This window comes from Dactylosporangium sp. NPDC000555 (assembly GCF_040300025.1).
Lineage (GTDB): Bacteria > Actinomycetota > Actinomycetes > Mycobacteriales > Micromonosporaceae > Dactylosporangium.
Genome location: NZ_JBEPDB010000004.1, coordinates 56711 through 172053, shown reverse-complemented (window position 1 = coordinate 172053; position 115343 = coordinate 56711). Strand labels below are relative to the sequence as shown.

General features: G+C 70.7%; 103 protein-coding genes, 1 tRNA gene, 1 other RNA gene and 2 pseudogenes (2 of these 107 running past the window's edge). 67 read left to right on the top strand and 40 right to left on the bottom strand.

What is annotated here, in order from left to right:
• Positions 1-1723, top strand: partial view of an SCO7613 C-terminal domain-containing membrane protein gene (locus tag ABT297_RS05365; RefSeq protein ID WP_350544964.1) — the 3' portion only. It extends 3317 nt beyond the left edge of the window; only the last 1723 of its 5040 coding nucleotides appear in the window; its start codon lies off the left edge, out of view; its stop codon occupies positions 1721-1723.
• 113 nt (positions 1724-1836) lie between these two features.
• Here ABT297_RS05365 and ABT297_RS05360 read toward each other — a convergent pair whose 3' ends face one another.
• Entirely contained in the window at positions 1837-3201 is a 1365-nt protein-coding gene (locus ABT297_RS05360; protein WP_502885494.1) for a carbohydrate-binding protein, read from the bottom strand.
• 198 nt (positions 3202-3399) lie between these two features.
• A complete protein-coding gene (locus ABT297_RS05355) occupies positions 3400-5814 on the bottom strand; it encodes a hypothetical protein (RefSeq protein ID WP_350544962.1) in 2415 nt (804 codons plus the stop codon).
• Positions 5815-5838: 24 nt separating this feature from the next.
• Between ABT297_RS05355 and ABT297_RS05350 the strand changes: the two genes are divergently transcribed.
• Together ABT297_RS05350 and ABT297_RS05345 are read left to right on the top strand one after the other, a co-directional pair.
• A complete protein-coding gene (locus ABT297_RS05350) occupies positions 5839-6360 on the top strand; it encodes an acyl-CoA thioesterase (protein ID WP_350544961.1) in 522 nt (173 codons plus the stop codon).
• 99 nt (positions 6361-6459) lie between these two features.
• Positions 6460-8412: an acetoacetate--CoA ligase gene (locus ABT297_RS05345; RefSeq protein WP_350544959.1), complete on the top strand. Its 1953-nt coding sequence runs from the start codon at positions 6460-6462 to the stop codon at positions 8410-8412.
• Between the two features lie 12 nt (positions 8413-8424).
• Here the strand turns inward: ABT297_RS05345 and ABT297_RS05340 are convergent, their stop codons facing one another.
• Complete coding sequence (locus ABT297_RS05340) at positions 8425-9123, bottom strand: TIGR03089 family protein (RefSeq protein ID WP_350544957.1); 699 nt, start codon at positions 9121-9123, stop codon at positions 8425-8427.
• Positions 9124-9190: 67 nt separating this feature from the next.
• On the opposite strand from ABT297_RS05340, the gene ABT297_RS05335 reads away from it, so the two are divergent.
• The 3 genes from ABT297_RS05335 (at position 9191) to ABT297_RS05325 (ending at position 11930) form a co-directional block, all read left to right on the top strand.
• Positions 9191-9406: a hypothetical protein gene (locus ABT297_RS05335; RefSeq protein ID WP_350544955.1), complete on the top strand. Its 216-nt coding sequence runs from the start codon at positions 9191-9193 to the stop codon at positions 9404-9406.
• Between the two features lie 144 nt (positions 9407-9550).
• Entirely contained in the window at positions 9551-10699 is a 1149-nt protein-coding gene (locus ABT297_RS05330; protein ID WP_350544954.1) for a glycosyltransferase family 4 protein, read from the top strand.
• Positions 10700-10808: 109 nt separating this feature from the next.
• Positions 10809-11930 (top strand): mannose-1-phosphate guanylyltransferase, encoded by a 1122-nt coding sequence (locus tag ABT297_RS05325; protein WP_350544952.1) that lies wholly within the window; start codon positions 10809-10811, stop codon positions 11928-11930.
• 55 nt (positions 11931-11985) lie between these two features.
• Here the strand turns inward: ABT297_RS05325 and ABT297_RS05320 are convergent, their stop codons facing one another.
• From ABT297_RS05320 to cofD, 3 genes are read right to left on the bottom strand one after another with little or no spacing between them, the layout of a single operon-like run.
• Positions 11986-12531, bottom strand: a complete 546-nt coding sequence (locus ABT297_RS05320; protein ID WP_350544951.1) for an NUDIX hydrolase — start codon at positions 12529-12531, stop codon at positions 11986-11988.
• Positions 12528-13628 carry a coenzyme F420-0:L-glutamate ligase gene (locus tag ABT297_RS05315; RefSeq protein WP_350544949.1) on the bottom strand — a complete coding sequence of 367 codons (1101 nt, stop codon included), beginning with the start codon at positions 13626-13628 and terminating at the stop codon, positions 12528-12530. Before ABT297_RS05315 ends, ABT297_RS05320 begins: the two co-directional genes overlap by 4 nt.
• A complete protein-coding gene (gene cofD, locus ABT297_RS05310) occupies positions 13625-14581 on the bottom strand; it encodes a 2-phospho-L-lactate transferase (protein ID WP_350544948.1) in 957 nt (318 codons plus the stop codon). Before cofD ends, ABT297_RS05315 begins: the two co-directional genes overlap by 4 nt.
• A gap of 149 nt (positions 14582-14730) precedes the next feature.
• On the opposite strand from cofD, the gene ABT297_RS05305 reads away from it, so the two are divergent.
• Both ABT297_RS05305 and ABT297_RS05300 read left to right on the top strand, forming a co-directional pair.
• The gene (locus tag ABT297_RS05305) at positions 14731-16245 is read left to right on the top strand and encodes a hypothetical protein (protein WP_350544946.1); all 1515 of its coding nucleotides are present in this window, start codon (positions 14731-14733) and stop codon (positions 16243-16245) included.
• 140 nt (positions 16246-16385) lie between these two features.
• On the top strand, positions 16386-18878 hold the full coding sequence (locus ABT297_RS05300; RefSeq protein ID WP_502885496.1) for a bifunctional FO biosynthesis protein CofGH: 2493 nt from the start codon (positions 16386-16388) through the stop codon (positions 18876-18878).
• Positions 18879-18953: 75 nt separating this feature from the next.
• On the opposite strand, the gene ABT297_RS05295 is transcribed toward ABT297_RS05300, so the two are convergent.
• Positions 18954-19481 (bottom strand): signal peptidase I, encoded by a 528-nt coding sequence (locus ABT297_RS05295; RefSeq protein WP_350544943.1) that lies wholly within the window; start codon positions 19479-19481, stop codon positions 18954-18956.
• Between the two features lie 381 nt (positions 19482-19862).
• Here ABT297_RS05295 and ABT297_RS05290 point away from each other — a divergent pair, with 381 nt between their 5' ends.
• Positions 19863-20120, top strand: a complete 258-nt coding sequence (locus tag ABT297_RS05290) for a WhiB family transcriptional regulator (protein ID WP_033364663.1) — start codon at positions 19863-19865, stop codon at positions 20118-20120.
• Between the two features lie 84 nt (positions 20121-20204).
• Here ABT297_RS05290 and ABT297_RS05285 read toward each other — a convergent pair whose 3' ends face one another.
• Positions 20205-20558, bottom strand: coding sequence for a DUF3499 domain-containing protein (locus ABT297_RS05285; protein ID WP_350544941.1), 354 nt, complete (start codon positions 20556-20558; stop codon positions 20205-20207).
• Between the two features lie 118 nt (positions 20559-20676).
• Here ABT297_RS05285 and ABT297_RS05280 point away from each other — a divergent pair, with 118 nt between their 5' ends.
• Entirely contained in the window at positions 20677-21126 is a 450-nt protein-coding gene (locus ABT297_RS05280) for a metallopeptidase family protein (RefSeq protein WP_350544940.1), read from the top strand.
• Between the two features lie 40 nt (positions 21127-21166).
• On the opposite strand, the pseudogene ABT297_RS05275 reads toward ABT297_RS05280, so the two are convergent.
• Together ABT297_RS05275 and ABT297_RS05270 are read right to left on the bottom strand one after the other, a co-directional pair.
• A pseudogene (locus ABT297_RS05275) lies at positions 21167-21409 on the bottom strand (aminotransferase class III-fold pyridoxal phosphate-dependent enzyme); the annotation flags it as partial.
• Positions 21410-21468: 59 nt separating this feature from the next.
• A complete protein-coding gene (locus ABT297_RS05270) occupies positions 21469-21924 on the bottom strand; it encodes an Lrp/AsnC family transcriptional regulator (protein WP_350544939.1) in 456 nt (151 codons plus the stop codon).
• Between the two features lie 292 nt (positions 21925-22216).
• Between ABT297_RS05270 and ABT297_RS05265 the strand changes: the two genes are divergently transcribed.
• The 5 genes from ABT297_RS05265 to ABT297_RS05245 all read left to right on the top strand — a co-directional run bounded on the left by ABT297_RS05265 (position 22217) and on the right by ABT297_RS05245 (position 27372).
• Positions 22217-23449 carry a polyamine ABC transporter substrate-binding protein gene (locus ABT297_RS05265; protein ID WP_350544938.1) on the top strand — a complete coding sequence of 411 codons (1233 nt, stop codon included), beginning with the start codon at positions 22217-22219 and terminating at the stop codon, positions 23447-23449.
• Between the two features lie 3 nt (positions 23450-23452).
• Positions 23453-24598, top strand: a complete 1146-nt coding sequence (locus ABT297_RS05260; protein WP_350544936.1) for an ABC transporter ATP-binding protein — start codon at positions 23453-23455, stop codon at positions 24596-24598.
• The gene (locus tag ABT297_RS05255; RefSeq protein ID WP_350544935.1) at positions 24595-25497 is read left to right on the top strand and encodes an ABC transporter permease; all 903 of its coding nucleotides are present in this window, start codon (positions 24595-24597) and stop codon (positions 25495-25497) included. The genes ABT297_RS05260 and ABT297_RS05255 overlap by 4 nt, the downstream gene beginning before the upstream one ends.
• A complete protein-coding gene (locus ABT297_RS05250; protein ID WP_350544933.1) occupies positions 25497-26303 on the top strand; it encodes an ABC transporter permease in 807 nt (268 codons plus the stop codon). The genes ABT297_RS05255 and ABT297_RS05250 overlap by 1 nt, the downstream gene beginning before the upstream one ends.
• Before the next feature lie 70 nt (positions 26304-26373).
• Positions 26374-27372: a serine hydrolase domain-containing protein gene (locus ABT297_RS05245; RefSeq protein WP_350544931.1), complete on the top strand. Its 999-nt coding sequence runs from the start codon at positions 26374-26376 to the stop codon at positions 27370-27372.
• A 63-nt stretch (positions 27373-27435) separates the two neighbouring features.
• Here the strand turns inward: ABT297_RS05245 and gabT are convergent, their stop codons facing one another.
• On the bottom strand, positions 27436-28770 hold the full coding sequence (gene gabT / locus ABT297_RS05240; RefSeq protein ID WP_350544930.1) for a 4-aminobutyrate--2-oxoglutarate transaminase: 1335 nt from the start codon (positions 28768-28770) through the stop codon (positions 27436-27438).
• Positions 28771-28923: 153 nt separating this feature from the next.
• On the opposite strand from gabT, the gene ABT297_RS05235 reads away from it, so the two are divergent.
• From ABT297_RS05235 to ABT297_RS05185, 11 genes are all read left to right on the top strand, one after another.
• On the top strand, positions 28924-30360 hold the full coding sequence (locus ABT297_RS05235) for an aldehyde dehydrogenase family protein (RefSeq protein WP_350544927.1): 1437 nt from the start codon (positions 28924-28926) through the stop codon (positions 30358-30360).
• Between the two features lie 148 nt (positions 30361-30508).
• On the top strand, positions 30509-31882 hold the full coding sequence (locus ABT297_RS05230; RefSeq protein WP_350544924.1) for a phosphomannomutase/phosphoglucomutase: 1374 nt from the start codon (positions 30509-30511) through the stop codon (positions 31880-31882).
• A gap of 30 nt (positions 31883-31912) precedes the next feature.
• Entirely contained in the window at positions 31913-32152 is a 240-nt protein-coding gene (locus ABT297_RS05225) for a Trm112 family protein (RefSeq protein WP_350544921.1), read from the top strand.
• Positions 32153-32157: 5 nt separating this feature from the next.
• On the top strand, positions 32158-33354 hold the full coding sequence (locus tag ABT297_RS05220) for an SIS domain-containing protein (protein ID WP_350544981.1): 1197 nt from the start codon (positions 32158-32160) through the stop codon (positions 33352-33354).
• Positions 33355-33432: 78 nt separating this feature from the next.
• Entirely contained in the window at positions 33433-34401 is a 969-nt protein-coding gene (locus tag ABT297_RS05215) for a cation diffusion facilitator family transporter (RefSeq protein ID WP_350544918.1), read from the top strand.
• Positions 34402-34403: 2 nt separating this feature from the next.
• On the top strand, positions 34404-35546 hold the full coding sequence (gene manA / locus ABT297_RS05210) for a mannose-6-phosphate isomerase, class I (protein WP_350544915.1): 1143 nt from the start codon (positions 34404-34406) through the stop codon (positions 35544-35546).
• A 374-nt stretch (positions 35547-35920) separates the two neighbouring features.
• Positions 35921-37387, top strand: coding sequence for an adenosylhomocysteinase (gene ahcY / locus ABT297_RS05205; protein WP_350544912.1), 1467 nt, complete (start codon positions 35921-35923; stop codon positions 37385-37387).
• Between the two features lie 159 nt (positions 37388-37546).
• Entirely contained in the window at positions 37547-38395 is an 849-nt protein-coding gene (efeU, locus tag ABT297_RS05200; RefSeq protein ID WP_350544909.1) for an iron uptake transporter permease EfeU, read from the top strand.
• A 32-nt stretch (positions 38396-38427) separates the two neighbouring features.
• Positions 38428-39567 carry an iron uptake system protein EfeO gene (gene efeO / locus ABT297_RS05195; protein ID WP_350544906.1) on the top strand — a complete coding sequence of 380 codons (1140 nt, stop codon included), beginning with the start codon at positions 38428-38430 and terminating at the stop codon, positions 39565-39567.
• A 69-nt stretch (positions 39568-39636) separates the two neighbouring features.
• On the top strand, positions 39637-40893 hold the full coding sequence (efeB, locus tag ABT297_RS05190; RefSeq protein ID WP_350544903.1) for an iron uptake transporter deferrochelatase/peroxidase subunit: 1257 nt from the start codon (positions 39637-39639) through the stop codon (positions 40891-40893).
• A gap of 22 nt (positions 40894-40915) precedes the next feature.
• Positions 40916-42667: an ABC transporter family substrate-binding protein gene (locus ABT297_RS05185; protein ID WP_350544901.1), complete on the top strand. Its 1752-nt coding sequence runs from the start codon at positions 40916-40918 to the stop codon at positions 42665-42667.
• Positions 42668-42674: 7 nt separating this feature from the next.
• Here the strand turns inward: ABT297_RS05185 and ABT297_RS05180 are convergent, their stop codons facing one another.
• The gene (locus ABT297_RS05180; RefSeq protein ID WP_350544898.1) at positions 42675-43661 is read right to left on the bottom strand and encodes an RDD family protein; all 987 of its coding nucleotides are present in this window, start codon (positions 43659-43661) and stop codon (positions 42675-42677) included.
• Positions 43662-43721: 60 nt separating this feature from the next.
• Here ABT297_RS05180 and ABT297_RS05175 point away from each other — a divergent pair, with 60 nt between their 5' ends.
• Entirely contained in the window at positions 43722-44717 is a 996-nt protein-coding gene (locus tag ABT297_RS05175; RefSeq protein ID WP_350544896.1) for a stage II sporulation protein M, read from the top strand.
• A 35-nt stretch (positions 44718-44752) separates the two neighbouring features.
• Here the strand turns inward: ABT297_RS05175 and ABT297_RS05170 are convergent, their stop codons facing one another.
• From ABT297_RS05170 to ABT297_RS05150, 5 genes are read right to left on the bottom strand one after another with little or no spacing between them, the layout of a single operon-like run.
• Positions 44753-46099: a DUF58 domain-containing protein gene (locus tag ABT297_RS05170; protein ID WP_350544893.1), complete on the bottom strand. Its 1347-nt coding sequence runs from the start codon at positions 46097-46099 to the stop codon at positions 44753-44755.
• 22 nt (positions 46100-46121) lie between these two features.
• Complete coding sequence (locus ABT297_RS05165; protein WP_502885493.1) at positions 46122-47120, bottom strand: AAA family ATPase; 999 nt, start codon at positions 47118-47120, stop codon at positions 46122-46124.
• Positions 47117-48646: a DUF4350 domain-containing protein gene (locus ABT297_RS05160; RefSeq protein ID WP_350544891.1), complete on the bottom strand. Its 1530-nt coding sequence runs from the start codon at positions 48644-48646 to the stop codon at positions 47117-47119. The genes ABT297_RS05165 and ABT297_RS05160 overlap by 4 nt, the downstream gene beginning before the upstream one ends.
• Positions 48643-49218 (bottom strand): DUF4129 domain-containing protein, encoded by a 576-nt coding sequence (locus ABT297_RS05155; protein ID WP_350544888.1) that lies wholly within the window; start codon positions 49216-49218, stop codon positions 48643-48645. Before ABT297_RS05155 ends, ABT297_RS05160 begins: the two co-directional genes overlap by 4 nt.
• Positions 49215-50069 (bottom strand): hypothetical protein, encoded by an 855-nt coding sequence (locus ABT297_RS05150; RefSeq protein WP_350544886.1) that lies wholly within the window; start codon positions 50067-50069, stop codon positions 49215-49217. Before ABT297_RS05150 ends, ABT297_RS05155 begins: the two co-directional genes overlap by 4 nt.
• Positions 50070-50209: 140 nt before the next feature.
• On the opposite strand from ABT297_RS05150, the gene mtrA reads away from it, so the two are divergent.
• From mtrA to hpf, 5 genes are all read left to right on the top strand, one after another.
• Entirely contained in the window at positions 50210-50899 is a 690-nt protein-coding gene (gene mtrA, locus ABT297_RS05145; RefSeq protein WP_190251405.1) for an MtrAB system response regulator MtrA, read from the top strand.
• A 6-nt stretch (positions 50900-50905) separates the two neighbouring features.
• Entirely contained in the window at positions 50906-52573 is a 1668-nt protein-coding gene (gene mtrB, locus ABT297_RS05140) for an MtrAB system histidine kinase MtrB (protein ID WP_350544882.1), read from the top strand.
• 113 nt (positions 52574-52686) lie between these two features.
• Positions 52687-54585 (top strand): LpqB family beta-propeller domain-containing protein, encoded by a 1899-nt coding sequence (locus ABT297_RS05135; RefSeq protein ID WP_350544879.1) that lies wholly within the window; start codon positions 52687-52689, stop codon positions 54583-54585.
• Between the two features lie 27 nt (positions 54586-54612).
• Positions 54613-55551 (top strand): ComF family protein, encoded by a 939-nt coding sequence (locus ABT297_RS05130; protein WP_350544876.1) that lies wholly within the window; start codon positions 54613-54615, stop codon positions 55549-55551.
• A gap of 533 nt (positions 55552-56084) precedes the next feature.
• Entirely contained in the window at positions 56085-56744 is a 660-nt protein-coding gene (hpf, locus tag ABT297_RS05125; RefSeq protein ID WP_350544874.1) for a ribosome hibernation-promoting factor, HPF/YfiA family, read from the top strand.
• A 108-nt stretch (positions 56745-56852) separates the two neighbouring features.
• On the opposite strand, the gene ABT297_RS05120 is transcribed toward hpf, so the two are convergent.
• Genes ABT297_RS05120 through ABT297_RS05110 form a run of 3 tightly spaced genes read right to left on the bottom strand, consistent with a single transcriptional unit; the run spans position 56853 to position 60243 of the window.
• The gene (locus tag ABT297_RS05120; RefSeq protein WP_350544871.1) at positions 56853-57992 is read right to left on the bottom strand and encodes a glycerophosphodiester phosphodiesterase; all 1140 of its coding nucleotides are present in this window, start codon (positions 57990-57992) and stop codon (positions 56853-56855) included.
• 41 nt (positions 57993-58033) lie between these two features.
• Complete coding sequence (locus ABT297_RS05115) at positions 58034-59098, bottom strand: GNAT family N-acetyltransferase (RefSeq protein ID WP_350544869.1); 1065 nt, start codon at positions 59096-59098, stop codon at positions 58034-58036.
• Complete coding sequence (locus ABT297_RS05110; protein ID WP_350544866.1) at positions 59095-60243, bottom strand: GNAT family N-acetyltransferase; 1149 nt, start codon at positions 60241-60243, stop codon at positions 59095-59097. Before ABT297_RS05110 ends, ABT297_RS05115 begins: the two co-directional genes overlap by 4 nt.
• Positions 60244-60425: 182 nt before the next feature.
• Here ABT297_RS05110 and secA point away from each other — a divergent pair, with 182 nt between their 5' ends.
• On the top strand, positions 60426-63353 hold the full coding sequence (secA, locus tag ABT297_RS05105; protein ID WP_350544864.1) for a preprotein translocase subunit SecA: 2928 nt from the start codon (positions 60426-60428) through the stop codon (positions 63351-63353).
• 860 nt (positions 63354-64213) lie between these two features.
• On the opposite strand, the gene ABT297_RS05100 is transcribed toward secA, so the two are convergent.
• The gene (locus ABT297_RS05100; RefSeq protein ID WP_350544861.1) at positions 64214-64825 is read right to left on the bottom strand and encodes an Rv3235 family protein; all 612 of its coding nucleotides are present in this window, start codon (positions 64823-64825) and stop codon (positions 64214-64216) included.
• Between the two features lie 179 nt (positions 64826-65004).
• Entirely contained in the window at positions 65005-65241 is a 237-nt protein-coding gene (locus tag ABT297_RS05095) for a helix-turn-helix domain-containing protein (RefSeq protein ID WP_350544860.1), read from the bottom strand.
• A gap of 118 nt (positions 65242-65359) precedes the next feature.
• Here ABT297_RS05095 and ABT297_RS05090 point away from each other — a divergent pair, with 118 nt between their 5' ends.
• Complete coding sequence (locus ABT297_RS05090; RefSeq protein ID WP_350544858.1) at positions 65360-65866, top strand: DUF6912 family protein; 507 nt, start codon at positions 65360-65362, stop codon at positions 65864-65866.
• Here ABT297_RS05090 and ABT297_RS05085 read toward each other — a convergent pair.
• On the bottom strand, positions 65859-66728 hold the full coding sequence (locus ABT297_RS05085; protein ID WP_350544857.1) for a hypothetical protein: 870 nt from the start codon (positions 66726-66728) through the stop codon (positions 65859-65861). The two genes, ABT297_RS05090 and ABT297_RS05085, sit on opposite strands and share 8 nt — an antisense overlap.
• A 96-nt stretch (positions 66729-66824) precedes the next feature.
• Here ABT297_RS05085 and pruA point away from each other — a divergent pair, with 96 nt between their 5' ends.
• Positions 66825-68444 carry an L-glutamate gamma-semialdehyde dehydrogenase gene (pruA, locus tag ABT297_RS05080; protein WP_350544855.1) on the top strand — a complete coding sequence of 540 codons (1620 nt, stop codon included), beginning with the start codon at positions 66825-66827 and terminating at the stop codon, positions 68442-68444.
• A 1-nt stretch (position 68445) separates the two neighbouring features.
• Here the strand turns inward: pruA and ABT297_RS05075 are convergent, their stop codons facing one another.
• Positions 68446-70218, bottom strand: a complete 1773-nt coding sequence (locus ABT297_RS05075) for a hypothetical protein (protein ID WP_350544854.1) — start codon at positions 70216-70218, stop codon at positions 68446-68448.
• A gap of 120 nt (positions 70219-70338) precedes the next feature.
• Between ABT297_RS05075 and ABT297_RS05070 the strand changes: the two genes are divergently transcribed.
• The 10 genes from ABT297_RS05070 to ABT297_RS05025 all read left to right on the top strand — a co-directional run bounded on the left by ABT297_RS05070 (position 70339) and on the right by ABT297_RS05025 (position 80872).
• Positions 70339-72216 (top strand): serine/threonine-protein kinase, encoded by a 1878-nt coding sequence (locus ABT297_RS05070; protein ID WP_350544852.1) that lies wholly within the window; start codon positions 70339-70341, stop codon positions 72214-72216.
• 107 nt (positions 72217-72323) lie between these two features.
• On the top strand, positions 72324-72839 hold the full coding sequence (locus ABT297_RS05065; RefSeq protein WP_350544851.1) for a PadR family transcriptional regulator: 516 nt from the start codon (positions 72324-72326) through the stop codon (positions 72837-72839).
• A 29-nt stretch (positions 72840-72868) separates the two neighbouring features.
• A complete protein-coding gene (gene prfB / locus ABT297_RS05060) occupies positions 72869-73987 on the top strand; it encodes a peptide chain release factor 2 (RefSeq protein ID WP_350544849.1) in 1119 nt (372 codons plus the stop codon).
• 199 nt (positions 73988-74186) lie between these two features.
• Positions 74187-74867, top strand: coding sequence for a cell division ATP-binding protein FtsE (gene ftsE / locus ABT297_RS05055; protein ID WP_190251422.1), 681 nt, complete (start codon positions 74187-74189; stop codon positions 74865-74867).
• A gap of 67 nt (positions 74868-74934) precedes the next feature.
• On the top strand, positions 74935-75810 hold the full coding sequence (gene ftsX, locus ABT297_RS05050; RefSeq protein ID WP_350544846.1) for a permease-like cell division protein FtsX: 876 nt from the start codon (positions 74935-74937) through the stop codon (positions 75808-75810).
• A gap of 160 nt (positions 75811-75970) precedes the next feature.
• Positions 75971-77266, top strand: coding sequence for a peptidoglycan DD-metalloendopeptidase family protein (locus tag ABT297_RS05045; protein WP_350544845.1), 1296 nt, complete (start codon positions 75971-75973; stop codon positions 77264-77266).
• 127 nt (positions 77267-77393) lie between these two features.
• Entirely contained in the window at positions 77394-77873 is a 480-nt protein-coding gene (gene smpB / locus ABT297_RS05040; protein WP_350544843.1) for an SsrA-binding protein SmpB, read from the top strand.
• 69 nt (positions 77874-77942) lie between these two features.
• Positions 77943-79319 (top strand): SRPBCC domain-containing protein, encoded by a 1377-nt coding sequence (locus tag ABT297_RS05035; protein ID WP_350544842.1) that lies wholly within the window; start codon positions 77943-77945, stop codon positions 79317-79319.
• A gap of 68 nt (positions 79320-79387) precedes the next feature.
• Positions 79388-79761, top strand: a transfer-messenger RNA (tmRNA) gene (ssrA, locus tag ABT297_RS05030).
• A gap of 454 nt (positions 79762-80215) precedes the next feature.
• Positions 80216-80872 (top strand): hypothetical protein, encoded by a 657-nt coding sequence (locus ABT297_RS05025; RefSeq protein WP_350544840.1) that lies wholly within the window; start codon positions 80216-80218, stop codon positions 80870-80872.
• 516 nt (positions 80873-81388) lie between these two features.
• Here the strand turns inward: ABT297_RS05025 and ABT297_RS05020 are convergent.
• Positions 81389-82699, bottom strand: a complete 1311-nt coding sequence (locus ABT297_RS05020; protein ID WP_350544839.1) for an ATP-binding protein — start codon at positions 82697-82699, stop codon at positions 81389-81391.
• Positions 82700-83279: 580 nt separating this feature from the next.
• Between ABT297_RS05020 and ABT297_RS05015 the strand changes: the two genes are divergently transcribed.
• Both ABT297_RS05015 and ABT297_RS05010 read left to right on the top strand, forming a co-directional pair.
• Positions 83280-83729: a hypothetical protein gene (locus ABT297_RS05015; RefSeq protein ID WP_350544837.1), complete on the top strand. Its 450-nt coding sequence runs from the start codon at positions 83280-83282 to the stop codon at positions 83727-83729.
• Positions 83687-84085 (top strand): DUF5615 family PIN-like protein, encoded by a 399-nt coding sequence (locus ABT297_RS05010; RefSeq protein ID WP_350544836.1) that lies wholly within the window; start codon positions 83687-83689, stop codon positions 84083-84085. The genes ABT297_RS05015 and ABT297_RS05010 overlap by 43 nt, the downstream gene beginning before the upstream one ends.
• 105 nt (positions 84086-84190) lie before the next feature.
• Here ABT297_RS05010 and ABT297_RS05005 read toward each other — a convergent pair.
• The 4 genes and pseudogenes from ABT297_RS05005 to ABT297_RS04990 form a co-directional block, all read right to left on the bottom strand.
• A pseudogene (locus ABT297_RS05005) lies at positions 84191-84544 on the bottom strand (type II toxin-antitoxin system VapC family toxin); the annotation flags it as partial.
• Complete coding sequence (locus ABT297_RS05000; protein WP_350544834.1) at positions 84541-84801, bottom strand: type II toxin-antitoxin system Phd/YefM family antitoxin; 261 nt, start codon at positions 84799-84801, stop codon at positions 84541-84543. The pseudogene ABT297_RS05005 and the gene ABT297_RS05000, both read right to left, overlap by 4 nt.
• Before the next feature lie 140 nt (positions 84802-84941).
• A complete protein-coding gene (locus tag ABT297_RS04995; RefSeq protein WP_350544833.1) occupies positions 84942-85562 on the bottom strand; it encodes a Uma2 family endonuclease in 621 nt (206 codons plus the stop codon).
• Between the two features lie 45 nt (positions 85563-85607).
• On the bottom strand, positions 85608-87875 hold the full coding sequence (locus ABT297_RS04990) for an ATP-binding protein (RefSeq protein WP_350544831.1): 2268 nt from the start codon (positions 87873-87875) through the stop codon (positions 85608-85610).
• 164 nt (positions 87876-88039) lie between these two features.
• Here ABT297_RS04990 and ABT297_RS04985 point away from each other — a divergent pair, with 164 nt between their 5' ends.
• From ABT297_RS04985 to ABT297_RS04970, 4 genes are all read left to right on the top strand, one after another.
• Positions 88040-88495 carry a carboxymuconolactone decarboxylase family protein gene (locus tag ABT297_RS04985; protein WP_350544830.1) on the top strand — a complete coding sequence of 152 codons (456 nt, stop codon included), beginning with the start codon at positions 88040-88042 and terminating at the stop codon, positions 88493-88495.
• 70 nt (positions 88496-88565) lie between these two features.
• Positions 88566-89024 carry an iron chaperone gene (locus tag ABT297_RS04980; RefSeq protein ID WP_350544828.1) on the top strand — a complete coding sequence of 153 codons (459 nt, stop codon included), beginning with the start codon at positions 88566-88568 and terminating at the stop codon, positions 89022-89024.
• 58 nt (positions 89025-89082) lie between these two features.
• Entirely contained in the window at positions 89083-89688 is a 606-nt protein-coding gene (locus ABT297_RS04975) for a DUF4240 domain-containing protein (RefSeq protein ID WP_350544827.1), read from the top strand.
• Between the two features lie 29 nt (positions 89689-89717).
• Positions 89718-90899, top strand: a complete 1182-nt coding sequence (locus tag ABT297_RS04970; protein WP_350544825.1) for a hypothetical protein — start codon at positions 89718-89720, stop codon at positions 90897-90899.
• A gap of 48 nt (positions 90900-90947) precedes the next feature.
• Here ABT297_RS04970 and ABT297_RS04965 read toward each other — a convergent pair whose 3' ends face one another.
• Positions 90948-91952, bottom strand: a complete 1005-nt coding sequence (locus tag ABT297_RS04965; protein ID WP_350544824.1) for a sigma-70 family RNA polymerase sigma factor — start codon at positions 91950-91952, stop codon at positions 90948-90950.
• A gap of 38 nt (positions 91953-91990) precedes the next feature.
• Between ABT297_RS04965 and ABT297_RS04960 the strand changes: the two genes are divergently transcribed.
• The 3 genes from ABT297_RS04960 to ABT297_RS04950 all read left to right on the top strand — a co-directional run bounded on the left by ABT297_RS04960 (position 91991) and on the right by ABT297_RS04950 (position 94492).
• The gene (locus tag ABT297_RS04960; RefSeq protein ID WP_350544822.1) at positions 91991-92788 is read left to right on the top strand and encodes an alpha/beta fold hydrolase; all 798 of its coding nucleotides are present in this window, start codon (positions 91991-91993) and stop codon (positions 92786-92788) included.
• Between the two features lie 182 nt (positions 92789-92970).
• A complete protein-coding gene (locus tag ABT297_RS04955) occupies positions 92971-93474 on the top strand; it encodes a YdcF family protein (protein ID WP_350544821.1) in 504 nt (167 codons plus the stop codon).
• Between the two features lie 34 nt (positions 93475-93508).
• Positions 93509-94492, top strand: a complete 984-nt coding sequence (locus tag ABT297_RS04950) for an aldo/keto reductase (protein WP_350544818.1) — start codon at positions 93509-93511, stop codon at positions 94490-94492.
• Positions 94493-94550: 58 nt separating this feature from the next.
• Here ABT297_RS04950 and ABT297_RS04945 read toward each other — a convergent pair whose 3' ends face one another.
• On the bottom strand, positions 94551-96122 hold the full coding sequence (locus ABT297_RS04945; protein WP_350544817.1) for an MFS transporter: 1572 nt from the start codon (positions 96120-96122) through the stop codon (positions 94551-94553).
• A 62-nt stretch (positions 96123-96184) separates the two neighbouring features.
• Here ABT297_RS04945 and ABT297_RS04940 point away from each other — a divergent pair, with 62 nt between their 5' ends.
• From ABT297_RS04940 to ABT297_RS04925, 4 genes are all read left to right on the top strand, one after another.
• Positions 96185-96637: a MarR family winged helix-turn-helix transcriptional regulator gene (locus ABT297_RS04940; protein ID WP_350544815.1), complete on the top strand. Its 453-nt coding sequence runs from the start codon at positions 96185-96187 to the stop codon at positions 96635-96637.
• A gap of 53 nt (positions 96638-96690) precedes the next feature.
• Entirely contained in the window at positions 96691-97083 is a 393-nt protein-coding gene (locus ABT297_RS04935) for a hypothetical protein (protein WP_350544814.1), read from the top strand.
• A 63-nt stretch (positions 97084-97146) separates the two neighbouring features.
• Positions 97147-97830, top strand: a complete 684-nt coding sequence (locus tag ABT297_RS04930; RefSeq protein ID WP_350544812.1) for a response regulator transcription factor — start codon at positions 97147-97149, stop codon at positions 97828-97830.
• A complete protein-coding gene (locus tag ABT297_RS04925; protein WP_350544811.1) occupies positions 97823-98896 on the top strand; it encodes a sensor histidine kinase in 1074 nt (357 codons plus the stop codon). Before ABT297_RS04930 ends, ABT297_RS04925 begins: the two co-directional genes overlap by 8 nt.
• Here ABT297_RS04925 and ABT297_RS04920 read toward each other — a convergent pair.
• On the bottom strand, positions 98832-99590 hold the full coding sequence (locus ABT297_RS04920) for an S-methyl-5'-thioadenosine phosphorylase (protein ID WP_502885495.1): 759 nt from the start codon (positions 99588-99590) through the stop codon (positions 98832-98834). The two genes, ABT297_RS04925 and ABT297_RS04920, sit on opposite strands and share 65 nt — an antisense overlap.
• A 289-nt stretch (positions 99591-99879) precedes the next feature.
• On the opposite strand from ABT297_RS04920, the gene ABT297_RS04915 reads away from it, so the two are divergent.
• The 4 genes from ABT297_RS04915 (at position 99880) to ABT297_RS04900 (ending at position 101996) form a co-directional block, all read left to right on the top strand.
• On the top strand, positions 99880-100434 hold the full coding sequence (locus tag ABT297_RS04915) for a YqgE/AlgH family protein (RefSeq protein ID WP_344619484.1): 555 nt from the start codon (positions 99880-99882) through the stop codon (positions 100432-100434).
• 74 nt (positions 100435-100508) lie between these two features.
• Positions 100509-100581 (top strand) — tRNA-Ala (locus tag ABT297_RS04910).
• A 201-nt stretch (positions 100582-100782) separates the two neighbouring features.
• The gene (locus ABT297_RS04905; protein ID WP_350544808.1) at positions 100783-101385 is read left to right on the top strand and encodes a phosphotransferase-like protein; all 603 of its coding nucleotides are present in this window, start codon (positions 100783-100785) and stop codon (positions 101383-101385) included.
• Complete coding sequence (locus ABT297_RS04900) at positions 101382-101996, top strand: dihydrodipicolinate synthase family protein (RefSeq protein ID WP_350544807.1); 615 nt, start codon at positions 101382-101384, stop codon at positions 101994-101996. The genes ABT297_RS04905 and ABT297_RS04900 overlap by 4 nt, the downstream gene beginning before the upstream one ends.
• 696 nt (positions 101997-102692) lie before the next feature.
• Here ABT297_RS04900 and ABT297_RS04895 read toward each other — a convergent pair.
• Positions 102693-104255 (bottom strand): reverse transcriptase domain-containing protein, encoded by a 1563-nt coding sequence (locus tag ABT297_RS04895; protein WP_350544805.1) that lies wholly within the window; start codon positions 104253-104255, stop codon positions 102693-102695.
• Between the two features lie 1229 nt (positions 104256-105484).
• Between ABT297_RS04895 and ABT297_RS04890 the strand changes: the two genes are divergently transcribed.
• On the top strand, positions 105485-106387 hold the full coding sequence (locus ABT297_RS04890; RefSeq protein WP_350544804.1) for an alpha/beta fold hydrolase: 903 nt from the start codon (positions 105485-105487) through the stop codon (positions 106385-106387).
• 96 nt (positions 106388-106483) lie between these two features.
• Here ABT297_RS04890 and ABT297_RS04885 read toward each other — a convergent pair whose 3' ends face one another.
• On the bottom strand, positions 106484-106744 hold the full coding sequence (locus ABT297_RS04885; protein ID WP_350544802.1) for a Txe/YoeB family addiction module toxin: 261 nt from the start codon (positions 106742-106744) through the stop codon (positions 106484-106486).
• A complete protein-coding gene (locus tag ABT297_RS04880; protein WP_350544801.1) occupies positions 106741-106998 on the bottom strand; it encodes a type II toxin-antitoxin system Phd/YefM family antitoxin in 258 nt (85 codons plus the stop codon). The genes ABT297_RS04885 and ABT297_RS04880 overlap by 4 nt, the downstream gene beginning before the upstream one ends.
• A gap of 287 nt (positions 106999-107285) precedes the next feature.
• Between ABT297_RS04880 and ABT297_RS04875 the strand changes: the two genes are divergently transcribed.
• Positions 107286-107948, top strand: coding sequence for a maleylpyruvate isomerase family mycothiol-dependent enzyme (locus tag ABT297_RS04875; RefSeq protein ID WP_350544799.1), 663 nt, complete (start codon positions 107286-107288; stop codon positions 107946-107948).
• A gap of 177 nt (positions 107949-108125) precedes the next feature.
• Positions 108126-108506 carry a hypothetical protein gene (locus ABT297_RS04870; protein WP_350544798.1) on the top strand — a complete coding sequence of 127 codons (381 nt, stop codon included), beginning with the start codon at positions 108126-108128 and terminating at the stop codon, positions 108504-108506.
• Positions 108507-108549: 43 nt separating this feature from the next.
• Here the strand turns inward: ABT297_RS04870 and ABT297_RS04865 are convergent, their stop codons facing one another.
• On the bottom strand, positions 108550-108957 hold the full coding sequence (locus ABT297_RS04865; protein WP_350544796.1) for a ribosomal maturation YjgA family protein: 408 nt from the start codon (positions 108955-108957) through the stop codon (positions 108550-108552).
• A 47-nt stretch (positions 108958-109004) separates the two neighbouring features.
• On the bottom strand, positions 109005-110102 hold the full coding sequence (locus tag ABT297_RS04860) for an FAD-dependent monooxygenase (RefSeq protein WP_350544795.1): 1098 nt from the start codon (positions 110100-110102) through the stop codon (positions 109005-109007).
• A 116-nt stretch (positions 110103-110218) separates the two neighbouring features.
• Between ABT297_RS04860 and ABT297_RS04855 the strand changes: the two genes are divergently transcribed.
• Positions 110219-111286 (top strand): TetR/AcrR family transcriptional regulator, encoded by a 1068-nt coding sequence (locus ABT297_RS04855; RefSeq protein ID WP_350544793.1) that lies wholly within the window; start codon positions 110219-110221, stop codon positions 111284-111286.
• Between the two features lie 57 nt (positions 111287-111343).
• On the opposite strand, the gene ABT297_RS04850 is transcribed toward ABT297_RS04855, so the two are convergent.
• A complete protein-coding gene (locus ABT297_RS04850) occupies positions 111344-112201 on the bottom strand; it encodes an LLM class flavin-dependent oxidoreductase (RefSeq protein WP_350544792.1) in 858 nt (285 codons plus the stop codon).
• A 600-nt stretch (positions 112202-112801) separates the two neighbouring features.
• Here ABT297_RS04850 and ABT297_RS04845 point away from each other — a divergent pair.
• Positions 112802-113392 carry a hypothetical protein gene (locus ABT297_RS04845; RefSeq protein ID WP_350544790.1) on the top strand — a complete coding sequence of 197 codons (591 nt, stop codon included), beginning with the start codon at positions 112802-112804 and terminating at the stop codon, positions 113390-113392.
• A 187-nt stretch (positions 113393-113579) separates the two neighbouring features.
• Here ABT297_RS04845 and ABT297_RS04840 read toward each other — a convergent pair whose 3' ends face one another.
• The gene (locus tag ABT297_RS04840; RefSeq protein ID WP_350544789.1) at positions 113580-114701 is read right to left on the bottom strand and encodes a mannosyltransferase family protein; all 1122 of its coding nucleotides are present in this window, start codon (positions 114699-114701) and stop codon (positions 113580-113582) included.
• Between the two features lie 188 nt (positions 114702-114889).
• Positions 114890-115343: the 3' end of a glycosyltransferase family 2 protein gene (locus ABT297_RS04835; RefSeq protein WP_350544787.1), read on the bottom strand. 548 nt of this gene lie beyond the right edge of the window; only the last 454 of its 1002 coding nucleotides appear in the window; its start codon lies beyond the right edge, outside the window — the gene reads right to left on this strand; it ends in the stop codon at positions 114890-114892.

Below are 115343 nucleotides of genomic sequence, written 5' to 3'. Positions count from 1 at the left end.
CGTCGGGCTCGCGGCCGCGGCGGCCGGGGCGCAGCAGGCGCCCGGTTACCTGCCGTACGTCAGCGCCGGCGTGGCCGTCGCCGCCACCACGACCGCGATCGCGGCACTCATCGTCCAGCGCGAGGGCGCCGTCGTCTACGCCGCCGCGGCCGCGCTGCTCGGGGTCCTCGCCGAGCTGCTGCGCGCCAACTGGCACACCCCCGCCGAGCCCGAGCTGGCCCGCGGGTTCCGCCCCGATCGCACCCGCCGCCCGGTCACCCGCTGGGAGCAGTCCCGCATCCCGCGCAACTTCGCCCTCGGCGTCGCCGCGGCGGCCGGTATCCCGGCCGCGATCGTCGTGGTCTTCCTCGCGCCCGCACTGCTCGCCGCGCTCGCCGGGCCGTACCGCTGGATCGAACAGCCCTGGACCGGCACCCCGGAGACCGCCGCGGACCTCGGCCCGCTCGGTCAGTACGCCGGCAACAGCACTCACGTGCTGGGCGCCTTCCTGCTCACCGTCGCGGGCGCGCTGATGGCCGTCGGGCTGGGCGGGAGCGGGCAGGCGGTGGCCAACCGGGCCGTGGCGATCGTCGTGCCCGGCGCCGCGCTGACGCTGCTCATCGCCCCCGCGGCGCTGCACGCGACCTGGCCGGTGCAGCCGACCCTCGCCCTGCTGGTCGCTACCATCGCCGGCCTCGGCCTGGCGCTCACCGTGCCGCCGATCGCGGACAACCCCGACGGCCGGCTGATGATCCACGCCCGCCGGCTGGTGTTCGCGATCGCCGTGCTGGCCGCCGGTGCCGGCGGCGCGGGCAGCCTCGCCACCCGCTCGCAGACCCTCAGCTGGCTCGCCGGCTCGGTCGTGGTCGGCGCGATCGGCGGCATCTGGGGCCGGACCACGAACGGGCGGATGCTCGGCTGGCACGTGGCCGCCTCGACCGCCCAGGGCTTCGCGATCGCGGTCGGCCTCGCCGCCGGGCTGGGGATCAAGCAGTGCGCGTTCCCGCTGCTCATCGTCGCCACCGCGCTGCTCGTGCTGGGTGCGGCGCTGCCCCGCCTGCGCCCGAACGACACCATCAACCGCGAGGCGCTCACGATCGAGGCCGCCGGCTATTCGGGCGCCGTCATCGCGGTCCTGCTCACGCTCGGTTCGCCGGCGCACACCGCGGCCGCGCTCACCGCGGTCGGCGCCGTGCTCGGCCTGTCCGCGGCGCGCAAGGGCCGTAGCCCCCGGCACCGCACGATCCTGATCATCGCAGCCTCGGTCGCCGAGCTGCTGGCGATCTGGCTGCTGCTGATCACCGTCCGGGTCGCGCTGCCGGAGGCGTACACGCTGCCGTTCGCCGTGCTCGCCCTGATCACCGGCCTGATCGAGATCCGCAACCGGCCGGAGCTGGGCAGCTGGCTCGCCTACGGCCCGGCGCTGGTCGCCGGTTTCGCGCCGAGCCTCATGATCGCCGTGGCCCAGCCGGACTCCACGGAGCTGCGGCGGGTGCTGCTCATCCTCGCCGGCGTCATCACCGTGGCCATCGGCGCGGTACGCCAGCAGAAGGCCCCGGTCACGGTGGGCGCGGCGGTGACGGTGATCGCCACCGTCAACGAGCTGTTCCGCATCGGCCTGCCACTGTGGATGCTGCTGCTGCTGTTCACCGGCACCGGGGTGCTGCTGATCAGCCTCGGCGCCACCTACGAGCAGCGGCAGCGCCTCGATCGCCTGCGCGGCGTGTATCGCGGCATGCGGTGACGCGGACGGTCCGTCAAGACCTTGCGCCCGCGCGGAGGGGGCTGGGCGAATCGCCCAGCCCCCTCCTGGTCACACCCGGGCGAACACCCGGCAATCTCGTCCTGACGCCGGGATCAGCGCCCCTGCAGCCTCTTCACGTTGTCGCCGAAGGACCAGCCCTTCGAGCCGTCCCAGTTGATCGACCAGTCCATCAGGCCCTTGAGCTGGCTGTTGTAGGCCTGCGAAACCAGCGCCGGGGTCATGTAGCCGCCGCCGGCACCCGGCTGCGCGGGCAGGCCGGGGACCTGCTTGTCGTACGGCACCCGGATCGTGGTGCCCTGGATCGTCAGGCCGGAGTTGAGGCAGTTGGTCTGGACCGTGAAGCCCTGGACCGTGCCGGCCGAGTACGAGTCGCCGGAGCAGCCGTACATGCTGCCGTTGTAGTACTGCATGTTGAGCCACCACAGGCGGCCGTTGTCGATGTACTTCTTGATGATCGGCAGGTATGAGCCCCAGATCGAGCCGTAGGTGACGCTGCCGCCGGTCACGTACGCCGTCTCCGGCGCCATGGTGAGGCCGAAGTTCGACGGCATCTGGGCCAGCACGCCGTCGATGATGCGGATCAGGTTGGCCTGCGACGTCGACAGCGTGTTGATGCTGCCGCTACCGGACAGCCCGGTCTCGATGTCGATGTCGATGCCGTCGAAGTTGTTGGCCTTCAGGATCGGCACGATCGTCGCGACGAACCGGTCCGCGACCGCCGACGAGCTCAGATCGATGCCGGCCGCGGCGCCGCCGATCGACATCAGCAGCGTCATGCCGTTTGCCTTGGCCTGGCACATCTCCGCCGGGGTCGGCACCTTCACGCCCGCGTCCATGCCGTTCTCCCACAGCACCGTGCCGTCGGAGCGGATGACCGGGAAGGCCAGGTTGATCACGTTGTATCCGTGTTGCGCCATCCGCGCGTCGGTGATCGGGATCCAGCCGAGACCCGGGTGCACGCCGTTGGACGCGCCATCCCAGTTCTCCCAGTAGCCCTGCAGCACCTTGCCGGCCGGCCGCGACTTCACGCCGCAGGTGCCGCCGGTCGGTGGCGTCGAGGTCGACGGCGACTGCGAGGGGGAGCTGGACGGCGACTTGCTCGGGGAGGCCGACGGCGACGGCGAGCTGGACGGCGACTTGCTCGGCGAGGGGGACGGTGAGCTACCGCCACCGGTACACGCGCCGAGGTCCTTCCACAGCGACGGCGTCGATGCCGGGTTCCAGTTGGCACCCACATAGGCGGTGTGGGTCACCAGGGCCTGGTACGTGCGACCGCTGTAGGTCACCTGCGTGCCGACCGTGTACGTGTTGCCCTCGGCCCAGTTCGGCGCCGAACAGGCGGCCTGGGCCACGCTGGTGACGGCCTGCGCCTGGAGCGTCGGCGCGAGGACCAGCGCCGCCACGGCGGCCGCAGCCGCGCCGGCTACCAGGGAAAATGTGCGACGACGAGATCTCACGGGACCTCCTGCCCATCGATGGATCGATGAGCAGGGACGCTATCAGTTAACACTATTAAATGTAAGGGTCGGGAACCTTAAAGTGGCGGCGGCTCGATCCGCGGCCCCCGCCGGCGTCGGGTCGTGCGGTGCCGAACGACGATGCGGCCCCGCCGCCCGAGGGGGCGACGGGGCCGGCTCACAGCGGGCTTGCGGCGGTCAGCCCCGATCGCGCGGCGGCTGCGCCCACGGCGAGGTGGGTGGAGTGTCGCGGCGCGGCCGGGTGTCGACCACCTCGGTGGCGTCGCCGTCCGCGGAGCCATCCTCGACGCCAGGCTTTCGCGCGACGGCCTCCCTGGCGGCGCGCTCCCCGGCCAGCCGTTCGAGCTCGGACGGCGCCCCGGCCCGCCGCTCCGTCTGCTCGGCCGCGCCGCCCCCGAACCCGAAGTTCGCGGTCGCCTCGGCGTCCTCGACCGGCTCCGAGGGCGGCCGGAACCACGTGGTCGCCTCACCCACGTCGTCCTTCGGCGCGCTCGTGGCGGGCCCGAAGCCGGTAGCCGGCGGGGTCGTCAGGACCGTCGTCGTCGGCTCGGCCGTGTCCACGTCCCCGGCGGGCGCCTCGTTGGGCGGGACGACCGGCTCGAGGGGCGCCATCGGCTGGAACCGTCCCCGCGGCCCGGCCTTGTCCTGATCGCTTTCCTGGCCCTCCACGGACGCCGCCGGGTCCTCCCCGGTCTCGCCCGGCGCCGCGTGCCGCGGCCGCGAGGGCACCGGAGACTGATGCCCGGGGTGGAACGCCTCGGTCTCCGTATCGCGCCCGGGCCGCGACGGCACCGCGAACCCGTCGAACGACGGCCCATCCAGGATGGAGTGTTCCCCGGCGACCGGCCCACGGGCGGCCCGGGACGGCAGCCCGCTCGGCGTCGCCGCCGCGGGCCCGCCCGTATGCAGCGGCCGGGTGGCGTCCTCGTCCGCCGAGCTCCCGGTGCCACCCGGCGCGGGAACGACCGGCCAGGACCCCGACGGCCCCAACTCGGGAGGCCCGGGCGGCGCCGAGGCCGGCGAAACGGGGGCCGGGCGAGCGGATGCAGGCGGTGCCGTGACCGGCGGGGCGGAAACAGGCGGGGTGGAGACGGGCGGCGTCGCGGCGGCGCCTCCGGTCGTCGGCTGCGTGACTCCGAACGGCTCGGTGGCCCCGTCCCCGGTCGCCGGCGGTGTACTGGCACCCCTGCTGTACGCGATGGCACCCTCGGGCGCGGGTGAGGTGGCTGGCTGCCCGCCCCCGTACGGCGGAGGCGGCGACACCGGCACGGTCGGCGGCCGGATGGGAAGCTCACTCGTCCCGGAACCGGCGAACCCGGGCCTGGCCCCGGCCGGCGTCCCGCTCCACGGAGTGGCCCCAGCCGGCCCGGCCGCCCCGGGTGGCACCGTCCCGCCGGCCAGCGGCTGTGGCGCGTACTCGGGCGTCAGCCAGGCCGGATCACCGGGCCGCCCGGCGGCTCGCAACGGCGGAGCCGCCGGCCCACCGATGCCGGAAGGTGCGGCACCGGGCGGCGCGGCAACCGCAGGCGGGGCAGCCGGAGGCGGGGCAGCCGGAGGCGGGGTGATGGGAGGGAGCGGCGGCGGTGCGGAGGCCGCGGAATCGAACCGGCCCGGCGGAACGGCCTGCGGAGCCACCCCGGCCGGCGCGGGCGGAAACGGCCCGGGAGGCGAACTGGGCTGCCCACCCGCCGGCGCGGGCTGCGTGACCGCGGGTGCGGGCGGCGCGGCCAGGGGTGCGGGCGGCGCGGACACCACGGGAGCGGGCGGCGCGGAGACCACCGGAGCAGGCGGCCCCGACACGACGGGCGGACCGGAGACAAGGGGCGGACCCGCGAGAAGGGGCGGACCGGACACGACCGGAGCGGGCGGGCCTGACGCGACCGTCGGCGCGAAGGCCGGGTAGCGGGCGGGGGCGCCGCCGGACACCGGCGGCGTGCCCTGCGCCGGGACACGCTGCGTTTCGTCGCTGGCGGGCGCCGGGATCCCGCCCGCCGCCCCGAAACCGCCCGCGGCGGGCAGGACCGAGGTGGTCGCCGCCGGGAACACGGGCGGCCCGCCGTACGGCGGCCGGGCGGCCACCGGCGCGGCGGCGCCCGGCCCCTGGCCCAGCGGGTACTCGTGGATGTCCGAGGGCGCGTCCGCGCCGACCGGCCCGAGCGCAACCGCCGCCGGCCAGGCGCGCCAGCGCTTCACGCTCGCGGCGGCGACGAGCAGGGCCAGGCCCAGCACCGCCGTGGTGCCGTTGGTGATCGGCAGGGTGAGGTCGACCGTCAGGCCGGGGATCGCCGAACCCTTCTTCAGGCTGTTGAGCGCCGAGAGCGGATCGATGAAGAGGCTGACGTATGTGGCGAGCAGCGCCAGGCCGGCGACGATCGGGCCGGCGGGGGAGATACGCAGGGTGGCGATGAGGCCGATGATCAGGCCGGCGCCGAGCAGGTACGCGGCGGGCAGGAGCAGGTCGACGGAGTCGAAAGCGCCGAGCTCGACCCACTTGCCCACGGTTTCCGCGGATTTCTGTTGCCCGATGGCGATCAGCAGCCACGCGAGGGGAGCGATCAACATCCCCGCGATCAGGCTTCCGACGTGTCGCATGAGTCGCACCGTACCGTCTTTGGCATGACCGAGCACACTGGCCGACCGACCAGCCGTCCCACCAGTTACTCGCGGGTCACGCTGAGCCGGATCATGACCGCCGTCGACGTGAACCTGTACGGCACGGTACACGGCGGTGTGATCATGAAATTCGTCGATGACGTGGCCGGCGCGGCCGCGGCGCGGCACAGCGGCGGGATCGCGGTGACCGCCTCGATCGACGAGATCGTGTTCGTCGAGCCGCTGCGGGTGGGCGACCTTGTGCACGCGTTCGCGCAGGTCAACTGGACCGGCACCACCTCGATGGAGGTCGGGGTGCGGGTGGAGGCGGAGCGGTGGGACGAGGTGAGCGAGTCCGCGCCGGTCGTGGTCGCCACCGCGTACCTCGTGTTCGTCGCCGTCGACGCCGAGGGCAAGCCCCGCCCCCTGCCCGCCGTCGTGCCGGACTCGCCGCAGGACGAGGGGCGTTGGCGCGAGGCGGAAATCCGACGCGAGCACCGCCTTGCCCGCCGCGACGCGATCCAGCGCCACCGTTCAGTCACCTAGCGCGAACACGCGGTACGTGGGCACGACACACCGGGGCGAGGGGCCGGGTGGGTGCGGCCCATACTGAGCGATCGTTCTGGCGTACCGCAAGATGGTTCAATGGTGAAGGTGCTCTGGCGACCCCCGGCGGACGTGCTCGAACGCACCCGGATCGGGGCGTTCCTGCGTTGGCTGGAGACCGAGCGCGGCGAGAAGTTCGAGGACTACGCGGCGCTGTGGCAGTGGTCGGTGGACCGCCCCGCGGAGTTCTGGCGGGCGATCTGGGACCACTTCGAGATCGTCGCCCAAGTGGAGCCGGCCGGCGTCCTCGCCGACGCGAGCATGCCGGGCGCGAAGTGGTTCCCCGGCGCGCGGCTGAACTACGCCGAGAACGTGCTGCGCATGCCCGGCGTCGCCGACGACGAGCCGATCGTGCTCGCCCGGTCGCAGACCCGCGGCCCGGTCACGCTGACCGCCGCCGAGCTGCGCGAGCAGGTCCGCCGGGCGCGGGCCGGGCTGCGCCGGCTCGGAGTGGGGCCGGGCGACCGGGTCGCCGCCTACGCGCCGAACATCCCCGAGACGTTCGTCCTGCTGCTCGCGACGGCCAGCCTCGGGGCGATCTTCTCCAGCTGCGCGCCCGAGTTCGGCACCCGCTCGGTGGTGGACCGCTGGCTGCAGATCGAGCCGAAGGTGCTGGTCGCCGTTGACGGGTATCGCTACGGCGACAAGGTCGTCGACCGCGCCGCCGAGGTCGAGGAGATCCGCGCGGAGCTGCCGTCGCTGGAGCACGTCGTGCGGATCGGATACCTGCACGAGGGCCATGAGGGCACGGACTGGGCGGCGCTGACCGCGGAGACGGACGAGCCGCTGGCGTTCGAGGCGGTGCCGTTCGAGCACCCGCTGTACGTGCTCTACTCCTCCGGCACGACCGGCCTGCCGAAGCCGATCGTGCACGGCCACGGCGGCATCCTGCTCGAGCACGTCAAGATGCTCGCCCTGCACCATGACCTCGGCCCCGGCGACCGGTTCCTCTGGTTCACCACCACGGGCTGGATGATGTGGAACTACCTGGTTTCCGGCCCGGCGGTGGGCGCGGCGATCGTGCTCGTCGACGGCAACCCCGCCCATCCCGACCTGGGCTGGCTCTGGCGGGTCACGCAGGAGACCGGCAGCACGTACTTCGGCACGTCCGCGCCGTTCCTGCTGTCCTGCCGCAAGGCCGGCCTGGTGCCGAAGGACATCGCCGACCTGAGCCGGCTGCGCGGCGTCGGATCGACCGGGGCGCCGCTGCCGCCGGAGGGCTTCGAGTGGGTCTACGAGGCGGTCTCCGCGGACGTGCTGCTGGCGTCGGCCTCGGGCGGTACCGACGTGTGCACCGCCTTTGTCGGCGGCGTGCCGCTGCTGCCCGTGCGGTCCGGTGAGATCGCCTGCCGGGCGCTCGGCGCCCGGGTCGAGGCGTACGCGGCGGACGGCAGCCCGGTCTTCGGCGAGCTCGGCGAGCTGGTGATCACGGCGCCGATGCCCAGCATGCCCGTCGGCTTCTGGGGCGACGAGGACGGCTCACGCTACGCCGAGGCGTACTTCGGTACATACCCGGGCGTGTGGCGGCACGGCGACTGGATCACCATCGACGATGGCGGCGCCTGCGTGATCACCGGCCGCTCCGACGCCACCCTCAACCGCGGCGGCGTGCGGCTGGGCACGAGCGAGTTCTACTCCGTCGTCGAGAGCCTCGACGAGGTCGTGGACTCCGTGGTGGTGCACCTCGAAGACCCGCAGGGCGGCGCCGGCGAGCTGCTGCTGTTCGTGGTGCTGCGCACCGGCGAGTCCCTCGACGACGCCCTGCGCGCGCGCATCGCGCGGGAGCTGCGCACCGCGCTCTCCCCGCGGCACGTTCCGGACCAGGTCTTCCAGGTCGACGCCGTACCGCGGACGCTGTCGGGCAAGAAGCTCGAGGTGCCCGTGAAGCGGATCCTCACCGGCACGCCGGTCGAACGGGCGGCGGCCAAGGGCGCCCTGGTCAACCCCGAGTCGCTGCGCTACTTCGCCGAGATCCGCGCCGGCCGCGGCTGACGGCCCGCCGGCTCAGATCGGCACGGCCTGCTCGGCGGCGGCGCGGGCGGCCAGCTTCTCCGGGTCGCTGTTGACGCTCAGCACGATGCTCGCGCCGGCCGCGAGCGGGCCGACCAGCCACTGCACCGGGTCGGGGTGAGTGTCCGCGTCGACGAGCAGCCGCCCGCCCGGCAGCGCCAGCGCACGCGCCCGCTCGATGAGCTCGCCGGTGCCCTCGCCGCCGACCGGCCCCGGGTAGTGGTCGCCGAACTGCCGCACCTCGGCCACGTAGTCCGCCCAGCCGGTCGGCACGCTGCCGCGCATCGGCAGGCCCATCGGGGCCAGGCCGAGCACGTACCGGTCGGCCACCCCCGAAGCATTGCCCGCCGCGCCGATCTCGGCATCTCGTTCGGCGACGGCCAGCGACGCGAACTCGACGTCGGCGCCGGCGGCGGTCGGCTCGCCGTATGCGACGCTCAGCCCGGCCGTCCAGGCGCCCAGCAGGATCGCCGCCGTCTGCCAGTGCGCGGGCAGGCGCACCGCGGCCACGTCGCCGGGGCCGAGGCCGCACCCGTCGACGAGCAGGTTCGCCGTCTTCGACACCCAGTTGGCCAGCGTCGCGCCCGACAGCTCGGTCCGCTCGCCCGTCGCGTCGTCGTAGAACGTCAGGAACGGAAGTGACGGGTCCTTACCGACGACCGCCGCGAAGAGTGAAGGAACTGTATTCCCCATATGTCTAAAAAATCCCTTCAGTAGCATCTCACCCGGGTTCTTAGCGATATGGGTGAGCGAGCTGGGTGTGGCAACGCGACGATACCGGCGCGGCAGGCTGCTCGCCGGCGGCCTCACCGGCGGGACGGGGACGGCCGGGCCCGCGATCTGGCGCCCGTCCACCGGCCCGTGGGCGATCCGTGCGATCCGCGAGTGGCAGTTCGGCGAGCCCGGCGCGATCGCCGTTCCCGCCGGCTACAAGGGCGACGCCACGACGGAACCCGCCGTCTGCCCCCGCTACTGATGCGATGAACCCAACACGTGAGTTGATTCAGGCTGAATCCTGGGTGGAACTCACGTCGCTAGTCGCGTCGTGGACATCGATCACCGGGGGATCGGGCGTAGGCTTGCCGAGACCCGTCGCATCGAGTCCAGAAGGAGTCGCCAAGTGACCCCCGGCCGTCCGCCACGCGTGCTTGTTGACGCCACGAGTGTCCCAGCCGACCGAGGCGGTGTGGGGCGCTATGTCGACGGTCTGCTGGGAGCACTGGGCGCGCTCGACGCCGATCTCGCCGTCGTCTGTCAACGCACGGATGCCGAGCGTTACGGCCGGCTCCTGCCCAACGCGCGCATCATGTCCGCCCCGGCCGCGGCGGCGCACCGCCCGGCCCGCCTCGCCTGGGAGCAGACCGGCCTGCCGATGCTCGCCCAGCAGGTCGGCGCGCAGGTGCTGCACTCGCCGTTCTACACCTGCCCGTTGCGCGCCGGCTGCCCGGTGACCGTGACCGTCCACGACGCGACCTTCTTCACCGAGCCGGAGCACTACGACAAGTCCCGCCGCACCTTCTTCCGCTCCGCGATCAAGACGTCGCTGCGCCGCGCGAGCCGGGTCATCGTGCCCAGCAAGGCGACGCGCGACGAGCTGATCCGCCTGCTCGACGCCGATCCGACGCGCATCGACGTGGCATACCACGGGGTGGAGCCGGAGGCGTTCCACGCGCCCAGCGAGGACGAGAAGGCCCGGGTGCGGGCGCGGCTGGGGCTCGGCACGACGGAATACGTCGCCTTCCTCGGCGCCAAGGAGCCCCGGAAGAACGTGCCCAGCCTGATCCGCGGCTGGATCTCCGCCGTGCGCGACCGGGAGGACCCGCCCGCCCTGGTGGTGGCCGGCGGGCAGGGGCACGACGACGAGATCGACGGCGCGATCGCCGAGGTGCCGGACCACCTCCGCCTGCTGCGGCCGGGTTATCTGCGCTACGCCGACCTGCCCGGCTTCCTGGGCGGCGCGATCGTGGCGGCCTATCCGTCCTACGGCGAGGGCTTCGGCCTGCCGATCCTGGAGGCCATGGCCTGCGGTGCGCCCGTGCTCACCACGCCCCGGCTGTCCCTGCCCGAGGTCGGCGGCGACGCCGTGTCCTACACCGGACCGAGCCCCGACGAGATCGCCCGCGACCTTGCGGCGCTGCTCGACGACACGGAGCGACGTAACGCTTTGGCGAAGGCCGGTGCCGCGCGCGCCAAGGAGTTCACGTGGGAGTCCAGCGCCGAGGTTCACCTCGCCGCGTGGGCCAGAGCCGCCGGACCGCGTGGGTATTAGCCCGGGTGACCCCGAACGTCACCTTTCGAGACCGGAATAGGCGATTCTGGTAATGGTTACGACAGGTCCGAGTTGTGGAAGGGCGCCCTCTGCTGGGCATGATGTGGCCGTGTTCTACGCGGTGATTCCTGCAGGTGGCAGCGGCACGCGGCTCTGGCCGCTGTCGCGAGCCGGCCATCCGAAGTTTCTCCATGCCCTCACCGGCACCCCGCTGTCGCTGCTCCAGGCGACATACGGGCGGCTGGACGGCCTGGCGACGCCCGAGTCCACGTTCGTGGTCACCGGAGTGGCGCACGCGGCCGCCGTCGCCCGGCAGCTGCCGGGTCTGCCGGAGGGGAACATCCTCGTCGAACCGACCCCGCGCGACTCGTGCGCGGCGATCGGGCTCGCCGCCGCGGTGATCGCCCGGCGCGACCCGGGCGCCATCATGGGCGCGTTCGCCGCCGACCAGCTGGTCCGCGACGTCCCGGCGTTCACGGACACGCTCAACCGGGCTATCCAGGGCGCCGAGGACGGCCTTCTGATGACCATCGGCATCACGCCGACCCACCCCGAGACCGGATACGGCTACCTCCACGTCGGCGAGCCCACAAGCACCAGCGACGTGTGCAAGGTCGCCGAGTTCGCCGAGAAGCCGGCACTGGAGGTGGCGCAGCGTTACGTCGACTCCGGCGAGTATCTGTGGAACGCCGGCATGTTCGTCTGGCGCGTCGACGTCTTCCTGGACGAGCTCGCCCGCCAGCAGCCGACCCTCCACGACGGCCTGCGCCGCATCGCCGAGGCCTGGGATACGCGCGACCGCGAGGAGGTCCTGGCCGAGCTGTGGCCGGGCCTCACCAAGATCTCCGTAGACTTCGGCGTCATGGAGGGCGCGGGCCGCGCCGGCCTGGTTGGCACCGTCCCGGGCGATTTCGGCTGGAACGACGTCGGCGACTTCCACACGCTGGGCGAACTGCTGGAGACCGACACCGCCGGCAACGTGGTCGTCGACCTCGGCGTCGACGCCGAGCCCGACCCGGCCCTGCCGCGGAAGCCCACGGTCCTCATGCAGGACGCGGAGCGCGTGGTCGTGGTGCCGCACTCGGGCCGCCTGGTCGCCGCGGTGGGCGTCAGCAACCTCATCATCGTCGACACGCCGGACGCGCTGCTGATCTGCCCGCGTGCCCGCGCCCAGGACGTCAAGAAGCTGGTCGACTCCCTGAAGGAGCGCGGCTCCATCGAGCTGCTGTAGTCGCCGTCCCGCCTCGCGTGGCGCCGTGGTGAGGCGCGCCGGGTCAGGTGTTCGGTCAGGCGCGCTTGGCCCAGGCCAGCGCCGGCGCCACCAGCACGTCCGTCGCGTCGGCGAGCGGGTCGGGCAGTGCGTCCGGTGCGAACCACCCCAGCGCGCTCGACTCCGCGCTGACCATCTCGACGGCGCCCGGCGGGGCGATCGCCGCATACCGGACGTCGTAGTGCAGCGACGGCCCGCCCGAGCAGTACACGTGGTGCACGTCCAGCCCGATCGGGGCCTCGCTGATGCGCAGGCCGACGATGCCGGACTCCTCGGTCGCCTCGCGCAGGGCCGCGCCCGCCATCGTCGTGTCGGCCGGCTCGCAGTGGCCGCCCATCTGGACCCAGCGCTTGATCCGGCCGTGCAGGCAGAGCAGCACGCGCTCGGCGGAAGCGTCCACGACCAGCGCGCTCGCCGTCACGTGCCCCCCGGTGTGCTCGCGCCAGACGGTGGACGGGTCCGGTCTCACGAAATCCAGGAACCGCTGGCGGGTGGCCTCGGCCTCCGCCGATGGGGCCGCCCATGCCGACAGTACCGCGAGTGCGTCCTCATGCAGCGTCATAGTGACGGTAGGCTACCGCGCCCGATCGCGAGCACACCGAGGGGCACACCGCCCTCCGGGATCTCCCCGGTGAGACGGCCCGGATCGTCGATCTCCAGCCAGGCGGTCGCAAGCCCGTCGGCTGCGAGAACGGCCCGAAGACGCTCGACGCGGCGGCCGGCCTCGACGGCGGCGCGCACGTCGCCGGCGGGCGCCCACACCAACACGGCCGCCACGGTGTTCTCCGGAACTGTCACGCTCCGTGTTGTCGGGAACGGCAGATCGGGGAGTTGGACGACGCCGTCGGATGGGGCGAAGCGCTCGGCGTCGGGCAGATCGCCGGCGGCCCGCAGGCCCCGGGCGACCGCCTCGGCGGTGCCGAGCGAGAACAGGTCGGCGTCGGCACCCCGGACCAGCTCGGCGGCGCCGCGGCCGTGCCCGGCGCCGGGGGAGTGCGCCAGCCCGCGGACCACCGCGACCGGCACCTGGGTGACCTTGCCCTTCACCAGGTCCGCGGCCGCGGCGAGCTCGTCGACCACGGCCATCTGCGTCAGCTGCAGCTCGTTGCCGTACGCGTCGCGCAGGCCCCGGTAGTCGGCCAGCGCGCCGACACCGGCGGCGCCGATCGCGACATCGGTGAGGCCCAGCCGCCACGGCCGGCCCATGGTGTCGGTGATGACCACCGCGACGTCGAGGCCGAAGCGCTCCCGCAGCTCGTCGCGCAGCCAGCGGGCCGAGGCGTCCGGGTCCTTGGGCAGCAGTACGAGGTGGGTGGGGTCGACGTTGGAGGCGTCGATGCCGGCCGCGGCGAGCACGAAGCCGTGGTGGGTCTGCACGATCCGGGTCGCGCCGCGCCGGGCGACCACGCGGGCCGTCTCGGCGCGCAGCGCGGCCTCGCGGGCGGCCTCCCGGGCCGGCTCGTCGAGCGGGATCTCGACCAGCTGTCCCTCGGACTTGCTCACGATCTTGCTGGTCACGACGAGCACGTCGCCGTCGGCGAGCCAGGGGGAGGCGGTCGTGATGAGCGCCGCCAGGTCGTCGCCGGGCCGAACGTCGCCGATGCCGGTGACCGGCAGGATCTCCAGCCGGCCGGCCACGTGTGCGCGATCGGCCGTCATGCGACGCCGACCGTGGCGAGCGCCTCGCGGACCATCGTGGCGGTCGCGGCCTCATCGGTCATCCACAGCGGTACGGCGCGCACGGTCAGCCCAGGCACCTCCACGCCGGCGTCGGTCTCGTCGACGAGCCACGCGTCGAGCACGCCTCCATCGGCCCGCGCGCCGAGCAGCCCGCCGACGCCGGCCGGGCTGCACTCCACGCCCATCACCGCGAGGCACTTGTCGGCCATGCCGCGCACGGGCGTGCTGCCGATGATCGGGGAGACACCGACGACGGGGGCGCGGCCGGTCGCCACCGCGTCGCGCAGTGCCGCGACGGCGAGGACCGGGGCGATGGACACGACCGGGTTGCTCGGCGCCAGGAGTACGACATCCGCCTCGGAAATGGCGTCCAGCACCCCCGCGGCCGGCTTGGCCGTGTCCGCCCCCACGAAGACGAAGCGCTGGGTCGGCAGCTCGGCGCGGTGGCGGATCCACCACTCCTGGAAGTGGATCGCCCGGGTCGCGCCGTCCAGCTCGACCACCGCGTGCGTCTCGACGCGGTCGTCACTGGCCGGCAGCATGCGGATGCCGGGCTTCCAGCGATCGCAGAGCGCCTGGGTCACCGCGGAGAGCGGATACCCGGCCTCCAGCATCCGGGTGCGCACCAGGTGCGTGGCGATGTCCTTGTCGCCCAGGCCGAACCAGGTCGGCTCCGCACCGTACGCGGCCAGCTCTTCCTTGACCACCCAGCTCTCGCCGGCCCGGCCCCAGCCACGCTCCGGATCGGACCCGCCGCCGAGCGTGTACATGACGCTGTCGAGATCGGGGCAGATGCGCAGCCCGTGTAGCGTCACATCGTCGCCGACGTTGACCACCGCCGTGACGTCAGCGCCCAACTCCCGGCCTACCGCACGCACCCCCAGGAGGAAGCGCGCGCCGCCGATCCCACCAGCCAGCACCACGATCCGCATACGTTCAATCCTGCCCCACCGCCGTCACGGCCGGGTGCGGGGGCGCTCGCACACGCGGGAAAGCGCTCCAAGGGCTAGGCTGCTGGCGACCCGTTGCACGGACCTTCGACTCGGACAGCAACTCGGACCGTTTCACCTCGGGAGAGCCAGTGAGCACCCAGCCACCCGATCCGACCTCCACCGGGGGCTTCGCGAGCCCGGCCGCGGCCCAGTACCAGACCCCCGCCGCCGGCCCGGCTCCCCAGGCCGTCGCGGGCCCCGCCCAGCAGCACCAGGCGATGCCGGCCGCGCCGGCCGCGCCGCTGGACGCCAAGAAGGCCCGCGGGCTGCTGGAGCCCTACCGCGAGCTCGTCGCCTTCGCACTGATCGGCGCCGTCGCGATCTTCCTGCTGGCGGGGCTGATCTGGATGCTCACCGGCATGTTCAACGCGTTCCTCGCCACCGCGACGGTTTCGTTCAGCACCATTGTGAGCTTCGAGACCATCCTGCTGCCGATCCTCGCCGTCGTGCTGGCCACGCAGGTCGCGCCGGTCACCGCCCGGGCGAAGTTCATCGTCATCGGCGCGCTGGTGGAATACGCGGTGGCCGCCGTCATCGGCCTCGTGCTGCTGCTCGCCGGCCTCATCGGCGACGTCCAGCGGGACACCGTCGCGGTCGGCTACGCGTTCTCGAGCCTCCTGGAACACCTGGCCGGCCTCGGCCTCATCGGGCTCGGGCTGTTCCTCACCGTGCGGGTCTACCTGGGCGGGTACACCGCGCCGAAGCCGGCCGCGCCGCCGTACGGGCAGCCCGGCTACCCGTACCCGGCCGGCTACGGCTACCCGCCGCAGCAGCAGTACGCCCAGCAGACCGGCTATGTCACCGGCGCGCAGCCGGCGGCGCAGGGATACGCGGCCTATGGGCAGCAGCAGCCCGCCACGACCGGCTGGGCGCAACAGACCGGCGCCACTCCCGGCGTCATCGCCGGCGCGGCGCCCGGCTACCCGGCGCAGGCCCCCGCGACCGGTGCGTTCACGGCCCCCACCTACGCCACCCCGGCCGGCGTCCCGACCGGCGCCCCGGCTTCTGGTGCCCCGACCGGCGCCCCGGCTTCTGGTGCCCCGACCTCGGCCGCGCCGACCTCGGGCGGCTACGCCACTCCGGGCTATGTGGTTCCCGGCTATACAGCCCCTGACCACACGACCCACGGCTATACGGCCCCGGCCGCCACGGCGCCCAGCTTCGGTGCCCCGGCCACCCCGCCGGCCGACGCGCGGCCCGTCTCCGCGGCGCCCGCGTCGGCGCAGCCGCTGAGCTCACCGTTCGCGGCATACACGGCGCCCGCCCCGACCCCGATCTCGGACGAGCCGGTCTCCGCGTCCCCCGCGGACTCCGGGCCGTCGACGCCGCCCGGCGGCTTCGCCGCGGCCGGCTGGCCGGGCGGCAGCTCCACCCACCCGTCCGCCGAGATCAGGCAGGACGCGACCGCCGGCCTGGCCCCGGCCCAGCCGGCCCAGCCGGAGGAGGAGGGCACGGCGGTGCTGTCGCCGGTCCAGTCGGACGAGGAGGGCACCGCGGTGCTGTCCCCGGCCGACCCGGACGCCACGACGGTGCTGCGGCCCGCTGCCAAGGCCGACGACGACGACCAAACGCAGCGCACTCAGGCGATTCCGCCGAGCAACTGAGCCGGTGACGCCTGCCCGTGGCCGCGGCGCGCCCGCGGCCACGGGCAACATGTCACACGCCGCGCGCACGTGGATCCGCCCGACTGCGGCCTACGCTGCAATGCGTGACGTCTGAAGGCAGAGGTACCGAAGGCAACGCCATGCGCCGGGCGCTACGCCGGGCGGCCGACGGCCGGTCGCTCGACGCGACCGAGGCGGCCGTGCTCCTGACCGCTCGGGGATCGGCCCTCGACGACCTGCTGGCGACCGCGGGCGCGGTCCGCGACGCGGGGCTCGCCGACGCCGGTCGCCCGGGCGTCATCACCTTCTCGAAGAAGGTCTTCATCCCGCTGACCCGGCTGTGCCGGGATCGCTGTCACTACTGCACGTTCGCGACCGTCCCGCACCGCCTGCCCAGCGAGTACCTCGAGATCGACGAGGTGCTCGAGATCGCCCGCGAGGGGGCTCGGCAGGGGTGCAAGGAGGCGCTGTTCACCCTCGGCGACCGGCCCGAGGAGCGCTGGCCCCAGGCGAAGCGCTGGCTGGACGAGCGCGGCTACGACTCGACCCTGTCCTACCTGCGCGCCTGCGCCATCGCCGTGCTCGAGGAGACCGGCCTGCTGCCGCACCTCAACCCGGGCGTGCTGTCCTGGGCCGAGCTGCAGCGGCTCAAGCCCGTCGCGCCCAGCATGGGCATGATGCTCGAGACCACCGCGACCCGCCTGTGGTCCGAGCCCGGCGGCCCGCACTACGGCTCGCCGGACAAGGAGCCGGCCGTGCGGCTGCGGGTGCTCGACGATGCCGGCCGGGTCGGCGTGCCGTTCACCACCGGCATCCTCATCGGCATCGGCGAGACGATCGAGGAGCGGGCCGAGTCGCTGTTCGCGATCCGCAGGACGATGCGGGAGTACGGCCACATTCAGGAGGTCATCGTCCAGAACTTCCGCGCCAAGCCGGACACGGCGATGCGCGGGATGCCCGACGCCGAGCTGCACGACCTCGCGGCCACCATCGCCGTAGCCCGGCTGGTGCTCGGCCCGAAGGCCCGCATCCAGGCCCCACCCAACCTCATCGACTCCGAATACACGCTGCTCATCCGGGCCGGCATCGACGACTGGGGCGGCGTGTCGCCGGTGACGCCGGACCACGTGAACCCCGAACGGCCCTGGCCCGCCCTCGACGAGCTCGCGGAAAGGACAAAGGCCGCCGGTTTCGTACTGCGGGAGCGCCTGACCATCTACCCCGAGTACGCCCGCCGCGGCGTGCCCTGGCTCGACGCCCGGCTGATCGCGCACGTCGAGGCCTTGATGGAGCGCGACACCGGCCTCGCCGACGAGGGCGCCCTCCCGGCGGGTCTGCCCTGGCAGGAGCCGGACGGCGGGCACGAGGACAGCGGTCGCACCGACCTGTTCGCCGCGATCGACTCGGAGGGTCGCAGCGCGGACCGGCGGGGCGACTTCGACACGGTGTACGGCGACTGGAACGAGGTGGCCACGCGCATCCCGCGGGCCGTGCCGCAGCGCCTGGACGGCGACGTCCACACCGGACTGTCGCTGGCCGCGAGCGACCCGGCGCGGCTGCTGCTGCCCGAGCACGAGGCGGCCGCCCTCTCGCTGTTCAATGTGGACGGTCCCGGGCTGGAGGAGCTGGTCCGCATCGCCGACGACCTGCGCCGCGAGGCGGTCGGCGACGACATCACCTACGTGATCAACCGGAACATCAACTTCTCCAACGTCTGCTACGTCGGCTGCCGCTTCTGCGCGTTCGCCCAGCGCGAGCGTGACACCGACGCGTACCGGCTCTCCTATGAGCAGGTCGCCGACCGAGCCGAGGAGGCGTGGCAGGCGGGCGCGACCGAGGTCTGCATGCAGGGCGGCATCGACCCCAAGCTGCCCGTGGGGGCGTATGCCGAGCTGGTCCGCGCGGTCAAGAACCGGGTGCCCGGCATGCACGTGCACGCCTTCAGCCCGATGGAGGTGGTGACCGCCGCCTCGAAGGCCGGCGTGTCGATCCGCGACTGGCTGACCCAGCTCAAGGAGGCGGGCCTGGACACGATCCCCGGCACCGCCGCCGAGATCCTCGACGACGAGGTGCGCTGGGTGCTCACCAAGGGCAAGCTGCCGACGTCGGCATGGGTCGAGGTGATCACCACCGCGCACGAGCTCGGCATCCGGTCCAGCTCCACGATGATGTACGGCCACGTCGACCACCCCGGCCACTGGCTCGGCCACTTCCGCGTCCTCGCCGGCATCCAGGACCGCACCGGCGGCTTCACCGAGTTCGTGGCGCTGCCGTTCGTGCACCACAGCGCGCCCATCTACCTCGCTGGCATCGCCCGCCCCGGCCCGACCTGGCGCGACAATCGCGCGGTCCACGCGATGGCGCGGGTCCTGCTGCACGGCCGGATCGACAACATCCAGTGCTCGTGGGTCAAGCTGGGCGACGAGGGCACGGTGGCGATGCTCCGCGGCGGGGCCAACGACCTCGGCGGCACCCTCATGGAGGAGACCATCTCCCGCATGGCCGGCTCGGAGCACGGCTCCGCGCGCACGAGGGAGGAGCTGGAGGCCATCGGCAAGGCGGCCGGCCGCCCAGTGCGCCGCCGGACCACCGTCTACGGCCGCGTGCACGCGGACGTGACAGCGGACGTGTGACGGCGGCACAGCGCGTCCTGCCGGATATGTCCGCCACGCCGTGACGGACATATCCGGCAGTTCGGTTAGCCGAGCCTAGGGTTGCGCGGTGGTCCAGGCCGAGAGCAGGGTCGCGCCGGTCGTCGGCACCATCGCGACCGCCGCGACCAGGCCGCCCAGCATGAGCAGGCCCAGCAGCCGGCGCCCCGGGAGCAGCAGGGCCAGCAGCAGCGCCCCGCCCGCCACCTTGACCGGGTGAGTGTGCACCTGCATCACCGGCCAGCCGAGGCGCGGCAGGATCAGCCGCACCGGCCCGACGACGCTCGCGCGGTCGACCGCGGCCGGATCCGGCCCCGCGTTGGCGTCGCCCTTGACGGTCAACGCGCCGTCGGACGCCTGCGAGATGACGCGGTGGGTGATCGGGCCGCGTCGATCGGTGTACGTCACGATCTCATAAACCGACACCGTTCGCGCGTGGGGATCGACGAAGATGAGGTCGCCCGCGTGCATCGAGGGTGCCATGGAATCGGACATCACCACGTAGGGCTTCCACCCCAGGCCGGCGATGCCGATGGTGAAGATGATCACGGAGACGGCCGCGCCCAGGAGCAGGCGGCTGATCATGAGCTGACCGTGGCGTCGGATCTTAGCTTTTGCCGCATATCGGCGCACTTCGGCCGCGTCCCGGGCGGGTTGAGCAAACTTGCCAGGACTCTTCCGGCGCGTCCGGCGTGTCGCCCGTTACCTCCGGCGGTGCTGCGTCGGTATGGCTACGGCACGGCTGTAAGCGATCGCCCGAGTGGGCCTATTTATCAGGTTCGGCTTGACGACGCACGCATTACACGCGTGTAATTTCACGGGGGATGTTCGCAAGGTTGGAAGCAAGTGGCCACCATGCGGGCATAAGGAACACCGCGCCGAGGTACAGCACCTTGTAGGACATGCGCCTTCCGCGTGGGGGGTTGCGCCGGCATTGACGCCGGTGCGCAAGAAGGAGGCACGCTGATGGACGGCCGACCAGTCGTGGCCGACCTGCTGGGTAACGCTCCGGAGTGGCAAGAGCGCGCTCTGTGTTCACAGACTGACCCGGAGGCATTTTTTCCGGAGAAGGGCGGGTCGACGCGCGAGGCCAAGCGCATCTGCTCGCGCTGTGAGGTGCGGGCGGACTGCCTGGAGTACGCGCTGGGGCACGATGAGCGCTTCGGGATTTGGGGGGGACTCTCGGAGCGCGAGCGCCGCAAGCTCAAACGACGGGCCGCTTAGCAGATCGGATTTTGAAATCGGGCGCCGACTTCCGGAATGGAGTCGGCGCCCTTTTCGTGGTAAATGCGCCGGGGGTATTTATATTTATGCGTCGGGGGGAATAACTCGCAGATGGCCGCGGCGCCCGACTTGATGCTGCTGGTCGGGCTCCTCGCGCCGCGGCGCGGGTCGGGCCGCCTCGCGCACGGCCTCGGCGAGCGCGACCAGATCGTCGTTCGTCGGCGGGGGCGGGCCGTACTCGCCCTCGTGCCGTACCAGGTCCCAACCCCGCGGCGCCGTGAGCCCGCGGGCGTGCGATTCGCACAGGTCGTAGGAGTGCGGCTCGGCGAATGCGGCCAGGGGACCGACAACTGCGGTCGATTCGGCATAAACGTACGTCAACGTCGCAACGGGGGGTCGGGGGCAACCGTTGCGCGAGCATCGACGTGGGGTCCTCACGGCCGAACGGTATCTCCCCAATGCCCTCGCGCCGTCCTGAAAGCGTCGCGACACGCCGGGGTGACTACGGCGACACGCTCCCTCGGGCTATAGGGTGTGCTGGCGCTACGCTGACATCGTGGCGAGCCCAGACCGACGACGCAGTGGACCGGGACGGCGCGGTCGTGATCGGCATGGCCGGGGTCTGCGCGGCCGGCTCGTGCCCGCGTCGCTGCCGATGTCCCGCACCCGCGCCGAGATGTTCGACGATCTGGTCCTCGACTCCGTCGAGCAGCTCGAGCAGCAGTTCTCGCAGGAGCTCGCCGGTGTGGAGTTCGCGGTCGAGGACGTCCCGCCCGACCTCAACGTCTACGACTCCGACGTCCTCGAGGACGGCGAGGTGCCGCTGGCCCGTCTGCTGCCGGGCCGCCCGGGCCGCCACGGCGTGCCGCCGCGGATCGTGCTGTACCGCCGCCCCCTCGAGTTCCGCGCCGCCGACCACGACGACCTGGCCGACCTGGTCCACGACGTGATCATCGAGCAGGTGGCCAACCTGCTGGGCGTCTCCCCGGACGACCTCGAATCCTGACCCACCCAGCAGGCAGCCGGCGGATTCGCGTGCCTTACAGGTCGGCCAGCTCGATCGCCTTCGGGTGGGCGTACGACCACAGCGGGAAGTAGGCGAGCTCGGCGGCCTGCTTGGCGGCCGCGTCGGCGAGCTCCTGCCGTCCGTGCCCGGCCTGCACGACGAACAGCCCGGACAGGCCGTCGAGGTAGCGCCGGCCGTTGCTGTCGTAGATGTACGGTCCGTCGCCGCGCACGATCACGGGCACCGGGGCCTCGGCGTACGCCAACAGGCGCGTGAAGTGCATCCAGAGGTGCTCGCGCGCCGTCGAGTCGAGGGTGGCGGCGTCGGGTCGCTGGTCGATGCTCAACGGGTCCCCCACGCATAGGTCTGCTTGGCGAGCTTGAGGTAGACGAAGGTCTCCGTCGCGGTCACGCCGGGGATGCTGCGCACCGTGTCGTTGATGAGGTCGAGGAGGTGCTCGTCGTCGGTGCACACCAGCTCGACGAGCAGGTCGTATCCGCCGGCGCAGATGACCACGTAGTCGACCTCCGGCACCGCGGCGAGGGCCTTCGCGACCGGCCGGATGTCCCCCTCCACCTTGACCCCGATCATCACCTGCCGGGCGAAGCCCAGGGTGAGGGGATCGGTAACGGCCACGATCTGCATGACACCGGTGTCCAGCAGCCGCTGCACACGCTGGCGGACGGCGGCCTCGGAGAGGCCGACGACCTTGGCGAGAGCGGCGTAGGACATGCGGCCATCGCGCTGCAGCTGTTCGATGATGCGCTTGTTGACGTCGTCAAGGACGGGCTCGGTCACGTGTGGATTCTTACTTAGGCACCGGCAGTTGGCAACTAATTCCACGGCAGATAGACGAGAGATCTGCGGATTCGTGAGCGATGCTGTCCGCCCGGGGAACCGTGACAGACTGACTCTCCTGTTCCCGGGAGGTGGCCGTCATGACCTCGGCTTGATCACATAGCGCTTTTCGTTGTTCGGCTAGATCGCGACAACGGAATCCCTTGTGAGTGATGACACAGAGTGTCAGAACCAGTCGTCGGTCACCGTCCCCCGGAAGTGTCGACAAGCACCGAGATTCGTAGGAGCCCCCGTGCGGAAACCCCCTCGCCCGCCGCTCTCGCCAGAAGCGCGGGCGGTCCTCAGCGCCACCGGACTGTCGCGCCGGACCCTCATGCGCGGCCTGCTGGCGGGCGGTGCCGCCGTCGCGGTCGGCGGCGCGTTGGCGGCCTGCGGCACGAAGCCCGCGAAGAGGTCGGCGTCCGAGAAGGCGGCATGTGTCGGCACCGACGTCTCGGCAACCGAGAAGAAGATCAACTTCTCCAACTGGCCCCTGTACATCGACATGACGGACGACAAGAAGCGCCCGTCGCTCGACGGGTTCACCACGAAGACCCACATCGCGGTCACGTACACCGAGGACATCAACGACAACAACGAGTTCTTCGGCAAGGTCCGCAACCAGCTGCAGGGCTGCCAGTCCATCGACCGCGACCTCATGGTCCTGACCGACTGGATGGCCTCGCGCGTCGTCGCCCTGGGCTGGACACAGCCCTTCGACACCGCCAAGACCCCCAACTTCACCAAGAACGTCCTTTCCGCGCTGCGTAACCGGCCGTGGGACAAGGACATGAACCACGCCGCGCCGTGGCAGTCCGGCCTCACCGGCCTCGCGTACAACGGCAAGGTCACCAAGGAGATCCGCACGATCGACGAGCTACTGACCCGCCCCGACCTCAAGGGCAAGGTCGCCGTCCTCGCGGAGATGCGCGACACGGTCGGCCTCGTGCTGCTGTCGATGGGCAAGGACCCGGCCACGGTGAGCGACGCCGACTACGACGCGGCGCTGGAGAAGCTCAAGAGGGCCGTCGCCTCCGGGCAGATCCGCAAGTTCACCGGGAACGACTACAAGGAAGATCTGGCCAAGGGCGATCTGGCGGCCTGCATCGCGTGGTCCGGCGACATCATCCAGCTCGCGGCCGAAGAGGGCTCGCAGGTCAAGTTCGTCACGCCCGAAGAGGGCCTGATCGTCTGGTCCGACAACATGATGATCCCGGCGCCGGCGACGCACAAGGCCAACGCCGAGCAGCTCATCGACTACTACTACGACCCGGCCGTTGCCGCCCAGGTCGCCGCCTCGGTCAACTACATCTGCCCGGTCGAGGGCGCGCAGGACGAGATGCGGAAGATCGACCCGGAGCTGGCCACCAATCCGCTGATCTTCCCGGACGCCGCGATGCTGGCGAAGGCGCACGACTTCAGGGCGCTCACCGAGGAAGAGGACAAGAAGTACGCCGCCAAGTTCGAGTCGGTTCGTGGAGCCTGATCGATGACCGGAGAGCAACACAGTGCCGGCGGCGCCGACCTCAGGTTGGACGGCGTGACGAAGCGGTTCGGGGCGTTCACGGCGGTCGACGACCTCACCCTCACGGTGCCCCGGGGGTCGTTCTTCGCCCTGCTCGGTGCGTCCGGGTGCGGCAAGACGACCACCCTGCGGATGATCGCCGGCCTCGAAGAGCCGACGGCCGGCCGGGTGTTGCTGGGGGACCGGGACGTGACGCCGCTGCGCCCCTACAAGCGCCCGGTGAACACGGTGTTCCAGAGCTACGCGCTCTTTCCGCACCTCACCGTCGCCGACAACGTCGCGTTCGGCCTGCGCCGTCGTGGCGTCAAGAAGTACGCCGACCAGGTGGAGCGGATGCTCCATCTGGTCGAGATGGACGGCTTCGGCAAGCGCAAGCCGTCGCAGTTGTCCGGCGGCCAGCAGCAGCGCGTCGCGCTCGCCCGTGCCCTGATCAACCAGCCGCAGGTGCTGCTGCTCGACGAGCCGCTCGGCGCCCTCGACCTCAAGCTGCGCCGGCAGATGCAGGTCGAGCTCAAGCGGATCCAGACCGAGGTCGGCATCACGTTCGTCCACGTCACCCACGACCAGGAGGAGGCCATGACGATGGCCGACACGGTCGCGGTGATGAACGCGGGGCGCATCGAGCAGCTCGGCACGCCGGTCGAGATGTACGACTTCCCCGGCACCGCCTTCGTGGCCAACTTCCTCGGCCATTCCAACCTGCTCGCCGGCGACGTGCGCGGCCGCTCCGGCGCCGACCTCCTCGTCGAGGCGTACGGCGGCCGTTACACCGTGCCCGCGGCGCGCGCCCGCGCCACCGACGGCACGGTCTGGCTCGGCGTGCGGCCGGAGAAGACGCACCTCACGAACCAGGCCGTGCCCGATGGCCACCAGAGCGTGACCGGCATCGTCACCGATTCCTCGTATCTGGGCGTGAGTACGCAGTACCTGGTGCGCGCGCCGTGGGGCGACGAGCTGACCGTGTTCGTGCCCAACTCCGGCGTGGCCGCGCCGCTCGCCGTGGCCGGCGAGGTCACCGTCCACTGGCGCCCCGAGCACGCGTTCCTGCTGCCCCGCCCGGCCGGCGAGACGCACGCCCCGGTCGCGGACCAGCAGGAAGTGGCCGCATGAGTGTTTTGGGGCGTGTGGGGGCGGGGTCCGCGGCCCCGGTCGAGCTGGAGAAACCCCGGAAGAACTGGCTGCCGTACCTCCTGTTGCTCCCCGGCGGCCTGTGGCTGGTCCTCTTCTTCGCCGTGCCGTGCGTCCAGCTGTTCGCGACCAGCCTCTACGACCCGGACGGGTCGCTCGAGGAGGGCTACGCGATGACCTGGCAGTTCGCCAACTACCCGGACGCCGTCTCCGCCTACCTGCCCCAGTTCGGCCGCTCGATCGGCTACGCCGCGCTGACCACACTCTTCTCGCTGATCCTGGGCTACCCGCTGGCCTACGCGATCGCGCTGAAGTCCGGCCGGTGGAAGAGCATCCTGCTCGTCTGCGTGATCGCGCCGTTCTTCACGAGCTTCCTGATCCGCACCCTGGCCTGGAAGGTCATCCTGTCCGACAACGGCACGGTGGTGTCGGTGCTCAACGCGCTGCACGTGCCGCTGCCCGACGGCCGGCTGCTGGCCACCACCCCGGCGGTGATCGCCGGCCTGGTGTACAACTTCCTGCCCTTCATGGTCCTGCCGCTCTACGCCAGCCTGGAGAAGCTCGACCCGCGGCTGATCGAGGCCGCCGGGGACCTCTACGCCCGGCCGGTCGCGCGGTTCACCCGCGTCGTGCTGCCGCTGTCCATGCCCGGCGTGGTGGCCGGCACGCTGCTCACCTTCATCCCGGCCGCCGGCGACTACATCAACGCCGAGCTGCTGGGCACGAGCCGGCAGTACATGATCGGCAATGTCATCCAGTCGAAGTTCCTGAAGGTCGGCGACTACCCCGCCGCGGCCGCGCTGTCGTTCACGCTGATGGCGGCGATGCTCGTGCTGGTCTTCGTCTACGTCAAGCGCGCCGGAACCGACGAGGTGATCTGATGGTCCACCGCCTGCGCCGGTTCGCCGCGGACCATTGGGTCCTGGCGATCGGGCTGATCGTGCTGCTGTACCTCTTCGTGCCGATCGGCGTGGTGGCCGTCATGTCGTTGCGCGAAGCCCGGACCAACGCGCCCTACACGCTGGACAACTTCACGTTCACGCTGGACAACTGGAAGCACCCGTTCGGCGTGCCCGGCATCCAGGAAGCCTTCCTGCTGAGCGTCACCATCGCCCTGGTCGCGACGGTGGTGGCGACGATCCTCGGCACGCTGATGTCCTTCGCGCTGGCCCGGCACTCCTTCCGCGGCCGCGGCGCCACCAACGCACTGATCTTCCTGCCGATGGCGACGCCGGAGATCGTGATGGGCTCGTCGCTGCTGGCGCTGTTCGTCGCGTCCGGGGTGCCGCTGGGCTTCTGGACGGTCGTCATCGCGCACATCATGTTCTGCCTGTCGTTCGTGGTCGTCACGGTCAAGGCCCGCCTGGCCGGCCTCGACCCGCGGCTGCGGGAGGCGGCGATGGATCTCTACGCCGACGAGCGGCAGACATTCCTGCGCGTCACGCTCCCGCTGGTGATGCCGGGCATCGTGGCCGCGGCACTGCTGTCGTTCTCGCTGTCCTTCGACGACTTCATCGTCACCAACTTCAACTCCGGGACTTCGGTCACGTTTCCGATGTTCGTCTGGGGCGCCTCCCAGCGCGGCATCCCCGCCCAGATCAACGTGATCGGCACCGCGATGTTCCTCATCTCGTTTTTGATCGTCCTCATCGGACAGCTGCCGCGCCTGCGCCGGAAGGCCAGGTAACGAAAAAGGCTCGGCCAACGGCGACTGAGGGGCTGCGGGGTGCGGAAAATGTGTGCTACTTCATTGCCTCATGACGATGGATTTGCGTGATCGCCTGGACGAGGCCATCCGGTCCGGGCAGGTGGACGGCCTCCACGCGGTCGTGGCGGTTCGCGGCGGCCGGACGGTGCTGGAGCACTACGGCGCTGGCGAGGACGCCCTGTGGGGCAAGTCGCTCGGCGTCGTCCAGTTCGGACCGGGGACGCTGCACGACCTCCGGTCGGTCACCAAGAGCGTGACCGCGCTGCTGTACGGCATAGCGCTCGCCGACGGCCGGGTGCCCGGCCCCGCGGAGCCGCTGCTGCGCCATTTTCCGCAGTACCCCGACCTGGCGGCCGACCCCGAGCGGGCCCGGCTCACCGTCGAGCACGCGCTGACGATGTCGCTCGGCCTGGAGTGGCGGGAGGAGGTCCCATACGACGGCCCGGCCAACGCCGAGGTCGCGATGGAGCTGTCGCCGGACCGGTACCGGTTCGTGCTGGAGCGGCCGATCCAGGAGCCGCCCGGTGTCCGCTGGACGTACTGCGGCGGCGCCACGGCGTTGCTCGGCCGGTTGATCGCCGACGGGACCGGGCGGCCGCTGCAGCAGTACGCGCGCGAGGCGCTGTTCGCGCCGCTGGGGATCGGCGCCTTCGAGTGGACGGGCGGCGCGGACGGGGTCGCCTCGCCCGCGTCCGGGCTGCGGCTCGCGCCGCGCGACCTGGCCAGAATCGGCGAACTGGTGCTCGCGGAGGGGGCGTGGGAGGGCCGCGAGATCGTCCCCGCCGGTTGGATCCGCACGATGCTCGAGCCGCGCCTGCAGACCGAGTGGGGCGCTCAGTACGGCTACCAGTGGTACATCGAGACCCTGGCCGGTCATCGGCTGTTGGGCGGGATGGGCAACGGCGGCCAGCGCCTGACCGTCCTGCCCGGCCTGGACCTGGTCGTCGCCGTCACCGCCGGCAACTACGACGACCCCGAGCAGTGGCGGACCCCGCTGGCGGTACTGGAGCAGGTGATCCTGCCGGCCTTTGAGCTGACGACTGGCTGACGGCGGGCCAGCTTTCGTGGGCCGGCCGGTGTGTGAGGTGGCCGCACCGGCCGGCCCACGGGCTCAGAGGGACCGCGCCAGGGCCGTCAGTGCGCGGTCCAGCGTCGGATCGTCCATGACGAGCGGGGGCAGGAGGCGGATCACGTTGCCGTACGTGCCGCAGGTGAGCAGCAGCAGCCCGGCCTCGTGCGCCCGCCGCTGGATCTCCGCCGTCTTCACCGGATCCGGGGTCGCGCCCAGCGGGGCACCCCGGGCGAAGCCGCGCTCGGCCGTCAGCGAGCCGGGCGTCGCGGTGTCCGGCACTACGATCTCCAGCGCCAGCATCGCGCCGCGGCCCCGGACGTCGCCGATGAACCGGTGCTGCTCCCGCAGGGCCAGCAGGCGGGGGAGCATCACCGACTCGATCCGGCGGGCCGCGGCGCACAGGTCGAGCTCCCGCATGGTCTCGATCGACGCGAGCGCCGCGGCGCAGGCCACCGGGTTGCCGCCGTACGTGCCGCCGAGGCCGCCGGCGTGCACGGCGTCCATCACGTCCGCGCGGCCGGTCACCGCGGCGAGCGGCAGGCCGCCGGCGATGCCCTTCGCCGTGGTGACGAGGTCGGGTTCGACGCCCTCGTGGGTCGAGGCGAACCAGTCGCCGGTACGGCAGAAACCGGTCTGGATCTCGTCCGCCACGAACAGCGCACCGTTGGCCTTCGCCCAGGCCGCCAGCGACGGCAGGAAGCCCGGCGCGGGCACCACGAAGCCGCCCTCACCCTGGATGGGCTCGATGAGGACCGCCGCGACCTGGTCCGCGCCCACCTGCTTCTCGATCGTGCCGATCGCCAGCGCGGCGGCGTCGGGCCCGGCGAGGCCGTCGCGGAACGGGTACGACATCGGCACCCGGTAGATCTCGCCGGCGAACGGGCCGAAGCCGTGCTTGTACGGCATGTCCTTGGCCGTCAGCGCCATGGTGAGGTTGGTCCGGCCGTGGTAGGCGTGGTCGAACACGACGACCGACCGCCGGCCGGTGGCGTGCCGGGCGATCTTCACCGTGTTCTCGACCGCCTCGGCGCCCGAGTTGAACAGGGCCGAGCGCTTCTCGAACGAGCCCGGCGTGAGCGCGTTGAGCTGCTCGCAGACCGCGACATAGCCCTCGTACGGCGCGATCATGAAGCAGGTGTGGGTGAACCGCTCGACCTGCCGCCGCACCGCCGCCACGACCCTCGGGTTCGAGTTGCCCACGTTGGTGACCGCGATGCCGGCGGCCATGTCGACCCACTCGCGGCCGTCCACATCGGACAGCGTGCCGCCGGAGGCGTGGTCGACGTACGACGAGATCATGCTGCTGACACCGCGCGCGACGGCGGCCGCGCGGCGCTTGTGGATGTCGCTGGAAAGCGCCCCTGACGGTGACATCACACAGATCCTTGCCGCTGCCGGAGCGTTCAAACCCGCCATGGGTCATGTCCACTCCTTTGAGTGCCGGTAGCCGCATCCTTCCATCGAATCCGCAGTTCACATCCCATTGAGCAACTGTTTCCGCGTCACGGACGGGCATAGGATTGCCGTGTGACCCCCTTCTACATCGCCGGGCGTCCGGCGAGCAGCGACGACGTCGTCGAGATCCGGCATCCCTTTGACGGGCGCCCGGTCGGCAGCACCTCGAACGCCACCCCGGAGCAGGTGGAGGAGGCCGTCGCCGCGGCCGCGGCCGTCGCCGCCGAGGCCGCCGCCCTGCCCGCGAGCGCCCGGGCGGCCGCGCTCGACCACGTCAGCGCCCGGCTGAAGGAGCGCGCCGAGGAGGTCGCCCGGCTGATCACCGCGGAGAACGGCAAGCCGCTGAAGTGGGCGCGCGGCGAGGTCTCCCGCGCCGTGTCGACGTTCCGCTGGGCGGCCGAGGAGGCCCGGCGGTTCTCCGGCGCCCTGCAGCGGCTCGACACCGACCCGGCCGCCACCGGCCGGATCGCGCTGGTCAAGCGGGTGCCCAAGGGGCCGGTGCTGGGCATCGCGCCGTTCAACTTCCCGCTCAACCTGGTCGCGCACAAGGTCGCCCCGGCACTGGCGGTCGGCGCGCCGATCGTGCTCAAGCCCGCCCCCGCGACCCCGCTCAGCGCGCTGCTGCTGGGCGAGATCCTGGCGGAGATCTCAGGCGAGACCGAGCTGCCGGCCGGCATGTGGTCGATCGTGCCGATCCCGAACGACCGCGCGTCCGCCCTGGTCGCCGACCCGCGCCTGCCGGTCGTATCGTTCACCGGCTCCGGGCCGGTCGGCTGGCGGATCCGCGACGCCGTGCCGCGCAAGCACGTGACCCTCGAGCTGGGCGGCAACGCCGCCGTGATGGTCTGCGAGGACTGGGACGACCTGGACTGGGCCGCCGGCCGCATCGCCACCTTCGCCAACTACCAAGCCGGGCAGAGCTGCATCGCGGTGCAGCGGGTGTATGTCCACGACCGGCATTACGACGCGCTGGCCGACAAGCTCACGGCGGCCGTCGAGGCGCAGCGGACCGGCGACCCGAACGACGAGGCCACCGATGTCGGGCCGCTGATCAGCGAGGACGCCGCGAAACGGGTCGAGGCGTGGGTCGGCGAGGCCGTCGCGGCCGGGGCCAAGCTGCTCGCCGGCGGCACCCGGGACGGCGCCTCCTACGCGCCGACTGTGCTCGCCGACGTGCCCGCGGACGCGAAGGTCGTCAGCGAGGAGGTCTTCGGCCCGGTGCTGGTGCTGGCCCGCGTCGGCTCCGACTCCGAGGGCTTCGCGGCCGTCAACGCCTCGCAGTACGGGCTGCAGTCCGGCGTCTTCACCCGGCGGCTCGACCGCGCGTTCGAGGCGCATCGCGTGCTCGACGTGGGCGGCGTGATCGTCGGCGATGTGCCGAGCTACCGGGCCGATCAGATGCCGTACGGCGGGGCGAAGGCCAGCGGGATCGGCCGCGAGGGGCTCGCCAGCGCGATGGCCGACTACACCGAGGAACGGGTGATGGTCCTGACCGGCCTGCAGCTGTAGGGCCGTCACCTTGTCTGCGCCGTGCCTCATCCTGTGCCACGACCCTTCCTGGAACTCACATGAGTAACTCCCGACTGACAGGTGCACGGAACGCAACCGCACTAGGCTCCCCAGTAGGAACAGCGACCACGACTAGGGGTGCGGGACTGTGATCGATCTGAGCCGGATCGTCAAGGCATACGACGTGCGGGGAACGGTGCCGGACCAGCTCAACGAGCCGGTGGCGGAGGCACTCGGGCGGGCGTTCGTGCAGACGCTGCGCTCGCGCGGGGAGTTCGCCGAGAAGATCGTCACCGCGCACGACATGCGGGCCTCGGGCCCGGCGCTGGCCGCCGCCTTCGCCGCCGGGGCGCGAGCGGAGGGCGCCGACGTCCTGGAGGCCGGGCTCGGCTCCACCGACCTGCTCTACTACGCCTCGGGCGCGCTCGACCTGCCGGGCGCGATGTTCACGGCGAGTCACAACCCCGCGCGGTACAACGGGATCAAGCTCTGCAAGCAGGGCGCCAAGCCCGTCGGCCAGGACACCGGCCTCGCCGAGATCCGTCAGCGCGCGCAGGGGATCCTCGACAGCGGGGCGCCGCGGGTCACCGAGGCCGAGCTCAAGGGTGGCATCGAGCAGCACAGCCTGCTCGAGCGCTACGCGACCCACCTGCTCACGCTCGTCGACCTCTCCGACATCCGGCCGCTGACCGTGGTCGTCGACGCCGGCAACGGCATGGGCGGCTACACGGTGCCGGCCGTGCTCGGCTCGGGCCTGCCGCTGACGATCATCCCGCTGTACTTCGAGCTCGACGGCACGTTCCCCAACCACGAGGCCAACCCGCTCGAGCCCGCCAACCTGGTCGACTTGCAGGCCAAGGTCCGCGAGACCGGCGCCGACCTCGGGCTCGCCTTCGACGGCGACGCCGACCGCTGCTTCGTCGTCGACGAGCACGGCGAGGCCGTGTCGCCGTCGGTGATCACGGCAATGGTCGCGGTCCGGGAACTGGCCAAGGATCCCGGCGCCACGATCATCCACAATCTCATCACCTCGCACGTCGTGCCCGAGATCGTCCGGGAACACGGCGGTGTGCCCGTGCGCACCCGGGTCGGCCACTCGTTCATCAAGGCCGAGATGGCCCGCACCGGCGCGGTGTTCGGCGGCGAGCACTCCGCGCACTACTACTTCCGCGACTTCTGGGGCGCCGACACCGGCATGCTGGCCGCCCTGCACACCCTGGCGCTGCTCGGGGGGCAGGCCGCGCCGCTGTCGGCCCTGGCGAAGGACTACGAGCGGTATGCCGCCTCCGGCGAGATCAACTCGACCGTCACCGACCAGCCGGCGAAGATGGCGGAGATCGAGCAGGCCTTCGGCGTGCCGGTCGACCGCCTCGATGGCATCACCCTCAGCTTCCCCGACGGCAGTTGGGCGAACGTCCGCCCGTCCAACACCGAGCCGCTGCTGCGGCTTAACGTTGAGGCGCCGACCGCGGAGCGGATGGCCGCCCTGCGCGATGAGATGCTGACCGTCATCCGCCGCTGACGATCAGCCGCTTAAAAGGAGTTGGAACGCGTGTCCGTGGACCCAGCCCTGCTTTCGATCCTGCGCTGCCCAGACGAGCACCACGCCGAACTCGCCCTCGACGCGGAGGAGCAGACGCTGACCTGCACCGAATGCGGGCGGATCTTCGAGATCCGCGACGGCATCCCGGTGCTTCTGCTCGACGAGGCGCGCACACCGGCGCCGGGTTCCGCCGCGGCGGCTCCCGCGCCGGACGCCGACGCCGTGGGTGGCGAGGGTGATGCCGAGTGAATCCGCTGGAGGGCACCGCGGGGGTCCGCGGGCATCGCGAGGTCGACCTGACGCTGCTGGACAACGCCGAGGCGCTGGAGCGCAACGACCCGGGCGGCATGCTGCGCGCGACCGCGTCCGCCGGCGCCCAGGTGCGGGAGGCGGCCGCCCTGGCCGCCGAGACCGATCTGAGCGCGCTGGCCGACGAGGGCCGCCCGCGCGCGATCGTCATCGCCGGGGTCGGCACCGCCGCGCGCACCGGTGACATCCTCGAGACCGTCGCCGGGCCGCGCTGCCCGGTGCCGGTCCTCGCGCACCGCAGCGCCGGCATCCCCGGCTGGGTCGGCGCCGCCGACGTCGTCATCGCCGTCTCGGCGTCCGGCCGCTCCCCGGAGGCGCTCGCCGCCGCCGAGGCCGCCGGTCGCCGCGGCGCCCGGCTCGTCGCGATCGGCGCGCCAGACACGCAGTTGCACGCGCTGGCCGACCGCTTCCGCGCGCCGTTCATCCCGGTGCCGCGGCGCGCGCCGGCCCGGGCCAGCCTCTGGGGCCTGGCCGTGCCCGTCCTGCTGGCCGGCCGCCAGCTCGGCCTGATCAAGGTCAACGAGGCCGACTTCGCCGAGACGGCCTCCCGGCTCGACGCCGACGCTGAGCGCTGCCGCACGGCGCTCGAGTCGTTCGTCAACCCCGGCAAGAGCCTCGCGCTCGACCTCGCCCACTCGGTGCCGATCGTCTGGGGCTCCTCGCCCCTGGCCACCGTCGCCGCCCGCCGTTTCGGTGACACGCTGGCCGCCAACGCCCGCTACCCCGCGGTCGTCGGCGCGCTCGGCGAGGCCGGCCGCGGCCGCGTCGGCCTCCTTGACGGGGTGTACGGCGGGCTGGCCGAGGCTGACCGCGACATCTTCGCCGACCCCGGGGAGGAGACGAGCGAGGCCACCCGGCTGCGCCTGGTGCTGCTGCGCGACGGCGGCCTGACCGGCGACGACGAGGAGGGCGACGAGCCGGTCGCGGTCGAGGAGCGCCGTGCGGAGGCCGTGCAGGAGCTGGCCGAGCGCCGCGGCGTGCGGGTGAGCCTGATCACCGCGGAGGGTGGATCTCCTCTGGAACGATTGGCCTCGCTCGTGGCCGTGCCGGACTTCGCCTCGATCTACCTGGGGCTCGCGCACGGCTTCGACCCCATGGCCGTCCCGGCCGTTTCGGAGATGAAGGAGCTGGTCAGTCCGTGAGAGGCCCGGAGCGGAGCGGAGAAGCCTCGCACCGTGAGGCAGGCTGTGCTCGCATCGCCGTAGCGAGGCGGAGACGAAGTGAGCACTGAGGGCGGGACGAAGGCGATCTTGGCGGCGCTGGCCGCCAACCTCGGCATCGCCGTCACCAAGTTCGTCGCGTTCGCGCTGACCGGCTCGTCGTCGATGCTGGCCGAGGCGATCCACTCGGTCGCGGACTCCGGCAACCAGGGGCTGCTGCTGCTCGGCGGCAAGCAGGCCGGGAGGCGGGCGAACGCCCGCCACCCGTTCGGCTACGGGCGGGAGCGCTACATCTACGCGTTCGTCGTCGCCGTCGTGCTGTTCTTCGTCGGCGGCGTCTTCGCCATCTACGAGGCCTGGCACAAGATCGCCGAGCCCGAGCCGATCACATCCTGGAAGTGGGTACCGGTCGCGGTGCTCGTCGCGGCGATCGTCATGGAGGGGCTCTCCTTCCGCACCGCCATCGCCGAGACCCGCAAGATCAAGGGCAAGGCCGGCTGGGTGCAGTTCATCCGCCGGGCCAAGCAGCCGGAGCTCCCGGTCATCCTGCTGGAGGACTTCGCCGCCCTGATCGGCCTCGTGCTGGCGCTCTTCGGTGTCGGCCTGACCCTGATCACCGGTAACGGCATCTGGGACGGCATCGGCACGGCCGCGATCGGCCTGCTGCTGATCGCCGTGGCCGCCGTCCTCGCGGTGGAGATGAAGAGCCTGCTCGTCGGCGAGTCGGCCACGCCGGAGCAGGTCGACGCCATCGAGAAGGCGATCGTGGACGGCCCCGAGGTCGAGAGCGTGATCCACATGCGCACTGTGCACCTCGGCCCCGAGGAGCTGCTGGTCGCGGCGAAGATCGCGGTGCGGCACAACGAGACGGCCGACGAGGTCGCCCGCGGCATCGACGCCGCCGAGGCCCGCATCCGGGCCGCGGTGCCGATCGCCCGCGTGATCTATCTGGAGCCGGACATCTACCAGGCGAACAAGGTCGGCCGCTCCGAAACGGCGGCCGCCCCGACCAGCGCGGAGGCGCACTGACCGTGGAACTGCTAGAGAGCCCGATCCGCAAGTACGCCTGGGGGTCGCACAACGCGATCGCCACGTTGCAGGGCCGGTCGGCGCCGACCGCGGACCCGGAGGCGGAGCTGTGGATGGGTGCCCACCCGGCGAGCCCGTCCCGGCTCGCCGTGAGCGGCATCTCGCTCGGGGACGCCATCGCCGCCGACCCGGTGACGCTGCTCGGCGCGGCGAACGTCGAGCGGTTCGGCCCCCGGCTGCCGTTCCTGCTCAAGGTGCTCGCCGCCGCCAAGCCGCTGTCCCTGCAGGCCCACCCGACGCTGGAGCAGGCCCGCGCCGCGCACGCGGCCGGGCACCCCTCCTACGTCGACGCCTGGCACAAGCCGGAGATGCTGGTCGCGCTCACCGACTTCGACGCCCTGTGCGGCTTCCGCGACCCGGCCGCGGCCTCGCGCGACCTGGCCGCACTGGGCGTGGCCCGGCTCAAGCCGGTCGTGGACGCGCTGTCCCAGCCCGACGCCGCCGTCGCCCTGCGCGACGCGGTCGAGGGGCTGCTCGCCAACCCGGACGCCGAGCTCGTGGCCGACGTCGTGGCGGCCTGCCGCCCCCGCACGGCCGAGCGGCCGGCCTACGACCTCGTGGTGTCACTCGCCGCGCAGTACCCGGGCGACTCCGGCGTGATCGTCGCCACGCTGCTCAACCGCATCCGCCTGCGCCCCGCCGAGGCGGTCTGGATGCCGGCCGGCAACCTGCACGCATACCTGCGCGGCGTCGGCGTCGAGCTCATGGCCGCTTCGGACAACGTTCTGCGCGGCGGCCTGACCCCGAAGCACGTCGACGTCGACGAACTGCTGCGCGTGCTGCGCTTCGAGGTCCTCAACGAGCCCGTGACCAGGCCGAACGTCCTCGGCCCGGGCCTGTTCGCCTATCCCGTCCCGATCGACGACTTCACCCTGCACCGCGCGGTCGTCGACCCGGCCGTGCCGGCGGTGCGCCTTCCCGGTGGCGGCCCGCGCATAGTCCTGTGCACGCGGGGCTCGATCCGCGTCGACGACGGGGCCGTCCCGGTGACCCTGAAGCAGGGGCAGGCGGCGTTCGCGCGGGCCGGGCGCAAGGAGCTGTCGCTCAGCGGCGCGGGCGAGGCCTTCCAGGCCGCCACGCCGTAGACCGCCGCGTGGCCAACTCGGGCCGGCACGCGGTAACCCCGCGGGCCGGCCCGGCACCGTCTCCGGCCCCTCAGGGTGAATCGAGCTCGTTCGTCAGTCCTTCACCGTGTCCGTATTCGGGAGATTTGCTTGACATTTGGGTTGCGCAGAGTAGTGTTCTGACTACGCAAGGTTCGAGACCTAGTCCGAGCCACATGCGGGGGAACCAAACCGGGGGGAAATGCGCGGGGCGGTGAGAGTGATCTCACCGCCCCGCGTGCTGTCCGGGCCGGCTTTCGCGCGACGCGCACGCATCGCCGGGGCGGTTGGAGTGGCGCACGCCCGCCGCGTACCGTGAAGGGTTGCCGTTCGCCTATGCAGACCAGGAGATCGCATTGACCAGTACGCTGCCGCCGCGGACCGTCGCCGACGGTGACTTCAAAGTGGCCGATCTATCCCTCGCCGCGTTCGGGCGCAAGGAGATCCAGCTCGCCGAGCACGAGATGCCGGGCCTCATGGCCATCCGGCGCGAGTTCGCCGCCGCGCAGCCGCTGAAGGGTGCGCGGATCACCGGCTCGCTGCACATGACGATCCAGACCGCGGTGCTGATCGAGACGCTCGTCGCGCTCGGCGCGCAGGTCCGCTGGGCCAGCTGCAACATCTTCTCGACCCAGGACCACGCCGCCGCCGCGATCGCGGTTGGCCCCGAGGGCACCCAGGAGAAGCCGGCCGGCGTCCCGGTGTACGCCTGGAAGGGCGAGACCCTCGAAGAGTACTGGTGGTGCACCGAGCAGGTGCTGCTCTGGCCCGACGGCCAGGGTCCGAACATGATCCTCGACGACGGCGGCGACGCCACCCTGCTGGTGCACAAGGGCGCCGAGTTCGAGGGCGCCGGCGCGGTCCCGTCGCCGGACACCGCCGACTCCGAGGAGTACGCGGTCATCCTCGGGGTGCTGCAGCGCTCGCTGCGGGAGGACAACCGCCGCTGGACCCGTATCGCGGCCGGCATCAAGGGCGTGACGGAGGAGACCACCACCGGCGTTCACCGGCTGTACGAGATGCAGCAGGCCGGCACACTGCTCTTCCCGGCGGTCAACGTCAACGACTCGGTCACCAAGTCGAAGTTCGACAACAAGTACGGCTGCCGCCATTCGCTCATCGACGGCATCAACCGCGCCACCGACGTGCTCATCGGCGGCAAGGTCGCGGTCGTCTTCGGCTACGGCGACGTGGGCAAGGGCTGCGCCGAGTCGCTGCGTGGCCAGGGCGCCCGGGTCATCGTGACCGAGGTCGACCCGATCTGCGCGCTGCAGGCCGCGATGGACGGCTACCAGGTGGCCACGGTCGAGGACGTCGTCGAGTCCGCCGACATCTTCATCACCGCGACCGGCTGCCTCGACGTCATCACCGCCGAGCACATGGGCCGGATGAAGCACCAGGCGATCGTCGGCAACATCGGCCACTTCGACAACGAGATCGACATGGCCGGCCTGGCCCGCCGTTCGGACGTCACGCGGATCAACATCAAGCCGCAGGTCGACGAGTGGAAGTTCGACGACGGCCACTCGATCATCGTGCTGTCCGAGGGCCGCCTGCTGAACCTGGGCAACGCCACCGGTCACCCGTCGTTCGTGATGTCCAACAGCTTCGCCAACCAGACGATCGCCCAGATCGAGCTGTTCACCAAGACCGATCAGTACCCGGTGGGCGTCCACACGCTGCCGAAGCACCTCGACGAGAAGGTTGCCCGGCTGCACCTGGACGCCCTGGGCGTCAAGCTCACCGAGCTGAGCAAGAAGCAGGCCGAGTATCTCGGCGTGCCGGTCGAGGGTCCCTACAAGGCCGACCACTACCGCTACTGAGCGCAGCGAAATGGGGTCCCGCCGGGCGCACCGGCGGGGCTCTTTCGCGTTCAGGGGCATGACCAGGCTCACGTGGCCGCCCGGCGCTTGAGGCCGTGGTCAATGAGGTCTAAGGTAAAGCTGACCTAAGTAAGGTGCAGCTAACCTGCGGAGCTTGGTATGACCGCCATCTACCTGATCGGACTGCGCGAGGGCCTCGAGATCACCCTTGTGGTGTCCATCCTCGTCGCATTCCTGGTCAAGAGCGATCGCAGGCATCTGCTCAAGTTCGTCTGGACCGGCGTCATCGCCGCTTCCCTGCTCGCGATCGGGTTCGCCGCGGTGCTGCAGGCCGGCACCGCGTTCCTCTCCGGCCCGCACCAGGAGCTCTTCGACGCGATCACCTCGCTCGTCGCCGTCGCGTTCGTGACCTGGATGATCTTCTGGATGCGCCGGATGGCCCGCCAGATGGGCAAGGAGCTGCGCGGCAAGCTGGAGGACGCGATCCAGGTCGGCCCGTTCGCGGTCGCCGGCATGGCCTTCCTCGCCGTCATCCGGGAGGGCCTGGAGACCGCGATCCTGTTCTTCGCCGCGGCGCAGGGCGCCGAGACGCTCCAGCCGCTGATCGGCATCACGCTTGGCCTCGCCACATCGATCGTGCTGGGCTACCTGATCTACGCCAGCGCCATCCGGATCAACCTGACCAAGTTCTTCACCTGGACCGGCGCCCTGCTCGTGCTGGTGGCCGCCGGCATCTTCAAGTACGGCGTGCACGACCTGCAGGAGGCCAACGTCGTGCCCGGCCTCAACAACCACGCCTTCGACCTCACCGGCGTCCTGCCGCCGACCGCGTGGTACTCCGAGCTGCTGCGCGGCATGTTCAACTTCACGCCCCAGCCGTCCGTCCTGGAGACCGTCGCCTGGGTCGCCTACGGCGTACCCGTCCTCGTCCTGTTCCTGCTGCCGCTGCTGCGCAGGCCGGCCGCGCCCGAGCCGGTGGCACCACAGCCGGCGAGCACCAGCGCCTGAATTCGCGACAAGCCCCCTCTCGTAGGAGAACCATGCCTAAAACACGTCTGCTCGCCCTCGGCGCCGTCCCGGCGCTCGCCCTCGCCATGGCCGGCTGCGGCGACGGCAAGACCGGCGACAAGGCCGGCGCGAGCGGTAGCGGCAAGATCGCCGTGACCGCCACCGACACCGAGTGCAAGCTCGAGCGGACCGAGGTGGCCTCGGGCGCGGTCACCTTCGCCGTCAGCAACAAGGGCGCCAAGGTCACCGAGTTCTACGTGTTCGCGACCGGCGACCGGATCGTCGGCGAGGTGGAGAACGTCGCACCCGGCCTGACCCGCGACCTGATCGTCGAGCTGCCGGCCGGCACCTACGAGACCGCCTGCAAGCCGGGCATGATCGGCAACGGCATCCGCGGCACGTTCAAGGCCACCGGCGAGAGCCGGCCGCTCACCGACAACGCCAAGCTCGCCCAGGCCACCAAGGACTACCAGCGGTACGTGCAGAGCCAGACCGGCGCGCTGATCGAGAAGACGACCGAGTTCGTCAACGCGGTCAAGGCCGGCGACGTGGAGAAGGCCAAGGCGCTGTACCCGATCGCCCGCACCTACTGGGAGCGCATCGAACCGGTCGCGGAGAGCTTCGGCGACCTCGACCCGGCCATCGACGCCCGCGAGGCGGACCTGGAGGCGGGCCAGGAGTGGACCGGCTTCCACAAGCTCGAGAAGGACCTCTGGGTCACCAAGGACGTCAGCCAGTCCGGCCCGATCGCCGACAAGCTGCTCACCGACGTCAAGACCATCGTCGAGAAGGCCGCCACCGTCCAGCTGTCCCCGCTGGAGCTCGCCAACGGCGCCAAGGAGCTGCTCGACGAGGTCGCCACCGGCAAGATCACCGGTGAGGAGGACGCCTTCTCGCACACCGACCTGTGGGACTTCGCGGCCAACCTCGAGGGCTCGCGGGCCGCGATCGCCGCGCTGCGCCCGGTGATCGAGGAGAGGGACGCCGCGCTGGCCAAAACGCTCGACGAGAAGTTCGCCGCGGCGCAGGCCGAGCTCGACAAGTACCGCAGCGGCGACGGCTGGAAGCTGCACAACGAGCTGACCGAGCCGCAGCTGAAGGCCCTGGGTGACGCGATCAACGCGCTCGCCGAGCCGATCAGCAAGGTCGCGCCGCTCGTCGCCACGAAGTAGGTCCGCGGGCGCGCCCGGTTCGCCGGGCGCGCCTCCCGCCGTACCGGATCCGATCGAAGGGTTTTGACCATGGACCGCCGGAAGATGATCGGGCTCGCCGGTGCGGGCGCCCTCGGGGCCGCGGCCGCGGGCGTCGTCGGATCGCAGGTCTTCGATCGCGCCGAGCCTGCCCGGGCGGCCGACCCCGGCGCGGCGGTGCCCTTCTATGGCGCGCACCAGGCCGGCATCGTCACGCCCGCACAGGACCGCCTGCACTTCGTCGCCTTCGACGTCATCACCGACAAGAAGGCCGAGGTCGTCGAGCTGCTGCAGAAGTGGACCGAGGCGGCGGCGCGGATGACCGCGGGCAAGGACGCGGGCACGATCGGTGCGGTCAACGGCGCCCCGGAGGCCGCCCCCGACGACACCGGCGAGGCGCTCGGCCTGCCCCCGTCCGGGCTCACCCTCACGGTCGGCTTCGGTTCGACGCTGTTCCGTGACGGTGAGGGCAAGGACCGATTCGGGATCGCGGCCCGGCGCCCGGCGGCGCTGGCCGACCTGCCGCGGTTCGCCAAGGACACGATCCAGCCCGAGATCTCCGGTGGCGACCTGTGCGTGCAGGCATGTGCGCACGACCCGCAGGTGGCCGTGCACGCGGTGCGCAACCTCGCCCGCATCGGCTTCGGCGTGGTCAGCGTGCGCTGGTCGCAGCTGGGCTTCGGGCGTACCTCCTCGACCTCGCGCAACCAGGAGACCGCGCGCAACCTGTTCGGCTTCAAGGACGGCACCGCCAACCTCAAGGCCGAGGACACCAAGCTGCTCGACGAGCAGTTGTGGGTGCAGTCCGGCGACGGCGAGGCGTGGATGACCGGCGGCTCCTACATGGTCACCCGCAAGATCCGGATGCTGATCGAGACGTGGGACCGCACCTCGCTGGGCGAGCAGGAGGCGATCGTCGGGCGTGACAAGGGGGAGGGCGCCCCGCTCAGCGGCGCCAAGGAGTTCGACGAGCCGGTCTTCTCCGCCAACGGTACCGACGGGCGGCCGGTCATCGCCGCAAACTCGCACGTACGCCTGGCCCACCCCGAGTTCAACGACGGCGCCCGGCTGTTGCGCCGCGGGTACAACTTCGTGGACGGCTCCGACGGCCTGGGCCGCCTCAACGCCGGGCTGTTCTTCATCGCCTACCAGCGCGACCCGCGCAAGCAGTTCGTGCCGATCCAGACGCGGCTGTCGCGCCAGGACGCGCTCAACGAGTACCTCCGGCACGTGTCGAGCGGTTTGTTCGCGTGCCCACCGGGCATCGCGTCAGCTGGCGATTACTGGGGTCGTGCCCTGTTCGCCTAGGGTCGCCCCCTATGGTTGCCGGGTGGCTTTTGTAACCGGAAGGCAGATGCGGGCTTCCATCGCCGTCGCGGCGGCCGGGTTGCTGCTCGGCGCATGCACCGGCGGCGACGAGGCCAAGCCGTCGCCCACGGCCACGATCGGGTTCGCCGACTGCGCGAAGAACCCGACGACCTGCAACGGCGGTGACATCAAGCTCGGCGGCTCGTACACGTACGGCCTCGACCAGCGGATCACCAGCTGGAACGTCAACACGACGGCGGGAAACGCGCCCGCGACCAAGCAGGCACTCTCCGGACTGCTGCCGCAGGTGTTCAAGGTCGACCCGCAGGGCCGCCTGCAGCTCAACGCCGACCTGGTGAGCTCCGCCGACATCACCAACCAGCACCCCGAGACGATCGTTTACAAGATCCGTCCGGACGCGGTCTGGAACGACGGTATCCCGATTACCGCCGACGACTTCATGCTGACCTGGAAGCAGAACTCCGGTAACCCGGCGCACTGCTCGGCCTGCACCCCCGCCGGCACCGCGGGATACGACGTCATCAAGAGCATCGTCGGCTCCGACGGCGGCAAGACCGTGACGGTGACCTTCACCGACGGCAAGACGTTCGGCGACTGGAAGGGCCTCTTCTCCGACGGCCTCTACCCGTCGCATCTGGCCACCAAGCAGGGCTTCGACCTGGCCAAGCCGGAGGGCGTGGCCGGCGCCGCCGACTGGTTCAGCCGGACCGTGCCGACGTGGTCGGGTGGCCCGTACCAGGTCGAGTCGTTCGCCAAGGACCAGGCGCTGGTGCTGAAGAAGAACGACAAGTGGTACGGCAAGATCAAGCCGTCCCTGGACCGGATCACGTTCAAGTTCGTGCTCGACCCGGCCGCCATCGTCCCGGCGCTGCGCGCGAAGGAGCTCACCGGCATGTCGCCGCGGCCCAGCCAGGCGCTGGTCACCGGCGTGGCCGGCACCCCCGGGGTGATCCACGAGGTCGGCGAGAGCTACGTGTGGGAGCACCTGACGCTGAACCTGAAGAACAAGCACCTCGCCGACCCCGTCCTGCGCCGGGCCATGTTCACCGCGGTGAACGTCAAGACCGTCGTGGGGAAGACGTACGGCGCGTTCGACAAGAACCTCAAGCCGCTGGGAAGCCACAACTTCGTGCCCGGCGACGCGGGGTACAAGGACGTCATCAGCGGCACCGGGCAGGGCTCCGGCGACGTGGACAAGGCGAAGAAGCTGCTCACCGACGCCGGCTACAAGATCGAGAATGGCCACCTCGTGACGAAGGCCGGCGAGGCCGTGCCCGCCCTGCGCCTGCGCTACGACAACGACAACGCCACGCGGGCCACGATCGCCGAGCAGATCGCCGCCGCACTGAAGGCGATCGGCGTCGAGGCCCGGGCCGAGACGACCGAGGGGCTCGGGCAGACGCTCACCACCGGCGACTTCGACCTGGTCCTCGCCGAATGGGTGAACGGGCCGCTCTATCAGGGCGCGCCGGAGCGGCGATGGTCGACGGGCGCGCCGGGCAACTACGGCGGGTACTCCAACCCGGAACTCGACCGGCTGGTGCACTCCGCGGCGGTGGACATCGATCCGAAGCGCGCCGTCGACCTGCTCAACCAGGCCGACGACCTGCTGACCAAGGACGCCTACGTGCTGCCGCTGATGCAGCGGCCGACGCTGACGTTCACCTACCAGGAGTACGCGAACATTCGCGGCAACCCCTCGGTCTGGGGCCCGACGTACAACATCCAGGAATGGGGCCAGCGGGCCGCGTGAGCCCCGGCTACCGCAGCGGGGCCGGCGGCCGAACGGCCGGCAGCGCGGCGGCCGGCGGTGGCTGGGCGGCCGGCAGCGTCCACGGGACAACCGGCGCCGGCGGGCCGGCGGAGATCATCGGGAGGGGCCGCCGCGGCGCCAGCACCGCGGCCAGGCCCGGCCAGACGCTGGCGGAGGCGGCGCGGGCCCGTGCCAGCCGGTGGCTCGCCCGGCGGTGCCGCTCGGCCAGGACGGCGGCGAGGTAGGCCCAGCCCGGGACGCCCGGCGGGGGCGGCGGCGTGGTGCAGCTCGCCACCTCATGGGCCAGCGCCTGCCCCAGCGCGGTGCGGGCCGGCTCGCCGATCTCGCGGTTGCGCGCCAGGAAGTGCCGCACCGCCAGCGCCAGGCTGTCGTCCAGCCCGGTCAGGTCGAGCAGGGCCGCCCACTGCGCCAGCGGCGGCGGCATCGCCGGCACCCAGCCCCAGCTCGCCGGCGTGCGCTCGTGGATCACGATCGTGCCGGCGACCAGGTCGCCGATGCGCTTGCCGTTCGGGTTGAGCATGAGCACGCCGAGGCCGGCCAGCCAGGACGCGACCGGGAACAGCAGGCCGGGCCACTCGATCGCGAGGCCCACCAGCGACCGCGCCAGCGCATGGCGGAACCGGATCGGGCCGCCGTCGTCGCGCACCACGCGCAGGCCCATCGCGAGCTTGCCGGGGGTGCGCCCGCGCAGCAGGGTCTCCCAGAACACCGGGTAACCGACCAGGACGACGGTCAGGTCGATCACCATCAGCGCCTGACCGAGGCCGCCGTCGAAGAGGCTGGCCGCGGCCGTCAGGTAGATCAGCAAACCGGTCGCCACGAGCAGCGCGGCGAGCAGCACCAGCTGCAGGAGGATGTCGAGCATCAGTGCGAGGACCCGCGACCCGGCCCGGGCAACGCGCACCTCGATCTCGACGGCCTCGCCGCTGACCAAGCGCTCGCCGGGGGCCGCCGGGGCCGAGGTGTCGCTCATGGTCGACAGTGTCCTACAGCGGGGCACCCTTCGCGTGCCTCGCCCATTTACGCTGCCGGTGTGGACCTGGACGCGTACGTCGCCGAGCACGGTGCCGAGTGGCGGCGGCTGGACGAGCTCTCCCGGCGCCGGCGGCTCAATGCGGCCGAGGCCGACGAGCTCGTGGCGCTCTACCAGCGCGCGGCCACCCATCTGTCGCTCATCCGCAGCCGCTCGCCCGACCCGATCCTCATCGCGCGGCTGTCCCGCCTGGTCCTGGCCGCCCGCAACGCGCTCACCGGCGCGCCCTCGTTCTCCCTCGCCGGGGTGGGCCGGTTCTTCACCCGGACCTTCCCGCTGGCCGTGTATCGAGCCTGGCCGTGGTGGTGCGGGGTGGCGACGGCGTTCTCGGCGCTCGCGTTCGGGCTGATGGCGTATCTTGCCGGAAACCCCGAAGTGGCCGGCTACTTCCTCAGCGACGCCGAAATCAACGACCTCGTCAACAGCGAGTTCGAGGGCTACTACAGCGACTACCTGCCGCAGAACTCGTTCCTGCGCGTGTGGACCCACAACGCCCTGCTCACCGGCATGGTCCTGGCCTCCGGCGTGGCCTTCCTCCCGGTGGTGTACCTGCTGTTTCAGAACGCCCTGAACGTCGGCCTGATCGGCGGCATCATGATCGCCTACGGCCGCGCCGACACGTTCTTCGGCCTGATCGTGCCGCACGGCCTGCTCGAGCTCACCGCGGTCTTCATCGGCGCTGGGGTGGGACTGCGCATCGGCTGGGCTTGGGTCGCACCCGGGCCGCTGCGCACGCGCGGGCGCGCGCTGGCCGAGACCGCGATCGAGGGCATCCTGGTGGCGCTGGGGCTGGTCGCGGTGCTGCTCGTCAGCGGCCTGCTGGAGGGCTTCGTGACGCCGGCGCCGCTGCCGAACATCGTCAAGGACTTCATCGGGTTCGTGGTGTGGGCGGCGTTCCTGGCGTACGTCTTCGTCCTGGGCCGCCAGGCCGAACGCGAGGGCGGGTCGACGGCGATCGACGGCGAGGTGCCGGAGGCGGCGCTGCCGGCCGCCTGATCACAGGTCGACCACGGGCCCGGCGCCGTTCGCGCTCAGAGCCGCCCGGTGTGTTTCAGCGCGAGGTAGTGGTCGGTCAGGCGGGATGCGAACTCGTCCGCCGGCGCGTCGACGACCTCCACGCCGTGGTGGCGCAGCGCGGCGGCGACCCGGTCGCGCTCGGCGAGCGCGCGCTGGGCGGCCGCGGCGGCATACACCTCGGCGGGGCCCGCGCCGGGTCGCACGCGCGCCATCCGAGTCAGCTCCGGGTCGTGCACCGCGGCGACGACCACCTTGTGCCGGGCCGCGAGCTGCGGCAGGACCGGCAGCAGCCCCTCGCCGAGCGCACCGGGCTCCAGGGCGGTGAAGAGCACAACGAGCGCCCGCTTGCGCTCGCGGCGCAGGACCTCGCCCGCGACCAGCCCGAAGTCGGTCTCGACCAGGGCCGGCTCCAGCGGCGCCATCGCGGTGACCAGCCGGAAGAGCAGGGTGTGCTTCTCGACGTTGGTGACCGACGCGCGCACGGCCGTGTCGACGGCGAGCAGGTCGACCCGGTCGTCGGCGCGCGCCGCCACCGAGGCGAGCAGCAGCGCGGCGTCCATGGCCGCGTCGAGGCGGGGCACGTCGCCGATGCGGGCGGCCGAGGTGCGCCCCGTGTCCAGGACGCAGACGAGCCGCCGGTCACGCTCGGGGCGCCAGGTGCGCACCACGACGTCGGAGCGGCGGGCGCTGCCGCGCCAGTCGATCGACCGCACGTCGTCGCCGATGACGTATTCGCGCAACGTGTCGAACTCGGTGCCCTGGCCGCGGCCGCGGGTCACGACCGAGCCGTCGAGCACACGCAGGCGCGAGAGCTTCTCCGGCAGGAGCCGGCGGGAGTCGAACCGCGGGTACACCCGCAGCCGCCACGCCGGGGTGAGCCGGTCGGCGGTCGCCCGGCTCGTCTGCCGATACGTCAGCCGGAACGGTCCGTAGCTGCGCACCAGCACCCGCACGGCCGGCCGGTCGCCGCGCCGAGTCGGGGTGAGCGCGGTGGCGACGGCGACCGCGCGGCCCGGCTCGATCCGCACGTCCCGCATCGCTGGGGCGGCGCCGGCGGACGGCACCCAGGCGTCGCGGACGCGCCCGGTCAGCACCCGGTTGGACCGGTTCTGCAGCAGCAGCGTGACCTGCCCGGTCTCGCCGAGCCACAGCGACTGGTCGCCGCTGCGGCTCATGCGCAGCAGCTTCGGCGACGCGGCGCCGAGCAGATCCACGACGCACGCGGCGGCAACCACGGACACGATCGCCCCGGCCGCGATCCACAGCGCGGCGGCCGGCATGGCCGAGCCCGCGAGGGCGCCGACGAGCGCCAGGAGCACCGTCCCGGCCCCCAGCAGCGCCGCCGCCCGCCATGTGATCATGCGTCGTCCCTCGCGGCCGGGCTCATCGGGGGGTCGGGACGGCGGCCAGCACCGAGTCGAGCACGGCGTCGGTGGTCACGCCCTCCAGCTCCGCCTCGGCCCGCAGCCGCACCCGGTGGCGCAGCGCCGGGCGGGCCAGGGCCTTGACGTCGTCCGGGGTGACGTACTCGCGACCGGTGAGCCAAGCCCATGCCTTCGAGGCGGCCAGCAGCGCGGTGGCGCCGCGCGGCGACGCGCCCAGCTCCAGCGACGGCGACACGCGGGTCGCACGGCACAGATCGACGATGTACGCCAGCACGCCCTCGGCGACCGCGACCCGCTGCACCGCAGCGCGCCCGGCGGCCAGGTCGGCGGCGGTCGCGACCGGCTGCACCCCGGCCTCGCGCAGCCGGCGCGGGTCAAAGCCCTGGTGATGCGCGCGCAGCACGCCCAGCTCCTCGTCCCGGGTCGGCAGCGGCACGGTGAGCTTGAGCAGGAACCGGTCCAGCTGCGCCTCGGGCAGCGGATACGTGCCCTCGTACTCGATCGGGTTCTGCGTCGCGGCGACCAGGAACGGGTCGGGCAGCGGCCGCGCCTTGCCCTCGACCGACACCTGCCGCTCCTCCATGACCTCCAGCAGCGAGGCCTGGGTCTTCGGCGGCGTGCGGTTGACCTCGTCCGCGAGCAGCACGTTGGTGAAGACCGGCCCCTCCCGGAACTGGAACTCGGCGCTGCGGGCGTCGAAGATCAGCGATCCGGTGACGTCGCCGGGCATCAGGTCCGGGGTGAACTGGACGCGCTTGGTATCAAGATCGAGAGCCGCCGCGATGGTGCGGATCAGCAGCGTCTTGGCCACGCCGGGCACCCCCTCCAGCAGCACGTGGCCGCGCGCCAGCAGGGCGATGACCATGCCGGTCACGACGGCGTCCTGCCCGACGACGACCTTGGCCACCTCGGCGCGCAGGCGGCCGAGCGCGGCCCGGGCTCCTTCCGTGGCGGCCTCCGGCGAGCCTTCGATCAGTGGGGCGGCGATGTCGGTCACCGTGGCTCTCCTTCGGATGCTGCTTCGGATGCGGCTTTGGACGTGGCGCCCGGCGTGGGTGGTCGCGCCGTGGCGGCGCCGGCGTCGGACGCGGCACCCAGCGCGGATGGTTGCGCCGTTGCGGCGTCGACCAGTTGCTCCAGGTGGGCGGCCGCGGCGACCAGCTCGGCGTCGTTTGCGGGCGCCGGCCCGAACAGGACGTGCTCGACCGTCGCGGGCGGCCATCCGCTGCTCGCCGCGACCGCCTCGATCAGGGCCGGGGGCCGCACGTCCGGGTCGAGTCGCAGCCGGCGGACCAGCCGGGCCAGGGCGGCGTCGCGCAGCACCCGCAGTGCCTCCGGGCGAGCGCGGGCGCGCTGGTAGAGCCGTCCGCGCCCCGACGCGGTCTCGCTCGAGCGCACCACGACGGGCAGCGGCTCGACCACGGGACCGCCGAGCCGCCGAGCCCTCGCCACCGCGAGCAGGGCGACGCCGAGCACGAGCAGCGCGGCGGTGGGATACACCCACTTCGGGAACGCGACCCACAGCGGGTTGGGCGGGTCATCCGGGAGCGGCGCATCCCCCTGGTCGCCTCCGCCGGAGGCGGGATTCACCGGGCGCGGCCGCGTCTTGCCCTCCACCGGGAAGTCCGTGTCGCCCGGCTCGCCGGACTGGACGGGGCGCAGCGAGGGCGGCGCGCCCGGCGCGCCCTTGAGGCCGGGGTCGTCGGTGACCAGCGGCGGGGGCTCGCGCCGGTGCAGGTCGAGCCAGATCAGCCGCGGTGCGCCGGTGAGCAGTGCGGTGGCGAGCTCGGCGTTGCCGTGCTCGGCGATCCGGTCGTTGCGGAACGGGTCCGCGGAGCCGACGACGGCGACGGTCACGGCCTCCCGCCGGTACACCACCAGCGAGCCGTCATAGCAGCGCGTGACCTCCGCGCCGAGGCCGGGGTGGACCGGCCCGTAGCGCGTGTGCGCCACGGCGGCCCGCCCGGCCCGGGCGGCGGGCGCGTAGTCGCAGCCGGGCGCGGCGACCTTCGCGGAGTAGCCGCGCTGGGCGCCGCCGAACGGCAGCTGCCCGTCGATGATCGTCGAGGCCTCGGGCTCGACGACGACCACGCGCGTGGAGGCCGGCAGGAGCTTGAGCATGCGCAGGTAGTACTTGTGCATCAGCTGCGGGGTGGTGATCAGCAGCGTGGCGTCGCCGCTGTGCGCCGCGACCAGCGCCTCGGAGCTGTTGCGCTCCGGGATGATCGCGACCCCCGCCGCGCGCACCCGGCCCGCGAGGTCGGCGGCGCCGATCGCCGCGTGGCTGTCCGGCGACAGGTAGTCGGCGTCGGTGCGGTCGGGCTGTTCGAGCCGGTAAAGCATGGTGCCGAGCAGCAGGACGAGTATCGCGGCCGCCGGCGGGACGACGAGCCGCAGCCAGCGGCGGCCACGCGGTCGGCGCGGGGCCTTCGGGCGGAACACGCCCGGACCGTCCTGCCTGTCCGAGGCGCTCGTGGTGTTCGGCGCACCGTCGGCGGGGCTCGCCGTCGTCGCGGTCGTCATCGGGCCACCTCCCCGGACTCACCGGAGAGCTGCCGCATGCGCCGATCGTGCTCGGCGGTGGCGGGGCGTTCGGCATACCAGATGTCGGAGAAGATGCCCGTCGCGGCGCGCATCGGCGCCTCGAGGGCCGGCTCCGCCGCGCCCGCCGCCCGCGCCAGCTCGGTGACCGTCATGCCCGGCTGGTGCTCCAGGACGCGGCGCTCGATGAGGCCGCGCACCATCGCCCGCAGCCGCTCGCGCACGGCCTCGGCGTAGCGGCCCTCGGCGGCTAGACGGTCGGCCAGCGACGCGAACACGTGTGCCGGTAGTTCCGGCACCTCCTCGTCGTCGGACGGCGCCTCGGGCTCCGGCTCCTCCTCCGGCCCGAGGTCGACGTCGAGCTGCTCGTTCTGCCCCTTCGGGCCGCGCTGCCGGCCAAACCTCAGCCGGGGGAGGCGCCTGGGCACCCAGCGCGGGTAGAAGTAGTGCAGCACGCCGAAGAGCAACGCGGCCGCGACCAGGATGACGCCGGCCAGCGGCACACCGATGAGATCGTCGACGGCCTGCAGGAACTCCGCCCACGCCCTGGTCATCGCACGGCCGTCCCGAGGATCACGGAGCTGGCCAGGTCGATCGGGCGGCCGAGGCGGCGCAGGCGGCCGATCGCCACGTCGAGGCCCTCGACGCGCATCCGGGTCTCCAGGTAGAGGACCGCGTCGATGCAGGCGAGCGTGGCGTAGGCGACGGCGTCGACCAGCGCCCAGATCGCGATCATGGCGAGCGTGAAGGCCGTCTCGCCGTTGCGCACCCAGATCTGCAGCACCGCCGCGCCGCCGAGGCCGAGCGCGGTGCGGATGGCCACCCAGCTGACATATCCGCCCAGCCGGATGGCGGCGCCGCGCAGCCCCCGCCCCGCGAGCTTGAACGAGCGGCCCACCGCCCGCCATGGACCGACCCGGTCCACGACGAGCGCGGGCGCGGCGAGCCCGAGCAGGCCGAACACCAGCAGCCAGGGGAGCATCGCGACCAGCGAGGTGATGAGCAGCAGGGCGGCGGTCACGGCGGCGACGACGAGCAGCGCCGGGCCGCGGCGCAGCACCTGGCCGAGCAGGCCCCGGGCGCGGGCCGGCCGGCCGAGCAGCCCGGGCCCGGCCGCGGCGCCCGCGAGGCCGCCCAGCAGTGCGAGGATCGTGCCCTCGGTGGTCACCCCGATGCAGAAGACCAGCCAGGACTCGCCGATGTGCGACCGGCTGAGCCAGAAGAACGGCAGCTCCATGTGGCTCCAGGAGCGGAGCGGGAAGAGCAGGGCCTGCTCGCAGGCGGCCAGGACCAGCGCCGCGCCGAGCAGCAGCGGCGCCTGGGCGCGCAGCAGCGACACCGCGGCGTCCAGCAGCTCACCGAAGGTGAGTGGACGCATCGGTATCACGGCCCGGGTCTCCTCCACGCGGACACCGTAGTAGGCCGGGGCGAGCGCCGGGGGTCCCGATCACTCAGAGTGGCGAGATCGATACGATTGGGCGCGAAATATTCAAGATCGGTGGTGGGGTTCCCACGTGCGGGCGCCGAGGTGAAATATTGGACCGCATGAGAGCCCGTGTCCTGGTGGTCGACGACGACCCCGCCCTCGCCGAGATGCTCGGCATCGTCCTGCGCAGCGAGGGGTTTCTGCCGTCCTTCGTCGCGGACGGTGAGCGCGCTCTCGCCGCTTTCCGGGACACCCGCCCCGACATCGTCCTGCTCGACCTGATGCTGCCCGGCATGAGCGGGATCGACGTGTGCCGGTCCATCCGGGCCGAGTCGGGCGTGCCGATCGTGATGCTCACCGCCAAGAGCGACACGGTCGACGTGGTGCTGGGCCTGGAGTCGGGTGCCGATGACTACGTGATGAAGCCGTTCAAGCCCAAGGAGCTGGTCGCCCGGATGCGGGCCCGGCTGCGCCGCGGCGAGGACGTGGCACCGGAGCTGCTGACCATAGGGCCACCGGGCAACCAGATCACCATCGACGTGCCCGCGCACACCGTCATGCGCGACGGCGACGAGGTGAAGCTGACCCCGCTGGAGTTCGACCTGCTGGTCGCCCTGGCCCGCAAGCCGCGCCAGGTGTTCACCCGCGAGGTGTTGCTCGAGCAGGTCTGGGGCTATCGCCATGCGGCCGACACCCGGCTGGTCAACGTCCACGTGCAGCGGCTGCGCGCCAAGATCGAGCCAGACCCCGAGAAGCCCGAGATCATCCTCACGGTCCGCGGCGTCGGCTACAAGGCCGGGACCGGATAAGCCTTGATGTTGCGCATCGACCCGATCATCGTGCAAGCCCGCAGGCTGCGGCTCCGTCGGCTGGTGCCGCAGGCCGTGAGCCGGCGGGTGCGCCGGCTTTTGGCGGTCGTCCGCCGGCAGTGGCGCCGCTCGCTGCAGTTCCGGGTCGTCGGCATCACGCTGTTGCTGTCCGCCGCCCTGGTGCTGGCCTTCAGCTACACGGTGGCATCACTGATCAGCAACAGCGTCCTGCAGAACAAGATCGACCAGTCCAAGACCATGGTCGACCTCGGCGCCGAATACGCCACTCGTGAGCTGACGGGCTTCACGCAGGCTGACGACCCCAGCCTGCCGCCCGCGCTGCGCAACGTGGTCACCCAGCTGTACGGGTCGACGAACAACCAGCAGGCCCAGGTCATCATGCTGCGGCGCAGCGGCGGCCTGAGCGCCGTCTGGCCGCCGCGCAAGAGCGCACAGGTGATGAACGAGCCCCAGGTGAGCGCCATCCGCCCCCTGGTGGTCGGGGCCAGGCCCGGGACCTACAAGCAGATCGCGACGCTGGACATCGGTGATGGGCTGCAGAAGTACCTCGTGATGGGCACTCCGGTCGCGGTCGGCACCGAGCCGATCGAGCTGTACTACGTCATTCCCCTCAAGACCGAGGACGAGCTCGTCCGCTTCACCGGCGCGGTCGTCACCGGCACCGGCATCGCGCTCGTCGCGCTGCTCGCCCTGATCGCGGCCATGATGACCCGGCTGGTGGTGACGCCGGTGCGGGTGGCGGCCCGCACCGCGCAGCGGCTCTCGGCCGGCCTGCTCGACCAGCGCATGGTGGTCCGCGGCGAGGACGACCTGGCGCGGCTCGCCGCCGCGTTCAACCAGATGGCCGCCAACCTGCAGCGCCAGATCGTGCGGCTGGAGGAGATGTCGCGCCTGCAACGGCGCTTCACCTCCGACGTCTCGCACGAGCTGCGCACCCCGCTGACGACCGTGCGGATGGCCGCCGACCTGCTGTTCGCCTCCCGCGACGAGTTCGACCCCGCGGCCGCGCGCAGCGCCGAGCTGCTGCAGGCCGAGCTCGACCGGTTCGAGAGCCTGCTGACCGACCTGCTGGAGATCAGCCGGTTCGACGCCGGGTTCGCCGCGCTCGACGCCGAGCCCACCGACCTGGTCGCGGTGGTGCGCCGGGTGACCGACCAGCTCGCCGCGCTCGCCGAGCGTTGCAAGGTCGAGCTGAAGGCCGTCGTGCCGGACACCGAGATCATCGCCGAGGTCGATCCCCGCCGGGTGGAGCGGGTCCTGCGTAACCTGGTCGGCAACGCCGTCGAGCACGGCGAGGGCCGGCCGGTGATCGTCACGCTGGCCGCCGACGCCTCGGCCGCCGCCGTCACGGTCCGCGACCACGGCGTCGGCCTCAAGCCGGGAGAGGAGAAGCTGGTGTTCAACCGGTTCTGGCGTGCCGACCCGTCACGCGCCCGGCAGACCGGCGGCACCGGCCTCGGCCTGTCGATCAGTCTGGAGGACGCCCGCCTGCACGGCGGCTGGCTGGAGGCGTGGGGCGCGCCGGGCAAGGGCGCTCAGTTCCGCCTGACGCTGCCGACCCGCAGCGGGGATCGGCTCGTCTCCTCGCCCCTGCGGCTGGTGCCCGACGACGCCCGCGCCGACGAGACCGCCCTGATCGGCGAGGCCCCGTGATGCACCCGGACCGCCCGTCCCCGGCCCGTTCGGCCGGACGGGCCTGGCCGCGTGCCTCGACGCCGTCCGGCGGGGCCGGCCTTCCGCCGTGGCCCGCGGGCGCGCGCCGTCGGGTGGCGGGCTGGACCGCGCTCGCCGCGGTGCTGAGCCTGGCGCTCGGGCTCACCGGATGTGGGCTGCCCTCACGCACCGATCCGAGATACGTCGGGCCGCCGATGAGCGCCGCCACGACTCAGATCGAGGCCTGGGCGCCGCCGGGGCCGGGCGATGCGACTACCGCATCCAAGCTGATCTCCCACTTCCTGCAGGCGTCGGTCGGCGGCAACATGGGCAGCGACGGTGAGCAGAAGACCGCGAACAACGACACGCGGGACCGGCTGCGGCAGTTCATGACGGACGATCTGGGCCCACGGTGGAACCCTGTGCCGGGGCTCACGATCGTGAAGGATCCGGAGATCCAGGAGATCGCGGACGGCCCTGGGCAGTTCAAGATCGAGGTCACGCTGCAGCCGATCGGCAAGCTCACCGATAGCGGCGAGTTCCAGATCAACACGCAGACGCCCGACCCGATCAAGATCTCGTACACGGCGAGGACCGTCGCGGGCGGCCAACTACGGCTCAGCGGCTATGTGCCCGACCAGCTGTATCTCACCGTGAGCGGCCTGAAGAGCGGGTACGACTGGCAGCCGATCTACTTCTGGGAGAGCGGGGCGGGCCAAGGGAAACTGGTGCCGGACCTGCGGTACATGCCGCGGACGCTGTTGCAGACCAAGCGGGCCGGCCAGGTGCTGGACTGGCTCAGGCAGGGGCCCAGCCAATGGCTGCAGAGCGTCGCGGCGCTCTTGCCGGAGGCCATCGAGTTCAAGGGCACGCCCGTGATCGAGAACGGCGTCGTGAAGGTCAACCTCGGTGCCAAGGCGACCAAGATCGCTGCCGGGGGGCAGGAGCTCACCCGGCTGGCACGGCAGATCCGTTGGTCGCTCGCGACCGGGCCGGATCACCCCGCGGTGCGGCTGACGATCGAGAACCAGAGCGACGACGCCTCCTCGGACAACTGGCTGGAGGACAACGTCGCCACCAGGCTGCCCATCTCCGCTCCCGACAAGTACTACGTCTCGGGCGGCACCGTCCGGGCCGCCGGCTCGGACGCCGGGCCGGCTCTGTTCGCCCCCGGCGGCCTCAACACCCAGGTCGTCTCCGCGGCGATCAACCGCGAGGGTTCGAGGGCCGCCCTCGTGCGCCAGGTCAGCAAGACCCAGCAGCAGCTGTTCGTCAGCTCGGACGAGCAGGGCCCGCCGAAGTACGAGCCCACCGACGTGTCCGCCGGGCAGCTGAGCCGGCCCGCCTGGATGAACTATCCGGAGCGGCGCCTGCTGATCTCCGACGGCACGCGACTGTGGGTCAGCACCGATGCCAGCGCGCGCAAGTTCGACCGAGTCGAGCCGAGCAATGCGCTGCAGATCGGGCCGATCACCGCCTTCGCGGTCGCGCCCGAGGGGCACCGCATCGCGCTCATCGCGAATTCGAATGGTACGAGTGGTGCGCTCATCGTGGCGGCGCTGCAGCTCGTGAACGGCAAGCTGACCATCGGCTCGCCCCAGCAGATCTACACCTCCCTCGGCGACAATCAGGGCGTCGGCTGGCTCACCGAGACGACGCTCGTGGTCGGCGGCGCACCGAGCCCAGCGCCCCCCGCCGGCGTGCCGCCCTACTCGCTGGTCGCGATCACGGTCGACGGCGCGGAGGAGGACGTGCTGCCGGCCGGTGCGACCAGGCCGCCCTCGCAGACGGACGTGAGCAAGGTCGTCGTGCGGACGAACAACCCGCGGGACTCACTGTCGTTCGCGTGGCCGCGGATGCCGGTGACGGCCATGGTCGAGTCCAATGGGGTGGCTCGCGAGGTCTACCGGGACTCCTTCGGGGCGTTGAGTCTCGGCGAGTCGACGCCGACCACGCCGCCATCGGGCGAGCCGCCGGCCAACCCGACCGCCCCGTTCTATCCGGACTACTGACGCCTCGACCCCCATGCTGGAGCCGCCATGTCGTTCTCCGAGCTCGTCGACGGCCTGATCGACCTCGTGCTGCCCGCGACCTGCGCGGGCTGCGACGAGCCGTCCGCTCGGGTGCTCTGCGGGCCGTGCCGGGACGCGTTCGAGGCGGCGATCCCGCAGCGGACCCGGCCCGATCCGGAGCCGGCCGGGCTGCCGCCGACGTTCGCGCTGGCGGTGTATGCGGGGTCGCTGCGGCGGGCGGTCGTGCAGTACAAGGAGGAGAACCGGCACGAGCTGACCTCGGCGCTCGGCGGTCTGCTGGCCCGGGTGGTGCTGCGCTCACTGCCCGGCTCAATCTCCGGCACAGGTTGCGGCCCGATGCTCGGCCCGGGGCGCGGGCCGATGGCCGCCCCGAATGTCGGCCCGGCGCGTGGTCCGACGCTCGGCCGGATGGTCGGTCCGCCGCGTGGCCGGACGGTTGGCCCGGACGTCGGCCCGGTGGCCGGCCCCGTGGCCGGTCCGGTCGTCGACCTGGCGGCGAGCCCGGTCGTGCTGGTGCCCGTCCCGGCGACCGCGGCGGCGGCCCGGCGGCGGCACGGCGATCACATGTTGCGGCTGGCGAGGGCAGCGGCCCGGTCCCTGCCCGGCGTGTCGATCGCCCGTCCCCTGCGCGCGCTGCCGAAGGCGGAAGACTCCGCGGAGCTCTCGGCCGCACAGCGGGCGCTGGCGGCGCGGCACGCCTTCGCGATCCGCCGCGAGCACGCCGCTGACCTTCGGACCCGGCTCGCCCGCACCGGCGCCATGGTCGTGCTGGTCGACGACATCGTCACCACCGGCGTCACCCTCGCGGCCGCGGCCGGGCGGCTCGCGGAGGCGGGCATCCGGGTCGACCGGACGGCCGTGCTGGCCGCCACGCAGCGCCGTGGCGTATCCACCTCACCGCGCCATGTGCGGACCGCCCCGCAGCGCCGCGGCAAAACCGTGTAGCGGCACCGGGGGATCGCCTCGCAGCGACGTGGCGAAACGACGGTGCTGAGGGGCGGCGCCGTGGCGGGGTTGGTCTCCCGCGTCCAGGACGGCCTTTCCGGGGCGGGGGTTTCGGTGCCGTAGGGCCGGGAACACCGGACGCGGTGGGTTCCGTCGAGGAATCGCCACAGCGGGTGAGGGCACTACGCAACGTCAGCGGTAGAACACGCGATATACGCCATATGTACTCAAAGTAACTTCAAGCGCAGTCTGGGGTAATCCCCCGGAAGGGTTTCGGAACGGGAACCGATCATTCTTCTGAACCAGGGGTGACTAGCGGCTGTCCTCGGTTTAACGTCGAGAGACGACCAATGCTCGTCAGGGCGGCGCTCCCGGGCCGACCGCGGCGAGCCGGCCGCGAAGGGAGGACCTGACACCCGCTGTTCGGTCGCGTGCCGCGTGGGCTCAGCCTCAAGGGGAGGCGCGTCCCGGCCGAGTCTCAAAACCGAAACCCGAACCCGTTTTTCTGGAAGAACCCGTGGGGGAGGTCAGGAGTGGACATCGTCGTCAAGGGCCGCAACGTCGAGGTGCCCGACCACTACCGGCAGCATGTAGCCGACAAGCTGCAGAAGGTCGAGCGATACGACCACAAGCTCATCCGCGTCGACGTCGAGCTGTTTCACGAGCGCAATCCGCGCCAATCCGATCACTGTCAGCGTGTCGAGATCACGTGCTACTCACGTGGTCCGGTGATCCGGGCGGAAGCCTGCGCCGCCGACTTCTACAGCGCCTTGGACAACGCGATCAGCAAGCTCGACAGCCGGCTCAGCCGCGCCGCCGATCGCAGACGGGTCCATCGGGGCCGGCGTGCGCCGGTCTCCGTCGCCGCGGCGACCGCGTCGCTCGCATTCACGCCACCCGAGCGGTTTACCGCCGCAGCACCCGCAACGCGGTCCAACACCACGCAGGCCGAGCCCGCCGGGCACACCGGCGGTGAGCGTTTCGACCTGATCGAGGAGGGCGACGACCAGCCCTGGCACATCGTGCGGGAGAAGGAGCACCCCGGCGAGCCGATGACCGTGGACGACGCGCTGTTCCACATGGAGTTGCTCGGCCATGACTTCTTTCTGTTCAATGACAAGGAGTCCGGGCGGCCGAGCGTGGTCTACCGCCGTAGGGCGTATGACTACGGCGTCATGAGCCTGGGTATGTAGCTGCCGACGCGACGGGGTGGGCCCGGTGCCGGGGCCCACCCCGCGCCAGAATCCGGATGCGACCGCGCGCCGCCCGCACGGAGGTGTCGCGCAGGTCGGCACGCGGGTTCAGCGGCCCTTGGGCCGCAGGAACAGATCCCGGGCCAGCACCGCGGTGTCCGCATAGTCGGCGAAGAGGCCATCCAGGCCGGCCGTGAGGAAGGTCCGGACCTCCTCGAGGATGTTGCCCCACGCGTTGGGGTCGCTGCCCGTGCGCAGGTTGAGCGGCAGGAACTGGTTCTCGTTGCGGAACGTCCACGCGTGGACCTTCAGGCCGCGGGCGTGGGCGTCGCGGATCAGCGGCGTCGGCTGCAGCAGGTTGCCGGCAGCGTCGCGCGCGATGACCAGGTTCTTCGTCGCGCCGACGCCGTCGGTGAAGGCCTTGAGGTAGTCCAGGCCGGCCGAGGTGGTGAGGTCGGCCCAGGTGCGCGGGTCGCCGCTGGTCTTGAAGTCGAACGGCTGGCCCGCGGCGTCCAGCAGGACCACCGACGGCGTGTCGACCAGGCCGCGCAGCTTCTTGATGCTGGTCGGCTCGAACGACTGCAGGAACACCGCCGCGTTGCGCCCGGCCAGGCCGTTGCGCTTGAGCACCCGCGCGAGCAGCGGCTCCAGCTCCAGGCCGATCGAGCGGAAGTACGTGGGGTGCTTGGTCTCGGGGTACACGCCGATCGTGCGGCCGACCCGACGGCTCTGCTCGCGGGCGAGGTCGATGACCTCCTGGAGGGTCGGGATCTCGAACAGGCCGTTGTAGATCGTGTTGTGCGGCCGCACGGCGGGCAGCCGCTCGACGGCGCGCAGCGTCTTGAGCTCGGCGAGCGTGAAGTCCTCGGTGAACCAGCCGGTGACCGTGAACCCGTCGATGGTTTTGGTGGTCTTGCGGGAGGCGAACTGCGGCTTCGTCGAGACGTCGGTGGTGCCGCCGATCTCGTTCTCGTGCCGGGCGACGAGCTGGCCGTCCTTGGTCGGCACCAGGTCGGGCTCGATGAAGTCGGCGCCGAGCTCGATCGCGAGGGTGTACGAGGCGAGCGTGTGCTCGGGGCGGTGACCGCTGGCGCCACGGTGGCCGATCACCAGCGGGCGAGCCGGGCGGTGGCGGTCACGGTCGTTGTCGCTGTCGTTGGCGTAGGCGGCGGGGCTGACGAGGGCTGCGGGCAGGACGGCCGCACTCGCGGCCACGCCCATGCCGGAAATCACTGCACGACGACGCATGGGCCATACGTAAGATGGCCCATCGCAACGTCACGTGACGCTCAGGTGGCCGCCGGGCGCAGTTTGGCGAACGCAACGTTGTCGATGCGCGTGCCCTCCGGACCCGGCAGCCGCTCCAACTGGACAGACTCCCGTGAGTAGCCGGCCGCCTCCAGCACGCGCTGGGAGGCGACGTTGTCGACGGCCGTGCCGGCGATCATCCGGTTCATGCCGATCTCGAAGCCCCAGCCGGTCACCAGCCGGGCGGCCCGGGTGGCGTAGCCGTGCCCGCGTGCCGCCGGCGTGAGGCTGTACCCGATCATGGCCTCCCGCAGCGCCGGCTCGGCGTAGTAGAGCGCGATCTCGCCGAGGTAGGCGTCGTCGCCGGCCCGCCGGATCGTCATCTCCGCCCGCTGCCCGGCCAGCCACTTCGCGCCGGACTCGGCACATTGGCGCGTGACGGCCGCCGGGTCCATGGGCGTGCCCACGACGGAGCTGCCGCTGACCTCGGGGAGGCTCCGCATGTCGTACGTCACGAGGCCGTCATCCTCGGTCAACGGCCGGAGGACCACGACCCCGTCGGTGAGCCGGCCGCCCGGCAGGTCGGGCAGCGGCCGGGGGCTCGGGCCGGGCGGGTCGTCCGCCAGCCGTGCCCACACCACCGTGTCGAACCGGCTCCCGTCCCGGTTTCGCGATGCGCCGCGCGCGATGCCCTCGCGGACGAACCCGGCCGCGATCGCCACCCGCTGAGCGGCGATGTTGGGCAGCGCCGTCTGGAGCCGCAACCGCCGGAGATCGCTTTGGAACAACCGCGCGCTGAGCAGCTCCACCGCCGTCGTGGCCACCCGCCGGCCGCGGGCCGCCGGCATGACCCAGTAGCCGATCTCGGCGCCGCCGTCGCGATCCGGCGTGCTGCCGATCGCGCCGAGGACCTCGTCGGTGTGCCCGTCGACGACCGCGTGCGCGGTGTCGCCGTTGCCGATGTACGAGAGCGCGTCCGAGCGGGTGTAGGGATCCGGGAGCAGCGGGAGGTACCGCCGCGTCAACGGGTCGTTGCAGGCCTCGACGACGGCGTCGGCGTCGGCCATACGCCACCGGCGCAGGACCACGTTCGCCGCAGGGTTCACCGCAGGTCACCCGGCAGCAGCGTGGCGCCCCAGCCGTCGAGCCGCTCGCCGCGCTGCACGCAGCTCTCGCGCTGCACGCCTTCCACCACGAAACCCACCTTCTCAGCCACCCGGCGGGACGCCTCATTGCCCACGTGGGCGCGCCACACGATTCGGCCCAGCGCGAGGTGCTCGAAGCCGTAGGCGCACGCCGCGCGGACCGCCTCCGTGGTGTAGCCCTTCCCGCGCGCCCAGGGCGCCGCGGAGTACCCGACCTCCGCGGTGACCGGATCAGTCGGGCTGATGCGCAGGTCGACGGTGCCTGCGAACCGGTCGTCGCCGTCGGTGAACGCGAAGCCGGCGCCGACGCCGCGCAGCCACATGGCCGGAAACGCGAGGCGGATGAAGTCCAGGCCCTGCGCCGGCCGGTAGGCCAGCGGGATCGAGGTCCACTCCACCGTGGCGGGGTCACGGAAGGTGGTCACGAGGTCGTCGAGGTCGCTCACGCGCAGGGCGCGCAGCGTGCAGGGACCGGCCGGAAGGCGCTCCGGCGGATGACCGAACGCCCGGGCGCGCTGCGCGCCCGGGGCGCCCGGCGCGACCCAGACCGGCGGGGTGTCGCTGACCTCGCCGGGCAGCAGGACGCCGTGCCAGCAGTCCACGAATCCGCCGGACCTCGCGGGCAGGCCGGCGCGGATCACCCCGTCGAACGCGAAGCCGATGCGCTCGGCGCTCAGCCGGGACGAGTGGTTGCCGACCTCGGCCCGCCAGATCAGCCGGCGCAGCCCGAGCACCTCGAAGGCCCAGTGCGCCACCGCCCGCCCGGCCCGCTCGGCGACCCGCCGGCCCCGGGCCCATGGCGCCACCCAGGTGCCGAGCTCCGCGTTACGGTTGGGCAGATCGAGAGTGACCAGCCCGGCCGAGGCGAGCAGTTCACCCGTGCGGGCGTCGAAGACCCCCAGCGGCGCGGCCGTCTGGGCGGCCCATGCCGCGCGGGTGATCACACCGGTGTAATCCTCGGCGTGTTCGCGCAGGTAGGGGACGGGGACCATGGTCCAGCGCTGGATCAGCGGGTCCTGGCAGGCGCGGAACACGTCCTCGGCGTCGTCCGGCTGCCATGCGCGCAGAACAAGACCATCGCCGGTGGCGAGTTCGATCGGCTCCATGAACGCCGATCCTGCCGCAAAGGTCCGCGTCAGGAGGCGTCAGGAGACGGATATTTCCGCGGTACGCTGGGAGATATGTCCTGGTTTCGCACTTGGTGTCCGTAGAGTAGGCGGGCGGGGGCGGCAGGTCGCGCGGAAAGCCGCCTACGATGGGTCGCAGACGTTTGAGGGAGCGCTGACCCGTGTCGATTTTCGAGAAGATCCTCCGCGCCGGCGAGGGCCGGATGGTGCGCAGGTTGAAGGCCGTCGCCGACGCCGTCAACTCGCTGGAGGACGAGTATGCCGACCTGACCGACGAAGAGCTCGCCGGCATGACCGAGCAGTTCAAGGAACGGCTCGCCGATGGTCAGACCTTGGACGACATCTTGCCGGAGGCCTTCGCGGTGGCCCGGGAGGCCGCCTCGCGGGTGCTCGGGCAGCGGCACTACGACGTGCAGATCATGGGCGGCGCGGCCCTGCACTACGGAAACATCGCCGAGATGAAGACCGGTGAGGGCAAGACCCTCACCTGCGTGCTCCCGGCATATCTCAACGCGCTGTCCGGCAAGGGCGTGCACGTCGTCACCACCAACGACTACCTCGCACAGCGCGACGCCGAGTGGATGGGGCGCGTTCACCGCTTCCTCGGCCTCACCGTCGGAACGGTGCTGCCCAACCAGCCCTCCAGCGCGCACAAGGCGGCGTACGACTGCGACATCACCTACGGCACGAACAACGAGTTCGGCTTCGACTACCTGCGCGACAACATGGCCTGGTCGCGCGACGAGCTCGTGCAGCGCGGCCACAACTTCGCGATCGTCGACGAGGTCGACTCGATCCTCATCGACGAGGCCCGCACCCCGCTGATCATCGCGGGCCCGGCCGAGCAGTCCGCCCGGTGGTATCAGGAGTTCGCCCGCGTGGTCAGCCGCCTCAAGCGCGGCAAGGAGGGCGAGGCCGACTACGACGTCGACGAGTCCAAGCGCACCATCTCGGTCACCGAGCGCGGCGTCGAGAAGGTCGAGGACCAGCTCGGCATCGACAACCTGTATGAGTCGGTGAACACCCCGCTGGTCGGTTACCTGAACAACGCGATCAAGGCCAAGGAGCTCTACAAGCGCGACAAGGACTACGTCGTCAACGACGGCGAGGTCCTCATCGTCGACGAGTTCACCGGCCGCATCCTGCACGGCCGGCGGTACAACGAGGGCATGCACCAGGCCATCGAGGCCAAAGAGAGCGTCGAGATCAAGCAGGAGAACCAGACCCTCGCCTCGATCACGCTGCAGAACTTCTTCCGGCTGTACACCAAGCTCTCCGGCATGACCGGCACGGCGCAGACCGAGGCGGCCGAGTTCAACAAGGTTTACAGCGTGGGCGTGGTCTCGATCCCGACCCACCGCTCGATGATCCGCCTCGACCACCCCGACGTGATCTACAAGACCGAGAAGGCGAAGTACAACGCCGTCGTCGACGACATCGTCGAGCGGCACGCCCTCGGCCAGCCGATCCTCGTCGGCACCGTCTCCGTCGAGAAGTCGGAGCTGCTCTCCCAGCTGCTGCGCCGCCGCGGCGTCGCGCACGCCGTGCTCAACGCGAAGTTCCACGCCAAAGAGGCCGAGATCATCGCGCAGGCCGGGCGCAGGGGCGCCGTCACGGTCGCCACCAACATGGCCGGCCGTGGCACCGACATCCTGCTCGGTGGCAACGCCGAATACCTGGCCAACGCCGAGCTGCGCCAGCGCGGGATCACCGAGGAGGAGAACCCGGAGGAGTACGAGAAGGCCTTCGCGGAGCTCCTGCCCGAGTTCGAGAAGCTGGCCGACGAGGAGTCGGAGGAGGTCACCGAGGCCGGCGGCCTCTACGTTCTCGGCACCGAGCGGCACGAGTCGCGCCGCATCGACAACCAGCTGCGCGGCCGCTCCGGCCGGCAGGGCGACCCGGGCGAGTCCCGCTTCTACCTGTCGCTGCAGGACGAGCTCATGCGCCGCTTCCGGGCCAGCGCGGTCGAGGCCGTGATGGACCGGTTCAACATCCCCGAGGACGTGCCGATCGAGTCGAAGATGGTCACGCGCCAGATCAAGAGCGCGCAGACCCAGATCGAGGCGCAGAACGCGGAGATCCGCAAGAACGTTCTGAAGTACGACGAGGTCCTCAACAAGCAGCGCAAGGTGATCTACGCCGAGCGCAAGCGCGTGCTCGACGGCGAGGACCTCGGCGACCAGGTCCGCAACATGATCGACAGCGTCGTCGGCGCCTACGTCGTCGGCGCCACCTCCCTCGGCGAGACGTCCGAGGACTGGGAGCTCGAGCAGTTGTGGACCAACCTCAAGCAGCTCTACCCGGTCGGCATCACGATCGAGGACCTCGAGGAGGAGGCCGGCGGCCAGCTCGACCCCGAGTTCCTGCGCGTCCAGCTCGTCGAGGACGCCCACGCCGCCTACGACCGGCGCGAGGAGGAGCTCGGCGCCGAGGCGGTCCGCGAGCTGGAGCGGCAGGTCCTGCTCAACGTCATCGACCGCAAGTGGCGCGAGCACCTCTACGAGATGGACTACCTGCAGGAGGGCATCACCCTGCGGGCCTACGCGCAGCGCGACCCCGTGGTCGAGTACCAGCGCGAGGGCTTCGACATGTTCCAGCAGATGCAGGAGGGCATCAGGGAGGAGGCCGTCGGCTTCCTGTTCAACCTTGAGGTCCAGGTCGAGGAGGCCGCCGCCGAGGTCGAGGCCGACGACGAGGTGGACGGCGACGCCACTCCGGCCGTGCCGCTGCCGGAGCCACACGTGGAGATCCGCGCCAAGGGCCTCGGCGGCAACCGGATGCCCCGCGCGCTGCAGTATTCCGCCCCCGCCATCGACGGCGCGGCAGGCGAGGCCGGCGTGGTGATCGAGCAGGAGCAGGCACCGGCCCTGGGCATCGGCGGCAGCGGCGCCAACGGCTCGAAGCCAGGCCAGCGCCCGTCCCCCGGCACCGCACGCCGTTCGGGCCCCCCGGCCCCGGACGCGGGCGCCCGCAAGCCGTCCCCGGGCCAGGCGGTGGCCGGCAACGGCCCGTCCCGCAACGCCCCGTGCCCGTGCGGCTCGGGCAAGAAGTACAAGCGCTGCCACGGCGCCCCGGGCGGCCCAGCCTGACGCTAGGCACAACGGGAAGGGCGGGCATCGCCGAAAGGCGGCCCGCCCTTTCGCTTGCGCCGGGTCTGAACATTTGCGGTGACATACGCCAAATCGTTCGGATGTGACCGGTCTTTTCGCCCTGGGGAGCGCCGATCGCGGCGCCCGTGGCCGCGGGGCGACCGCGCGTCGGCTGGGCGTTGGATAGGCCCGGGCGCGCATGGGCCCGGGGCCGCATCGGACAGGCGCCGGACGTGCGGCGGATGGACGGCCCGGACGTGGTGTTTGGGGCGACCGCCGCGCTCATGGGGGTGGGGCATTCGGCGATCTGGGGCCGGGGCGTGTCCGGCCGCAGGCTGCTGAAGCGACGACGTGGGAGGGGCGGCCGCCGCGGTCCGGGCCCCAGGCAGACCGCGACGGCCGCGTTGTGGCGGTGGGGGTGGTGCCCAGTGCGCCCGCTGGCTTTGTCGCGACCGAGCGCACCGGGGGCAACGTGCGGTGGGTGGCGGCCATCGCGCCCCGGCACGTGAGGGCGCGATGGCCGCCGCGGAGGTGGTTCCCGGCCCACCGAATCCGGGACGCCGAACCTCCAGGGACCGCCGCTCGCGCCGTCCCTCCCCGAGCGCGAGCGGCGGAAGCAGCAGCGGCGGAGCCGTCCAACCCTGACCGTGGAGGAGCGGCAGGGCAGTTCCGGCCCCCGTGTCCAGGGACCGGCGGCCGGATCGTCCCAGCTCGTGTCCGGAACCGGGTGGCCGAACGGTCCCGTCCCGTGACCGAGGCGGAGCCAGCACCGTGGCTGGGAGGCACCGTGGCTGGGACCGGGCGGGTGGGGCCGTCCCGCCCCGTGATCGGGACGGCCGCCCGTTTGTGTTTGCCGTGGGCTACACGACTTGGACCACGGTGCACATCCAGCCGAGCACGCCGACGCCCGGGCGTGTGGTGCGCTCGAGGCGGATCGCCATTGCCCACGTGGCGTCGCCGTGCTCCAGGACGACCGCGGCCTCGGCGACGCCGGCGAGTGGCTCGGACAGGAGCAGGCGGCGGGCGCGGACCAGGTGGCCGTGGCGGGCGGCCTGGCCGGGGGTCATGCGGACGCGAACCGTGCGGCGCAGGATCTGGTCGCTGATGTCGGCGAAGCGCTGCGGGTGGCTCATCGGGCGGAGCTGGCTCGCCGGTCGGTAGCCGTTGAGGATCTCGACGCACAGGCCGACGAACCGCTGGGCCGCCGCGTAGGCGCTCGTGCGCGGGCCCGGGGGCGTGGGCGCCGGGCGGGGGCGGCGCGGCTGGGGCGCGCGGGACAGGGGCGGGGCGCCCGGCCACTCGAGCGGCAGCTGGTCCATGTCGAGGGCCGGCTCGGTGGCCGGCTCGCCGACCTGTTCCGGGGGCGGGTCCAGGGGCGGGGGCATACGCAGCACGACCGCTGGGCCGGACGGGGCCCGGCGGGCGCGGGCCCGGGCGCTGCGGCGTGGACGTTGCTCGACGATCACCGTCATGAAATTGCCCCCCGATCCTTGCGTTTGCTTTCGATTGCCTCCTAGTCCGTTGTATCGAGGGCGCGCGATGACGTCAACAATCTTGCGTTTGCTTACGTTCGCCTATGTCCGGTTAGGACCATAGGTCGTTTCGTGCGGGCGGGCACTCCGCCACCTGCCCACCGGATAAACCGGATAAATCAGGAGAAGTCCGGATCATCTCGATCGACCAGCGGGTTGCTGCGCACCCACTCCGCCGTCTCGGCGTACTTGCGCTCGATGTACTCCTCGAGCTTGCTGCGCTCGATCCGCCACTGGCCGCGGCCGCCCACTTTGATCGCGGGCAACTCCCCGCTGCGCACCATGTGGTACACCTGCGAGGTCGACACGTTCAACTGCTCGGCGACGTCCGCCATGAGCAGGAATCGCGGCTCCATCCCCTCAGTTTGCCATCGTTCGCTTCCTACCGGTTACGACGGCACCCGGACGCGTTCAATGTCCTCGACACGCCCAGCATGCGTGTCGAAACCCGGGCGAGGGTGTAGTACAGGGAGCGTGACGACCGACCTCACCCGTGTGTACCTGCCTGCGACCCTGGCCCAGCTTGCCGTACTGCGGGAGAGCGGTGAGCTGCCGCCACCGGCCGAGGCACACGCGGTCACGCCGGCACTACGCGAGTGGTATGCGGAGGGCGACGAGGAGGAGCTGGAGTACGTCGCCTTCACCCGCGCCGCGCAGAGCGCCCTGCGGCTGCTGCGCCACGACGCCAAGGCGCTCCGCCGCCGGGTGGTGCTCTCGGTCGATCTGCCGGCGACGGCCCTGAAGATGAACGGCCTGGAGCTCGGCTCGAGCCTGGTCGAGATCTCCGGCCGGATCGCGCTGCGGGTCGTCGCGGCGATCCACGTCGACGGACAGGCGGCCGAGGCGGACGTCGCGGCGGCCGCGGACGTGGTCGAGGAGGCGGCGGCCGGCGACCCCGACGCCCAGTTCACGGTGGACGGGGTGGAGGACCACGAGCTGGAGTGGTACGACCCGTCCGAGCTCGACCAGCTCGTCAGCTAGCGCGCTTCAGCGTCCGGCCGACAAGGATCATCGCCAGGAACGCGCCCGCGAAGACCAGGATCAGCCCGTGGTTGACCTGCTCCGGCAGCCGGCTGGCGATGATCGCGGCGTCGAACTCGCTCTCCTTCGCGACCGCGTGCGACAGCGGCAGCCCGCCGATCCGCCCGACCAGCGCCGCGCCGAGCGTGAGCAGCCCCGGCAGCGAGCCGGCCAGCGGATACGCGGGCCACGGCAGCGCGAGGCCGGTGCGGCGCAGGTAGAGGAAGGCCGTCACGCCGGCGGCCACCCCGCCGACGATCGACGCGGTCATCTGGAGCCGGTAGGAGGCGTCGGCCATGCTGCCGACCGTCTCCTGGTTGCCGAACAGGTTGACGACGTCGTTCTGGAAGTACGCGACGAGCAGCCCGATGCCGGAGGCCGTCACGCCGGCCGCCGCGCCTGCCGCGACCGCGCTGATCGGGCGCGCCGCGGCGACCAGGCCACCGAGCACGCCGGCGACCGCCACCGTGGCCGCGACGTAGGCGACCGACGGCCCCTTGTGGTACGCCGCGATCATTCCGCCCATCGCGAGCAGCCCGACCGGCAGCCCGCCGAGGCCGCCGTGCAGCAGCCGCCCCCGCACCCCCGCCTCGGCGGCGAACCGGCCGACGGCCAGCACGCCGATCGCGCTCCCGGCGATCAGGGTCGGGGCCAGCACACCGGGTAGGACCAGCGCGGCGACCGCGGGGCCGGGCACGTGCCCCTGCGCCGAGAAGAGCGTCAGGAACAGCAGCACGAGCGCGAACCCGGCCACGAACACGGCGCGCCCCGGACGCCAGGTGTTCACGGTCGGCTCAACCACCTCAGCACGCTTCGCACCCACGATGAGCAGCGTACGCGAGCCGCCGGGCCGGCCCGCCGCCCGTGCGAGGATGGAGAAGACCTCGCCAACGCTGTCGAGACGACGTGGGAGACCCTCATGGATGCCTTGTTCGACGTGCCGGTGCCCAACAACGAGCCCGCGCACGGATATGCCCCCGGAACCCCGGAACGGGCAAGCCTGCAGCGCCGCCTCGCCGAGCTGGCCGCGGAGCGGCACGACCTGACCATGACGATCGACGGCGAGCGGCGCATGGCCGCCGGCGCGCCGATCGACGTGGTCCAACCGCACCGCCACCGCCATGTGCTGGGCGTCACGCACAACGCCACCACCGACGACGCCGCCCTGGCGGTCGACGCGGCCAAGCAGGCCGCGCCCGCCTGGCGCGACCTGCCCTACACGGAGCGCGCCGCGGTGTTCCTGCGCGCCGCCGACCTGCTCAGCGGCCCCTGGCGGGACACCCTCAACGCCGCGACCATGCTGGGCCAGTCGAAGACCGCCGTCCAGGCGGAGATCGATTCGGCCTGCGAGCTCATCGACTTCCTGCGTTTCAACGTGTACTTCGGGCAGAAGATCCTCGAGGATCAGCCGTTCTCGTCGCCGGGGGTGTGGAACCGCTTCGACCACCGCCCGCTGGAGGGCTTCGTCTACGCGATCACCCCGTTCAACTTCACCGCGATCGCCGGCAACCTGCCCTCGGCCCCGGCCCTGATGGGCAACACGGTGCTGTGGAAGCCCTCGCCGACGCAGCAGCTGGCGGCGCACTACACGATGCGGCTGTTCGAGGCCGCCGGCCTGCCACCCGGCGTGATCAACCTGGTCACCGGGGATGGACTGGCCGTCTCCGAGGTCGCGCTCGCCGACCCCGACCTGGCCGGCATCCACTTCACCGGCTCCACCGCGGTGTTCCGCACGCTCAACCGGACCGTCGCCGAGAACGTGTACCGCTCCTACCCGCGGGTCGTGGGTGAGACCGGCGGCAAGGACTTCGTGATCGCGCACCCGTCGGCCGACCCGGCGGCGCTGAGCACCGCGCTGATCCGGGGCGCGTTCGAGTACCAGGGCCAGAAGTGCTCGGCCGCCTCGCGGGCCTACGTGCCGGCGAGCCTCTGGGCGCGGATCAGGGACGAGCTCACCGCCACCGCCGATTCGCTCGCGTTCGGCGACGTCACCGACTTCACGAACTTCGGCGGCGCGGTCATCGACCGTCGCTCGTTCGACCGGAACGCCGCGGCGCTCGACCGGATCAAGAACTCGCCGTCCTGCACGGTCGTCGCCGGGGGTACCACCGACGACTCCGAGGGATTCTTCGTGCGCCCCACGATCGTGGAGTGCACCGACCCCGGCCACGAGGTGTTCACGACGGAGTACTTCGGGCCGATCCTCGCGGTCCACGTCTTCGCCGAGGGCGACTTCGACGCGGTCGTCGAGCAGGCCGAGTCGATCGCGCCCTATGCGCTGACCGGCTCGATCTTCGCCACCGACCGGGCGGCCATCGACCGTGCGGCGCACACGCTGCGCTTCGCGGCCGGCAACTTCTACATCAACGACAAGCCGACCGGCGCCGTGGTCGGCCAGCAGCCCTTCGGCGGCGCCCGCGCGTCGGGCACCAACGACAAGGCCGGCTCCTGGCACAACCTGCTGCGCTGGACGTCGCCGCGAACGATCAAGGAGACGTTCGTACCGCCGACCGACCACCGCTACCCGCACATGGGCTGACCTACTCCCGCGGCCGGGCGACCGCGACGATCTTGTCGAGCGTGAAGGCACGATCGTCGCGGCGCAGCCGGCACCAGGCCTCGATCACCGACCCGGCGAGCTCGGCGTCCTCGATCACCCGCTCGGAGGCGCGCCCGTTCACATCGACGTATCGGATCCAGATCGGCGTGCCGTGCTCGACCGCGTCGGCGAGCAACTGCGCCTGTTCGGGGCGCAACTGGGGCGCCCGATGCCGGATCTGCTCCAGCGGTGCGGCATTTCGCTGCATCGGTACGGCGAGTCGCCGCGCCAGCTCGCCCGGGTCCACGGCCGGCCTGGGCCGAGCGCGCCGGTCGGCCGGCCGTTCGCCGAGCGGCGTGGGCGCGCGTCGCAGCGTCACCCGCGGCCCGTCGGTGACCGGCCGGTAGCCCGCCGCCCGCAGCGCTGCGAGCGCGTCCGCGGCCGGTTCCCGGAAGCCGGCGACCGTCGGCGCGAAGCGCTCCAGCCCGAGCGCGGCCGCCACCTCGTCGAGCAGCTGCGGGTCGTCGCAGACCACGACGCTGCCGACCGGGCGCACCCGGAGGGGGTCCGGGGGTGGCGGCGCAGGCAGCAGCGTCCGGGCGACCTCGGCGACCGGCCGCCCGTCGGCCAGCGCGCGCCCGAGCGGGCCGACGGCGAACGTGTCCGCGGCGGTCAGCGCGCACACGCCGAGCAGCGCCGCCTCGGCCAGTACCCCCTCGACCGCCGCCGGCAGGTCCGCGACCTCCCGCGCGGTCAGCGGGGCGGTCCAGCGCACCAGCGGCGCGAGCGAGTCCGCGCCGGCCACCGCGGTGTCCGGCGGCAGGTCGTGCAGTACGCGCACGACCACGCGGCGCAGCGCCTCCGCCCGGTCCGGCTCGAGTGGGCTTCGCGGTGCTCGACCCGGACCAGGCGGCGCCCGATCCGGCTCGAGGGGGTTTCGCGCTGATCGACCCGGACCAGGCGTGGCCCGGTGCGGCTCATGGGGGTTTTGCGCTGATCGAGCCGGACCGGGCGGCCCGTTCCACCAGCCCGTCAGCAGGCGGGCGAGGCGCTCGGCGGGCGGGGCGTCGAGCCAGTCCGGGTAGGCCGTCGTCGGCTGCAGGTGCGCGCCGTCCGGGCCCAGGAGTCCCGCGTGCAGTACGACATCGGCAAAATGCGCGACGAGGGCCTCGTCCAGGCCGAGCGGGCCGGCCAGCCGGGCGTGCTCCCGGGCCGCGACCCCGCCGTTGCGCTGCCGCGCCAGCGGGCGCTCGGCGGCCTCCTCCAGCAGGCCGGCCGCGTGCTGCAGCAGGGCGTCGGCGGACTCGGCCGTGGCGGCGCGGATCGCGGCCCGGTCGGCGGGGACGAGCGCGGGCGCCGGCGGCACAGGCGCGAACGGCTCCTCCGGCGGGTTGCGCGCGGCTGCGTCGAGCAGCAGGTGCGACGTGGTCCACACGTCATCGCCGTCCGGCCAGACCAGCGCACGCTGGCTCAGCACCCGCAGCGTGGCGTCGAACTCCGGGTCGTCCGGGCCGCGGCCCAGCGCCTCGGCTAGCCGGGCGTGCGGGAACGGCGGATCGCCCAGCCGCGCCAGCGCCTCGACCACCTGCAGCGCGGGCAACGGCAGCGTCGCCACCACCTCGGCCACCGCGGCGCGGGCGGACAGGCGCGCGGCGAGCTGGCCGAGGTCACCGGGCGAGGGCGCGGTCAGCGCGTCGGGACGGCGGCGCAGGACCTCGCCGAGCTCGTGAGCCTCGAGACCCTGCAGCCAGCGGACCAGCGCGCCTCTTGTCACGACAGGTGACCCTATAGCTCGACTCCCGTCTTTGTGCCAACGGCCGTGCGGAGCGGCCCGCCGTGGCGGCGCTCGCCTACCGTCACGGGGGAACGGCACGGGGAGGGCGAGGGACGGACGATGAAGACGGTCACCGGCGCGAAGACGGTTCTCGGCAAGCGCTACCGGCTCGAGTCGGAGGTGGCCCGCGGCGCCATCGGGGCGGTCTGGCGGGCGTACGACACGCAGGTGAACGAGTGGGTCGCGGTCAAGGTGCTGCGTCCGGAGGCCGCCGAGGTGCCCGAGCTCAAGGACGGCTTTCTCGGCGAGGCCGAGCTCCTGGCCGGCCTCGAACACCCGTCCGTGATCCGGGTCAGGAATCTGGTCACCGACAAGAACGCGCTGGCGATCGCCATGGACCTGGTCACCGGCCCCGACCTGCGCCGCCGGCTGCGCGCCGACGGCCCGCTGCCGCCCGCGGTCGCCGCCGAGGTGGTCGCGCAGGTCGCCGACGCGATCGCGTACGTGCACGCCAACGGGATCGTCCACGGCGACGTCAAGCCGGGCAACCTGCTCGTGCCGACCGACGGCGGGCCGGTGCGGCTGGCCGACTTCGGCGTGGCGCGCCGCCTCGACCGGCCCGCCGGGCCGACGCACGCCACCCCGGAGTACGTCGCGCCGGAGGTCGTCGCCGGTGGCCCGCCGAGCCCGGCCGCCGACGTCTACGCCCTCGGCGTGGTGCTCTTCGAGCTCATCTGCGGCCGCAGCCCGTACCGCGGCGGCTCGCCCAACGAAGTCCTGCGCCGCCACGCCGATTGCGTGCCGGTGCCGCCGCCCGGCATGCCGGCCGCGCTGTGGCCGGTGATCGAGGCTTGCATGGAGATCGACCCCCGGATGCGACCGCCGGCGGCGTCGATCGTCGGCCGGCTCCGGGCGGCCGAGGGAGCGCTCGACGGCTTCGAGCCGTTGCCCCGGCTGCCGGCGGAGGCGGTCACGTTCTGGCAGCGCTCGGCCGAGCAGACCGCGCCGGTGCAGGCGCCCGTGCGGCGGGTGGACTGGGTGCCGCTGCCGACCGCGCCCACCTCGCCGGCCGCCGCGTCGGCGGCGCTGATGATGGCGGTGCCGATCGGGGAGCTGCCCACGGAACCGCACGGGCTCGCCAACCCTTCCGACGATCCGGGCATTACAGATTCTTCGGACTTGTCGGTTGCCTCGGAAATGCCGGTTGTTTCGGCACTGCCGGCAGAACCGGCGGTCGTCTCCGAGTCTCCCGCCGCGCCGGAGACGGCTGCCGTCATGGATTCGGCGGCCGAGGCCGTGGCGGCGGGCGAGCCCCTCTGGGCCGATCCGGCGCCCGGCGACGAGCCCGCCGGCGACATGATCATCCCACCGCAGCGGCAGAGCTCTCCGGACGAGCCGCCGGCCGCGCCGCGCCTCGACGCCGCGGCGCCGGCCGCCGGCGAGTCGGTCACCCAGGTGTTGGCTGCCACGGCGCAGCCGGAGCCCCCGACCGCGTCGGTGGCCCCGATCGAGCCGATCAGGCCGGCCGCCGAGTTGCCGGTCGAGCCGTTCGACCCGGGCGACGACGCGCCGGCCGAGGGCCCGGCCCCCGACGCGGCGCGCCGGCAGCGGCGCCTGCTGGTCGCGGCCGGCGGCGGCCTGCTGCTCATCCTGGTGCTCGCGGTGGGCGGCCTGCTGCTGTCCGGCGGCGGGAAGGCCGGCGGCGACAAGAAGGTCAACGCCACCACACCGGCGCCGACCGCCTCGGCATCCGCGGCGGCCGTCCCGGAGGCGAGCACCACGCCGGATGCGTCCGCCTCGGCGCCGGCAGAGCCCGCCACGCAGGGGGAGTCCACCACGCAGGGGGAGCCCGCCGCGCCGGGAGGGGGTGAGAAGCCGCCGACGAAAAAGCCGACCACGGTACCGACGCCGTCCAAGACCGGCCCGCCCGGCACTGGCGACCCGTTCCCGCCGTTCCCGTCGATGCCGGCGTTCCCCACGTTTCCGTCGTTCCCATGATGCGGCCGGCGGCATGGCCGTCCTAAATCGACAGTCGCAGCGCGACAGTTCACAGTGGATTTCGTGAAATCCTGGACTGCGCCGTCGAAAGATGACAGCGTAGGGTCATGGTGGATTCTGGAGTCAACGCGACCGCGGCGGCATTGCTGGGGCTGCTGCACGAGGGGCCGATGACAGGTGGCCAGTTGATGGCGGCCGCGCAGCGCCGGCTCGGGCCGTACTGGTCGATGACGCGCAGCCAGGTCTACCGTGAGCTCCCCGCGCTGGCCGACGCCGGTTACGTCAAGCTCGGCAAGCCCGGCGCGCGCTCCAGCCAGCCGTATGCGATCACTCCGGCGGGCAAGCGGGCGTTCGCCAGGTGGCTTGCCGAGCCCGCCGGCCGCGAGTCGCTGCGCAATCCGGTGGCCCTGCGCGTCGCCTTCGGGGCGCAGCAGTCGGCGGCCCAACTGCAAGAGGTCTATGCCCAGGCGGCCGAATACCACAGCGCGGCGCTCACCGAGGCGCGCGAGATGGCCAAGGAGGCCAAGAAGTCGGGCGACGACTTCTTCTCCGCGTCGCTGGAGTTCGCGGTCGGGTATCACAAGGCCGCGCTGACGTGGCTCAAGAGCGCGCCGGGCAAATAGCCGTCCGCGACCCGGCGTAGTCTTGACGCGTGACTGCTCTGGACCACGCCGAAGCTCTCAAGAACCTCGACGGCACCCTGCGCAACATCGAGGCGGTGCTCGACCTCGATCGCCTGCGCAAGGAGAAGGCCGATCTCGAGGCTGAGGCGTCGGTTCCCAACCTGTGGGACGATCAGGCTGCCGCGCAGAAGGTGACCTCGCGCCTGTCCTATGTCCAGGGTGAGATCACGAAGCTCGAGCGGCTGCGGCAGCGGCTCGACGACGCCCAGGTGCTGCTCGAGCTCGCCGAGGCGGAGAGCGACTCCGGCTCGCTGGGCGAGGTCGGCGAGGAGATCGCCGGCCTGAGCAAGGCGATCGAGGAGCTCGAGGTCCGCACGCTGCTGTCCGGGGAGTATGACGCCCGGGAGGCCCTGGTGACGATCCGTGCCGGTGCCGGTGGCGTCGACGCGGCCGACTTCGCCGACATGCTCCTGCGGATGTATCTGCGGTGGGCGGAGCGCCACGGCTACACCACCGATGTCTACGACACCTCCTATGCCGAGGAGGCGGGCATCAAGTCCGCCACGTTCGCGGTGAAGGCGCCGTATGCCTACGGGACGCTGTCGGTCGAGTCGGGCACCCACCGGCTGGTGCGCATCAGCCCGTTCGACAACCAGGGCCGGCGCCAGACGTCGTTCGCCGCGCTGGAGGTCGTGCCCGTCGTCGAGCAGACCGACGACGTGGAGATCCCCGATGACGACCTGCGCGTCGATGTCTACCGCTCCAGCGGCCCCGGCGGCCAGGGCGTCAACACGACCGACTCGGCGGTGCGGCTGACCCACATCCCGACCGGCATCGTGGTGTCCTGCCAGAACGAGCGCTCCCAGATTCAGAACAAGGCGACCGCCATGGGCGTGCTGAAGGCCAAGCTGCTGGCCCTGAAGCGGGCCGAGGAGGCGGCGAAGATGGACGCGCTGCGCGGCGACGTGGCGGGGTCGTGGGGCGACCAGATGCGCTCGTATGTGCTGCACCCCTACCAGATGGTCAAGGACCTGCGCACCGAGCACGAGACGGGCAACCCGACCGGGGTCTTCGACGGCGACCTCGACGCGTTCATCGACGCCGGGATCCGGTGGCGCAAACAGCGGGAGCTCGGCACCGCCGCGTGATGATCGCTTTGGAGTGCGTCAATTACGTAACGTTACCGTGGATTCGTGGCAAAAAATGAGATATACGTCACACTGGGCCGCGTAATCAAGCGCTGCCCTGCGGTTCGCGTCCCCTGTACGGGTCCGCATTGCCAGCAAATCGCGCATGACGTACCGCGTGTACTTGGCCAACTTGTGACACCGCGTAGACTCACGTCCCGTGATTCGGCTTGACCACGTGACGAAGACGTATCCGAAGGCGTCTCGCCCCTCCCTCGACGATGTCTCCGTCAACATCGAGAAGGGCGAGTTCGTCTTCTTCATCGGTCCCTCCGGCTCAGGCAAGTCCACGATCATCAAGTTGCTGCTGCACGAGGTGACCCCCAACCGGGGCAAGGTCGTCGTGAACGAGCGCGACGTGACCTCGATGCGCTCGTGGCGGATTCCCGCGTTCCGCCGGCAGATCGGCTGCGTGTTCCAGGACTTCCGCCTGCTGCCGAACCGCACGGCCTACGAGAACGTGGCGTTCGCCCTCGAGGTGATCGGCAAGTCGAAGGGGGTCGCCCGTCGCGTTGTCCCCGAGGTGCTCGAGCTCGTCGGTCTCGGCGGCAAGGAGCACCGCTACCCTCACGAGCTCTCCGGCGGTGAGCAGCAGCGCGTCGCGGTGGCCCGGGCCTTCGTCAACCGTCCGCTGATCCTGCTGGCCGACGAGCCGACCGGAAACCTCGACCCGGACACGTCGATCGAGATCATGCGGCTGCTGGACCGGATCAACCGCACCGGCACCACCGTCGTCATGGTGACGCACGACTCCAACATCGTGAACCAGATGCGACGCCGAGTCGTCGAGATCGAAAGTGGCCGAATCGTGCGGGACCAGCCCCGCGGTGTCTACGGCTGACCTCCGGCCGTAGTCCGCACCGCCCCCTGTCCTCCTGCTGGGTCCGCTGGGAAGGAACCCCCACCCGATGCGTGTGAGATACGTCCTGTCCGAGGTCCTGACCGGACTGTGGCGCAACGTCACGATGACGATCGCGATGATCATCACGATGACGGTGTCGCTGACCATGCTGGGCGCGAGCCTGCTGCTCTTCCTCCAGGTCGGCAAGATGGAGGATTACTTCTACCAGCGCATTGAGGTGTCCGTCTTCCTCAAGCCCGACGTCAACGACGAGCAGCGCAACAACATCGACAGCGCTCTGAAGGCCGACGCCCTGGTCGAGTCGTACAAGCACGAGACCAAGGACCAAGCGTGGGAACGCTTCAAGGTGCAGTTCAAGGACGCACCCGACCTCGTCAGCGCGACCAAGCCGGAGTCGCTGCCCGAGTCGTTCCGGATCAAGCTCAAGGATCCGAACAAGGTCCTGGACTTCAGCGACCAGTTCCGCAGCCAGGAAGGCGTCAGCGACATCGTCGACCAGAAGCAGCTGCTGAAACGGGTCTTCGACCTGTTGGGTGCGCTGCAGACACTGGCCCTGACGGTCGCGGTGGTCCAGGGCGCGGCGGCGCTGCTCCTGGTGGCCAACACGATCCAGGTCGCCGCCTACAGCAAACGGCGCGAGGTCGCCGTCATGAAGCTTGTCGGCGCCTCGAACTGGTTCATCCAGATGCCATTCGTGCTGGAGGCGGTCTTCGCCGGCCTGATCGGCGCGATCCTGGCCTTCGGCGCTCTGGTGGCCGCGAAGATAGTCTTCATCGACGGATCGTTGAAGGCCCTGACACTGGCCCTGCTGCCGGTCGACTGGAGCAACATCTGGCTGATGCTGCCCGTCCTGTGCGGCGCGGGCGGCCTGGTCAGCGCCATCACGGCCTGGGTCACGCTGCGCTTCTACGTGCGCGTCTGACGTAGCCGTTCCCGACCGCGAGGGCGGATCCCGAACACGGGGATCCGCCCTCCGTCGTTTCCGGGCGTCCGCCACGATAGGTGCATTTAACCGAAATTCCGGACTTCGGCGCTTTTTCCTGCGTACGGTAACCCTCAAGTGGTACTGGAGGGTTGCTTCTGTGAACCGTATCCGGATCGTCGCCGCAGTCGGCGCCGTCATCATGCTGCTCGGGTCCGGTACCGCCGGGCGTGCGGACACCAGAGATGACAAGGCCCGGCTCGACCGGCAACTGCAGGAGACCCAGGCCACGCTCGAGGCGGCCACCGAGAAGGCGCAGCAGGCCGCCGCGGAGCACGGCCGGGCCGCCGCCGCGCTGCCCGGCGCGCAGACCGATCTGGCCGACGCCAAGGGGCGGGTCATCGCCGCCGACGCCGCGGCCCGCCAGGCCGAGCGCGACCGCGCCGAAGCCGACGCTGCGGTGCGGGCGGCCGAGGGCGAGTACAAGGGCGCCCAGGACGAGGTCGACCAGGCGCGCCGCGACGTGTCCGCGTTCGTGGCCGCGGCGTACAAGGGCGGCGGCTTCGCCATGTTCAACTCGGTCCTCGACTCGGAGGGCCCCACCGATCTGGTCGTGCGCATCCAATACCTCGACCGGGTCGCCCAGGAGAACCGGCGTGCCCTCGACCAGCTCACGGTCGCCCGGATGGCCGCGAAGCAGCGTAGCGACGTCGCCGTGCTCGCCGAGCGGCGCGCGCGGCAGGCCGCCGACGAGGCTTCCCGCGCCCTGGCCGACTCGCGGGCCGCGCAGGCGAGCGCCGAGCGGGCGGCCGCCGACGTGCAGGCCCTGCTCGACCGGAGCGCGCGGGCCGAGGCGACCGCCAACGCGGAGCGCGGCGCCGTGCTCGCCAGATACGAGCAAATCAAGATCGACAGCGCCAAGGTCGCGGAGCAGTTGCGCGCCGAGGCCGCCGCCGAGGCCGCCGCCGAGGCCAGAAAGGCCAAGAGCTCCAGCGGCGGTACCGCGACCAAGGCCCCCGTCACCACCGCCGTCGGCCCGAAGGCGGGCGCGTTCTTCCTGATGCCGGTGAACGGCTGGAAATCGAGCAACTTCGGGATGCGGTTCGACCCGGTGTACAAGGTGTATCAACTGCACGCGGGCATCGACGTGGCCGCGGGCGGCGGCCAGCCGATCGTCGCCGCCGCCGACGGCGTCGTGGTCCGGGCCGGCCCGTCGGGCGGCAACGGCAACTACACGTGCCTCTCGCACGGCCTGTACCAGGGCAAGGGCCTCGCGACGTGCTACGCCCACCAGTCCGCGATCCTGGTGCGCGTCGGCGAGCGGGTGCAGCGCGGTCAGCTGATCGGCCGCGTGGGCACCACGGGCGCCTCGACCGGCAACCACCTGCACTTCGAGGTCCGCCTCGACGGCACCCCGGTCCAGCCCCTGAACTGGCTCCCCGGTTGCCTCTGCTGATCCCGTCTGCCGCTGCTGGACTCGCCCGTCTCCGTTGGTCTCACCGACGGGCGCGCCCGGCGCCGCCGTAAATGGTCTTGCCCGGCGCGATACTCTTCAGACCGGTCGAGAAACTCTGGAGGGGTCGATGCCGCGCGAAAAGGGGCGCAAGCTGGTCGCGTCCAACCGGAAGGCGCGCCACGACTACGAGATTCTCGACACGTTCGAGGCCGGCATCGCGCTGACCGGGACCGAGGTCAAGTCGCTGCGGGCCGGGCGCTGCTCGCTCGTGGACGCGTTCGGGCAGATCTCCGACGGCGAGGTCTTCCTCCACGCGATGCACATCCCCGAGTACACGATGGGCACCTGGACCAACCACCCGCCCCGGCGGATCCGGAAACTGCTGCTGAAGCGCCAGGAAATCGACCGCATCGGGGTGAAGGTGCGGGAGAGTGGCCTGACCCTGGTGCCGCTGTCGGTGTACTTCGCGGACGGGTGGGCGAAGGTCGAGCTCGCGCTGGCGCGGGGCAAGAAGGCGTACGACAAGCGTCAGACCCTGGCGAAACGCGACGCCGACCGCGAGATCGCCCGCGTCGTGGGCCGCCGCGGCAAGGGCAACGCCGAGTAGTCGCGCTCTCGCGCATGGGTAGCGCGCGGGCACTCTGCAAGCAATGCGTTGAGGCCATATAGTCCCTCCGTGACCGAGATTCGGGTCGATGTCGACCTCGAGCATCCACCGGCGCTGGTGTGGCGCGCGTTCACCGAGGCCCGCCTGGTCACCGACTGGCTGCCGACGACGCGGTTCATGGCGCGCGACGACGGCACCTTCACCTTCCAGGCCAGCGACCTGGCGGGGCTGGAGGACCCGATCGAGGGACAACTCGTCACCGTCGAGGCCCCGCACCGGCTGGTGATGCGCTGGCAGGCCACCGACCTGCACACGATCGTCGCGGTGACCCTCGCCGAGCGCGGCGAGGGCAGTCGCTTCACGTTCACGCAGAGCGGTTTCCTGGGTCGGCAGGGGATTATGCGGCGGACGGCACTGCTCACGACGTACACCTCCCTGCTTGAAGGTCCGTTGCCGGCCACCCTGGCGAAGATCGCCGCGCGAGCGGCCGAGCAGCCGGAGGCCGCGACGCCGCCGGCCGCGCCGTGGCGCAACGCCGGCGGACCGTTCAACCGCCTGCCCCGCCAGCCCAACGCGCCGAGCCGCTCGGCCCCCGCCCTGAGCTCGCACCTCCACTCGACCGCCGGCCCGCGCCCGGCCACACCGGTGCCCGGTTTCGCCGCCGCCCTCCTGAACACCCGCGAGACCGGCGTGCCGAAGGTGGCCCCGCCGGTAGATCCCGCGCAGCGCACCGCGCGGATGGGGTCCCTCGCGGCGCGGGGCGGCACCGCGGTACGCAACGGCTGGCGATGGCTGGCGGGCGCGCGGGACTGGTCAGCGGACCAACGCAGCCAGGCGGTGGCCGCCGGGGCCGCGGTACTGCTATTGCTGGCGATGGCCGGCATCCTGATCGGCAGGGCCACCACGCCGCACCCGCCAACGGCGCCGCAAACCGGCCGGGCGGACCCCGGCCCGATCCAGGCGACGGTACCGGCCGCCCCCGAGCAGCCCACGCGCGGCGCGTCCCGCCCGGTCGTGCCCGCGGCCTCGCGCTCAGCGACGCCATCCCCCACACCGTCTCTCACGCCGCCCTCCGGTCCGTCCTCCGCCTCATCGCCGGACGGCACCGCGGGGATCGCGCAGCTCACCGGGGCGTACAAGACCGAGAACCTGACCCTGACCTCGTACCGCGTCACGGTCACGATCAGCAACCCGAGCCAGACCACGGCGAACGACTGGGCGGTCGTCATCGTCCTGCCCCTGCTCGACCTGACCGTCCGCAACGTCACCGGCGGCGCGATGACCCGCTCGGGGCTACGGTTGACCTTCACCGCGGTGGACGCGACCCGAACCATCAAGCCGGGTGGCTCGGCAACCCTGCGCTTCGACGTCGAGGGCCTGGGCGTCCGCAACGAGCCCTTCACCTGCACGATCGGCGGCCAGAAGTGCTCCGGGATACCGGGATGAAACTCTGGCGGGGAGGCGTTACGCTTGATCAGTCGCACGAGGGGTGCGGCAGCCAACACCACCCGCGCGGGGGTGACTGGTTTCGACTTTGTTTGTGGCGATAGGGGAAGCGAGCCGAGGAAGCCGACGTTGTCTCGTGAATCAGTCGTCGGAAAGTTATAAGCGCCAATTTCAAGCGCTCCGAACTCGCTCTCGCTGCCTAAGCTAGGGTGGAGTTCTGTCGGTCTGGGATTGCCTTCGGCCCAGTAACCGGCATCAGCTAGAAGGCTGGCCAACCGAGTCCTGTCACGGGGCTCGCGCGGTGAGATCAATCGTGACTGGGCCCGTCATACCAACTCGCTCGCGTGATTGGTAGGGCCGAGTAGAGGCACAGCGAGCTGCGCTCGGAGAAGCCCTAACAAAGCGACGAAGGACCCGGGTTCGATTCCCGGCACCTCCACCGCCGAACGCCCCCTGCTCACGCAGGGGGCGTTCGCCGTTGGCGGTTCCGTATTCCCCGCGCACGGGCTGCGCCCGCGCTCCCCGGTGGGGGAGCTTCGCTCCACCCACACCCCCTCAAAACCGTCGCGGGGTTGCTCGGATCGGCTTGTCCTGCCTTGTCGGTGGTGGTTGGGCGCTTCGCGGGGCACCCAGAGTACGTGCCTGCCATGGCTAGACTCCTGCTTGTCTCGACTTCGTCGATGACCCTGCCGTGCTGGCCGTAGATGGACCCGCAGCAATGAACAGGGCTCCCTCGTATCAGCGGTAGAAAGCCGTCCCGACCCGTTCGGCGCCGGCGTCCCTGTGTCTCCGCACAGGCTGGCGTCGTCCAGCGGTGGACCCTGCTGCTCACCTATGTTCCAAGGACCCGTCCCTGCATCCGGCAGCTCTGGTTCTTCGATGACAGAATCGACGACATGAAGAGAGGGACGGTTCAACGGCGCCTCACCCTGGCCTTGAGTAAGCTCATCGTTGATGACTGGCGTCTGCTCAGCTTGCGGGCTCCTCAGCCTCTGGGAGTGGGCAGCGAGCGCTCGATTGCCGCCGCATTAGGGTGGCACCTCAAGAGCGTCATGGAGCGCAGTTGGGATGTCGACTGCGAGTACAGCCGAGCGGGCGAAGGAACTCAGGTCGATGCCAAGCGGTGGAGCGCGCCCCCGGCGGGCGATACTGACTCTCGACCGCCGACTGTCACTCCCGATCTTGTCGTGCACCGGCGAGGTCTCCCCGGGCCCGAGCACAACCTGCTGGTTCTCGAGCTTAAGAAGAACCACGAATCCGAAAGGCCCAACGAAGGCCGCCCCGGCAGTCGCGGGACCATCGAATCCATCTTGGATATCCAGCGTCAGTTCAAGTACAGGCATGCCGTATATCTAGACCTCGCCCTTGCACCCGGCGGGTTGATGCCGCAGTGGAAATGGTTTGAGTTGGGCAAGGTAGTCGACGTTGCGAACCTGGATTTTGAGCGTGTCTATGGCAAGGCTGACTGCGGGGACCTGATCGCTCGCGGCTGCGCCGAGGAGGTCCGTAGGTATGGTGCTGCGAAACGCTCCGGCGCACTGACTGGCCAGTGAGCCCCTGCCGGCGTGCGCTTGATGCGCGGGTGGAGCGGGACCACCTTGGCGATCAGGGATGCCGGCGTGACTGATGATGATGTCCTAGCCGTGCTCCATGCGCTCAAGGATCCGGGAGATGCTGGTCTTCGCATTGTGGATGTCGAGCTGTGGCACAACCGCCTCGCTTCGTACGGGCGGGTGCGGCACCCGGACACGGTCCGCGGAGATCAGCCACTACGGCCGGTTCAAGTGGGTCACTGTCACCTCCACCGCCGAACGCCCCCTGCTCACGCAGGGGGCGTTCGGCGGTGGCGGTTTCGGATTCCCCGCGCACCGGCTCCGCCGGCGCTCCCCAGTGGGGGAGCTTCGCTCCACCCACACCCCCTCAAACCCCGGGGTGGCGCGCTCCGTCGGGTTCAAGTACGCCGTCGCCTTCTCGGGTCGGCCTGCCTGTCCGCGGTCGATCGTCCTCCGAAGCTCGGGCGACGTGGTCCGTGTTTGGTTGAGGTGGTCGTCGCCGTGCCGGGTTGCCTATCACTCCCGGGTCTCGCAGGCGCGTTCGCCGTTTAGGTAGCCCGCTGCGTGGGTTTGTCCTTCCTGGTCCAGTTGCCACAGCGCGCTTACGGGCATCGCCCTGAGTTTGGGTCCGAACGGCAGGGTTGTGGTGCCGGTGTAGAGGACGATGCCGGCGATGAAATCGTCGTCGAGTTTGGTGGCGAGTTGCCGTAATCCGTTGAAGTCCTCGGATCTGACGGTCGAGGCCGCCTTGATCTCGATGCCGATGACCTGGCCTTGGCGGCTTTCCAGGACCGCGTCGACCTCGACTTTGTTGTGGTCTCGGTAGTGGTAGATGTCGACGAGTTCCTGGGACCAGGTCGTCTGGCGGGCCAGTTCGGAGAGCACGAAGCCTTCGAGTAGCGGACCGAATGGGGCGCCGGGACGGCGAAGCGCGTGACCGTCCATGGCGAGCAGGCGGGCGGCGATTCCCGAGTCGACGAAGACGAGCTTGGCGGTGCTGGTGGCGCGGGTGCCGAGGTTGCGCGACCAGCCGGGTATGCGCTTGATCAGGAAGACCTCTTCAAGAAGCCGCATGTACCGCGCGATGGTGGGACGGGACAGCTGAAGTTCCGACTCGAGACTTCCGGCGGCAACGAGAAGGCCGGACCGCGCGGCGAGCAAGCGGATCAGTGTGGTCAACTGCGGTGCTCGCTCGATCTCGGCCAGTTGAGTCACTTCTCGGTCGATCAGATTCTGCACGTAGGAGTCGAGGAAACGGCCCCGGCGGCGCGCGTCGGTGCGGGCGACCGCCTCTGGCAGTCCTCCGCGGACGACCCTTTCCGCATAGTCGATCCGGGTTACCGCACTCTCGTGCCGGATGGCCGGCCCCAGCCGGAAGGCTGCGTCGATGAAGCCGTCCGGAGTGCGGTCGATCTCCCCTTGCGAGAATGGCCAGAGTTCAATGGTTTCCATCCGGCCGGGGAGAGTGTCAGGAAGGCCCCGGAGTGCGAGCAAACGGGACGAACCAGTGAGCAGAAAGCGACCAGGCCGAGGGGCCGCGTCCACGTCGGCCTTGATGGCCAGCAGTAACTCCGGCGCCCGCTGGATCTCGTCGATGACCATGAGGCCCTCAAACGAAACAAAGCCCACGGGGTCTTCGAGCGCCGACTGCCGGTCTTGAAGGAGATCGAGGTCCCGCCATTCAGCGGCCCGATCGCCGGCTACGCTGCGCACGAGTGTGCTCTTGCCCGACTGTCGGGCCCCGTTCACGAGCACGACACGGGTATCCGCCAGCGCCTCAACGACAGCCGACGTCGCACGCCTGGGGATCAGATCCGACCGGGTCACGCGGAGAGCTTATCATGCACTTTTCGTTTCGCGACGGTCAGCCTTTCGATATGCGAGCGAAGCGTATTCGATCCGCGAGGAGATCACTTGCGCTCCTGGCCGTCAGGCGTTGCGTCGATGGGGGTTCAAGTAGGCCATCGCTACCTCCACAGTGATCAAGGCGGTCGGCCCAGAGGGGCCGGCCGCCTTTGGCGTTAGAAGGCCATCGACCAGCTCACCGGCGAACTGTCGTGCGGATGGGGGCGAGGGTCTTGCCGGTGCTGGCGACGAACCAGAAGTCAAGCCGCTGCGATTGGAGGTCACGCCGGGCTTGAGCGCGGCGACGACGGCCTTTGCGGCGCCGCTGGGAGAACGGAACCAGGCTCCAGGCAGCGGTGCCGACGTCACGGTCAGCCCGCCGGTCGCGGGGTCGAACACTCCTCCGACACGTTGACCTTGGTACGTCGCGTACACCGATACACCGTCGGGAGTGTTTCGGTTGGGGCTCGTGGGCGAGATGCCTCGTGGAACTGCTCGATGAGGAAGGCGACGTCGCAGGAATACCCTGACCTGGGTAACTACAGGCAGCTACGATGTAGTCATGACGACTCCGCGTTCAGTCCGGTTCGAGGAGGGGGTGCTGTCCCGTCTTGACCGGTATGTCAAGGAACACCCAGGCTCGTCGTCGTCGTCGGTCGCCAACATGTTTATCGACGAGTCCCTTCGGGTCTACGAGCATCCGGGCGTCATGTTCCGGCCTGGACCAACTGGACGCCGAGCCGCGCTGTCCGGAGGCCCCGACGTTTGGGAGGTCATTGCCGCGCTGAACGCGATCCGTGATGAGAATCCCGGCTTGGACGGGGACCTGCTCGCCGAGGAAGTGGCCACCGTCACAGGTCTCAGTGCGTCGCGAGTGGTAGTCGCGCTTCGCTACTACGTCGCCTACCCGGACGAGATCGACGATCGAATTGCAAGCAACAGGGACGTCGCCGAGCGGGAGGAACAGTTGTGGGCGGCCCAGCAGAACCTTCTGCGGCGACCGAAAACCTGACGAACCTCCTGCTCGACGAAATGTACCCGCCCGCACTGGCTCGGCGGCTCTGCGACAGCGGTCACGACGTCCTGGCTGTGCTAGACGTCGAGGTTGGCCTTGCGTCCAGGTCCGACGAGGACGTGTTGGCGTGGGCCGTGCGGAACAACCGATGCGTGGTCACAGAGAACGTAAGCGACTTCGCCCGCCTGGCAGCGCAGGGAGTCGCTCACTGTGGGCTCATTTTCGTCCTGGCGCAGCGGTATCCGCGGACGGCGAATGGACTCATCCGCCTCGGCAATGCTCTCGATGTGCTGCTGCCGTCGAAGCAACTCCCTGGCAGAGACGGTGTCGCCTGGCTTGGCTCTGACCGGTGACGGCCTACTGCTGCGGGTTCAAGTAGCGATCGTCAGCTCCACTCGAGATCGACCTCCGGCGGGCTCACTCCACGGGGTGGGCCGCCGCGCCCTGCTCTGGTGTTGGACGTCGTACTTCTGGATGTCCGAGTCGCGGGTGACCAGTGTGAGCTCTTCGACTTGTGCCTGGGCGATGAGCATCCGGTCGAAAGGGTCGCGGTGGATGAGCGGCAGCCTGTCAGCGACGATCCCGTGCCCGAACGTTATGGGCAACTCGCGAAAGCCGCTGCCGCGGATGCGTTCCGGGAGGTCCATCGGCTCCGAGAGTTTGCCGATCGACTGCTTGATCGCGACTTCCCAGATCGTTGCCGGGCTGATGTAGACGTCGGGTTCCTGGTCGAGGCGATTGATGTCGTCCGTGAGGGTGGCGTCGTCGGTGAGCTACCAGAGCACCACGTGGGTATCCAGCAGGAGGCTCACGGCGCAAGCCCGAAGTCCCGCGCGATGCTGTCGTTGACGTCGGAGGAGTCCCAGTCCTCGGCCGCCACGAGTCGGCCGGCGAGCGATCCACGCCCGGTGCGCTTCACACGCGGGTGCAGCGGGATGACCTTTGCGACAGGGGTCCCCGCTCGGCTGATGATGATCTCTTCGCCGTGCTCCACCCGATCGATGATCCGAGACAGGTGAGTCTTCGCATCGTGGATGTTGAACTGCGGGGCCACCGCTTCGCCCGACATGGCGCCTCCTTAGCTAACAGGTTAGTCCAGTGCCGGCGATGTGGGGCTCGGCAGCCATCGTCAGTTGGTCTCGCTGAGCGCCACCAGTTCCGGTCGCGATGTCAACGCGACCGATCAACCCTTGTTCAGGGGGCGGTCGGTCAGCCGAGATCGGGCGCTGTGCCTCCGAGCAGGGTTTCCAACGGTACTGAGCCGTACTCGGCGTAGCGGGTGCCGTTCAGGCGGAACTGCACAACGATGTCGTCGGGCTCGACGCGCCAGAAGAGCGGGATGCCGGCCTCGGCGTATTCGACCGGCTTCAGCCAGCGGTCCATGCGTTCTGAGCCTTTGGAGACGATCTCCACGGCGAGTGCCACCGATGCCGGGTCGAGCCAGACCGTCTCGTCCGGCACGGGGCCCTTGGTGACGACGAGGTCCGGGATCCGGCCGTTGAGGTCGTCGGCTGCGGTCCGCACGCCGGGCGCGACATTCACGCGACCTCGATAGCCATGGCTGAGCAGCCACGCGCTCATCAGCAGGCTGATCTCTTGATGCCGCCACGTGCCTGGCGGCATGACGACGAGGTTCCCTTCGCTCAGCTCGAAGCGGTGGTTGCTGTCGGCTTCGGCGAGGCGGGTGACGTCGTCCAGGGTGAGTGGCCGGTCGGGCAGGTTCGATGCGACTGTCATGTCGTGCCTGCCCTTCTGCGGTCTCGATCGCCTCATGGTACCGGCCGTCAGGTCATCGCTGGCCTGTTGAGTAGTGGTCCGGCGCGTAAGCACGAGTTCACTATAGGGCCACATGGCTACTGCGCTGAAGCGCGGGGTTTACGCCTCGCGGTCGGCGGCGGTGCTCTCCACGATGGCTTTCCGCGCCGCGCGGGCGAGCTCCTCGTCGTGCGGCCGGCCCAGCTTGCGCGCGAGCTCGACGGTCCGGTCGAGCAGCCTCAGCGCGTCGTCGTAGCGACCAGCCGCGCGGCAGGTCTCGGCGTAGGTGTGCAGGAAGTCGATCTCCAGTTGTACCTCGGCCAGCGGTTCCAGCAGCTCGAAAGCGCGCCGGTGGTGTTCGAGCGCCTGCTCGGGTGAACCCATGACCCGCAGCGCGACACCGAGATAGTTGTGACACAACGCCTGGTTGTGCTTGAGATGGTTCTGCTCGGACAGCCGCAACGCCTCGTGCAGCGTTCGCAGAGACCCTGTCGGGTCCTCCGATGCCAGTGCGACACCGAGGGTGACAAGCCCGGTGATCCGGGCCGTCCCGTCGGCCAGAGCGACGGCAGCCCGGGCGAGTTCGACGGCCTCCCCGCGTCGCCCGAGATGAAGGGTCACCCATCCGTCGAAGGCCAGCGCCTGGGACTGCCCGGCGCGGTGTCCGATCTTCTCGAACAGCTCGCGTGCCCGCCGGAAGTGCGCCTGTGCCGCTTCGAGGTCGCCGAGATCCCGCTGTACGAAGCCGATGCGCAGCGCCAGACCGGCGGCGAGGCCGGTGTCGTTCGGCCCGGACTGTTCGGCCAGTTCGTAGGCGGAGAGCGCCTCCGCGAGGCGTCCGGCGGCGGCTCGGGCGAAGCCGAGGTCCGCGAGCAGCGAAGCCCGCTGCTGGTCGCGGCCGAGACGTCCCGCGGCGGCTGCGGCGGCTTCGAGCAGGCGTGCCTGGTCGTCGGTTCCGCGGTGCCGGAAGAACCAGACCCGCATGGCCTGCGGCAGTTCGGCCACCACCTCGTCCATGCCGAGCCGCACGGCGGCGTCGAAACAGGCGACCAGGTTGACGTACTCGAGGCCGAACCAGGCCATGGCCTTCGCCGGATCGCCCGGCGAGGGCTCCCTGCGGTGCGGCGAGGGCAGCGTTCGATCGTGGGCGGTCGCCTGCGCCAGATAGTGGCTCAGTACCCGGCGCAGGGCGGCTTCGGCCTGCGGCTCCTCGTCGGCGGCGATGTCCGCCGCATACTGCCGGATCAGGTCGTGCAGCCGGTACCGCCCGGGCGAGATCTCCTGCAGCAGGTGGGCGTCGACCAGTTCCTCCAGCACCGCCCCCAACCGGTCGGACGGCATGTCGGCGAGCGCGCCCGCCGCCGCCGCGTCGAAGTCGGCGCTGGGCAGCACGCCCAGCAGCCGGAACACGCGGCGCTGGTCCGCGTCGAGTTGCTGGAGCGACATGCCGAACACGGCGTCGAAGCGGCCGGCAGTGTCGCGCAGCCGCTCGGCCAGCACCGCCACCGTCCAGCCTGGGCGGTGGCGAAGCCGCGCGCCCGCCATCCGGAGCGCCAGCGGGAGCCCGCCGCACTGGCGCAGCACCTGGCTGACCGCTTCCTCCTCGGTGAGCGCAAGCCCGGCCGCCCGGCCGAACAGGTGTGCCGCGTCGCCGTTGGCGAGTGGCTCCAGGGATACCGGCGGTACCCCGTCCAGGCTGACCAGCCGTTGGCGGCTGGTGACCAGGACCGCGGACTTCCCGGCACCGGGGAGCAGCGGGCGTACCTGCTCCGCGTCGACCGCGTTGTCGAGCACGACGAGCGCCCGCCGGCGAGACAGCTCCGACCGCCAGAGCGCCGCGCGATCGGCGGCGCCGTCCGGGAGGTGCGTGACGTCCAACGCGCCCAGCAGGCGGCCCAGCGCGGCCTGCGGCTCCAGCGGCTCCTGGCCCGGGGTGAAACCGTGCAGGTCGAGGTAGAGCCCGCCGTCCGGGTATGTCGGGGCGACCCGGTGGGCCACGTGTACGGCCAGGCTGGTCTTGCCCACGCCCGCCATGCCGTCGATCGCGGCCGCGCCGGCGGTGCGCAGCAGCTCTTCGACCAGCGCGCACTCCGTCTCCCGGCCGGTGAAGTCGAACAGGTCGGCCGGTAGGTCGTTGCGGCGCGGGGCGGGCGCCGCGCCGGCCTTGGACGCCTCGGCCCACACCGCACGCAGCGGCCGGGGGTCGCGGCCCACGGCCCGGCACAGCGCCACGACGGCCTCCCACGGTGGCACGAGTCGACCGGTCAGGTAGCGGGACAGCGACGAGCTGCTCAGACCCGCCCCGCGGGCGAGGGCGCGCAGGCTGAGCCCGCTCAGCTCCTTGATCTGGGCGAGCTGAGCCACCAATCGCTCCTGGGGGCTGGACACGGGCAACACCGTACTCGTCCCGCTCCACGCAAACGGATCGGCGATACGTTTGCGCTGCTGGACCTGGTTCTCCGTGTCCCACGGTGTCCCACGGGCCGCGCGTGCCCCGGCGCGCCGATGGTCGGATGACTCCTGTCAGGAACACCGACGACGAAGGAGGAGCGATGTCGACCGAGCGCATGCCGAACCCGGCGGTTCTGATTCCCGAGGCGATGCAGGCCCTGATGGCCCTCAACACAGCCATCGCGGGCGCCGGGGTGGACGGCAAGCTGCTGGCGCTGAGCCACCTGCGGGCCAGCCAGATCAACGGCTGCGGGCCGTGTGTGGCCGGGGGCGCCCACCAGGCACGCCAGCACGGCGCGACCACCGATCAGGTGCACGCCGTCGCCGCTTGGCGGGAGACGCCCTGGTTCAGCGATGAGGAGCGCGCCGCGCTGGCCCTGACCGAGGCCGTGACCCGGCTCGCCGACCGGCCCGATCCGGTGCCGGACCAGGTGTGGGACGTGGCCGCCAAGCACTTCGACCAGAAGGAGCTGGCCACGCTGCTGCTCAACATCGCGATCACCAACGCCTTCAACCGGCTCAACGCGCCGACCCGCCAGCAGGCGGGCAAGTGGTGACCTAGGTTCTGATCAAGGCCGAACAGCTCGATCCACGCCGAAACAACACGTCACAGAGAGGAACGTCGTCATGTCGACCACGAGGAAGAGCACCACCGCGAACGGCGAGCAGCACGACGGTTTCACCGACGAGGAGCGCAGCGCGATGAAGGAGCGCGCGAAGGAGCTGAAGACCGGCGCTCGGCGGCGCGCCAAGGCCGACACGGAGAGCGAGGTGCTCGCGAAGATCGCCGAAATGTCGGAGTCCGACCGGGCGATCGCCGAGCGACTGCACGCCGTGATCAAGGCCAGCGCGCCGGTCCTGACGCCGAAGCTGTGGTACGGGATGCCCGCATACGCCCGCGACGGCAAGGTGGTCTGCTTCTTCCAGAGCGCGGCCAAGTTCAAGACGCGGTACGCGACACTCGGCTTCAGCGACGAGGCGAACCTCGACGCGGGTGCCATGTGGCCGACCTCGTTCGCGTTGACCGCGCTGTCCGTCGAGGACGAGGCGAGGATCGGCGGGCTCGTGCAGCAGGCGGTGAGCTGAGGACCGGGCGGCTCTTCAGCGTGACGTCGAGCGCGCCCACGATGGACCTAGACTCCTGATGATGGAACTCAACGGGTTCTGGACGCTCATCGAAGCGAGCCGCGCCGCCACGAACGACCCTGATGAGCGGGCGGAGTGGCTGACCGACCGGCTCGCCGTGCTGCCGCTGCGGGAGATCGAGGACTTTCAGGTTCATCTTGACCAGATGCGCGCACGTGTCGACACCTGGACGATGTGGGGCGCGGGGTACCAGATCATGAACGGTCTGTGCTCGGACGACGGCTTCTTCTATTTCCAAGGCTGGCTGGTCGGTCTTGGCCGCGACAATTTCGAACGGGTCGCGGCCGACCCGGACGCGTTGGCCGAGGTGCCGGAAATCCAGCGCCTCGCCGGCCGTGGCACCGGTGACTGGGCTGAGGACGAGTGGCCCGACTGGGAGATCGTCGACTACGTGGCCGGCGAGGCGCACGAGCGCCGCACCGGCGAGGAGGAGAGCCTCGACGATGCACTGGAGGCCCGCGGCCACGAGAGTCCAAGCGTCCCCGACCCTTCAGGCGAGGGGTGGAGCCCTGGGGACCCGCACGAGGTGGCTCGACGGCTGCCGAGGATCGGCCGCATGTTCCCGAGCGGAGCCAGGTCGGGGCGAAGTTCTTCAACCGGTTGAGAGCTCAGCACGGGACCGGGAGGGGACCGATGGCCTCGTTGCGTACCGGCGCGGAGGCGGCCGCCGGGGTGCTGGTGCTGGCGCTGACCCTGTCCGGCTGTGACGGGCGGGCCTCTCGGCCGTCGCCGTCGCCGGTCTCCGTGCGCTGGCAGGCCGTGCCGGACGTCGCGCCGGGCCTCGCCGTGAGCGAGCTGGTGAGCTGTGGCGACTTCTGGTACGCGGTGGGCGGTACCCGCACCGGACCGGACACGACCACCCCGGGACTGTTCCGCAGCGCGGACGGTGCGTCGTGGCAGCCGCTGCGGGTGGAGCCTGTGTCGGTGTACGGGCCGCAGAACCTGCTGTACTCCGCCGGGTGCGCCGGTGGCCGGCTCGTCGCGCTCGGCACCACGGCCGGCGGGGTGCATGCCAACCCGCGCACGAGCAGCTGGGTGGCGATGCTGCCGGACGGCTCGTTGCGGGAGGTGCCCGCTGGGTTCGAGCTGTTCGGCGGTAACGCCGCGATCGGGGTCAACACCGTTGCCGCCGGTACGCGCGGCTTCGTGCTGGCCGGCAACCGAATCGGCGCGAACGGCCGGGCCGGCGCGGTGGTGTGGCGGTCGCCGGATGGCAGCCAGTTCGCTCTTGTCGACGGCGACCCGGCGCTCTCCTCGGACGCCGACGCGATGACCGAGGCGAGCGCGGCTGTCGCGCTGGCCGACGGCACGTGGCTGCTCGGCGGCGCGCTGCAGCGCCACAACTCGCCCGGCGCCGCCCGCGAACCGCTGGCCTGGCGGTCGACGGACGGCGCGGCCTGGCAGCGCGAGGTGCTCCCGGATGCCTCAGGGGACACGGCGGTCGAACGGATCGCGGGCTGGTCGGACGGGGCGCTCGCGGTGGGGGTACGCCAAGGGCGCTTCGCCTCCTGGCTCCGCGGCCGCGCGGGCGGCTGGCAGCCGGCGCGAGCGTTCGGCTCGGCGAGCGGCACCGAGGTGCCCCGGGTTGCCGGCCTGGCGGTCAGCGAAGGCCGCGCGGTCGCGGTGGTCTGCGACGGGACCAGCTATCGCCTCTGGCTGACCACCGAAGGGATCGGCTGGCGGCCGGTACCCGCGCCGGCCGAACTGTCCTGCGGCCGGCAGCACCATCTCACGGTCGCGCTGCGCGGTGGCGAACTGCTGGCCGGTGTCGACGACGGTACGCAGGCCCGGCTGCTGCACGCGGCAGTCGGCTGACCGCTCTTGGCGGAATCCCGGACTTCGGATTCGCGCTGGGCGCGGGCCTCACGGCAGGCGCGGCGGGAGGTCGAAACGCGCGAAGAGGGCCGGATCGACGAATGAGGTGATTTCCGTGATTCGGCCGTCGCGCAGCGTCAAGATGTTGAGGGACCACGCCTCGTGCGCGCCGCTCTCGCCGGCGCGCAGGTAGCAGGCCACGGCGGGCTGCGCGTTCGCCGTCGTGGCAAGGTGCCGCCAGCTGCCGCAGGCGGTCAGTGGCAGCCGGAGCGCGAAGTCGGCGACGGCCGGCAGCCCGTGGTACCAGCGCGGCAGTGGAGGCATCGACCAGGTGACGTCTTCGGTGAGGAGCGCGACGAGCGCGGCCGCGTCGCCGTGCTCCAGGGCGGCGGCGTAGGAGGCGACGATCTCGCGGACGCGGCCGTCGCCGATGCGGCGCAGGGTCGGCTGCTGAGGGATCGGCGGGACCCTCTTCGCCACGGTGCGGCGGGCCCGGGCGATGGCGGAGTTCACCGAGCCGACGGAGGTGCCCATCATCGTGGCGATCTCGGCCGCGGAGAAGTCGAGCACCTCGAACAGCAGCAGCGCGGCGCGCTGGTTGCCGGGCAGGTGCTGCAGGGCGGCGACGAACGCGAGCTCGACGGTCTCGCGCCGCTCGTAGACGACGTCCGGGTAGGGCTCGAGCCAGGCGACGTCGTCGCGGGGCTGGTCGCCGACGGCGGCGTGCTCGCTCGACGGGCCGAGGTCGACCGGCAGCGCGCGGCGGCCGCGGGCGGCGGCGATGTCGAGGCAGGTGCGCGTCGCGACGGTGAACAGCCAGGTGCGCAGCGAGCCGCGGCCCTGGTACCGGGACAGGCCCAGCCACGCGCGCACCAGCGCGTCCTGCAGCGCGTCGTCGGCGTCGTGCACTGAGCCGAGCATCCGGTAGCAGTGCGCGTGCAACTGACCGCGCAGCGGAGTGACCAGCCGGGCGAACGCCTCGTCGTCGCCCTTGCGCGCGCGATCCAGGTCGTCGGCAAAGTCGTGCTCGAGGAGGCGACGAGTCTGCGGCACGGGGCCGGTCTCCCTTCTTGAGAGAAGGAGGTCATCCGTTGAAGAACGACACACTGCGCGTCCCGGACGCCACGCTGTACTACGAACTGCGTGGCAGCGGCCCGCTCCTGGTGCTGGTCGGCGCACCGATGGGCACGCGGTTCTTCGGGCCGCTCGCCGACCTGCTCGCCGCAGACAATACCGTGCTCACGACGGATCCACGGGGCATCGGCGCGAGCGTCCTCGACGCGCCGGAGTCCGACTCCGCCGCCGAGCAGCGCGCCGACGACCTGGCCCGGCTGATCGAGCACGTCGATGCCGGCCCGGCCGCGGTGTTCGGCTCCAGCGGCGGCGCAGTCACCGCGCTGGCGCTCGCGCAGCGGCACCCGGCCCTGGTGCACACCGTGATCGCGCACGAGCCACCGCTCAACGAGGTGCTCGAGGACCGCGACGAGCGCCACGCGGCCATCGAGGACATCATCGCCACGTACGAGTCCGGTGATGTGCCGGGCGCGTGGAAGAAGTTCCTGGTGAACGCGGGTGCGCCGCCGCCACCGCACCTGGAGGGGCCGCCGCCGGACGCGCAGCAGGTCGCCGACGAGCGGTTCTGGTTCCTGCACGAGATGCGTGGTACCAGCCGCTTCCGGCCCGACGTGGCGGCGCTGCGGGCCGGCGGCGCGCGGATCGTGATCGGCCTCGGCCAGGAGTCGGCCGGTCAGCTGCTGGACCGCACCTCGCACGCGATGGCGGCGTTGCTCGGCGCCGAGCCGGTGTTGTTCCCGGGCGGGCACATCGCATTCGTGCTGGACCCGCCCGGTTTCGCGCCGCGGCTGCGCGAGGTGCTGCGCGACGAGTGATCTAGATCACGCCCGAGAAGTCGCCGAGAATGCGCTGGTACATGGCCGCCAGCGCATTCTCACACGTACCTCATGTCCGTAGAAATCGGGTGACTTCCCGATTCGCGTCCACGTTTTCTTCAACCGCGGCTGGAATGCTGTGGTGCATGACCCGGAGGTGGCGGAGTCGTATTTTGATCGCCGTGTCGATCACGCTCATCGGATTTCTTGGATTGACCGCACGATATTTCGTGTGGCCACGCCTGCCCGCGCTCCCGGTGCACTTCGACGCGATCGTCGAGCTGGCCGGGCCGGGCGGCGAAGACCGAGACCGGCTCGCGATCGAGCTGGCCAAGGCGCACCGCGCCGACTATCTCGTGCAGTCCACGCTGGAGTCCGACGCCGCTACGGGGCGCTGCCTGCCGGAGGAGCCCGGCGTGACGGTGCTGTGTTTTCACCCCGACCCGAACACGACCCGCGGCGAGGCACGGGCGATCGCTCGGCTCGCGCAGCAGTACGGCTGGCATTCGGTCGTTCTCGTGACGACCGCCGACCACGCATGGCGCGCGCGGTTGCGCGTAACCCGCTGTTTCCCCGGCCAGGTGTACGTGGCCACCTCGCACCTGCCACCGCTCTACTGGTTCCGGCAGATTCCGTATCAATGGGCCGCATCCGCAAAGGCGGAGTTCGTGCAGACGACCTGTTGACCTGGAGTGCGCTCCAGGTGGCAGGGTCGACCGCATGAAAACGCGATTCCTGGGACGCAGTGGCATCGAGGTCAGCGCGCTGGGCATGGGCTGCTGGGCGATCGGCGGCCCGTTCTGGGGCGGCGATCAGCCGTACGGCTGGGGCGAGGTCGACGACGAGGAGTCGGTCCGGGCCGTGCACCGCGCGCTCGACCTCGGCGTCACGTTCTTCGACACCGCCAACGTCTACGGCGCCGGGCACAGCGAGCGGGTCCTGGCCCGTGCCCTGGCCGGCAGCCGGGACGAGGTCGTGATCGCCACGAAGTTCGGCGGGACCTTCGACGAGAGCACCCGCCAGACCGGCCCGCAGGACGGCTCGCCGGCCGTTGTCGGTCGGTCGGTACGCGAGTCGCTGCGCCGGCTGGGCACCGACCACATCGACCTCTACCAGTTGCACATCAACGAGCTGCCGATCCCGGACGCCCTCGAGCTGGTGCCCGTGCTGGAGGACCTGGTCGCGCAGGGGCTCATCCGGGCGTACGGCTGGAGCACCGACAACCCCGAGAGCGCCGACGCGTTCGCGGCCGCGGGCCAGCACTGCACCGCGATCCAGGCCGACCTCTCGGTGCTGCGGGGCTCGTTCGAGGTGCTGCCCGTCGCCGAGCGTCACGACCTCGGCGTGATCGCGCGCGGGCCGCTCGCGATGGGGCTGCTCGGCGGCCGCTACACGGCGGACTCGGTGCTGCCCCGCGACGACGTGCGCGGGCTGAGCCCGGAGTGGATGACCTACTTCACCGACGGCCGCCCCACGCCCGAGTTCCTGACCCGCCTCGATGGCATCCGCGACGTGCTGACCTCGGGCGGGCGCACGCTGGCGCAGGGCGCGCTGGCGTGGGTGTGGGCGTACGATCCGCGGACGGTCCCGATCCCGGGCTTCCGCACGGTCGCCCAGGTCGAGGAGAACGTCGGCGCGCTCGCCCACGGCCCGCTGACGCCGTCCGAGCTGGCCGACGTGGAGAAGTTGATGGGCCGGGGATGAACCCTGCCGAGCTGCCCTCCGGAGCCGAACCGGATTCCGGAGGGCAGCGGGAGGCAGGTTACGGGCGGCCGGCGAGCGCCGGTTCGGGGCGCTGGGCGGCCGCCTGGGACCGGCGGGTGCGGAAGGCGAGCATCAGCAGTACCGCACCCAGGAATGCGACGACCGCCGCGGACGCCGCGGTCACGTGCATGGCCGTGATGAACGCATGGTTGGCCGCGTCGGCGAGATCCGGGCGGTGCAGCGCCTCGGCGACCGCGCGGGTGTGTTCCGCGGACGGCGAGGCGGCGTCGCGGGCCGCGGCCGGCAGGCTCGCCAGCGACGGCTCGATCCGGTCCCGGTAGGTCACGGTGAGGATCGTGCCGAGCAGCGCGATGCCGAGCACGCTGCCGACCTGCCGGACGGTGTTGTTCACCGCCGATCCGGCGCCCATCCGGTCCAGTGGCAGGACCGCGATGACGGCGGCCACGGTGGGCGCGATCGCCAGGCCCATCGCGATACCGCTGACGAACCCGACGGTGCAGAAGTAGACCAGCGGCGTGTCGATGTCGAAGGCCAGGTTGGCGAGGAACCCGGCCGCGACGACGAGCAGGCCGACGCCGCTGACCAGGCCCACGCCGAAGCGCCGGGCCAGCCGGGCGCCCAGCGGGGAGCCGGCGGCGACGCCGATCGCGCCGGGCAGGAAGGCCAGGCCGGTGTCCAGCGCGCTCATGCCGCGGGCGCCCTGCAGGTAGAAGTTGCCGTAGAACATCTGGCCGGTGATACCGAAGAAGAGCGCGGCCAGGGCGAGGTTGCCGGCGCTGAACCGGCCGTTGCGGAACAGCCGCGGGTCGAACGACGGCTCGGGGGAGCGCCACTCGAAGACGGTGAACAGCGCGAGCAGCGCGAGGCCGAGCGCGACCGGGCCCCACACCCGCAGCCGGCCCCAGTCGGTGTCCTGGCCGGCCTCGATGAGCCCGTATGCGAGGAGCGCGAGCCCGGCCGTGGACAGCGCCAGCCCGACCGGGTCCGGTCGCCGCCGCTGCGCCAGCTTCGGATTCGGTACCGCGACCGCGACCCCGATCAGCGCCAGCGCGACGACCGGCAGGTTCACCAGGAAGACCGAGCCCCACCAGAAGTGGTCCACGAGCACGCCGCCGAGGAGTGGGCCGAGCGCCACACCGACGCCGCTGGAGGCCGACCACGCGGCGATCGCACCGGCCCGGCGCTCGGGCGGGAACGTCGCGCCGATGATCGCCATCGAGGTCGGCATCATCATCGCGCCGCCCAGGCCCATCAGGCCGCGGGCCAGGATCAGGCCGGTGGCGCCGCCGACCAGATGTTGGCTTTCGGCGGCCCAGACCGACGCGGCGCCGAAGCAGAGCAGGCCGAGCACGAGGATCGTGCGGTGGCCGTAGCGGTCGCCGAGCGCGCCGGCGGCGAAGAGCACGGTGGCGAAGACCAGCGCGTACGAGCCGACGGCCCACTGCAGCTCGCCCGGCGTCGCGCCGAGGCCGGTGCGCGGGTCCGCGATGCGTTCCAGGGCGATGCCCAGGATGGTGGTGTCGATCCAGATGAGTACCGCGGCGAACACGAGGACCGACAGCACTCGGCGCTGTCGGGGTACGCTGATTGACAGGTCCCTGACGGTCATGTTCGCCACGCTCGCAGGAATGTCAGGGACCTGTCAATAGTGTGGCAGCGCACAATGGTCGAGTGGACGCCGCCCTGGAACCCTGCTCGACCTTCCTCGTCCGGCACGCCTGGCTCGCCCTGCGTGGGGTCGTGGCCGAGGCGCTGGTCCAGCACGATCTGTCGGTCGCGCAGTTCGCGTCGCTGCGGATGCTGGACGAGTCGCCCGGGCTGTCCGTGGCGGACGTGGCGCGCAAGGTCTCCACTGCCCGCCAGTCGGCCAACGAGATTCTCGGCGGGCTCGAGCGGGCCGGCCTGGTAGAGCGCCGCCCGAACCCCAGCGACCGGCGCTCGCAGCAGATCTTCCTGACCGAGGCGGGCCGCGTCCGGCTCGGCGAGGCGATGCCGACCGTCGAGGCCGTCGAGGCCCGGCTCGCGGCCGGCTTCACCCCCGAGGAGCTCGCCGTCGTCAACGCCTGGCTGGTCCGGATGACCGAGGCTGCCACCGGGGGCGGCGAGGAGATCCCCGCGCTCTGATCTAGACAGGAGTGTGTTCCACGTCACATCATGGATGGGGGCGGAGGTGCGGTATGGAACTGCTCGGCGGCATTCAACGCATGCAACACGCCATCCAGACGCCGGTCGGCGACCCGGCATGGCGACCCGAGGTGAAACGCGCGGTGGCACAGCTCAAGGCGGCCTTCGCCGAACACGTCGAGGTGACGGAGGGCCCGTCGGGCCTCTACGCGGGCGTGATCCACGACGCGCCGCGCCTGGCGCCGTATCTCGACGATCTCGTGGGCGACCACCGCTCGGTCTCGACCGCGCTGGACGAGCTGGAGGGCCGGCTGGCCGACCCGCACGAGTACGACTGGGTCCGCGAGCACGCGGACCTGCTCATCCGTGAGGTGTGGCAGCACCGCCAGCGCGGCGCCGACCTGCTGTACGAGGCGTATGGGACCGACCTCGGCGGCGAGACCTGACGGTCCGCTTACGGCCACCCGCGGCGCGGGGCCCGCCGCCGAGGCGCGCTCTACGCTCGAACGATGGGGCAGCGCGTGCTCGTCGTGGACGACGACCCGACCGTCAGCGACGTCGTCCGGCGATACCTGGAGCGGGCGGACCTCAGCGTCCGGCTCGCCGGCGACGGCCAGGCGGCGCTGGACGCCTACCGCCTCGAACGCCCCGACCTGGTGGTGCTCGACCTCATGCTGCCCGGCATCGACGGACTGGAGGTCTGCCGCCGGCTGCGCACCCAGGACCCGGCCCTGCCGATCATCATGCTCACCGCGCTCGGCGAGGAGTCCGACCGCGTACTGGGCCTGGAGATCGGCGCCGACGACTACGTCACCAAGCCCTTCTCACCCCGGGAGCTCGTCCTGCGCGTGCGGTCCGTCCTGCGCCGCAGCGCGCGTCCGCCGGCGCAGGCCGGCGAACTGGTCGACGGCGACCTGCGGATCGACGTCGCGCGGCACGTGGCGACCCTGCGCGGCCGGGAGCTGGCGCTCACCGTGCGCGAGTTCGACCTGCTCGTGTTCCTGATGCGCAACCCCGGGCGGGTGCTGCGCCGCGCCGAGCTGCTGGAGCAGGTGTGGGGCTGGACGTTCGGCGACCAGTCCACCGTCACCGTCCACATGCGACGGCTGCGGGAGAAGGTCGAGGACGACCCCGCCGATCCCCGGCGCATCCAGACCGTCTGGGGCGTCGGATACCGGTACGAATATGCGTGACGTCCTCTACACGTTCCTGATGGCGCTCGGCGGGTCGCTCGCCGTCGCCGTCGCCGGCCTCGGCGTGCTCCGCGCGCTGCGCGGCCGCTCCGTCACCGCCCACATCGGGGTGATCCTGCTCGTCACCGTGCTGAGCGTGCTGACCGGCATTCTCGGCGCGGCGATGCGGATGTTCATCTCCGACCACGACCTGCACGTGCTGCTCATCGTCGTGGGCACGGCGGCCACCGTCTCGCTCGCGGTCGGGCTGTGGTCCGGCCGGCGCCTCGCCCGGGCCAGCATGTGGGCCGCTGAGGCGCGCGAGCGGGAGCGCGAGGCCGAGGCGCGCCGGCGCGAGCTCGTCGCCTGGGTCTCGCACGACCTGCGCACCCCGCTCGCCGGCCTGCGAGCCATGGCCGAGGCGCTCGACGACGGCGTCGTGTCCGACCCGGAGACCGTCGCCGACTACCACCGCCGCATCAGCGCCGAGACCGACCGCATGGCCGCGCTCGTCGACGACCTGTTCGAGCTGTCCCGGATCAACGCAGGCGCCCTGCGGCTGTCACTGTCCGACGTGCCGCTCGGCGACGTCGTATCCGACGCCATCGCCTCGGCGACGCCGCTGGCCGCCGCCGGGAACATCCGGGTCGTCGCGGAGCCTTCCGGGGGTACCGCCGGCTGGCCCGTCGTGCGCGGATCCGTCCCCGAGCTGTCCCGGGTCGTGAACAACCTGATCCGCAACGCCATCCGCTACACCCCGCCCGACGGCACCGTCACGGTCACCGGCGGACAGGACGCCGGGGGCGGCTGGCTGGCCGTCAGCGACACGTGCGGCGGCATCCCGGAGGCGGACCTTCCGCGGGTGTTCGACGTGGCGTTTCGCGGGGCACCCGCGCGTACACCCGCGAAGGATGCGGGCGGAGGACTCGGCCTCGCCATCGTGCGCGGCCTCGTCGAGGCCCACCACGGCGCCGTGGCCGCCGACAACGTCGGCGAGGGCTGCCGCTTCGTGGTACGGCTGCCTACCGCAGACCGTCCAGGGCGTGCCGGCACGGGTCATCAGGCCGCTCCGGCAACCGCGGGATGACATCGAGCAGCAGCCGCCGGAGCCGGTCGGTGTTCTCGGCGAAAACCCGGAAGACCTCCTCCTGGGTGACGCCGTGGTCCCCCTCCACGCCCGCGTCGAGGTCCGTGACCAGCGCGATCGAGGTGTAGCACAACGCCAGCTCGCGGGCGAGCACCGCCTCCGGGTGACCGGTCATGTTCACCACCGCGCCGCCCATGGCGGTGTACCAGCGCGACTCCGCCCGTGTGGAGAAGCGCGGCCCCTCCACCACCACCATCGTGCCGTCGCCGGCCTCGATGCCGTACTCGGCGGCCACCTTCCGCACCACGGCCCGCCCGGTCGCGCAATACGGGTCGGCGAAGTTCACGTGCACGGCCCCGTCGTCGTAAAACGTCTGCACCCGCCCCGATGTGCGGTCGATCAGCTGGTCGGGCACCACGAACGTGCCCGGCCCGAGCTCCGGCCGCAGCCCGCCCACCGCGCACGGCGCCAGCACCTGCGCTACGCCCAGTTCCCTGAGCGCCCACAGGTTCGCCCGATAGGGGATCCGGTGCGGCGGGTGCCGATGGTCCCGCCCGTGCCGCGGCAGAAACGCCGTGCGCCGCCCGTCGACCGAGGCGATCGTGATCGGGTCCGACGGTGGGCCATACGGCGTGTCGACCACGTGTTCCTCGGCGTCGTCGAGCAGCGCGTAAAGCCCCGAGCCGCCGATCACGGCGACGTCCGCGAGTGAGGTCACGGAACAGACCCTAACCGCGACGCCCGGGTCAGGCTATGGTGCGAGACATGACCCTCGCACCCCACTTCGCGGAGATCCACCCGGCGCGCCCGATCACCGGCCGCCCATTCGGTGATGTTTGCTGGTGGTGCTGATGTCCATGCACGGGGATCTCGGTGGGATGGAGGGACAGTCGTCCAGTCAGCCCCCGACCGGCCGCGGCTCACCGCGGCCCGGATCATCGGCCAACGGCCGGGGCAAGTCCAGGAAGCGGCGAGGGAGGGCGATGGAGTCGTTGACCGGGCGATTGCTGGTGGCGACGCCCGCGCTCCGCGACCCGAACTTCGAGCGCACCGTGGTCCTGGTGGTGGCCCACGAGGAGGGCGGCGCGCTCGGCGTCGTGCTCAACCGCGCGACCGAGGTCCAGGTGGCCGACGTGCTCGGCGGCTGGGGCGCGCTCGCGGGTGAGCCGCCGGTAGTGTTCGAGGGCGGCCCGGTGCAGCCCGAGGCGGCGATCTGCCTGGCCCGCACCCGCCCCGGCGTGGAAGATTTGGCGGGCTTCAACCGCGTCTCGGGCGCCGTGGGCACCGTGGACCTCTCCGGCGACCCCGACCTCCTGGTGGCCGGCGTCCTGGGCGTCCGCGTCTTCGCTGGCTACGCCGGCTGGTCCCCCGGCCAGCTGGAACGCGAGATCGAGGGCGGCTCATGGTTCGTCTTCGACGCCCTCCCGAGCGACGCGTTCGCCCCCCGCCCCGACGACCTCTGGCAGATGGTCCTGCGCCGCCAGGGCGGCCTCATGGCCGCCGTGGCCCACTACCCGGCCGACCCGACGCAGAACTAGACCACCCGATGTGACCCCCCTCCGCAAGGTGTGTACTATTCCGTGAGTGCACGCGAGAGCGGCACAAACCAGATGGGGCCGTGGCGCAGCTGGTAGCGCACCACACTGGCAGTGTGGGGGTCAGGGGTTCGAGTCCCCTCGGCTCCACTCATCGATCGGCGCTCCCTGCTCAAAGGCGGGAGCGCCTTTTCGCCTTCGCGATTCGTGGAATCTTCGCGCTCGCTTCGCTCGCTCCGGGCGGGGGCTTCGCCACCCGCACCCCCATGTCGGTGGTCGCCCTTATCGGTTCCGTTGCGCGCGTTCTTGCTCGGTGTTCGCCTTCGCTTCGCTCGGCCATGGGCACCTTCAGTGAGGCGTCGCGCGCTCCGGCCAGCAGTTGCGCTCTACGGTCCGCCGGTCAGCGGCAAGGACACCGTTACGGCCGCGCTGCTCAGGCTCGATGGGCGTTACGTCGCGTATCAGCGCCTCAAGGTTGGCGGTGGCCGGGTGCACGGGTACCGGTTCATCACGGCCGAGCAGTTCGACCGGTTGGAGGCGGCGGGCGAGATCCTGTACCGCAACCGCCGGTACGGCAACCTGTACGGCGTCGATCGCGCCTCACTGGCGAGCGTGGCCGAGGCGGGCGGTGTCCCGGTGCTGCACCTCGGCCAGGTCGACGCGCTGAGTGCCGTTGAGGCGTTCCCGGCCGCATGGGTTCGGGTGCTGCTGTGGTGTCCCCGCGCTGCGACGGCGCAGCGTTCGGCGGCGCGCGGCGACACCGACGCGGGCGCGCGGCTCGCCGCGTGGGACGAGACCCAACGAGACCTCGGGGAACACCCGCACACCAGGTTCGACCTGGCCATCCGCACCGACCGTGCGACGCCCTTGGAAGCGGCGCGGTCGATTCATGCCGTGGTCTTGACCGGAAGCCGCGGGCGTACCGCGCCGAGATCGGAGGTGATGGCGGCATGACGGCCGCGCGGGTGATGGTCCCGGTGCTGACCCTGATGAACGCGAACGGCAGCGTCGATGAGGGCGCGTGCTCGGCGTACGCGGAGCGGGCCGGGGCGACGTGGCTTGATCTGTTCCTCGTGTCGGGCACGATCGGGGGTGGGGAGAGCAGCACGCCCGCCGTGCGGCGCCGTGTCCTCGAGTTGTGGGCCGCGCGGGTGCCGAAGGATCGACTCTTGGCCTGCGTGTGGACCCCGGATGACCTGGCCCATGCCGCCGACTGTGGGGTGCGGCCGATTGTCGTGCTCCGGGACCTGGCCGACGCCGCCGCGATGCACAGCGTGCTCACCGAGCTGCCCGCCGACGCGTTCGTGTACAGCCACCCCAACTACACGCCGACCACCTTCACGCCAGCCGTCGCCGAGGCAGCGAAGCGGGCAGGTGTACGACCGGCGGGCGGCAAGATCTGCAAGGTCAGCCTTGACGACGTGCGGGACCTGCGCACCGCCACGGGCGACGACTTCCATCTGTACGACGGCCGTTGTCGGCACGTCGCCGAGAGCGTCTGGGCTGGCGCGACCGGCGTTGTGGCCGTACCACTCTCGACACTGCTGCCCGATTTGCCTGGCTAAGTCGGATTTAGTTAAATTGCAGGGTGTAATCAATCGGCTGCAAGCTCGCATCGATCAAACCGCTGCGGGAAGTGCGATGGTCGAAATGTTGACTAGCGAACTCCGGCCAGCACTTGAGCGGTAGCGACAACTGGGTAGACGTTGCCGCCTAGAATGCGACCGAGTGGTGTACCCGTATCAAATTTCCGTCGAAGTGACGCACAAAACGAACGCAAACTGTGGCCGTAAGTCGTACGGAATTTTCACCTAGAACGATTGACCTACCCATGCACTCAACGCCGAGTACCGACAAGAGGCGTCGCTTCAATTCGATCATAGAATTGAGCTTCTCGACCTGAAGATCGGTAAGGTGCATATCGCCATGCACGATGGCGTTTCGAAGGTCGATGGCGGTTTGCATGTCTTGACCTTCCGGCGCACCGGCGGCGGAAACATTGAAACCGCGGTCTAGCCAGTGAAAACGTTCGGCCCACGACCGCGTAAAGTCTACGGAATTCCGTGCGATCAATGCTGAGCCGAACGTCGTATCTCCCAACCCGCTCAACTCGATGAGCCGCTTGAGAACCCTATCAACGTGAGCTTCAACGACTGTAACGCAAGATGTTATGAGCCAGGGTGACCTTGGACTTACCTCGGCCTCTCGGAGCGCACTTAGAAGCGCGTTAATTGCGCGCGACCCGGAAATCGTAACATCCATCAGAATCCCTCGGCCCACTCAATAGCCTTCCGATTGAGGGGTCCGTCGCCATGTACGGCCTTCCGTACGGCGTTCTCAATAGTTCCCTGGCGCGTCATGGCCGCCGCCAGCGCAGCCTGGGTCAGTGGTGAGGCGTCACGGTAAAGTCGCGTTAGAACGCTGCTCGTCAGATTTCCGAAGCACGCGCTTGCCCATGCTGCTTCGGCGCGAACAATCTCGTACATGTTGTCAAACATCTGATCTTGTGTCCATTTTCGAACTTTTTTCGCCCGCTCGTCAGAAGGATACTTCAGGGCGAGCCGTCCAGCTCCGTGGAGGAGCCAGATGAGACTCCATGGGCTCCTGCGCGACTTGTTCAATAACAGCTCCATCGTGGGCCACGGGTTCTCGTTCGCGAACTCGGCGCTGTCGGCCCGCTGGAGAAGGTACGTCACAATTGAGCGGATGGCGCTTGGATCCTTGAACGCCCATTGGCTCAACACGTTCTCCGACAGTCGCTTTGAGTGTAGAGAGACGGCCCCGACAGCCGGAAGCAGCCACTGTTGAAGCTGTCGATGCTTCTCCCGTTCCTCCTCCGGCAGAGTGTCCTCAGTCTGCTCGTAGAAGTACCAGTCTGTCGTTAATGACCAGAACGCCTCCCTTATCGCGTTGTTGAAGTCGCTGCCGCTCATAGGCTCTGGTTCCTGGCGGTCGACCTCCAGCAGTTCGCCATACGGCCCGGCTAAAACAAAAACATCGCCATCGCTCTCACTCTCACCGAGCGCCTTTTCAAAGTAGTGTGAAAATAATTCGCGCTCACTTTCGCGTTGTGAGTCCATCGTCGCTCTGCGGAGAATTCTCGTCTTGTCTGCCGACAGGGCTAGGCCGAGACGCCGTGCGGCCTCCGCGGTGAGTTCAACGACCTGCAGAGCGCCATCCCAGCTGTCGGCCCCAGCTTTGATGTCGTCGACATACCGGATTGCCTCGATGCCGTGTCGCCGCAAATATCTGACAAGAATATCGAGATATGCATCGCCGAGGCGATCGCTTGCCCAATGCATCTGCGGCAGGCCGCGGTTGCTGCCCATTACCTCATTGAGGATTTTCGTGACGGCCCTGGTGGAATCGAGATTCATGGACTGAGTAAGAAGCTCGTCTTGCAGATGGCCGTGGTCGATGTACTCATAGCATGCGGCGATGTCGGCGTGCACCAAATAGTTCTTGTCGTGCTCTTCGTCAAAATGATGGAAGCGGTCCCAGTTCTCGCTGCGTCGACTCTCGTCGGGCAGGGTTGGCTCTAGTGAACTGACAAGAGCCCTATAGAGCACCCGAACGGCAGTAGTGGCTACGCGCGTAGGCCGAGGTCCGTGACCCACGCGGCGAGGCATGGTGATCGTCTCGGCGTTTACCGGCCGTCCGCCTCCACCGAAATCCGCAGTTAGGGTATTGATTAGCTCGCCTTTAGCTCGCGTTAGGCAACGATCGATGATAAGCGGCGGAAAGCGGTCCAGGGTCCCGTTAAGTTCTTTTTCTGCTGATTCCGAGAGATTGAGCTTTTGTAAGAGGTTCCGATCGAGTTCCACCGAGCCTCCCGCTACTACGGCATACCAACCCTAAGAGGACCGATCAGTCGTGGCCTCGTTCGTCCGCCACGACGAGGAAGGCGGGCGGACTTCGGTGGAGCGTACCGGCACATGTGCCGGGAGCCGAGAGTGCGGACAGAAGATCCACGCCACTGGGAAGCCGCTCGTTAGGAGGCGGCTGGTTCGGCCGGGCGTGCTGTGGAGGTCTGCAAGGGTGCGCCGACGCCGTGCCACATCCGTGCCACATCTCGAAGTGGATCACGGGTCCTACCGGGCAGCCACGGGGAATTGGCCACGCGACGGGCCTCTGACCTGCTTGCACGTCAGTGGCCGTGTCAAGATCTGTCCTGGCAGTGTGGGGGTCAGGGGTTCGAGTCCCCTCGGCTCCACCCATCGATCGGCGCTCCCTGCTCAAGGCGGGGGGCGCCTTTTCGCCTTTGCGATTCGTGGATTCTTCGCGCTCGCTTCGCTCGCTCCGGGCGTGGGCTTCGCCACCCGCACCCCCATGTCGGTGGTCGCCCTCCGCCTGCCGCTTACGGTTCGGCCTTCGCTTCGCTTGGCGGTCGGCCTTTCGTTGCCAATGATGACGAAGCCTCGCAGGGCTCCAGTTCGTGAAGGCTGTCCGCCTATGGATTCTCGCTTCGCGCGGAGGTCAGGCAGCCCGTGCTGGTGGCTGATCGGGGCGCTTATCCGCCTCGGACTTCGGGCCGTCGTTGATCCGCGTGCTGTCCGCCATCCCGGCGGTCGCCTTCCGCACTCGCAGCTCCATCGCCTATAGGCCGATGCTCCGGACGCCGCCCAATATCGACCGCGACGTCATACGCGACGGCGGCGTGCAGTCCACGGCGGTTTGGTGGCGCTTGCAACTACTTCGTCGCGACCTGCTCAAGATCAGAAACGGTGAACGTGGGGGCCGTGTCGCTGATCCTGGCTGGCGTCCCAGCTGAGTCGAGCGGGTATTGCGCTTGGTCGGGATTGAGCAGCGACGCAGGGACGTCGGGGTAGACGCTCAGAAACAGGATGTACCGGCCGCCTTTCGCGCAGCGGCTTGGCGCCTGCCTCACGGAACGTCTGACCGTCGAGCGTGCCGCCAAGCTGCTTGATCGCAACCGTGCCGCCAACCTTGACATCCCCTTTGTGCACCTTGTCAACTTTTGTTTGAAACACCGTCACGACGGTCGGTGTGGGGGCAGTCACCGTCGGGGTTCTCGGCGCTCATACTGTCGGTTATGGATCTGCAGGTGCGCGCGGGCGACGGTTGTCGCCTGTGGGCGAACAGTACCGGTGATGGTGACACGCTGGTTCTTTGTCACGGGGGTCCGGGTCTGTGGGACTATTTCGATGGCGTTGCCGAGCTTTTGTGCGGTACGGCGCGGGTCGTCCGGTGGGACCAGCGCGGTTGTGGGCGTTCTGAGCGATGCGGCCCTTACTCGGTCGCCCGGTCGATCGCCGACCTCGACGCGGTGCGGGAGCAGTCGTCCGTAGCGCGAATGGCTTTGCTGGGGCATTCGTGGGGTGCGCACCTGGCGTTGCGGTACGCCATCGACCATCCCGACCGGGTCAGCCACCTCATCTACGTCTCCGGAACCGGCATTGATCCAGAACGCGGCTGGCACTCGCACTACGAACGTAACCTGCGCCTGCGGCTCGGCAACCGCCTGGGCCGGTGGGAGGCACTCAGCGCCCGCACTCGCACGCCGGCCGAGGACCGCGAGTGGGCTGTGCTGCAATGGTCGGCCGACTTCGCTGACGACAGCGGGGCGCTGCGACACGCCGAGCGCATGGCCACGCCATGGCTGGGCATCAACTACGACTGCAATCAGGCGGTCAACGCCGAGGTCAAGCAAGAGCTCCGCGACATCGACTTCGTTCTGCGATGCCGGGGCCTCGACATTCCCGTGCTCATCGTTGATGGCGTGGAGGACATTCGTCCCCGCTGGGCGGTCGACTCGCTGTACGAAGCATTGCCCGACGTCGAACGCGTGAGCCTCGCCGGCGCCGGCCATCTGCCCTGGGTCGAGCGCCGCGACGACTTCGGTCGAATCGTGAGCAGGTTCCTGGCCGACAACCGCGCCGACAACCGCCGCGCCGCCGGCCGGCAGCGTCGTCACGGGCCTGCGGATCCGCGATAGCGCGAACCCGAAGAAGCGTCAGGTTCGATGGCTCGTTTCGCTCGCTCCCTAGGCCACTGTCTGTCGTCGCGGTCGCATCGGGCGCATTCCGTGCGGTCATTGGTAGCGGTAGCGACAGGAGATGATGGTGACCTCGCCTGGCGCGACGGCGTAGACCAGGCGGTGCTCGTCGTTGATGCGGCGGGAGCGCAGGCCGGCCAAATTGTTCCTCAGAAGCTCTGGTTTGCCGATGCCGGGTCCGTCTGGATCGCGCTTGATGTCGGCGATCAAGGCGTTGATGCGCCTGAGCGTCTTCTGGTCCTGCGTTTGCCAGTACAGATAGTCGTCCCAGGCGGGGTCGGTCCAACTGAGCCTCACGCGTCAGTATCCAGATCCCGTTCCGTCGCCCGCCCCGAGCGCCATTGCTCGACGCTTTCCATCAGGTGCTTCGCGTTGGCGGGGGACCGCAGCAGGTAGTTGGTCTCGACAATCGCGTCCCAGTCCTCCTTGCTGACCAGAACCGCGTTGCCCCGCTTCGACACGATCTCGATCGGCGTATGGTCGTTGTTGACCTGCTCGATGAGTGGGAACAAGCTCTTCCGCGCCTCGCTGGCACTGATCGCCTGTGTCATGTGGCCTCCCGCGTCGCTACTTGTACCAGATATGGTACCAGTCCAGGAGTCGCACGTATCAGATGTGGTACTCGGGCGCGATGTGCCAGATCCGTTCCCCTCGGCTCCACTCATCGAAGGCACATCCTGATCGAGTCGCAGGGTGCGCCTTTCGCATGTTCTACGGATTCTCGTCCATGATCGACGATTCTGCCCTGCAACGACGGTCTCTACTCCGACGGAACCTCATCGCCGAGACAGTGGCCGCTGGCAGACCGGCGCCCTCGATCACCATAGGAGACCTGGACATGACCGAGAAGCAATCGACAGCCCGTACCGCAGGTGGGGCCGACACCTGGTCCCGGATCCACGCCGAACGCGCGGCCCTGGCGGCCGACCTCGCGGAACTGACCGATCAGCAGTTCGCGACCTCGTCGTTGTGCACCGGTTTGACGGTACGCGAGGTGCTCGCGCACCTCACCGCGTCGGCCAGCCTGAACCCCTGGCAATGGCTGGCGGGCGTCATCCGCTGCGGGTTCGACTTCGACAAGCAGGTGAGCATGCGGCTGAACGAGCAGTTGGGTGCAACCGCCGGCGAGACACTGGAACGATTCCGCGGCATCGTCATGAGTAGGACCAAACCGCCACTGCCGACCATGGCGATGCTCGGCGAAACGCTTGTGCACGGGGAGGACATCCGGCGGCCGCTGGACATCCGCCGGGCTTATCCGATTGAGACCATCACCCAGGTCGCCCGGTACTACCAGGGCTCCGACCAGGTCGTCCTGGCCAAAGGCCGGATCCGAGGCCTGCTGCTCGTCGCGAACGACGGCCCCTTCTCCACCGGTTCCGGGCCACTGGTGTCCGGCACCACCCTCGCACTGACAATGGCGATGACCGGGCGTGCGACGTACTGCGACGAACTCGAAGGCGACGGTGTCGCAACCCTGCACGACCGCTGTGCCCCATGATCGCCTGCCGGCCGGGACCCACGGCGGGTTGGACTGAGTGCGCATCAACGCCCATCGGGATCGGCATCACTGATGGCGGCGGGCTGCCACGCTGCCGTCACGGCGTACAACCCCTTGCGGCTATTGACTTCGCTATCTGCTGAGAGAGCTACCCCCGCCGTGACATAGTCTTCAGCAGTGGACACACCGGATCTCACACCCCGCGTGCTCGTGATCGGACTTGATCCGTATCGGGTGCCTGGGCCTTGGGACCCCAAGCCGGTAGCAGACCGCATCGAAGCCGGACGGACCCGGTTCACCGAACACGGCGTGGCGGCTGAGTTCTGTTTGTTCGGTCTCGACGGCAGCGACGACATAGAGGCAGTCGTCACCGCCGTCCTTCGCGCGCAGCCTTGGGAATGCGTCGTCATTGGTGGCGGTGTGCGCGATCAGCTGGAACTGTTCGAGCGCGTGGTCAACCTGGTGCGTCGGCACGCTCCCGACGCAGCGATCGCATTCAGCGCCACCCCGGAGGACACCTTTGAGGCAGCCACCCGTTGGGTGGAGATTCCCGGGTGAGGGCCCGTCCCGCCGAGCGGGTGGCCGCCCGAACCGCCGTTCGTCAGGCCGTGCGCCGCAGGTTCAGGAGCCGGTCGAGGACGACGAGCGGGACCACGCCGACCGGGTACCACAGCAGGTCCGTCGGGTCGAACGCCACGCCGAGCGCGAGCCGAGCCACGACGCTGTGCGCGGAAAGGGTCGCCGGCACACCGGTCAGCTGGAACAGCTCGACGGCCCAGCAGAACCCGATCGCGGCGGTGCCGGCGGCCCACGCCGCCGTGCGCGGCCGCAGGAACACGACCCCGGCGTACACCATCGAGGCATACAGCGCGGTGCCGGAGTACTGCTCCAGGTCGTTGGCGCTCTCCAACACGGTGCCGCTCGCGGCCCGGATTCCCAGCGCCACGGCGAGCGCCAGGACCGCCAGCGCCACCATCGCCAGCCGGATCGCCCGGGTTGTGAGCGGCATGGCAGCGATCCTACGACCCGTTAGGGGCGACCGGGGTGGCAGAGGTGTCAGAGCGTGATGGCCCACTTCGCCCGTTCGATGGACTCCTCGGCCGCCGGCGCGCCCGGGTTCTCGGTGGCGAGTGCCTGGTTCAGCTCGGCGAACGGGCGCATCCGGGCCTCGTAGCGGCCCAGCGCCGCTCGGGGATCGCCGCCGGATCGGGCCAGCTCATCGGCGACGACGTACGCGCCGACGAGCGCGAGGCTGGTGCCCTGCCCCGATAGTGGCGACGCGCAGTAGGCGGCGTCGCCGACGAGCGTGATCCGGCCGTTCGACCATGAGTCCAGCCGGACCTGGGCCATCGCGTCGAAGTAGAAGTCGGGCGCGTGCCACATCGCCTTGAGCAGCCGGGGCATCTCCCAGCCCAGCGACGCGGCGCGCTCGGCGACGAGCTGCCGCTGAGCGTCGAGGTCGCGGTGGTCGTAGTCGATCGGATCCGCGAAGAACCCGACGTTGACCCGCAACTCGGTGTTGTCGCGGGCCGGGTAGATCCCGGCGCCGACCGTGTCGTCGCGCAGCCAGATCTGCCAGTTGTCCAGGCCGAGCATGTTGTCGGTGGTGTACACGGCCAGGTACGTGCCGAGGTGGTGCACGTGCCGCGACTGCGGGTCGAACGCCAGCCGCCGCACCTTCGAGTGCAGCCCGTCGGCGCCGACGACGAGGTCGAACCGGCGCGGCCCGCCCCGCTCGAACGTCACGTCGACGCCGTCGTCGTCCTGGCTCAGGGTCGCGATCGAGTCGCCGAAGACGTACTCCACGCCGGCGGCCCGCTCGGTGAGCAGGCCGGTCAGGTCCTCGCGCAGGATCTCCAGGTCGTCGCTCTCGAGGCGGCCGCTGCTGGGCGCGTGCTCGGTCGAGCGGAACAGCTCGTTGCCATCGGCGTCGAGCATCGACGAGCCCCGCATCCGGGTGCGCACCGCGCGCAGCGGCTCCAGCAGGCCCATGCGCTCGACGACGCCGAGCGCGACGCCGCGCACGTCGATCGCCTGCCCGCCGGTGCGCGGCGCCGGTGCGCGCTCGACGACGGTGACCTCGGCGCCGTGGCCATGCAGCCAGTAGGCGAGGGCGGGCCCGGCCACACTCGCGCCGGAGATGAGCACCTTCATGATTTCCCCTTTGCTCGTACACTGTACGCAAGCTGAATGTACGGCGTACGAACTGGATAAACAAGCATGAATGTGTACTATGACAGACGTTGCTGTACTAGGACAGGAGCTGGCCGATGACGGAGCCGCCGTACCTGCGCATCGTCACGGAGCTGCGCGGGCGGATCGTCGACGGGCGGCTCGCGCCGGGCGACCGGGTGCCGTCGACGCGGCAGCTGGCGAGGCAGTGGGGCGTGGCCCTGGCCACCGCGACGAAGGCCCTGACCGTGCTGAAGCAGGAGGGGTGGGTGACCGCCCGACCGCGGGCGGGGACCGTGGTCGCGGCGAACCTGCCTGGGGTACCCGTCAGCGGCCTACCGGCGGGTGAAGCCGCACGCGTGACCGGCAGCGCCGAGGCAAGCCCAGCGAATGAGCCGGCCGGGGGTGGCACGCGCCGAGCCTTCCACGGCGAGCGGGGGCCGAACCGGGGGCCGACCCCCACGCCGATCCGGGAGCCCAATCGGGAACTGAACCGGGATCAGGTCGTCCGGGCCGCGATCGAGATCGCCGACGCGGAAGGGCTCGACGCGCTGTCGATGCGCGGCGTCGCGGCGCGGCTCGGGGTGTCGACGATGTCGACGTACCGGCACGTTGCGAGCAAGGACCAGCTCGTCGTCCTGATGGCGGACGCCGCGTTCGGCGAACTGGGTTACGCGCCGCCCCACCCGGCCGGCTGGAGGCCGCTGCTGGAGCGGGTAGCGCGCACCATGTGGGCGCTGTACCGCCGACATCCATGGCTCGCCCAGGTGACTCCACTGACGAGGCCGCTTCCCTTGCCGAACCTGCTGCTGCACGGCGAGCAGATGATGGCCGCGCTCGACGGCCACGGGTTCGACGCGACCGTCCGGCTGGATCTGCAGGTGGTGCTGTACAGCCACGTGCAGGGCCTGGCGGTACAGCTCGAGGGCGAGGTGCAGGCACAGGCGCGCAGCGGGCTGAGTGAGGATGAGTGGATGGAGGTGCATGGCCCGGCCCTCGGTGAGATCGCCGCCTCCGGCCGCTACCCCGGCTTCACCGCGTTGATGTCGGGGTTCGCCGAGACCGGCGGCTACGACCTCGACCTGGACAAGATTTTCGAGCTGGGGCTACGCACCATGCTCGACGGCCTGGCGCTTCAGCTGGACCGGCATGCGACACCGGCCTAGCAACGCGCGGCGGGTTCGGCCGCCCGGTTTGTCGCTCGCAGCGGTGGGGACCGCCGGTCACCGACCGAGAGCGTCGGCGAGCATGTCGACCTGGTCGGGGTTGGGGTCGTTGCCGGTGAAGATGAGTTCGTCGCAGTCGTGCTGCTCGAACTCGGTCACGATCGCGGGGATCTGGTGGTCTGACGTGAGTGCGGAGTCGATGCCGTGCTGTGTCCACTCTTCGCCGGCGAAGGCGTAGTAGGCGCCGATGGCGCGACGCACGGCTGTCTTCGCTTCGGGACCGAGCGCGAACATTGTGGACGCGACGACTCGCGGCGTGCCGGCTCGGCCGTGCTCGTTCCACTTGTTGCGGAGCTTGGGCACGAACTCATCGAGGTCATCGGCGGTCGCGGTGCCGGCCAGCCAGCCGTCTCCCCGGTGGGCGGTGCGGCGGAGGGTGGCGGCTGATGTACCCCCGAAGAGCAGTGGAGGGCCGCCGGGAGTGGCGGGTAGCAGGCCGGTCCCAGCGCCGTCGTGAAAGGCGTCATCGAGCCGTCCGAGCAGGGCGTCGAACTGGTCTCCGCGACTGGCGTAGGGAGCCCCCGAGGCGGCGAAGTCGTCCTCTCTGAAGCCGGCGGCCAGTCCGAGTCGGAGCCGATGCGGGCCTGCGATGTGGTCGAGCGTGATGACCGACTTCGCGAAGAGCAGGTGGTTGGTGTGCAGGGGCGCGAGGAGCACGCTGGTCTGCAGGCGAATGCTGGTAGTGGCCGCTGCGGCAGCGGCCAGCACGGTGAGCGGTTCCGGCGTTGCCCACAGGAGCCGATCGCTCACGTTGATGGAGCTGAAGCCTCGCGCTTCGGCGCGCCTGGCCCACTCGATGAGAAGGCGCCCGTCGCGCCACGGTGCGTGACCGGGTAGCCCGATTCCTACTTCCATCAGGGTTCCTCGTTTCGCGTCAGTACTTCACCGGTGTGCATGGTGGTCGGAGGCGAGCTTCACCGGACTGTGGGCGTCGAAGGAGTCGACCGGGCAGGCGGGGATGCGGATTGAGCTCCAGTCCCTCAGTCGCGCCGACGGGCGAGACCTGCTCGCTCACCACGTTCGGAGCTACCCCAGGCAGACCGAAGCTGACCTCTAAAGTTTGCATGTGAACGATTCTCGTGCGAATCGTATATTCCCGATGGTTCACATGTCAACGGTTCACTCGTAGACTCTCCCGCGGTGGCGACGAAGCGGACGACTGCGGATGGCACCGTTGGCCGCGGAGCTGATGATCTCGCGGGGCGGCGCTGCCCGTCCGGTCACCAAGACGGAAAGGACGGATGGGTCGCGCGGACCACGCCCCCCGTGGACCGGCGGGCGACATGGCGCGGCTGACACCAACGGGCCGCGAGTTGCTCGCAGCCGGGCAGTATTGTGCCGGCCGCCCTACGCCCGCGAATCCCGTGCAAGACCCTCGGATGATCTGGGGAACCGATGCGCGTTTGGCAACGTCTGACGTGTTGTCGGCACCTACTCGTGGAACGGGGAAGTCAATTGTCTACCGGGACGTTTCGCTCGATCGCGGTAACGGGCGTGTTTCTCATGGCGCTGGCCGGATGCGGTTACAACGACACGTCCACGGTCGCGCCCGATTACCCTGCGTACTCCGACTTGCCCGCGTTGTTCAACAAAGCCGACCTCATCATTGAGGCCACTGTCGACCATGGAGCGAAAACGCAATACCTGCGCTCCTCGATCTCGCCGGAAAACGACCCGCGATCGAACCCGAACGCCGGTGCCGACAAGGGGCAGGACGCAATCACCGACACGACCGTCGTGACAGTGTTTCAAGCAAAAGCGCACAAGGTTTACAAGGGTGATGTCAAGGTCGGCGGCACGGTTGCGATCCAGCAGCCTGGCGGCACGCTCAACGGACAGACGTTCCGTGAGGCAGGCGCCAAACCGCTGCGCGAGGGCGGCCGATACATCCTGTTTCTCAGCATCTATCCCGGCTTCCCTGCGTCGCTGCTCAATCCCGATCAAGCGCAATACCCGATCGACTCAGCCGGGACGCTGTCCAGGGTCAGCGACATAGCCCCCACGTTCACCGTTTCCGATCTTGAGCACGTCGCGGCGAATAGTTGAAGGCGATACGCGCGAACCGGTGAATCTGATGGCTGACCGAAGTGCAGCGTCTCGGCGACAGTCACGAAGTAACGCGACTGGCGCAGTTCCATGCCGCCCGCGATATCGACAGTGGTGAGGCGTCCGGCGCGGTCCGAACGCGGCATCCGCGTGGTCAACCAGACCGTGGCGGTCGTGACGGAGATCGTCAGCCAGCCCAGTCCCCGGTGAGATAGAGGATGAGCAAACCCACCTGCAGCGGCAAGCCGGCGAACACGACGAACTTCTCCACAAACCGGTTTCTCGCCATCTGGGCCATGACGAGAAACATCGGGAAGAACGTCAGGGCATACCGGTTCATCGACTGCATCGGCGTCCCGCCGTCGATCGAGGTTGGTTGCAGGACCGCGATGATGAAGGGCAGTGCTCCCGCCAGGACGAGGTAGAGCTGGTCGCGACGCAGGCGCCACGGTCCCACAAAGCACAGCACCAGGAAGGCCAGGCCCAGCAGGCAGGTGGCGATGTCGAGTAGGTTGATCACTCCCGCGTAGGGGTGGCGGGCCGGGTTGAGGTATCGCAGCGAGTGCGCGATCGTGGTCCACGGCATGTACATCCCACCTCGGCCCCAGTGGGCCTGGGCGTCGCGGAACAGCATGGGATTGTCGAAACGCCACCAGAGGAAGGCCATGTAGAGCATCAAGCCGAGCGGGGCAAGGGCGATACCGAGGACGTTGAGCCTGATCCGGCGCCAGCGGAACTCGCGCTGTCGCAGATACTCGTAGGCGAAGGCGACACAGATGGTGACCCCGAGCACCCGGGTCGCGCTGCTCGCGCCGGCCAGCAGGCCCGCGGCCCACCAGTGTCCCCGGCGGGCGCAGTAGAGCGCGGCGAAGGTCAGCAGCAGGAACAGCGACTCGCTGTACGCGGTGGCGAGGTAGAACGCCGTCGGGAAGGCGATGAACATGAGCAATGTGCGTTCGGCGGAGCCGGCTCCCAGCTCGTGGTCGACCAGCCGGTACAGCACGACCAGCATGCCCAGGGCCGCCACGTTGCTGACCACGAGGGCGGCGACCGCGACGTCCCCTGGCAGAACGTACGAGGCGAGCCGGACCACGATGGGATACCCCGGTGGCCACACCGGATAGGCCGAGTCGAGGCTCTTGAACGTGGGGTCCTCGACGATTGGGTACCCGAAGTTCGCGATGGTTGCGTAGACGAGGCCGTCCCATTGCACCCAGTTGTGGACGACCTGCGACAGCCACGACCGGCCGGGCTCGACCTTGACTGTTTCGAAGCGCAGCGCGATGAACTGGACGGCGAGGTAAGCCACGTGGCAGACCAGCCAGTACAGTCCGCCGATCCGCCAGGCCCGAGCCCAACCTCCTCGTTCCTCGGACGCCGTCGCGATCTCGGACGGCTCGCCACCGTCCGTAGGGGTGGGCTCGCTGACTACTCCTGACAGCACCATTGCCGACGCTACCGACCGTTTCGAGGCGAAAATCTGGACTAGGGACCTTGTTATCCGACCAGCGTTCCGACCGGATTGTTGTGGTCCGGCTGGACCAACTGTGCCGGCTGGTCCGGCTGGGCAACCGAGTCGTACGAGATCCGGAACTGGGGTCGTTGCAATAGGTGAGCGTAGATGCGGGCGATGTACTCGCCGAGAAGCCCGATGCACACCAGTTGAATCGCGCCGAGCAGAAGTACGGCGAGAAACATGGAGGTCCAGCCGGGCACCACGACGCCGCGGGCGTAGCTGACGATGCTGTACGCCACCAGGGCGAGGCAGGCCAGGAACCCTATCGCGCCAAGCCACGTCGCGATGCGCAGGGGCATGGCGGAGAAGCGGGTGAGGCTGTCGACGGCCAGCGCGATCATCTTGCTGAGCGGGTACTTCGTCGTTCCGGCGGCGCGTTCGGCGCGGACATACGGCACCTCGCCGCTGCTGAAGCCCAACGCTGGTACAACCAGA

What these genes read in the sequence shown, in the direction of transcription:
- ABT297_RS04975 (WP_350544827.1), top strand. Translation starts at nt 89,083, where the DNA reads ATGATGGAACTCAACGGGTTCTGGACGCTCATCGAAGCGAGCCGCGCC.
- ABT297_RS05320 (WP_350544951.1), bottom strand. Translation starts at nt 12,531, where the DNA reads ATGACGCTGCATGAGGACGCACTCGCGGTACTGTCGGCATGGGCGGCC.
- ABT297_RS05000 (WP_350544834.1), bottom strand. Translation starts at nt 84,801, where the DNA reads ATGTCGGGCGAAGCGGTGGCCCCGCAGTTCAACATCCACGATGCGAAG.
- ABT297_RS05025 (WP_350544840.1), top strand. Translation starts at nt 80,216, where the DNA reads ATGAAGAGAGGGACGGTTCAACGGCGCCTCACCCTGGCCTTGAGTAAG.
- ABT297_RS05095 (WP_350544860.1), bottom strand. Translation starts at nt 65,241, where the DNA reads ATGGAGCCGCGATTCCTGCTCATGGCGGACGTCGCCGAGCAGTTGAAC.
- ABT297_RS04915 (WP_344619484.1), top strand. Translation starts at nt 99,880, where the DNA reads ATGGAGTCGTTGACCGGGCGATTGCTGGTGGCGACGCCCGCGCTCCGC.
- ABT297_RS04900 (WP_350544807.1), top strand. Translation starts at nt 101,382, where the DNA reads ATGACGGCCGCGCGGGTGATGGTCCCGGTGCTGACCCTGATGAACGCG.
- ABT297_RS05110 (WP_350544866.1), bottom strand. Translation starts at nt 60,243, where the DNA reads ATGGAGCCGATCGAACTCGCCACCGGCGATGGTCTTGTTCTGCGCGCA.
- ABT297_RS05130 (WP_350544876.1), top strand. Translation starts at nt 54,613, where the DNA reads ATGTCGTTCTCCGAGCTCGTCGACGGCCTGATCGACCTCGTGCTGCCC.
- ABT297_RS05340 (WP_350544957.1), bottom strand. Translation starts at nt 9,123, where the DNA reads ATGGGGAATACAGTTCCTTCACTCTTCGCGGCGGTCGTCGGTAAGGAC.
- ABT297_RS05295 (WP_350544943.1), bottom strand. Translation starts at nt 19,481, where the DNA reads ATGATCAGCCGCCTGCTCCTGGGCGCGGCCGTCTCCGTGATCATCTTC.
- ABT297_RS04875 (WP_350544799.1), top strand. Translation starts at nt 107,286, where the DNA reads ATGACCGAGAAGCAATCGACAGCCCGTACCGCAGGTGGGGCCGACACC.
- ABT297_RS05180 (WP_350544898.1), bottom strand. Translation starts at nt 43,661, where the DNA reads ATGAGCGACACCTCGGCCCCGGCGGCCCCCGGCGAGCGCTTGGTCAGC.
- ABT297_RS04925 (WP_350544811.1), top strand. Translation starts at nt 97,823, where the DNA reads ATGCGTGACGTCCTCTACACGTTCCTGATGGCGCTCGGCGGGTCGCTC.
- ABT297_RS05100 (WP_350544861.1), bottom strand. Translation starts at nt 64,825, where the DNA reads ATGACGGTGATCGTCGAGCAACGTCCACGCCGCAGCGCCCGGGCCCGC.
- ABT297_RS04935 (WP_350544814.1), top strand. Translation starts at nt 96,691, where the DNA reads ATGGAACTGCTCGGCGGCATTCAACGCATGCAACACGCCATCCAGACG.
- mtrA (WP_190251405.1), top strand. Translation starts at nt 50,210, where the DNA reads ATGAGAGCCCGTGTCCTGGTGGTCGACGACGACCCCGCCCTCGCCGAG.
- ABT297_RS04980 (WP_350544828.1), top strand. Translation starts at nt 88,566, where the DNA reads ATGTCGACCACGAGGAAGAGCACCACCGCGAACGGCGAGCAGCACGAC.
- ABT297_RS04985 (WP_350544830.1), top strand. Translation starts at nt 88,040, where the DNA reads ATGTCGACCGAGCGCATGCCGAACCCGGCGGTTCTGATTCCCGAGGCG.
- efeO (WP_350544906.1), top strand. Translation starts at nt 38,428, where the DNA reads ATGCCTAAAACACGTCTGCTCGCCCTCGGCGCCGTCCCGGCGCTCGCC.
- ABT297_RS05120 (WP_350544871.1), bottom strand. Translation starts at nt 57,992, where the DNA reads ATGCGTCGTCGTGCAGTGATTTCCGGCATGGGCGTGGCCGCGAGTGCG.
- ftsX (WP_350544846.1), top strand. Translation starts at nt 74,935, where the DNA reads ATGCGTGTGAGATACGTCCTGTCCGAGGTCCTGACCGGACTGTGGCGC.
- ABT297_RS05260 (WP_350544936.1), top strand. Translation starts at nt 23,453, where the DNA reads ATGACCGGAGAGCAACACAGTGCCGGCGGCGCCGACCTCAGGTTGGAC.
- cofD (WP_350544948.1), bottom strand. Translation starts at nt 14,581, where the DNA reads ATGCGGATCGTGGTGCTGGCTGGTGGGATCGGCGGCGCGCGCTTCCTC.
- ABT297_RS04860 (WP_350544795.1), bottom strand. Translation starts at nt 110,102, where the DNA reads ATGAAGGTGCTCATCTCCGGCGCGAGTGTGGCCGGGCCCGCCCTCGCC.
- ABT297_RS04890 (WP_350544804.1), top strand. Translation starts at nt 105,485, where the DNA reads ATGGATCTGCAGGTGCGCGCGGGCGACGGTTGTCGCCTGTGGGCGAAC.
- ABT297_RS05345 (WP_350544959.1), top strand. Translation starts at nt 6,460, where the DNA reads ATGGTGAAGGTGCTCTGGCGACCCCCGGCGGACGTGCTCGAACGCACC.
- ABT297_RS05290 (WP_033364663.1), top strand. Translation starts at nt 19,863, where the DNA reads ATGGACGGCCGACCAGTCGTGGCCGACCTGCTGGGTAACGCTCCGGAG.
- ABT297_RS04970 (WP_350544825.1), top strand. Translation starts at nt 89,718, where the DNA reads ATGGCCTCGTTGCGTACCGGCGCGGAGGCGGCCGCCGGGGTGCTGGTG.
- pruA (WP_350544855.1), top strand. Translation starts at nt 66,825, where the DNA reads ATGGATGCCTTGTTCGACGTGCCGGTGCCCAACAACGAGCCCGCGCAC.
- ABT297_RS04930 (WP_350544812.1), top strand. Translation starts at nt 97,147, where the DNA reads ATGGGGCAGCGCGTGCTCGTCGTGGACGACGACCCGACCGTCAGCGAC.
- ABT297_RS04880 (WP_350544801.1), bottom strand. Translation starts at nt 106,998, where the DNA reads ATGACACAGGCGATCAGTGCCAGCGAGGCGCGGAAGAGCTTGTTCCCA.
- efeU (WP_350544909.1), top strand. Translation starts at nt 37,547, where the DNA reads ATGACCGCCATCTACCTGATCGGACTGCGCGAGGGCCTCGAGATCACC.
- ABT297_RS04950 (WP_350544818.1), top strand. Translation starts at nt 93,509, where the DNA reads ATGAAAACGCGATTCCTGGGACGCAGTGGCATCGAGGTCAGCGCGCTG.
- ABT297_RS05160 (WP_350544891.1), bottom strand. Translation starts at nt 48,646, where the DNA reads ATGACGACCGCGACGACGGCGAGCCCCGCCGACGGTGCGCCGAACACC.
- ABT297_RS05255 (WP_350544935.1), top strand. Translation starts at nt 24,595, where the DNA reads ATGAGTGTTTTGGGGCGTGTGGGGGCGGGGTCCGCGGCCCCGGTCGAG.
- ABT297_RS05250 (WP_350544933.1), top strand. Translation starts at nt 25,497, where the DNA reads ATGGTCCACCGCCTGCGCCGGTTCGCCGCGGACCATTGGGTCCTGGCG.
- ABT297_RS05170 (WP_350544893.1), bottom strand. Translation starts at nt 46,099, where the DNA reads ATGATCACATGGCGGGCGGCGGCGCTGCTGGGGGCCGGGACGGTGCTC.
- ABT297_RS05155 (WP_350544888.1), bottom strand. Translation starts at nt 49,218, where the DNA reads ATGACCAGGGCGTGGGCGGAGTTCCTGCAGGCCGTCGACGATCTCATC.
- ABT297_RS04945 (WP_350544817.1), bottom strand. Translation starts at nt 96,122, where the DNA reads ATGACCGTCAGGGACCTGTCAATCAGCGTACCCCGACAGCGCCGAGTG.
- ABT297_RS05245 (WP_350544931.1), top strand. Translation starts at nt 26,374, where the DNA reads ATGACGATGGATTTGCGTGATCGCCTGGACGAGGCCATCCGGTCCGGG.
- ABT297_RS04865 (WP_350544796.1), bottom strand. Translation starts at nt 108,957, where the DNA reads ATGCCGCTCACAACCCGGGCGATCCGGCTGGCGATGGTGGCGCTGGCG.
- ABT297_RS05350 (WP_350544961.1), top strand. Translation starts at nt 5,839, where the DNA reads ATGACCGAGCACACTGGCCGACCGACCAGCCGTCCCACCAGTTACTCG.
- ABT297_RS05315 (WP_350544949.1), bottom strand. Translation starts at nt 13,628, where the DNA reads ATGACGGCCGATCGCGCACACGTGGCCGGCCGGCTGGAGATCCTGCCG.
- ABT297_RS05355 (WP_350544962.1), bottom strand. Translation starts at nt 5,814, where the DNA reads ATGCGACACGTCGGAAGCCTGATCGCGGGGATGTTGATCGCTCCCCTC.
- efeB (WP_350544903.1), top strand. Translation starts at nt 39,637, where the DNA reads ATGGACCGCCGGAAGATGATCGGGCTCGCCGGTGCGGGCGCCCTCGGG.
- smpB (WP_350544843.1), top strand. Translation starts at nt 77,394, where the DNA reads ATGCCGCGCGAAAAGGGGCGCAAGCTGGTCGCGTCCAACCGGAAGGCG.
- ABT297_RS04850 (WP_350544792.1), bottom strand. Translation starts at nt 112,201, where the DNA reads ATGGAAGTAGGAATCGGGCTACCCGGTCACGCACCGTGGCGCGACGGG.
- ABT297_RS04855 (WP_350544793.1), top strand. Translation starts at nt 110,219, where the DNA reads ATGACGGAGCCGCCGTACCTGCGCATCGTCACGGAGCTGCGCGGGCGG.
- gabT (WP_350544930.1), bottom strand. Translation starts at nt 28,770, where the DNA reads ATGTCACCGTCAGGGGCGCTTTCCAGCGACATCCACAAGCGCCGCGCG.
- ABT297_RS05300 (WP_502885496.1), top strand. Translation starts at nt 16,386, where the DNA reads ATGCGCCGGGCGCTACGCCGGGCGGCCGACGGCCGGTCGCTCGACGCG.
- ABT297_RS05070 (WP_350544852.1), top strand. Translation starts at nt 70,339, where the DNA reads ATGAAGACGGTCACCGGCGCGAAGACGGTTCTCGGCAAGCGCTACCGG.
- ABT297_RS05015 (WP_350544837.1), top strand. Translation starts at nt 83,280, where the DNA reads ATGACGACTCCGCGTTCAGTCCGGTTCGAGGAGGGGGTGCTGTCCCGT.
- ABT297_RS05065 (WP_350544851.1), top strand. Translation starts at nt 72,324, where the DNA reads ATGGTGGATTCTGGAGTCAACGCGACCGCGGCGGCATTGCTGGGGCTG.
- mtrB (WP_350544882.1), top strand. Translation starts at nt 50,906, where the DNA reads ATGTTGCGCATCGACCCGATCATCGTGCAAGCCCGCAGGCTGCGGCTC.